General features: G+C 71.4%; 97 protein-coding genes and 1 pseudogene (2 of these 98 cut by a window edge). 53 read left to right on the top strand and 45 right to left on the bottom strand.

Features of this window, described 5'->3' with window-relative positions; translation table 11 throughout:
• A protein-coding gene (locus ICC28_RS06685) for a DUF4142 domain-containing protein (RefSeq protein ID WP_188287474.1) crosses the window boundary here: on the top strand, positions 1–400 show its 3' portion. It extends 347 nt beyond the left edge of the window; the window shows 400 of its 747 coding nt (coding positions 348–747); its start codon lies beyond the left edge, outside the window; the stop codon is at positions 398–400.
• Positions 401–411: 11 nt separating this feature from the next.
• On the opposite strand, the gene ICC28_RS06680 is transcribed toward ICC28_RS06685, so the two are convergent.
• The 3 genes from ICC28_RS06680 to ICC28_RS06670 all read right to left on the bottom strand — a co-directional run bounded on the left by ICC28_RS06680 (position 412) and on the right by ICC28_RS06670 (position 3,697).
• Positions 412–1,131 carry a potassium channel family protein gene (locus ICC28_RS06680; RefSeq protein WP_188287473.1) on the bottom strand — a complete coding sequence of 240 codons (720 nt, stop codon included), beginning with the start codon at positions 1,129–1,131 and terminating at the stop codon, positions 412–414.
• Complete coding sequence (locus ICC28_RS06675; protein WP_317453968.1) at positions 1,124–2,512, bottom strand: TrkH family potassium uptake protein; 1,389 nt, start codon at positions 2,510–2,512, stop codon at positions 1,124–1,126. The genes ICC28_RS06680 and ICC28_RS06675 overlap by 8 nt, the downstream gene beginning before the upstream one ends.
• A 114-nt stretch (positions 2,513–2,626) precedes the next feature.
• Positions 2,627–3,697 carry a PucR family transcriptional regulator gene (locus ICC28_RS06670; protein ID WP_188287472.1) on the bottom strand — a complete coding sequence of 357 codons (1,071 nt, stop codon included), beginning with the start codon at positions 3,695–3,697 and terminating at the stop codon, positions 2,627–2,629.
• Positions 3,698–3,909: 212 nt separating this feature from the next.
• On the opposite strand from ICC28_RS06670, the gene ICC28_RS06665 reads away from it, so the two are divergent.
• From ICC28_RS06665 to ICC28_RS06655, 3 genes are all read left to right on the top strand, one after another.
• Positions 3,910–5,145, top strand: coding sequence for a cation:proton antiporter (locus tag ICC28_RS06665; RefSeq protein WP_188287471.1), 1,236 nt, complete (start codon positions 3,910–3,912; stop codon positions 5,143–5,145).
• Positions 5,146–5,215: 70 nt separating this feature from the next.
• Complete coding sequence (locus ICC28_RS06660) at positions 5,216–6,514, top strand: SLC13 family permease (RefSeq protein ID WP_188287470.1); 1,299 nt, start codon at positions 5,216–5,218, stop codon at positions 6,512–6,514.
• Positions 6,515–6,533: 19 nt separating this feature from the next.
• Positions 6,534–8,477, top strand: a complete 1,944-nt coding sequence (locus ICC28_RS06655; RefSeq protein WP_223188450.1) for an NAD(P)-binding protein — start codon at positions 6,534–6,536, stop codon at positions 8,475–8,477.
• Between the two features lie 141 nt (positions 8,478–8,618).
• On the opposite strand, the gene ICC28_RS06650 is transcribed toward ICC28_RS06655, so the two are convergent.
• Positions 8,619–9,200: a hypothetical protein gene (locus tag ICC28_RS06650; RefSeq protein WP_188287469.1), complete on the bottom strand. Its 582-nt coding sequence runs from the start codon at positions 9,198–9,200 to the stop codon at positions 8,619–8,621.
• A gap of 150 nt (positions 9,201–9,350) precedes the next feature.
• Between ICC28_RS06650 and ICC28_RS06645 the strand changes: the two genes are divergently transcribed.
• Positions 9,351–9,818, top strand: a complete 468-nt coding sequence (locus ICC28_RS06645; protein WP_188287468.1) for a CBS domain-containing protein — start codon at positions 9,351–9,353, stop codon at positions 9,816–9,818.
• Positions 9,819–9,850: 32 nt separating this feature from the next.
• Here ICC28_RS06645 and ICC28_RS06640 read toward each other — a convergent pair whose 3' ends face one another.
• The 3 genes from ICC28_RS06640 to ICC28_RS06630 form a co-directional block, all read right to left on the bottom strand.
• Positions 9,851–14,776 carry a DNA repair ATPase gene (locus ICC28_RS06640; RefSeq protein ID WP_188287467.1) on the bottom strand — a complete coding sequence of 1,642 codons (4,926 nt, stop codon included), beginning with the start codon at positions 14,774–14,776 and terminating at the stop codon, positions 9,851–9,853.
• A gap of 152 nt (positions 14,777–14,928) precedes the next feature.
• Positions 14,929–16,971, bottom strand: coding sequence for an SPFH domain-containing protein (locus ICC28_RS06635; RefSeq protein ID WP_188287466.1), 2,043 nt, complete (start codon positions 16,969–16,971; stop codon positions 14,929–14,931).
• A gap of 88 nt (positions 16,972–17,059) precedes the next feature.
• Complete coding sequence (locus ICC28_RS06630; protein WP_188287465.1) at positions 17,060–17,458, bottom strand: hypothetical protein; 399 nt, start codon at positions 17,456–17,458, stop codon at positions 17,060–17,062.
• A gap of 353 nt (positions 17,459–17,811) precedes the next feature.
• Here ICC28_RS06630 and ICC28_RS06625 point away from each other — a divergent pair, with 353 nt between their 5' ends.
• From ICC28_RS06625 to ICC28_RS06610, 4 genes are all read left to right on the top strand, one after another.
• On the top strand, positions 17,812–18,630 hold the full coding sequence (locus ICC28_RS06625) for an SAM-dependent methyltransferase (protein ID WP_188287464.1): 819 nt from the start codon (positions 17,812–17,814) through the stop codon (positions 18,628–18,630).
• A 300-nt stretch (positions 18,631–18,930) separates the two neighbouring features.
• Positions 18,931–20,076 carry a hydrolase gene (locus ICC28_RS06620; RefSeq protein WP_188287463.1) on the top strand — a complete coding sequence of 382 codons (1,146 nt, stop codon included), beginning with the start codon at positions 18,931–18,933 and terminating at the stop codon, positions 20,074–20,076.
• Complete coding sequence (locus tag ICC28_RS06615) at positions 20,073–20,537, top strand: nuclear transport factor 2 family protein (protein WP_188287462.1); 465 nt, start codon at positions 20,073–20,075, stop codon at positions 20,535–20,537. Before ICC28_RS06620 ends, ICC28_RS06615 begins: the two co-directional genes overlap by 4 nt.
• 39 nt (positions 20,538–20,576) lie before the next feature.
• On the top strand, positions 20,577–21,641 hold the full coding sequence (locus ICC28_RS06610) for an LLM class flavin-dependent oxidoreductase (protein WP_188287461.1): 1,065 nt from the start codon (positions 20,577–20,579) through the stop codon (positions 21,639–21,641).
• A 52-nt stretch (positions 21,642–21,693) separates the two neighbouring features.
• Here ICC28_RS06610 and rfbB read toward each other — a convergent pair whose 3' ends face one another.
• Positions 21,694–22,683, bottom strand: coding sequence for a dTDP-glucose 4,6-dehydratase (gene rfbB / locus ICC28_RS06605; RefSeq protein WP_188287460.1), 990 nt, complete (start codon positions 22,681–22,683; stop codon positions 21,694–21,696).
• A 115-nt stretch (positions 22,684–22,798) separates the two neighbouring features.
• Here rfbB and rfbA point away from each other — a divergent pair, with 115 nt between their 5' ends.
• Genes rfbA through ICC28_RS06590 form a run of 3 tightly spaced genes read left to right on the top strand, consistent with a single transcriptional unit; the run spans position 22,799 to position 25,304 of the window.
• Positions 22,799–23,719, top strand: a complete 921-nt coding sequence (gene rfbA, locus ICC28_RS06600; protein WP_188287459.1) for a glucose-1-phosphate thymidylyltransferase RfbA — start codon at positions 22,799–22,801, stop codon at positions 23,717–23,719.
• Positions 23,720–23,733: 14 nt separating this feature from the next.
• Complete coding sequence (locus tag ICC28_RS06595; RefSeq protein WP_282700472.1) at positions 23,734–24,357, top strand: dTDP-4-dehydrorhamnose 3,5-epimerase family protein; 624 nt, start codon at positions 23,734–23,736, stop codon at positions 24,355–24,357.
• Complete coding sequence (locus ICC28_RS06590) at positions 24,354–25,304, top strand: aromatase/cyclase (protein ID WP_188287457.1); 951 nt, start codon at positions 24,354–24,356, stop codon at positions 25,302–25,304. The genes ICC28_RS06595 and ICC28_RS06590 overlap by 4 nt, the downstream gene beginning before the upstream one ends.
• 14 nt (positions 25,305–25,318) lie before the next feature.
• Here the strand turns inward: ICC28_RS06590 and ICC28_RS06585 are convergent, their stop codons facing one another.
• Positions 25,319–26,233 carry an NADP-dependent oxidoreductase gene (locus ICC28_RS06585; protein ID WP_188287456.1) on the bottom strand — a complete coding sequence of 305 codons (915 nt, stop codon included), beginning with the start codon at positions 26,231–26,233 and terminating at the stop codon, positions 25,319–25,321.
• A 140-nt stretch (positions 26,234–26,373) separates the two neighbouring features.
• On the opposite strand from ICC28_RS06585, the gene ICC28_RS06580 reads away from it, so the two are divergent.
• The 3 genes from ICC28_RS06580 to ICC28_RS06570 all read left to right on the top strand — a co-directional run bounded on the left by ICC28_RS06580 (position 26,374) and on the right by ICC28_RS06570 (position 29,636).
• Positions 26,374–27,867 carry an MDR family MFS transporter gene (locus ICC28_RS06580; protein WP_188287455.1) on the top strand — a complete coding sequence of 498 codons (1,494 nt, stop codon included), beginning with the start codon at positions 26,374–26,376 and terminating at the stop codon, positions 27,865–27,867.
• A gap of 100 nt (positions 27,868–27,967) precedes the next feature.
• Positions 27,968–28,435 (top strand): hypothetical protein, encoded by a 468-nt coding sequence (locus ICC28_RS06575; RefSeq protein ID WP_188287454.1) that lies wholly within the window; start codon positions 27,968–27,970, stop codon positions 28,433–28,435.
• 49 nt (positions 28,436–28,484) lie between these two features.
• Entirely contained in the window at positions 28,485–29,636 is a 1,152-nt protein-coding gene (locus ICC28_RS06570; protein ID WP_188287453.1) for a nucleotide disphospho-sugar-binding domain-containing protein, read from the top strand.
• A 54-nt stretch (positions 29,637–29,690) separates the two neighbouring features.
• Here ICC28_RS06570 and ICC28_RS06565 read toward each other — a convergent pair whose 3' ends face one another.
• Positions 29,691–30,419 (bottom strand): SDR family NAD(P)-dependent oxidoreductase, encoded by a 729-nt coding sequence (locus ICC28_RS06565; protein ID WP_188287452.1) that lies wholly within the window; start codon positions 30,417–30,419, stop codon positions 29,691–29,693.
• A gap of 41 nt (positions 30,420–30,460) precedes the next feature.
• A complete protein-coding gene (locus ICC28_RS06560) occupies positions 30,461–30,958 on the bottom strand; it encodes a nuclear transport factor 2 family protein (protein ID WP_223188449.1) in 498 nt (165 codons plus the stop codon).
• Positions 30,959–31,105: 147 nt separating this feature from the next.
• Here ICC28_RS06560 and ICC28_RS06555 point away from each other — a divergent pair, with 147 nt between their 5' ends.
• Positions 31,106–31,843 carry an SDR family NAD(P)-dependent oxidoreductase gene (locus ICC28_RS06555; RefSeq protein WP_188287451.1) on the top strand — a complete coding sequence of 246 codons (738 nt, stop codon included), beginning with the start codon at positions 31,106–31,108 and terminating at the stop codon, positions 31,841–31,843.
• Between the two features lie 60 nt (positions 31,844–31,903).
• Here ICC28_RS06555 and ICC28_RS06550 read toward each other — a convergent pair whose 3' ends face one another.
• The 4 genes from ICC28_RS06550 to ICC28_RS06535 all read right to left on the bottom strand — a co-directional run bounded on the left by ICC28_RS06550 (position 31,904) and on the right by ICC28_RS06535 (position 35,674).
• Entirely contained in the window at positions 31,904–32,176 is a 273-nt protein-coding gene (locus ICC28_RS06550) for an acyl carrier protein (protein ID WP_188287450.1), read from the bottom strand.
• A gap of 69 nt (positions 32,177–32,245) precedes the next feature.
• Entirely contained in the window at positions 32,246–33,619 is a 1,374-nt protein-coding gene (locus tag ICC28_RS06545) for a ketosynthase chain-length factor (protein ID WP_188287449.1), read from the bottom strand.
• Entirely contained in the window at positions 33,616–34,884 is a 1,269-nt protein-coding gene (locus ICC28_RS06540; protein ID WP_188287448.1) for a beta-ketoacyl-[acyl-carrier-protein] synthase family protein, read from the bottom strand. The genes ICC28_RS06545 and ICC28_RS06540 overlap by 4 nt, the downstream gene beginning before the upstream one ends.
• Before the next feature lie 10 nt (positions 34,885–34,894).
• Positions 34,895–35,674, bottom strand: a complete 780-nt coding sequence (locus tag ICC28_RS06535; protein ID WP_188287447.1) for a thioesterase II family protein — start codon at positions 35,672–35,674, stop codon at positions 34,895–34,897.
• A 207-nt stretch (positions 35,675–35,881) separates the two neighbouring features.
• On the opposite strand from ICC28_RS06535, the gene fabG reads away from it, so the two are divergent.
• From fabG to ICC28_RS06510, 5 genes are all read left to right on the top strand, one after another.
• Positions 35,882–36,667, top strand: a complete 786-nt coding sequence (gene fabG, locus ICC28_RS06530) for a 3-oxoacyl-ACP reductase FabG (RefSeq protein ID WP_188287446.1) — start codon at positions 35,882–35,884, stop codon at positions 36,665–36,667.
• Between the two features lie 91 nt (positions 36,668–36,758).
• On the top strand, positions 36,759–37,703 hold the full coding sequence (locus tag ICC28_RS06525) for an aromatase/cyclase (RefSeq protein WP_188287445.1): 945 nt from the start codon (positions 36,759–36,761) through the stop codon (positions 37,701–37,703).
• The gene (locus ICC28_RS06520) at positions 37,700–39,025 is read left to right on the top strand and encodes an NDP-hexose 2,3-dehydratase family protein (protein WP_317453967.1); all 1,326 of its coding nucleotides are present in this window, start codon (positions 37,700–37,702) and stop codon (positions 39,023–39,025) included. The genes ICC28_RS06525 and ICC28_RS06520 overlap by 4 nt, the downstream gene beginning before the upstream one ends.
• A complete protein-coding gene (locus tag ICC28_RS06515; protein ID WP_188287444.1) occupies positions 39,022–40,005 on the top strand; it encodes a Gfo/Idh/MocA family protein in 984 nt (327 codons plus the stop codon). The genes ICC28_RS06520 and ICC28_RS06515 overlap by 4 nt, the downstream gene beginning before the upstream one ends.
• 106 nt (positions 40,006–40,111) lie before the next feature.
• The gene (locus tag ICC28_RS06510; RefSeq protein ID WP_188287443.1) at positions 40,112–41,332 is read left to right on the top strand and encodes an alpha/beta fold hydrolase; all 1,221 of its coding nucleotides are present in this window, start codon (positions 40,112–40,114) and stop codon (positions 41,330–41,332) included.
• Between the two features lie 147 nt (positions 41,333–41,479).
• Here the strand turns inward: ICC28_RS06510 and ICC28_RS06505 are convergent.
• The 5 genes and pseudogenes from ICC28_RS06505 to ICC28_RS06485 form a co-directional block, all read right to left on the bottom strand.
• Positions 41,480–41,991: pseudogene (locus tag ICC28_RS06505) on the bottom strand (MFS transporter); the annotation flags it as partial.
• 312 nt (positions 41,992–42,303) lie between these two features.
• Positions 42,304–42,711, bottom strand: a complete 408-nt coding sequence (gene msrB / locus ICC28_RS06500) for a peptide-methionine (R)-S-oxide reductase MsrB (RefSeq protein WP_188287442.1) — start codon at positions 42,709–42,711, stop codon at positions 42,304–42,306.
• Between the two features lie 13 nt (positions 42,712–42,724).
• Positions 42,725–44,110, bottom strand: a complete 1,386-nt coding sequence (gene murC / locus ICC28_RS06495) for a UDP-N-acetylmuramate--L-alanine ligase (protein ID WP_188287441.1) — start codon at positions 44,108–44,110, stop codon at positions 42,725–42,727.
• 88 nt (positions 44,111–44,198) lie between these two features.
• A complete protein-coding gene (locus ICC28_RS06490; RefSeq protein WP_188287440.1) occupies positions 44,199–44,672 on the bottom strand; it encodes an indole-3-glycerol phosphate synthase in 474 nt (157 codons plus the stop codon).
• Between the two features lie 225 nt (positions 44,673–44,897).
• Entirely contained in the window at positions 44,898–45,653 is a 756-nt protein-coding gene (locus ICC28_RS06485; RefSeq protein ID WP_188287439.1) for a pyrimidine reductase family protein, read from the bottom strand.
• Positions 45,654–45,793: 140 nt separating this feature from the next.
• On the opposite strand from ICC28_RS06485, the gene zapE reads away from it, so the two are divergent.
• From zapE to ICC28_RS06425, 12 genes are all read left to right on the top strand, one after another.
• Positions 45,794–46,891, top strand: a complete 1,098-nt coding sequence (gene zapE, locus ICC28_RS06480; protein WP_188287438.1) for a cell division protein ZapE — start codon at positions 45,794–45,796, stop codon at positions 46,889–46,891.
• 182 nt (positions 46,892–47,073) lie between these two features.
• A complete protein-coding gene (locus tag ICC28_RS06475; RefSeq protein WP_188287437.1) occupies positions 47,074–47,472 on the top strand; it encodes a hypothetical protein in 399 nt (132 codons plus the stop codon).
• Between the two features lie 98 nt (positions 47,473–47,570).
• On the top strand, positions 47,571–48,149 hold the full coding sequence (locus ICC28_RS06470; RefSeq protein WP_188287436.1) for a carbonic anhydrase: 579 nt from the start codon (positions 47,571–47,573) through the stop codon (positions 48,147–48,149).
• 154 nt (positions 48,150–48,303) lie between these two features.
• Complete coding sequence (locus ICC28_RS06465) at positions 48,304–49,683, top strand: alkaline phosphatase PhoX (protein ID WP_188287435.1); 1,380 nt, start codon at positions 48,304–48,306, stop codon at positions 49,681–49,683.
• Between the two features lie 30 nt (positions 49,684–49,713).
• The gene (locus ICC28_RS06460; protein WP_188287434.1) at positions 49,714–51,231 is read left to right on the top strand and encodes an FAD-dependent oxidoreductase; all 1,518 of its coding nucleotides are present in this window, start codon (positions 49,714–49,716) and stop codon (positions 51,229–51,231) included.
• Positions 51,232–51,303: 72 nt separating this feature from the next.
• On the top strand, positions 51,304–52,152 hold the full coding sequence (locus ICC28_RS06455; protein ID WP_188287433.1) for a polysaccharide deacetylase family protein: 849 nt from the start codon (positions 51,304–51,306) through the stop codon (positions 52,150–52,152).
• Positions 52,149–52,331, top strand: coding sequence for a hypothetical protein (locus ICC28_RS06450; protein ID WP_188287432.1), 183 nt, complete (start codon positions 52,149–52,151; stop codon positions 52,329–52,331). Before ICC28_RS06455 ends, ICC28_RS06450 begins: the two co-directional genes overlap by 4 nt.
• A gap of 245 nt (positions 52,332–52,576) precedes the next feature.
• Complete coding sequence (locus ICC28_RS06445; protein WP_223188447.1) at positions 52,577–53,281, top strand: aminoacyl-tRNA hydrolase; 705 nt, start codon at positions 52,577–52,579, stop codon at positions 53,279–53,281.
• 160 nt (positions 53,282–53,441) lie between these two features.
• On the top strand, positions 53,442–54,917 hold the full coding sequence (locus tag ICC28_RS06440) for a PQQ-binding-like beta-propeller repeat protein (protein WP_188287430.1): 1,476 nt from the start codon (positions 53,442–53,444) through the stop codon (positions 54,915–54,917).
• A 111-nt stretch (positions 54,918–55,028) separates the two neighbouring features.
• Positions 55,029–56,321 (top strand): DUF692 domain-containing protein, encoded by a 1,293-nt coding sequence (locus ICC28_RS06435; RefSeq protein ID WP_188287429.1) that lies wholly within the window; start codon positions 55,029–55,031, stop codon positions 56,319–56,321.
• Positions 56,322–56,497: 176 nt separating this feature from the next.
• Positions 56,498–57,271, top strand: coding sequence for a TIGR04222 domain-containing membrane protein (locus tag ICC28_RS06430; RefSeq protein WP_188287428.1), 774 nt, complete (start codon positions 56,498–56,500; stop codon positions 57,269–57,271).
• Positions 57,272–57,390: 119 nt separating this feature from the next.
• A complete protein-coding gene (locus ICC28_RS06425) occupies positions 57,391–58,992 on the top strand; it encodes an alpha/beta hydrolase (RefSeq protein ID WP_188287427.1) in 1,602 nt (533 codons plus the stop codon).
• Here ICC28_RS06425 and hemQ read toward each other — a convergent pair.
• Together hemQ and hemG are read right to left on the bottom strand one after the other, a co-directional pair.
• Positions 58,964–59,695: a hydrogen peroxide-dependent heme synthase gene (gene hemQ, locus ICC28_RS06420; protein WP_188287426.1), complete on the bottom strand. Its 732-nt coding sequence runs from the start codon at positions 59,693–59,695 to the stop codon at positions 58,964–58,966. The genes ICC28_RS06425 and hemQ overlap by 29 nt on opposite strands.
• A gap of 5 nt (positions 59,696–59,700) precedes the next feature.
• On the bottom strand, positions 59,701–61,323 hold the full coding sequence (hemG, locus tag ICC28_RS06415; RefSeq protein WP_188287425.1) for a protoporphyrinogen oxidase: 1,623 nt from the start codon (positions 61,321–61,323) through the stop codon (positions 59,701–59,703).
• A gap of 183 nt (positions 61,324–61,506) precedes the next feature.
• Here hemG and ICC28_RS06410 point away from each other — a divergent pair, with 183 nt between their 5' ends.
• Positions 61,507–62,487, top strand: coding sequence for a DUF4349 domain-containing protein (locus ICC28_RS06410; RefSeq protein WP_188287424.1), 981 nt, complete (start codon positions 61,507–61,509; stop codon positions 62,485–62,487).
• Between the two features lie 38 nt (positions 62,488–62,525).
• The gene (locus ICC28_RS06405) at positions 62,526–63,923 is read left to right on the top strand and encodes an FAD-dependent oxidoreductase (protein ID WP_188287423.1); all 1,398 of its coding nucleotides are present in this window, start codon (positions 62,526–62,528) and stop codon (positions 63,921–63,923) included.
• Between the two features lie 158 nt (positions 63,924–64,081).
• On the opposite strand, the gene ICC28_RS06400 is transcribed toward ICC28_RS06405, so the two are convergent.
• Entirely contained in the window at positions 64,082–64,366 is a 285-nt protein-coding gene (locus tag ICC28_RS06400) for a hypothetical protein (RefSeq protein ID WP_188287422.1), read from the bottom strand.
• Positions 64,367–64,463: 97 nt separating this feature from the next.
• Between ICC28_RS06400 and ICC28_RS06395 the strand changes: the two genes are divergently transcribed.
• Positions 64,464–65,285, top strand: a complete 822-nt coding sequence (locus ICC28_RS06395) for a rhomboid family intramembrane serine protease (RefSeq protein WP_188287421.1) — start codon at positions 64,464–64,466, stop codon at positions 65,283–65,285.
• A 6-nt stretch (positions 65,286–65,291) separates the two neighbouring features.
• Here the strand turns inward: ICC28_RS06395 and ICC28_RS06390 are convergent, their stop codons facing one another.
• A complete protein-coding gene (locus ICC28_RS06390; RefSeq protein WP_188287420.1) occupies positions 65,292–66,077 on the bottom strand; it encodes a response regulator in 786 nt (261 codons plus the stop codon).
• A 279-nt stretch (positions 66,078–66,356) separates the two neighbouring features.
• Between ICC28_RS06390 and ICC28_RS06385 the strand changes: the two genes are divergently transcribed.
• The 3 genes from ICC28_RS06385 to ICC28_RS06375 are packed head-to-tail and all read left to right on the top strand — an operon-like array spanning position 66,357 to position 69,544.
• Positions 66,357–67,370 carry a tripartite tricarboxylate transporter substrate binding protein gene (locus ICC28_RS06385; RefSeq protein ID WP_317453965.1) on the top strand — a complete coding sequence of 338 codons (1,014 nt, stop codon included), beginning with the start codon at positions 66,357–66,359 and terminating at the stop codon, positions 67,368–67,370.
• A gap of 20 nt (positions 67,371–67,390) precedes the next feature.
• A complete protein-coding gene (locus tag ICC28_RS06380) occupies positions 67,391–67,990 on the top strand; it encodes a tripartite tricarboxylate transporter TctB family protein (RefSeq protein ID WP_188287419.1) in 600 nt (199 codons plus the stop codon).
• A 24-nt stretch (positions 67,991–68,014) separates the two neighbouring features.
• Positions 68,015–69,544, top strand: a complete 1,530-nt coding sequence (locus ICC28_RS06375; protein ID WP_188287418.1) for a tripartite tricarboxylate transporter permease — start codon at positions 68,015–68,017, stop codon at positions 69,542–69,544.
• A gap of 64 nt (positions 69,545–69,608) precedes the next feature.
• On the opposite strand, the gene hemE is transcribed toward ICC28_RS06375, so the two are convergent.
• Entirely contained in the window at positions 69,609–70,664 is a 1,056-nt protein-coding gene (gene hemE, locus ICC28_RS06370) for a uroporphyrinogen decarboxylase (RefSeq protein WP_188287417.1), read from the bottom strand.
• A 163-nt stretch (positions 70,665–70,827) separates the two neighbouring features.
• On the opposite strand from hemE, the gene ICC28_RS06365 reads away from it, so the two are divergent.
• The 5 genes from ICC28_RS06365 (at position 70,828) to ICC28_RS06345 (ending at position 77,755) form a co-directional block, all read left to right on the top strand.
• On the top strand, positions 70,828–71,502 hold the full coding sequence (locus tag ICC28_RS06365) for a DUF3000 domain-containing protein (RefSeq protein ID WP_188287416.1): 675 nt from the start codon (positions 70,828–70,830) through the stop codon (positions 71,500–71,502).
• A gap of 235 nt (positions 71,503–71,737) precedes the next feature.
• On the top strand, positions 71,738–72,397 hold the full coding sequence (locus ICC28_RS06360; RefSeq protein ID WP_188287415.1) for a response regulator transcription factor: 660 nt from the start codon (positions 71,738–71,740) through the stop codon (positions 72,395–72,397).
• 198 nt (positions 72,398–72,595) lie between these two features.
• On the top strand, positions 72,596–73,900 hold the full coding sequence (locus ICC28_RS06355) for a ribonuclease D (RefSeq protein ID WP_188287414.1): 1,305 nt from the start codon (positions 72,596–72,598) through the stop codon (positions 73,898–73,900).
• A 505-nt stretch (positions 73,901–74,405) separates the two neighbouring features.
• Positions 74,406–75,632 (top strand): thiolase family protein, encoded by a 1,227-nt coding sequence (locus ICC28_RS06350; protein ID WP_188287413.1) that lies wholly within the window; start codon positions 74,406–74,408, stop codon positions 75,630–75,632.
• A complete protein-coding gene (locus ICC28_RS06345) occupies positions 75,629–77,755 on the top strand; it encodes a 3-hydroxyacyl-CoA dehydrogenase NAD-binding domain-containing protein (protein ID WP_188287412.1) in 2,127 nt (708 codons plus the stop codon). The genes ICC28_RS06350 and ICC28_RS06345 overlap by 4 nt, the downstream gene beginning before the upstream one ends.
• 67 nt (positions 77,756–77,822) lie before the next feature.
• On the opposite strand, the gene ICC28_RS06340 is transcribed toward ICC28_RS06345, so the two are convergent.
• Entirely contained in the window at positions 77,823–78,845 is a 1,023-nt protein-coding gene (locus ICC28_RS06340; RefSeq protein WP_188287411.1) for a hypothetical protein, read from the bottom strand.
• A 51-nt stretch (positions 78,846–78,896) separates the two neighbouring features.
• On the opposite strand from ICC28_RS06340, the gene ICC28_RS06335 reads away from it, so the two are divergent.
• The gene (locus tag ICC28_RS06335; protein ID WP_188287410.1) at positions 78,897–79,274 is read left to right on the top strand and encodes an NTP pyrophosphohydrolase; all 378 of its coding nucleotides are present in this window, start codon (positions 78,897–78,899) and stop codon (positions 79,272–79,274) included.
• A 227-nt stretch (positions 79,275–79,501) separates the two neighbouring features.
• On the opposite strand, the gene dxs is transcribed toward ICC28_RS06335, so the two are convergent.
• The 8 genes from dxs to ngcE form a co-directional block, all read right to left on the bottom strand.
• Positions 79,502–81,430 carry a 1-deoxy-D-xylulose-5-phosphate synthase gene (dxs, locus tag ICC28_RS06330; protein ID WP_188287409.1) on the bottom strand — a complete coding sequence of 643 codons (1,929 nt, stop codon included), beginning with the start codon at positions 81,428–81,430 and terminating at the stop codon, positions 79,502–79,504.
• 183 nt (positions 81,431–81,613) lie between these two features.
• A complete protein-coding gene (locus tag ICC28_RS06325) occupies positions 81,614–82,915 on the bottom strand; it encodes a sugar ABC transporter permease (protein WP_188287408.1) in 1,302 nt (433 codons plus the stop codon).
• Positions 82,912–83,703, bottom strand: a complete 792-nt coding sequence (locus ICC28_RS06320) for an ATP-binding cassette domain-containing protein (protein WP_188287407.1) — start codon at positions 83,701–83,703, stop codon at positions 82,912–82,914. The genes ICC28_RS06325 and ICC28_RS06320 overlap by 4 nt, the downstream gene beginning before the upstream one ends.
• A 211-nt stretch (positions 83,704–83,914) precedes the next feature.
• A complete protein-coding gene (locus ICC28_RS06315) occupies positions 83,915–85,015 on the bottom strand; it encodes a substrate-binding domain-containing protein (RefSeq protein ID WP_188287638.1) in 1,101 nt (366 codons plus the stop codon).
• 133 nt (positions 85,016–85,148) lie between these two features.
• Entirely contained in the window at positions 85,149–86,348 is a 1,200-nt protein-coding gene (locus ICC28_RS06310; protein ID WP_188287637.1) for an ROK family protein, read from the bottom strand.
• 183 nt (positions 86,349–86,531) lie between these two features.
• Positions 86,532–87,452 carry a carbohydrate ABC transporter permease gene (locus ICC28_RS06305; protein WP_188287406.1) on the bottom strand — a complete coding sequence of 307 codons (921 nt, stop codon included), beginning with the start codon at positions 87,450–87,452 and terminating at the stop codon, positions 86,532–86,534.
• Positions 87,453–87,471: 19 nt separating this feature from the next.
• Positions 87,472–88,401 carry a carbohydrate ABC transporter permease gene (locus ICC28_RS06300; protein ID WP_188287405.1) on the bottom strand — a complete coding sequence of 310 codons (930 nt, stop codon included), beginning with the start codon at positions 88,399–88,401 and terminating at the stop codon, positions 87,472–87,474.
• Between the two features lie 74 nt (positions 88,402–88,475).
• Positions 88,476–89,921, bottom strand: a complete 1,446-nt coding sequence (gene ngcE / locus ICC28_RS06295; protein ID WP_188287404.1) for an N-acetylglucosamine/diacetylchitobiose ABC transporter substrate-binding protein — start codon at positions 89,919–89,921, stop codon at positions 88,476–88,478.
• Positions 89,922–90,265: 344 nt separating this feature from the next.
• Here ngcE and ICC28_RS06290 point away from each other — a divergent pair, with 344 nt between their 5' ends.
• From ICC28_RS06290 to ICC28_RS06265, 6 genes are all read left to right on the top strand, one after another.
• Entirely contained in the window at positions 90,266–94,039 is a 3,774-nt protein-coding gene (locus tag ICC28_RS06290) for a GH92 family glycosyl hydrolase (protein ID WP_188287403.1), read from the top strand.
• Positions 94,040–94,146: 107 nt separating this feature from the next.
• Positions 94,147–94,674, top strand: coding sequence for a hypothetical protein (locus ICC28_RS06285; protein ID WP_188287402.1), 528 nt, complete (start codon positions 94,147–94,149; stop codon positions 94,672–94,674).
• A gap of 4 nt (positions 94,675–94,678) precedes the next feature.
• Entirely contained in the window at positions 94,679–96,637 is a 1,959-nt protein-coding gene (locus tag ICC28_RS06280) for an alpha-glucuronidase (RefSeq protein ID WP_188287401.1), read from the top strand.
• 89 nt (positions 96,638–96,726) lie between these two features.
• Positions 96,727–98,166 (top strand): hypothetical protein, encoded by a 1,440-nt coding sequence (locus ICC28_RS06275; protein WP_188287400.1) that lies wholly within the window; start codon positions 96,727–96,729, stop codon positions 98,164–98,166.
• 154 nt (positions 98,167–98,320) lie between these two features.
• Positions 98,321–99,592, top strand: a complete 1,272-nt coding sequence (locus tag ICC28_RS06270; RefSeq protein WP_411158570.1) for an AAA family ATPase — start codon at positions 98,321–98,323, stop codon at positions 99,590–99,592.
• A gap of 134 nt (positions 99,593–99,726) precedes the next feature.
• The gene (locus ICC28_RS06265) at positions 99,727–100,932 is read left to right on the top strand and encodes a DUF2201 family putative metallopeptidase (RefSeq protein WP_188287636.1); all 1,206 of its coding nucleotides are present in this window, start codon (positions 99,727–99,729) and stop codon (positions 100,930–100,932) included.
• Here ICC28_RS06265 and ICC28_RS06260 read toward each other — a convergent pair.
• From ICC28_RS06260 to ICC28_RS06235, 6 genes are read right to left on the bottom strand one after another with little or no spacing between them, the layout of a single operon-like run.
• Entirely contained in the window at positions 100,881–101,051 is a 171-nt protein-coding gene (locus ICC28_RS06260; protein WP_188287398.1) for a hypothetical protein, read from the bottom strand. The two genes, ICC28_RS06265 and ICC28_RS06260, sit on opposite strands and share 52 nt — an antisense overlap.
• A complete protein-coding gene (locus ICC28_RS06255; protein WP_188287397.1) occupies positions 101,048–101,728 on the bottom strand; it encodes a hypothetical protein in 681 nt (226 codons plus the stop codon). Before ICC28_RS06255 ends, ICC28_RS06260 begins: the two co-directional genes overlap by 4 nt.
• Positions 101,725–103,233 (bottom strand): GH39 family glycosyl hydrolase, encoded by a 1,509-nt coding sequence (locus ICC28_RS06250; protein ID WP_188287396.1) that lies wholly within the window; start codon positions 103,231–103,233, stop codon positions 101,725–101,727. Before ICC28_RS06250 ends, ICC28_RS06255 begins: the two co-directional genes overlap by 4 nt.
• Positions 103,230–104,885: an extracellular solute-binding protein gene (locus tag ICC28_RS06245; protein WP_188287395.1), complete on the bottom strand. Its 1,656-nt coding sequence runs from the start codon at positions 104,883–104,885 to the stop codon at positions 103,230–103,232. The genes ICC28_RS06250 and ICC28_RS06245 overlap by 4 nt, the downstream gene beginning before the upstream one ends.
• Positions 104,886–104,922: 37 nt before the next feature.
• Positions 104,923–105,795, bottom strand: a complete 873-nt coding sequence (locus tag ICC28_RS06240; protein WP_188287394.1) for a carbohydrate ABC transporter permease — start codon at positions 105,793–105,795, stop codon at positions 104,923–104,925.
• Positions 105,789–106,778 carry an ABC transporter permease gene (locus tag ICC28_RS06235; RefSeq protein ID WP_188287393.1) on the bottom strand — a complete coding sequence of 330 codons (990 nt, stop codon included), beginning with the start codon at positions 106,776–106,778 and terminating at the stop codon, positions 105,789–105,791. Before ICC28_RS06235 ends, ICC28_RS06240 begins: the two co-directional genes overlap by 7 nt.
• A 211-nt stretch (positions 106,779–106,989) precedes the next feature.
• On the opposite strand from ICC28_RS06235, the gene ICC28_RS06230 reads away from it, so the two are divergent.
• Both ICC28_RS06230 and ICC28_RS06225 read left to right on the top strand, forming a co-directional pair.
• Positions 106,990–107,985: an acetylxylan esterase gene (locus ICC28_RS06230; RefSeq protein ID WP_188287635.1), complete on the top strand. Its 996-nt coding sequence runs from the start codon at positions 106,990–106,992 to the stop codon at positions 107,983–107,985.
• A 445-nt stretch (positions 107,986–108,430) separates the two neighbouring features.
• Complete coding sequence (locus ICC28_RS06225; protein ID WP_188287392.1) at positions 108,431–109,033, top strand: Uma2 family endonuclease; 603 nt, start codon at positions 108,431–108,433, stop codon at positions 109,031–109,033.
• A gap of 98 nt (positions 109,034–109,131) precedes the next feature.
• Here the strand turns inward: ICC28_RS06225 and acnA are convergent, their stop codons facing one another.
• From acnA to ICC28_RS06200, 5 genes are all read right to left on the bottom strand, one after another.
• Entirely contained in the window at positions 109,132–111,849 is a 2,718-nt protein-coding gene (gene acnA, locus ICC28_RS06220; protein WP_188287391.1) for an aconitate hydratase AcnA, read from the bottom strand.
• Between the two features lie 209 nt (positions 111,850–112,058).
• Entirely contained in the window at positions 112,059–113,588 is a 1,530-nt protein-coding gene (locus tag ICC28_RS06215) for a helix-turn-helix domain-containing protein (RefSeq protein ID WP_188287390.1), read from the bottom strand.
• A 64-nt stretch (positions 113,589–113,652) separates the two neighbouring features.
• On the bottom strand, positions 113,653–113,850 hold the full coding sequence (locus ICC28_RS06210) for a DUF4236 domain-containing protein (protein ID WP_188287389.1): 198 nt from the start codon (positions 113,848–113,850) through the stop codon (positions 113,653–113,655).
• Positions 113,851–114,106: 256 nt separating this feature from the next.
• Complete coding sequence (locus ICC28_RS06205; RefSeq protein WP_317453973.1) at positions 114,107–114,700, bottom strand: GNAT family N-acetyltransferase; 594 nt, start codon at positions 114,698–114,700, stop codon at positions 114,107–114,109.
• Between the two features lie 155 nt (positions 114,701–114,855).
• Positions 114,856–115,343: the 3' portion of a maleylpyruvate isomerase family mycothiol-dependent enzyme gene (locus ICC28_RS06200; RefSeq protein WP_188287388.1), read on the bottom strand. It continues 178 nt past the right edge of the window; 488 of the gene's 666 nt are visible here — the last part of the coding sequence; its start codon lies off the right edge, out of view — the gene reads right to left on this strand; it ends in the stop codon at positions 114,856–114,858.

Below are 115,343 nucleotides of genomic sequence, written 5' to 3'. Positions count from 1 at the left end.
CCAGGCGAGCCCGCAGCAGCAGCAGTTCGTGGCCACCGTCGACTCCAAGACCGGCAAGGAGTTCGACTCCACCGCGGTCAGCATCATGCGCGTGACCCACGGCCAGATCTTCCCGGTGATCGCCAAGATCCGGGCCAACACCCAGAACTCCCTGGTGCGTCAGCTGGCCGACCTCGCCAACGACACCGTCCTGGACCACATGACAGTGCTGGAGCAGACCGGCCTGGTCAACCAGGACCAGGTCAACTTCCAGCAGACCAACCCGCCGAAGATGCCCGTCGAGCAGCTCACCCCGCCCCCGCCGCAGCCCGGCTCCCCGGTCCTCGTGCTCAAGCCCCGCCCGGACCTGGGCGTGAACACCGCCTCCCCCACGCCGAGCCCCAGCGGGACGGTCCGCTGACGCGAGTGGGGTCAGCCCAGTTCGGCGAAGGCCTCCACCGCCCGCGTCTTTCCGGTGACGATGATGACGTCGCCCTCGCGCACGATCGTCTCGGCGGTGGCGTACGTGAAGTCCTCGCCGGGGCGCTTGATGCCGACGACCGTGATGCCGTAGTTGCTGCGGACCTGGCTCTGGCCGAGCGGAAGGCCGGTGACGAGGTCCGGGGCGACGGTCTTGACCAGGGCGTAGTCGTCGTCGAACTCGATGAAGTCCAGCATCCGGCCGGTGACGAGGTGGGCGACGCGCTCGCCCATCTCGTGCTCGGGCAGCACGACATGGGTGACGCCGAGCCGCTCCAGGATCTGGCCGTGCTGGCGGCTGATGGCCTTCGCCCAGATGTTGGGCACCTCGGCGTCCAGCAGGTTGGAGGCGATGAGGATGCTGGCCTCGATGTCGGTGCCGATGCCGACCACGGCGCTGGGGAACTCGTGGATGCCGAGCTGGCGCAGCACCTCGGGGTCGGTGCAGTCGGCGACCGCCGAGTGGGTCAGGCCGTCGCTGTACTTCTGGACCAGGCGGGCGTCGGTGTCGATGCCGAGGACGTCCCAGCCGCGCCGCATCAGCTCGTTGGCCAGCGAGGAGCCGAACCGGCCGAGGCCGATGACGGCGACGCGCCGGTCGCGCGGCCGGGGGTGCTCGTGGGCCGGCCGCTTGCGGCGGCGGTGACGCAGGTTGTGCAGGTAGTTAGCCAATGACGGGTCGCTCCTCGGGCAGTTCGTAGCGGCGGGTGCGCTCGCGCAGGGCCAGCGCCGAGACCAGGGTGACCGGACCGAGTCGCCCGATGAACATCAGCGCGATGACGATCAGCTGGGACGCGGCCGGCAGATCGGCCGTGATGCCCGTGGACAGGCCGACCGTGCCGAAGGCGGAGACCACTTCGAAAAGGACGCTCTCGAAGGGCAGCGTGGTGGTGCTCAGCACCGCGAGTGTCGCGGTCATCACCAGTCCTACGCCGAGCAGCGCCACGGTGAGCGCCTGGCGCAGCACGTGCGGGGCGAGCCGGCGGCCGAGCACCCCGGAGGTGGGCTCGCCGCGCACCTCGGCGATGATCGCGACGGCCAGTACCGCGAAGGTGCCGACCTTGATGCCGCCGGCGGTGCCCGCGCTGCCGCCGCCGACGAACATCAGCATGCACGTCATCAGCAGCGTGGAGGCGTGCATCGCGCCGACGTCGACGGAGTTGAAGCCCGCGGTGCGGGTCATCGCGGAGTGGAAGAAGCCGGCGAGCAGCTTCTCGGGCCAGTCGAGGAGGCCGAGCGTGTCGTCGTTGGTCCACTCCAGCAGGCAGGTCAGCACGGTGCCGACGAGGAGCAGGGCGGCGGTGGTGATCAGGGTCAGCCTGGTGTGCAGGGTCCAGTTGCGGCGGCCGGTGGTGCGCTGCCGCTGCCGGTGGCGGAGCAGTTCGAGGAGGACCGGAAAGCCCAGGCCGCCCAGGATCACGGCCAGGGCGACGGGCAGCATGATCCACGGGTCGTCGACATAGCCGACGAGGTTGTCGGCGTGCAGGCCGAAGCCGGCGTTGTTGAAGGCCGACACGGCGTGGAAGTAGCCGAGGTACACGGCGTCGCCGAGGGAGAGGTCGTAGCCGAAGCGCAGGCGCAGGGCGAGGACCGCCGCGGTCGCCAGTTCCACGATCAGGGTGGTCCCGGCGACCCCGAGCAGCACCCGGCGTACGTCGCCGATGCCGAGGCTCTTGGTCTCGGCGGCCGCGGTGAGCTGCATCCGCAGGCGCAGCCTGCCGGAGACGAGCAGGGCGAGCAGGGAGGCCATGGTCATGATGCCGAAGCCGCCGACCTGGATGAGCGCGAGGATCACATGCTCGCCGAAGCCGCTCCAGTAGCCGCCGGTGTCCACGACCACCAGGCCCGTGACGCACACCGCCGAGGTGGCGGTGAACAGCGCGGTGAGCACGTCCGCGCTGCCGTGCTCGGCCGAGACCGGCAGCATGAGCACCACGGTGCCGAGGGCGATCACGGCGGCGAAGGCCAGGACGACCGTCCGGGCGGGATGCGCGGTGAACAGTGACATGCGCGCCCGGGCCAACGCGCGCGGCAGCGCCAGACGTCCTGCCACCTGGTGTCTCTTCCCTCTCTCGGATTCCGTCAAGGTCGGCCGTGCGGCCTGCTCGGATTCCGTCAAGGTACCGGGCGGCCGTCACCCTAACCCGTGACGCCACCGGGGAGACACTCAGAAGGTGTTGGCGGGCCAGTCCAGCAGCCGTGCCCCGATGACCGCGGTCTGCAGGGTGTAGCGGTGCACCGGGTCGGCCGGGTTCGCCCCGGTCAGCTTGTGGATGCGGTCCAGCCGGTAGGTCAGCGCGCGCACGCTGAGCGACAGCCGTCGGGCGGCCTCCGCGGCCACGCAGCCGGAGTCGAAGTACGCGGTGAGGGTGTCGAGCAGCGGCTCGGCGCCGCCCCGGGCGTCCCGCAGCGGGCCCAGAGCGCTGATCACCAGGTCGGCCATGGCCTGCCGGTCGCGGGTGAGGACGGGGTAGACGAGGAGTTCGGAGGCGCGCAGCACCGGGTCGTCGAGTTCCAGCCGGTCGGCCAGGTCGAGGGCGTTGAGGGCCTCCTCGTAGGACTGGACGACGCCGGCGGCGCCGGGCTGGGGGCGGCCGATGGCCACCTGTCCCCCGTCGGTGGCGGCGTGGGCCTGCTTGGCGAAGTGGACGAGCACCTCGTCCTGGTTGCCGGGGGCGATGCAGACCATCCGGCCGTCCTTGGTGGTGAGCAGGATGCTGCGGTCGCCGAACCGGCCGATCAGCGCGCGCTCCACCTCCCGGGGCACGGGGTCGCCCTCGTCGTAGACGGCTCTGCCGCGGGCCACGGCGACGGCGTGCTCGTACGACAGCCGCAGCCCGTACCGCTCGGCGCGCTGGGCGAGCAGGCCGAGGTCGCTGCGGCCGTAGAGCAGGTCGTCGATGAACTCCCGGCGGGCGGCCTCCTCCTGGCGTACGGCGTGTCGCTGGGCCCGTTCGTAGCCCTCGGCGAAGGCGTCCAGGGCCTGGGAGGCGGCCGCCAGGACGGCGTCGGCCGAGGTGCCGTTGTGCTTGGGCCAGTTCGCCCGGGTCTCGGCCATGTACGCGGCGACGAGGACCCGCAGTCCGAGGCCGTCCTCGGCGGCCCGCTCGCCCAACAGCCTGCGCGAGTCGAGTTCCTCGCGGGTCAGCCTGCGGCCGGTCGCCGAGGTGTCCGCGAGGATTCCCGCGTACCCGTCGACGTACTCCTCGTAGCCCTTGCTCATGTCCCGCCCCGCCATGTCGGCCCCCTACTTCGGTCTTGACGCCTTTTTAGCGCATGCCCGCACGTCGTGGTTGCCGGGACCCGGCAAGGAGCCACCCGTTGGGCTGTACATGGACACGCTGTCAATGTCGCGTCAGGAGCAGGTATGGTTCCCCGCGGTGTGCCGGGAAGCCTGGTCGGCGGCTTCGGAAGAAGTCACTTCAGTCGTGGAGTCGGGGGGTCCCGTTCATGGTGCTCATCTTGGTGTTCGGCGCGGCCCTGCTGGTCGCGGTGCTGCTGTCGGGTCTCGCGGCCCGGACCGTGCTGTCGACGTCGTTCCTCTTCCTGGTCGGCGGCGCCCTGGTCAGTGACGGGTTCCTGGGGTGGATCCACATCACGCCGGACAGCCAGATGGTCTCGGTCACGGCGGACCTGGCGCTCTTCGCGGTGCTGTTCACCGACGGCATGCACGTCTCCTTCCCCAAGTTGCGGGAGAACTGGAAGAACCCGGCGCGCGCCCTCGGGCTCGGCATGCCGCTCGCCTTCATCGGCATGGCGTTGATCACACACTTCCTGGTGGGCCTGGACTGGACGACCTCCTTCCTGGTCGGCGCGGTTCTCGCGCCCACCGACCCGGTGTTCGCCTCCGCGATCGTCGGCCGCAAGGAGGTCCCGGCGAAGCTGCGCCAGTTGCTGAACGTGGAGAGCGGCATCAATGACGGGCTGGCCCTGCCGGTCGTGCTCATCTTCATCGCCATGGCTGGCCCGACCGCCGGCCATGTCGAGGCAGGCTTCGGGACGATCGCGCTGGAGCTGTTCCTCGGACTGGTCTTCGGCGTCGTCATCCCGTTCGTGGTGATCGAGCTGGTCCGGTTCCGGCTGCTGGGTGCCGAGCCCAAACTGCAGCCGCTGCTGCCGCTGGCGATCGGCGTGATCCTGTACGCGCTGTGCCACCTCACGCACGCCAACCCCTACCTCGCCGCGTTCTCCGCGGGCGCGGTGATCACGGCCCGCTCGCTGGAGGCGAAGGAGTCCTTCGAGCCGCTCGGCGAGTCGCTGGCGGAGCTGTCGAAGTTCGCGGCCCTGCTGGTGTTCGGCGCGCTGCTGACCCCGTCGCTCTTCGGTGACCTGTCCTTGGGCGGGTATGTCGCGGTGGTCCTGGCGATCGTGCTGATCCGGCCGGCCTCGCTGCTGCTGTCGCTGATCGGCACCCGGTTCACCAAGCAGGAGAAGCTGGTCGCCGCCTGGTTCGGCCCGAAGGGCTTCGCCTCCGTGGTGTACGGGCTGCTGGTGCTCCAGGCGGGGATCCCGCAGGGGCAGGAGGCGTTCACGCTCATCGCCGTGTGCATCGCCTTCTCGATCGTCGCGCACAGCTCCACCGACGTGCCGATCGCCCGCCTCTTCCACGTCGAGGACATCGCCGGGGTGGACGAGGCCCCGGGGGCCGAGAAGGACGACCGGAAGACTCCGCGCCTCACCGCGTGACGCGCGGACCGCAAGTCGAGCGGGGCGCCCCCCACGCCGCCCCGCTCCCGCACCAACCCGTCGGAGTAACGTGAACGGCTGGCAGAGCTGGGCGGCGATCGTCGTCTTCGTGGCCACGTACGGCCTGATCATCAGCGAGAAGATCCACCGGGTGGGCGCCGCGCTCGGCGGCGCCGCCCTGATGCTGGCCATCGGCGCCACCGACGACGAGTCGGCGTTCTTCTCCGAGCACAGCGGGGTCGACTGGAACGTCATCTTCCTGCTGCTGGGCATGATGATGATCGTCGGCGTGCTGAAGAAGACCGGCATGTTCGAGTACCTGGCGATCTGGGCGGTGAAGCGGGCGCGGGCCAGGCCCTTCCGGGTGATGGTGATGCTCGTCGTCATCACCGCCCTGGCCTCCGCGCTGCTGGACAACGTCACCACGGTCCTGCTGATCGCGCCGGTGACCCTGCTGGTGTGCGAGCGGCTCGCGCTGCCCGCCGCGCCGTTCCTCATCGCCGAGGTGATGGCCTCCAACATCGGCGGCATGGCGACCCTGGTCGGCGACCCGCCCAACATCATCATCGCCAGCCGGGCGGACCTGAACTTCAACGACTTCCTGATCCACCTCGCCCCGCTCACGCTCGCCCTGGTCGTGGTGCTGATCGCGCTGTGCCGCCTGCTGTTCCGCAAGTCCTTCGCCTACGATCCCGATCGCGCCCAGGAGGTCATGGAGCTGCAGGAGCGCGAGGCCATCAAGAACCCGCGGCTGCTCGTCCAGGGTCTGGTGGTGCTCGGCCTGGTCGTCGCCGGCTTCGTGCTGCACCCGGTGCTGCACTACGAGCCCAGTGTCGTCGCGCTGCTGGGCGCGGGCCTGCTGATCGCGGTCTCCTCGGTGGAGACCGGCGAGGTGCTCGGCGAGGTCGAGTGGCCCACGCTCGCCTTCTTCGCCGGACTGTTCATCATGATCGGCGGTCTGATCGAGACGGGCGTCATCGGCGAGATCTCCAAGACCCTCGCCAACGCCATCGGCGACAACGAACTCGGCGGCTCCCTGGTGCTGCTGACCGCCTCGGCCGCCCTGTCGGGCATCGTCGACAACATCCCGTACGTGGCCACCATGGCGCCGATCACCTCCGACCTGGTGTCGAGCATGGGCGGCTCGGGCAGCCACGTGATGTGGTGGGCGCTGGCCATCGGCGCGGACCTCGGCGGCAACGCCACCGCGATCGGCGCCAGCGCCAACGTGGTGGTCCTCGGCATCGCCGAACGCAACCGACAGCCCATCTCCTTCTGGCAGTTCACCAAGTACGGTCTTGTCGTCACCGCGGTCACCGTCGGACTGTCCGTCCTGTACGTGTGGCTGCGCTACTTCGCCCTCGCCTGACCGGGAGGTCACGGAACACATGGTCGTACTGCCGCAGCCGGCACGCGGGGCGCCGCGTCCGGGGCACATGATCGTCTGCGGTGACGACGCGCTGGCCGAGCGACTGGCGGCCGAACTGGCGAGCGTCTACCGGGAGCGGGTGACGCTGGTCGTACCGCCCGGCCCGCGGACCGAGTCCGCCGCCCGGGCGGGCGCCGCCGCGCTGCTCAGCCGGGTACAGGCCGTCATGAACCGCTCGGACGGCGGACTCGGCCGGCAGGCGCCACGGGTGCTCCAGGCGCCCGAGCTCGACGCGGCGGCACTGACCGAGGCGGGCGTACGGGAGGCGGCCGCGCTCGCGCTGGTCTTCGACGACGACGAGGCCAACATCCACGCCGCGCTGGCCGCCCGCCGCCTCAACCCGCGGCTGCGGCTGGTGATCCGGCTGTACAACCGCAAGCTCGGCCAGCACCTGGAGGAGCTGCTCGACCAGGCCGCCGCGCTCGCCGTGCCCGGCCTGGACCCCGAGGCGCTGGACACCTCCACCACCGTCCTGTCCGACGCGGACACCGCGGCGCCCGCCCTCGCGGCCACCGCCGTCGCCGGCACCAGCAAGGTCGTCCAGGCCGACGGGTTGCTGCTGCGCGCCGTGGAACGCACTCCGCCGTCGCCGGGGCGGGTCGCCGACCCCGGTCTGTGCACACTCGCCCTGCTGTCGTCGACCGCCAACGACCCCGCGGGCGCGGAGGGTTCGGACGCCAGCGGGCGGGAGGGGCCGACGCTGCTGCCGGACGACGAGACGGTGGCGGCGGCGACCGGACGCGGCACGGTGGTGCTGGAGACGGTCGCGCACAGCGGTGCGGCTTCGGTGCCGGGGCGGCTCGCGGGCCGCGGGCTCCCGCTCGCCCAGCTCTTCTCGCGCCGGCTGCGCTGGTCGCTGGCCGGCCTGCTGGTCAGCGTGCTGGCACTGGCCGTCGCGACCTGGCTGACCAGCGAGCAGAAGCATCCGCTGCACGCCGGTTACCTGACGCTGCTCGATCTCTTCGCGATCAACGACCCGGCGCTGGACGAACCCACCTCGCGCCAGGTGCTCCAACTCCTGTCGGGACTGGCCGGACTGCTGTTCCTGCCGGTCCTGCTGGCCGCCGCCCTGGAGGCCTACGGCACCTTCCGCACCGCGTCGGCGCTGCGCCGCCCGCCCCGGGGCCTGTCCGGTCACGTCGTGCTGCTGGGCCTCGGCAAGGTCGGCACCCGGGTGCTGTCCCGGCTGACGGAACTCGGCATACCGGTGGTGTGCGTCGAGGAGGACCCGGAGGCGCGCGGCATCCCGGTCGCCCGTCGGCAGCGGGTGCCGGTCGTCATCGGGGACGTCACCGAGCGGGGTGTCCTGGAGGCCGCCAAGGTCCACCGTGCGCACTCGCTGCTGGCGCTGACCAGCAGCGACACCACGAACCTGGAGGCGGCCCTGTCCGCCCGCTCGATCAAGCCGGACCTGCGGGCCGCGCTGCGCCTGTACGACGACGAGTTCGCCACGGCCGTCTACCGCACCCTGCGGGCCGCCCACCCGCGCGCCCTCACCCGCAGCCGCAGCGTCTCCAGTCTCGCGGCCCCCGCCTTCGCCGGCGCCATGATGGGCCGCCGGATCCTCGGGGCCATTCCGGTGGAACGCCGGGTCCTGCTCTTCGCCGCGCTGGAGGTCGCCGGGCACCCGCAACTGGCGGGCCGCACGGTCGGGGAATCGTTCCGGGCGGGCGCCTGGCGCGTGGTCGCCCTGGACACCTCCTCCCCCGACGAACGCCTCCCCGACCTCGCCGCACCCCCACGGCCCGGCTCCGCCGACCGCTCCACCGGCCTGGTCTGGGACCTGCACCCCGGCTACGTCCTGCGCCCCGAGGACCGAGTAGTCCTCGCCGCAACCCGCCAGGGCCTGGCAGAACTCCTACGCCGAGACCCCCACCCGACCCCCCGCAGAACGGACGCGTAACGACGGGGGCCGGCGTCCGGGGGCGGGGGGCGGTCTTCGGGGTCGGGTGATCTTCAGGACCGTGCCGCCGTGCAGGGGGCGTACGGCTTCAGGGCCGGGGCGCCGGCGCCGTACAGGGCTGGACGACCCGTCGGCCGGGGGTCAGGTCGGTTTCCAGCCGTTGGTCGTGTCTATGCGCTCCCATTCCAGGGCCCACTGTTCCAGTTGCCGGTGTTGCAGCCAGAGCCGTAGCAGCCAGGCCGTGCCGAGGACCGTTCCGCCCGTGCAGAGGGCCGCGAGGATGCCGCCCGAGACGGCATGCAGCTGGGTCTCGGCGGTGGTGAGGGGCTCGGCCGTGATCTGGCCGCGGCCGTCGGTCCATACCGTGATCTCGGTTCCGGCCTCGGTCTTGGGCGGTACCCGCGCGTCGTCGGTGTGCGTCGCGCCGTCCGGTCCGGTCCAGCTCACCTTGGCCCACACCCGGTAGTCGGAGGCCGCCCGGGCCGGTGCCCGGTCCCCCGTGTCCTCCATGAGGACGGCCGTCACCTGCCGGCTCCGCTCCCGCTGCTCATCAGCGGCACGCTCCACCGCGCCCACCGCGTACAGGCCCGCGATCAGACCACCGACCAGGGCGAACGCCCATCCGGCGAGCACGACCCAGGCCTCGACGAGGTCACTGCGCCGCCTCAGCGGGCTGCGCCGCCACCGCCACAGCCGTATGCGCGTGCACTGTGCCGCAGCCATCGGCAACACCCCCTAGCGAGCACCGACAGCACACTTCCAGTGTGCCCCCGGAATGGGGCCCTACGTATGTTTCACGTCAATGTCCTGGCCCCCGCCCACGGGGTGTACGACGCTGATCCCAGGTACTTCCCAGCAGATGAGGAGCCCGCCGTGCGCGCTCGTGACCTGGCGGTCGCATACGAAACGGTGAGTGTCGACAGTGACGCCCTGGAGGCGGCCCGGCTGATGGCCGAGCAGAGGCTGCCCGGCCTGCTGGTACTCGACGAGCACGGGCAGCCGAGGGCGATCCTGCCCGCTTCCGAGATGGTCAAGCTGCTGGTCCCCTCCTATGTGATCGAGGCCCCGACGCTCGCCTCCGTGGTCGACGAGAGGCACGCCGACCGGCTGTGCCAGGCGCTGGCGGGCCGCCGCGTCGGGGACTGCCTGTCCGGTGGTGCCGAGCCGCCGCCCATCGCCGACCCGGACGACACCGCGCTGGAGGTGGCGGCCCTGATGGCCCGGGTCCGCAGCCCGCTCGTCGCGGTCGCGGAGCGGGACGGGGCCGGCATCCGTCTGCTGGGGGTCGTCACGGCCTCGCACCTGCTGCACGAGCTGCTGGGGGCGGCGAGCGGCGGCTGATCCACGGCCGGCCTGCGGCAGCCCAGCCCTCCTCACTGCCCGGGCCGGGCCGCGTGGCGGGCCGCCGGGTTGGCCATCAGATGACGCGGGTCGGCGGCTCGGGTGATCGCCGACTCCACGGCCGCGATCCGGTCGGCGAGCAGGCCGAGGGAGGCCACCGCCCGGGTCAGCGGGTCGTTCTCCGGACCGCCGAGAGTCTGCGTCCGGACGTACGCCGCCTTCAGCTCCGCCCAGCGCACGGCCTGTTCGTCGGTCAGCGTGCCGCGCAGCTCGGCCAGCTTCAGCAGGTTGGCCTCGGCGCCGGTGGTGAGGGTCTGGGCCTCGGCGGAGTAGTGGTCGTCGATCACGGCGGCCAGCTCGCTGTCGTTCATGACCGCCTGGATGCGCTGGGCGATCTTGTTCATGTTGCGGTACGAGCCCTGGAGCTGGAAGGGCGGCTCGGAGCGGGTGGAGTCGGACTGGGCCGCCGAGGCGATGTACGCCGCGTTGACCGCCAGGATCGTCTCGCGGGCCGTGAGCAGATGGCGCAGCACGGCGAGGATCCGCTCCAGCTCGGCCGGGGCGTACGGGTGGGCCAGCCGGTCGGCGCGGGCCGTGGTGTCGCCCTCGGCCAGCCGGACCAGCAGGTCGAGGTCGGCGCGCTCACGCCCGGCGAGGGGGGCGAGAACCGGGTTGGCGGTGAGCGCGTTCTCCACGAAGCTCATCGCGAAGGCGTCCTCCTTGCCGGTCAGCACGTCGCCGAGGTTCCACACGTCGGCCCGGTTGGCGAGCATGTCGGGTACCCGGAAGCGGCTGCCGGACTCGGTGTAGGGGTTGCCTGCCATGCACACGGCGAACCGCTTGCCGCGCAGGTCGTAGGTGCGCGGCTGCCCGTCGCGCACGCCTTCGATACGCCGGGTGGCGTCGCACAGCGGGATGAACTTCTGCAGCAGTTCGGGTGAGGTGTGCTGGATGTCGTCCAGGTAGAGCAGCGTGTTGTTGCCCGCCTCCAGCGCGAAGTTGATCTTCTCGACCTCCTGGCGGGCGGTCGCGTTCGGGGCCTCGGCCGGGTCGAGGGAGGTCACGGTGTGGCCGAGCGCCGGGCCGTTGACCTTCACCAGGACCAGGCCCAGCCGGTCGGCGACGTACTCCATCAGCGTCGTCTTGCCGTAGCCCGGCGGGGAGATGAGCAGCAGCAGCCCGCCGGTGTCGGTGCGCCTCGCGTCGCCGGTCGTGCCGATCTGCTTGGCGAGGCTGTCGCCGATCAGCGGCAGGTACACCTCGTCGATGAGCCTGCCGCGCACGAACGCCGACATCACCCGCGGCCGGTACTCGTCCAGCCGGATCCGCGCCCGCTCGGCCGCCACCAACGCCGTACGCCGACGCTGGTAGTCACGGTGTCCCGGAACCTCGTGCTCCCTGAAGTGCCGGGTGCGGGCGAGGAGTTCGTCGACGCGGACGGTGAGCGCCCGCCCGCTGATCCGCGGGTGCGCACCGAGCAGCCCGTCGACGGTCTCGCTCAGCGGCGCGTCGGACACGTACCGCCCCAACTCCGGGCACAGCTCAGCGGCAACCGCCTCGGCCAGGTCGCCGGGGGCGACATCGATACCGCTCGCGGCCGTGTACGCCGTCAGCCAGGCCTCGACGAGCTGCTTACGGGCGGCGAGGTCTCCGACTGCGGCGAGATCGTCGTCGTAGTCGGACGTACCCATGGCCCGCCGGAACTTGTCGAGAAGGGTACGGGTGGAGGAGCTGATGACGAACCCGTCGGACCCGGAGGTCAGCTCGTCAAAGAGGTAGGCCGCGACAGCGCCCTTCAGGGGCGCGGGGAACTGCGCGATCAGCCCCCACTGGGCCGCAGCCTCCGCCAACTCCCCTTGCAGATCCGCAATCGCAGGAGCCAGCCCAAACGTGTCCCGGGCCCGAGCCATGGATACGGCCCGACGCCTCCACCCCTCCCGCTCCTGCGCACCCATCCCGTGCACCCAGAACATCTGCGCGGCGGCACGAGCGCCTGGCTCGTGCCGAAGCAGCCCCGCACCTTCATACAACCGCACCAGCGCCCCGAGGATCAGCACCGCGTCATGGTCGTGAACCCCTCGCTCGTACCCCTCGTCGTACGCGGCCTCCGCGGCCTGCCGCACCAACTCACCCAGATCCGCCTCCGCCAGCGCAGCGACCCCGTGCTCCTCCAGCAGCCGCGCGGCGAGATGCTCGGCGCGGTACACCTCCGGCGACTCCGAGGCCAGCGGACGGTCCCAGTACTGCCGCGTCGCGGCGAAGTCGGCGTCCGCGACCGGCGCGCGGTAGTCCGTGCCGGTGAGCGCGAAGGCAAGACCCTCCCCCTGCGGAACCAGCGTCAGGTCCAACGGCTCGGTGTTGACGGCGAAGCGGTGCGTGCCCAGTCGGATCGTGCGGCCGTCGTCGGCGTAGAGGTCGTTGCGGTCGCGCAGGCCGCGCAGCGCCTCCTGGCGGGCGGACTTCAGCCGGCCGTCGAGTTCCTCCGCCCGTACCTGGTCGCCGAGTTCGCGGAGCTCGTCGGCCACCCGGCGGACCTTGGCGGGCATCGGGTCGGAGGTGAAGTACGTGGTGACGGCGTCCGCGTCGGCGAGCGTGGCGGCGCGCCGGGTGACCGTCTGCAGGACGCGCGCCGCCGAGTCCGCGAGGCGCTCGGCGCGGCGGGAGCGGGCGTCGGCGAGGGTCTGCTTGCGGGCGGAGAACGCCTCGTGGACCTCGTCGCGCTTGTCGGCGAGTTCGCCGAGGAAGTCGTCGAACTCGGCGAACTCCGAGAACTGCGCCTCCAGGTTCTCCACCTGTACGAGCATGCGGGCGAGTTGCTCGTCGCAGGACTCGGGGCTGTCGGCGGCGGCGAGCGCGCCGGTGACGGACTGGCCGAGCAGGGCGAACTCGGCGGCGAACTCGGCGCGTCCTTCGCGGTCGAGGAGTTCGCGGCGGCGGCCGTCGAGGGTGGCGCGGGCGCGGTTGGCGCCGCCGAGGACTTCGGCGATGCGCTCCAGGATGGAGGTGCGTACGGTCGCGTCGCCGATGTCGAGTCCGGCGACGACCTCGGTGACCGTGCGCAGTCCGTCCGTGAGTTCGTCGACGCGGGCGGCGAGGGGTGCGGCCTCGGCGACGGTGGCGATCGCCTCGGCGTCGGCGACGAGTTGCTCGATGTCGGCGCGGTGGCCGGCGAAGGCGTCCTCGTGGGCGAGGTGGGCGACGGCACGGCGGCCGAAGGTGTCGAGGTCGTTGCCGACGTCGGCGGCGAGTTCGTCGATGCGGTCGGTGTCCGCGTACCGCATGTCCTTCAGGGTCAGCAAGCGGCCCTGGGCGCGGCGGAGTTCGGTGAGGCCGGTGACCCAGGCGGCGGCGCTGCGGGGGGCCTCGCCGCGCAGGCGGCGGACGATTCCGGCGACCTCGGCGGCGGCCTCGCCGAGCGCATCGGCGGCCTGGCGGGTGAGGGCCTGGACGGTCTCGAACTCGGTGAGCACCTGCTCGGCGGTGGTCCGCACCTGGGTGAGCGGCTCCAGCAGTGCGCCGAGCTCGCTGTCGCCCAGCCAGTGGTAGGAGTCGGCGGCCCGGACGCAGGCGGCGACCAGCGCCTCGTAGACCTCGCCGGTGGGGGTCGTCTCCGCGACCGCGCGGGTGATGGACAGGCAGTCGGAGATGCCGCGGACGAGGTCGGCGTTGCCGACCCGGGCCAGCGGTCCGGTGCCGACGGGGCGGGCGGCGGCGTGCAGGTCGGAGACGTAGGGGGAGTTCCACTGCTGGACGGGGTGGACGCGCTGCGGTTCGTCGCTGTCGGCGCGCAGCACGAGGAGCGAGCCGTCGTCGAAGAGCGCCCAGCCGTGGCAGGACAGCGGGTTGGCGACCTCCTTGCGGATCACGTTGTAGGGCAGCAGCAGGCTGCGGCCCTCCACGCGCGCGTGGAAGGCGTAGAGCACGTCCTCACCGTTGGGCGAGCGCACCTCGCGCTCGAACTCCAGTTCCGCGGTGTCGAGTTCGTACGTCTTGTGGGTGCCGGTGGCCAGGCAGTAGCCGCCGGGGAAGACGATGCCCTGGTCCTCGGGGAGCCGTCGGCAGGCCCGGCCGATGCCGTCGAGGCGGACGACGGTCCTGGTGAGGGTGTTGAAGACCAGGTAGCGGTCGGTGTCCTCCTTGTAGGGGCGGATGCGCAGCAGGATCAGGGCGCCCACGCGCGCGTGGGCGATGTCGGCGTCGGCGAGGGACTGCAGGGGCTCGTCGACGGGCTCGGCGTAGATGCCCTCGCCGGTCTCGGTGTTGTTCTCGACCTTGACGGTGAGGGTGCCGCCGACGGTCTCGACGAAGACCTCGCCGGCGACGGAGACGTGCGGGTGGCGGCCGAGGACGTGGTCCTCGCGGGTGGCCGGGGTCCACTCGAAGTCGTGGGAGACGGGGAAGACGTGGTCGCGGTCGCCGCGTGCGTCGAGGAAGGTGGCCTGTCCGTCGTCGGTGAGGGCCCAGCGCAGCACGCGGATGTCGCCGGGCTTCTCGCCGGTCTGGAAGACGGCCAGCAACTTGCCGTCGACGCCGCGCAGTTGCAGCAGGTGGGCCTGGCGGTAGTAGCGGTAGAGGGCGGCGAACTCGCGCTGGAACGCCGGGTCGTCGAGCAGGCCGGGGACGGCGTCGTCGGGCAGCCGGTTCAGGTCGCGGTCGTGCAGCGCGAAGACGTCGGCGACGGTGGTCTCGGGCTTCAGACCGAGGAAGACGTTGTGGCCGAAGAGGAGGGTGTCACCGACGGAGACGATGTCGCGGGGCACGCAGTTGTGCTCGGTGCGCAGCCGCTCGGTGCCGGTCAGTTCGAGCCGGGTGGAGCCGAACTCCTCGGCGCGGCGGGTGTTGAGCGACTCCGCGCGGCGGGCGAGATCGGCGGCCTGCGCGGTGAGGCGGTCGCGCAGCACCTCGTAGGTGCCGGTGTCGAGCGCGTCGTGGGTGCCGGTGTCCAGGCCGGTGGTCATGGGGTCCCTCTTCCAGAAGTCGGTCGCTTTCCCGCCGGGGAAAGGACGTGGCCCGGAGCCGCCGTCCCCTGTGCGGCGGCTCCGGACCACGGGTCAATCGGGCCTCGACCCGGGTCGATCGGGTGTCCGGCCCGGGTCGGCCGGATGGGCTCTCAGGCCTTGGCGCTGCCGTTGAGCGCGGCGAGCGGGGTGTCGGCGAGGCCCAGCTCGCCCGCCTTGTCGAGCAGTTGCTTCAGCTGCCCGGCGTCGGTGCCGCCGCCGTTCATCAGCTTCATCAGCAGGGCGGAGACGGTCAGGTTCTGCACGTCGGCCGTGGAGACCGAGCCGAGGACGCGGCTGATGTCGTCGGTGAAGCTCGACGTGCCGTCCAGCCACGGCTTCGCCAGTGCCTGCGCGGTCTCGGAGTGCTGGACGAATCCGTCGACGCCCTTGCCGAGCGCGATGGAGGACATCAGCCGGTCGAAGAAGACCGACTCGCCGCCGACGATGTTGATGTCGGCGTTCTCCAGGCCGGTGGCGAGCACGGTGGCCTGTGCCTCGGCGACCTGCCGCTGCACGTCCAGGCCGGCGAGCCGGATGTCCTTCTCGGCCTCCAGGCGCAGCCGGTACTCCTCGTGGGTCCGGGACGCCTCGTCGAGTGCGGCCATCGCTGCGGCCTTCTCGGTGAGACCGGCGGCCTCGGCCTTCAGCTTCTCGCCGATGGCCTCCGCCTCCGCGCGCGCCTTGGCCTTGGCGCCCTCGGCCTCCGCCAGCATGCGTGCCTGGGTGGCCTCGGCCTCCGCGCGGCCGGCCTTCTCGATGACCTCGGCCTCCTTGTCGCGGACCTGGACGGCGGCCAGGCCCTCGGCGGCGGACTCCGCCTGGATGCCCTCGGCGAGCCGCAGCTTGGCCTGCGCGTCGAGGTCGGCGCTCTTCAACCGGGCCTCGGCGAGGGTGAGTTCCTCGGCGGCGCGGTGCACGGCGGCCTGCTCGGCGGCCTCCGCGGCCTTGATGTCCTTGACCAGGTTCTCCTGCGCCTCGGCCTCGGCGGCGATGACGATCGCCTGCCGCTGCCGCTCCGCCTCCTCCACGGCGCGCAGCTTCTTGATGGACTCCTCCTGCTCGGCGACCGTACGGTCCACGGCGACGCGCTCGCGGATGACCTCGGCGATCTCCCGCTTCTCCGCCTCGACCTCCTTGGAGGCGGAGATCTTCGTCAGCTCGGTCTCCCGCTCCCGGGCGATGACTTCGAGCATCCGGTCCTTCTCGATGCGCTCGTTCTCGATGGCGATGACCCGCTCGCGGTTCTTCGCGGCGACGGCGACCTCGCGCGCCTGGTTCTCGCGCTGCACGCCGAGCTGCTCCTCGGTCTTGAGGAAGGCGCTCTGTGCCCGCAGCCGCTCCTCCTCGACGACCCGCGCGGTCTCGGCCTCCTCCCGGGCCCGTACGGTCTCGATCTCCCGCTTCTGCTTGATCTCGGCGTCGACCTGACGGCGCTCCAGCTCCAGGATGGCCTCGCGGGCGTCGACGTTCTGCCGGGTGATCTCCTTCTCCTCGGTGCGCTGGGCCTCGTTGGTGCGCACGTGCTCGACGGCCGTCAGCTCGGTGATCTTGCGGATGCCCTGGGCGTCGAGGACGTTGGCCGGGTCGAGCTGGGTGAGCGGCGTCTGCTCCAGGTAGTCGATCGCCGCGTCCTCCAGGTGGTAGCCGTTGAGGTCGACGCCGATGACCTCGATGATCCGGTACCGCAGTTCCTCGCGCTTGGTGTACAGGTCGGTGAAGTCCATCTGCTTGCCGACGGTCTTCAGCGCCTCGGAGAACTTCGCGTGGAACAGCTCCTGGAGGGTGTCGCGGTGGCTGGCCCGTGCGGTGCCGACGGCCTGGGCGACCCGGATGACGTCCTGCGCGGTCTTGTTGACCTTGACGAAGAACGAGATGCGGATGTCGGCGCGGATGTTGTCCTTGCAGATGAGGCCCTCGCGGCCGGCCCGGGTGACCTCGATGGTCTTCACCGAGATGTCCATCACCTCGGCCTTGTGCAGCACCGGCAGCACGACCTGTCCGGTGAAGGTCACGTCGACCTTGCGCATCTTGGAGACGATGAGCGCCTTGCCCTGTTCGACCTTGCGGAACAGCCGGGCGACGAAGAGTACGACGAGGGCGACGAGCAGGGCGACGGCGACGAGCGCGCCGAGGCCCAGGGTGATGGGATTCATGGCAGACGTCCTTGGCAGGTGAAGAGGCCGAAGTCGGGTCACGCCCGGCGAGGGGCCGGACCGGCTTCGGAAGACTGTGGGGTGCGGCTCAGGCGGCCGACGAGGTGCGCCCTGCGGGCCCGGGTCGGTCCGGCAGCAGGCGGTGGAGCGGGCCCATGGCCGCGCGGGTCGCGCACCACGCGAGCGGCGGTGCCGCGGCCAGTACGGCGAGGTCGGCCGCCAGGCGGCCCGGGCCGGGGGCGGCGACCGCTTCGAGCAGAGCGGTCGCCGAGAGACTTCCCAGCCAGGCCAGGCCGGTGAAGAGCGACACCGCGACGGCGGCCGGGCCGCTGCCGAGCCCCCAGGACTCGGTATCCAGGTCCTCGTCGAAACTGCCGGGTCCGGCCAGGCCGGCGGCCACCAGCAGCCAGAAGCCGGCGACCACGACGAGGGCGACGGTGAAGACGAAGGTCGGGAAGCCGGTGGCGGCCTCGAAGAACGTCCGCATGTCCGGCCTCCGTTTCTTCCGTTCGTACGTGCGTAATGCCGGAGCACTTCGGTTCCGGTACCGATCACCTGCCGGTGTCCGGCACCGAAACCGATCCCGTGCTCCCCTCGCCCTTATCTTTCCCCTGGGGGCCGCTCACCGCATTGCCGACTTCCGGCAATGTTCGGAACGTAAACAGTGCCGGTGTCCGCTAACAGGGCGTCAGGGCGGCGTAAACGAGCCCCCTTGCCCCGGCCATGGCCGAAATCGCACCCCTCGCAGGTCGATCTCCCCTGCAACTCCCCCGTACACACGACAGGTTCGCCTAGGTTGGTGGCCTGATCACCCACGCCACAACCGCTGGAGGCCCTGCCGTGTCGGACACCCACCCCGAGGTCGCCGCCGCCGCCGAGATACGCGCCCGCATCGACACGACGAAGCCGCACTCGGCCCGCTTCTGGAACTACTTCGTCGGAGGCAAGGACAACTATCCGGTCGACCGGGAGATCGGCGACCACATCAAGGAGATCTTCCCGGGCCTCGTCGACGTGGCGGTCACCAGCCGGCACTTCCTGGGGCGGGCCGTGCGCTATCTGGCGGGCGAGCAGGGGGTACGGCAGTTCCTGGACATCGGCACCGGTCTGCCGACCGCGGACAACACCCATGAGGTGGCCCAGCGCGTGGCCCCGGACGCCCGCATCGTCTACGTCGACAACGACCCGATCGTGCTGGCCCACGCCAACGCCCTGCTCACCAGCACCCCCGAGGGCAGGACCGCCTACCTGGACGCCGACCTCTACGACCCCGAGGCCGTCCTGAAGGCCGCGGAGGGCACGCTCGACCTCTCCCGGCCCGTCGCCCTGATGATTCTCAACACCCTGGGCCACGTGGCGGACCACGGCCGGGCGGTCGCCCTGGTGCAGCGACTGATGGCCGGCCTGCCCTCGGGCAGCCACCTGGTGATCAGCGACAGCACCGCCACCAGCGAGGGCATGATCGCCGCGTCGGAGGCGTACAACGCGAGCGGCGCCGTGCCGTACTACGTGCGCAGCGTCGAGGAGATCGCCGCGTTCTTCGACGGCCTCGACCTGGTCGATCCGGGCGTCGTCCCGGTGACGGACTGGCGCCCGGAGGCCACGGACCCGGCGGTCCCGGCCGTCGACGCCTACGGCGCGGTGGGCCGCAAGCCCTGACCCGCCCCGGGCGGTCCGACCGGCGCCGGAAGAGGCGCGGCCCGGCCCGGCCCGGCCCGTCATCACGACCGGCGGCGGCCCGGCCCTGCCCGTCATCACGACCGGCGGCGGCCGGCCGGCGCGCCGGGGTGACCCGGCCCCGGCCGGCCGCCGCCCGGACACCCGCCCGTGCCGGAGGGGCGGGCGCTCCCCTCCCGTGAGGTCCAGCGGTACTCCAGAGGTTCCCCAACGCACCTCCAGCCCGTTCCACGAGGTTGAGTACCGGCACGCCAAGGTTCCCGCGGCGAGGAGGCAGCGCCCATGTCCGGCCCCTTACTCATCCCCAGCGACATGACCGACGAGGTGCGCAAGGCCGCCGGGCTGGCCGCCCGGCACGCCGCCGCCGCGGACCGCGCCCGGCGGCTGCCCGGCGAGGTGGTGGACGCGCTGGTCGCGGCGGGGTTCATGCGGCACTTCGTCCCGGTCCGCTGGGGCGGGCGGGCCGGCGGGTTCGCGGAGCTGCTGGACGGCGTGTCCGCGGTGGGCGAGGGCTGTACGTCGGCGGCCTGGACCGCCGCGGTCACCGCGGGGGCCGCCCGGATGGGCGTCTTCCTGCCGGAGGAGGGGCAGGGCGAGCTGTGGTCGGCCGGCGCCGACACCGTCGTCGTGGGAGCGCTCAACCCCACCGGACGTGCCACGCCGGTCGGCGGCGGCTGGCGGCTCACCGGACAGTGGCCGGTGGTCAGCGGCGTGGACTTCGCCGACTGGACGCTGGTCTGCGCGCAGACGCCGCCGTGGGAGGGGCGGGCGGCCCGGTTCTTCGCGGTGCCGCGCCACGACTACCGGGTCGCGGACACCTGGTTCAACGTCGGCATGCGGGCGACGGCCAGCAACACCCTGGTCGCGGATGAGGTGTTCGTGCCCGAGCACCGGTCGGTCGCCCGCGAGGACATCCTGCACGGGCGGGCCGTCGGCTCCCTCGCGCGCTGCCACACCGCGGCGCTGCGGACGGTCAGCGGGACCCTGTTCGCCGCCCCCGCGCTCGGCGCCGCGCGCGCGGCCGTACGGGCGTGGTCGGCGCGCATGTCCGGCCGGCAGGACGGCCCGGCGCAGGGTGTGCTGGCCCGGGCCGAGGGTGAGATCGAGGGCGCGGCCCTGCTGCTGCGCCGGGTGGCGACGGCGGCCGACGCCGGTTCCGGCGGGGCGGACGAGCCCACCCGGGCGCCGCGGGACTGCGCGCTGGCAGCCGGGCAACTGGTCGACGCGGTGGAGCGGTTGTTCCGCTCGGCCGGTTCCGGCGCGCAGTCCGAGGACGACCCGCTCCAGCGCCTCTGGCGCGATGTGCACTGCGTGGCCGGCCATGTCGCGCTGCGCTTCGACACCGCGGGCGGCGCACACGGCGACCGTCTGCTGGCCGGGGCCGCGGAGCTGCGCGAGCACGACGTCCACATCCGAGAGAAGGGATGAACGAGGTGCGAGGAGAAGCCGCTGCGCCGCAGCCGGGTCCGTTCGCCGATTCCGGTCTGTACGCGGAGATCACCCAGTTCTACGCCTGGCACATGGCGTTGATGGACGAGGGTGAGCCGGACGCCTGGGCCGACGCGTACACCGAGGACGCCGTCTTCGAGGAACCGGGCCGCACCGACGCGCTGCACGGCCGGGAGGCCATCCGGGCCTCGATCACGAAGCGCGCCACGGAACTCGCCGAGGCGGGCACGGTGATGCGGCACTGGACGAGCAACCTGGCCGTCACCCCGCAGCCGGACGGGTCGTTGCGCGCCCAGTACTACTCCCTGGCGATGCGGGCGCCCCGCGGGGAACGGCCGGACATCTTCGCCCATGTGGTCTGCCGGGACGTGCTGGTCCGGGAGGGCGACCGCTGGCTGATACGCCACCGGCACATCGGCATCGACGCGTTGGAACACTGAATCCGTGGCCCCGGCCGCTCTCAGGCGACAGGAGTGCACATGCGTATCGGAATCGTCTTCTTTCCCACGGTGGGTCCGGCCGACAGACCGGCCCACCAGTATTTCGACGAATGCCTCCGGCTCGTCGACCTGGCGGAAGAACTTGGCTACGACCACGTCAAGATAGTCGAGCACTACTTCTTCACCTACGGCGGTTACAGCCCCGACGCCACGACATTCCTCGCCGCCGCGGCGGGCCGTACCCGGCGCATCCGGCTCGGTACCAGTGCCACCATTCCGGCTTTTCAGCACCCGGTGAAGCTGGCCGGGAAACTCGCCATGCTGGACAACCTGTCACAGGGCCGACTCGACGCGGCCTTCGGACGGGCTTTCCTGCCCGACGAGTTCGAGGCCTTCGGTATTGCGATCGATGAAAGCCGAAGGCGCTTCACCGAGAATGTCGCGGCCATTCAGAAGCTGTGGTCGGAGGAGGATGTGGTGTGGGACGGGGAGTTCCACTCCTTCGGCCCGGTGACCCTGCTGCCGCGGCCGGTGCAGCAGCCGCATCCGCCGGTCTTCGTGACCACCGCGCAGAGCCTGGACTCCGTCGCCGACGCCGCCCGCCTCGGCCACCATCTGCAGACGGTGCCGAACGCCATGTCCCGGGAGGGCCTTGAGGAGCGGGTGCGGCTGTTCCGCGCCGAATGGGCGGGGGCGGGCGCGCCGCAGGTCCACCTCAGCTACCCGACCGTGGTCAGCGAGGACGCCGAGTGGGCGCGGAAGGCGGGCCGGACGGACGACGAGGCCAACACGGCGTCGTTCCGGACCGCGGTGGAGTCCTGGCGGAACGTGTCGAGCGCCGCGTACCCCGGCTACGGCAAGCTGGCCGAGAAGCTGGCGCGGGGCTCGGACTTCGAGGCCAAGGTGGCGGAGAACAAGCTGCTGGTGGGCACGCCGGACACGGTGCGGGGCCAGTTGGAGACCATCGCCGGGTGGTACGGCGACGACATCACCCTCAGCCTGGGCGTCCACTCCGGCCATCTGTCCTACGAGGACGCGGCGAACACGCTGCGCCTGCTGGCCGAGCAGGTGCTGCCGGGGCTGTTCCCGCTGCGGGCCGCCTGATCAGCGCTGTGCCGCCCCGGGACAGACGCCGTCCCGGGGCGGCACAGCGCTGTCACACGCCGAGCGCCGCGCGCTCGAGCAGGGGCTCCCACCAGGGCGCGTTGTCCCGGTACCAGGCGACGGTGGCGGCGAGCCCCTCCTCGAAGGGGATCGCGGGCCGGTAACCCAGCTCCTGCTGGATCTTGCCGATGGCGAGCGAGTACCGGCGGTCGTGCCCCTTGCGGTCCTCGACCGTGCGCACCCGGTCCCAGTCCGCGCCGCAGGCCCGCAGCAGCAGGCCGGTCAGCTCACGGTTGGTCAGCTCGGTGCCGCCGCCGATGTGGTAGACCTCCCCGGCGCGGCCGCCGCGCAGGGCCAGCTCGATGCCGGCGCAGTGGTCGTCGACGTGCAGCCAGTCGCGTACGTTGCCGCCGTCGCCGTAGAGCGGGACGTCCTGGCCGGCCAGCAGGCGGGTGACGAAGAGAGGGATGACTTTCTCCGGGAACTGGTGCGGGCCGTAGTTGTTGGAGCAGCGGGTCACCACGACGTCGAGTCCGTGGGTGCGGTGGTAGGAGAGGGCCAGCAGGTCCGAGCCGGCCTTGCTGGCGGCGTACGGCGACCGGGGGGCGAGCGGCTGGTCCTCGCGCCAGGAGCCGGTCGGGATGGAGCCGTAGACCTCGTCGGTGGAGACGTGCACGAAGCGGCCGAGTCCGTGCGCGCGTGCCGCGTCGAGCAGCACCGCCGTGCCGGTCACGTTCGTGGTGACGAAGGGCAGCGCGCCGTGGATCGAGCGGTCCACGTGGGACTCGGCGGCGAAGTGGACGACCGCGTCGTGGCCGGGCAGGACGGAGTTCACCAGGTCCACGTCCCGGATGTCTCCCCGGACGAAGGTGAGTCCGGGGTGCTCCTCGACGGCCCGGAGATTGGTGAGCGTGCCCGAGTAGGTGAGTGCGTCCAGTACGGTGACTTTCGGCTCCGGGATCTTCGGAAATCGTCCCGAGAGCAAATTCCGCACGAAATGGGAGCCGATGAACCCGGCGCCGCCGGTGACGAGTATCCTCATGTCCGCGAGACTGCTGGCACCGCCTCAATATGCGCTGGCGCACCGCTCGCAGGGTGCTGGAATTCGACTGTGACCGTGTGTACGGAGGAAGTTCCGTGTGCCTATGCTGCACAGCATGCGCGGCATACTTCTCGCCGGTGGCACCGGGTCACGTTTACGGCCCATCACCCAGGCGGTTTCCAAGCAGCTCATGCCCGTGTTCAACAAGCCGATGATCTATTATCCCCTGACCACCCTCATCAATGCGGGCGTCCGGGAAATCCTGATCATCACGACACCCCATGAGCAGGAGCAGTTCCAGCGTCTTCTGGGCGACGGATCCCAATGGGGGCTCCGACTGGAATACGCCGCTCAGGAGCGTCCCGAGGGAATCGCGCAGGCCTTTCTGATCGGGGCCGACTTCATCGGTGACGAGCCGGTGGCCCTGATCCTGGGCGACAACATCTTCCACGGCGTCGGGCTCGGTACGCAGTTGCGGTCCCGGCGGGACCTCACGGGGGGCTGGATCTTCGCCCACCAGGTGAAGGACCCCACCGCGTACGGCGTGATCGAGTTCGACGCCGACGGCCGGGTGACCTCCATCGAGGAGAAGCCGGCCCGGCCCAGGTCCCCGTACGCGGTGCCGGGTCTGTACTTCTACGACAACGACGTCGTGGACATCGCCCGCAAGCTGCGCCCGTCCGCCCGGGGCGAGTTGGAGATCTCCGACGTCAACGCGGAGTACATCAGGCGCGGTCGGCTGCGGGTCACCGTGCTGGAGCGGGGTACGGCCTGGCTGGACACGGGCACCTTCGCCTCCCTGGTGGAGGCGGGCGAGTTCGTCCGGGTCCTGGAGGCGCGGCAGCGGCTGATGATCGGCTGTGTGGAGGAGGCCGCCTGGCGTGCCGGGCTCATCGACGACGAGACGCTCGCCCGGCTCGCCGAGCCCCTGGTGCCGAGCGGCTACGGCACGTATCTGCTCGAACTCCTCGGGCCCGCCGCCCGGTTCGACACCGCCGGGGCCGCCGCCGCTCCGCCTGTCACAGCCGACCAGTAGGAGGCACCGTGCAGATCAGACCGCTGTCGATCGAGGGCCTGTGGGAGGTGACTCCCCGTCAGCACCTCGATTCCCGGGGCCGGTTCATGGAGTGGTACCGCTTCGACCGGCTCGCCGAGTCGGTGGGGCATCCGCTGGACCTGGCGCAGGCGAACCTCGCGGTCTCCGCGCGCGGGGTGGTGCGCGGCATCCACTTCGCCGATGTGCCGCCCGGCCAGGCCAAGTTCGTGACCTGCCCGGCCGGCGCGGTCCTCGACGTGATCGTGGACATGCGGGAGGGCTCGCCGACGTTCGGGGCCTGGGAGGCGGTGCGGCTGGACGGCGAGACCCGCAAGGCGGTGTACATCTCGGAGGGGCTGGGGCACGGCTACTGCGCGCTGACCGACTCGGCCACCGTCGCCTACCTCTGCTCCGCGGTCTACGCCCCCGAGCGGGAGCGGGCCGTGCACCCCATGGACGCCGACCTGGACATCGAGTGGCCGGACCTCGGCGAGCCGCGGCTGTCCGAGCGCGACGCGGGTGCGCCCACCCTCAAACAGCTCGGTGAGGAAGGGCTGTTGCCGGACTACGACGCCTGCCGGCGCTTCACCGCGGGCCTGGACGCCAGGGCCGCCGCCGGGAAGGGAGCACCCGCATGAGCGCGCCGTCGAAGCCGGCGCCCGGCGAGGTGCACGAGGTGGAGCACCGGGCCGAGGTCGCCGCACCGGCCGAGCTGGTGTACCGGCTGCTCGCCGACGTCACCCACTGGCCGCGCCTCTTCCCCAACATCGCGCACATGGAACGGTTCTCGGGCGACGCCACGAGCGAACGCGTCGGCGTCTGGCTGGTCTCGGGCGACCGGGTGTTCCCCTGGGTGGCCCTGCGGACCCTGCGCCCCGGGGAACTGCGCGTCGACTACCGGCAGGAGACGACGCAGGCGCCGGTGGCCGACATGGGCGGCTCCTGGATCGTGGAACCGCTGTCGGAACGCACCTGCCGGGTGCGGCTGCTGCACGACTGCCGGCCGGCCACGGACGAGCCCGCTACCCTGGAGTTCATCGCCGACACCCTGGACCGCAACAGCACCGCCGAACTCGCCGCGCTCAAGGAGGCCGCCGAGCGGGAGGCCGCCGACGAGCGGCTGGTGGTGCGGATCGAGGACACGGCGAGGGTCGGCGGATCGGCCGCGGACGTCTACGAGTTCCTCGCCGACGCGGCGGCCTGGCCCGGGCGCATCCCGCACATCGTGTCGGTGGACGCCCGCGACGGCGGCGACAACGTGCAGTTGCTGGACTGGGTCACGCACACCGAACGGGGCGTGGACCACCCCTCCAAGGTGGTGCGCGTGCTGTTCCCGCCGGACCGGATCGTGTACCGGCATCTGCTCCTGCCGCCACTGGCCGCCGTGCACACCGGCGACTACACCGTGACGCAGGACGGGGACGGGGTGGTGGTGTCCTCCCGGCACACGGTGGTCCTCTCGGAGTCGGGCGTCACCGACGTGGCGGAGGCCGTCGCCTTCACCCGCCGGGCGCTGAGCACCAGCAGCCGTGAAGTGCTGGCCCGCGCCAAGGAGTTCGCGGAGCGGCGACGGCACGGCGGGTGAGGACTCCGGTACGGTCAGCCGACGGTGAGCACCACCTTGCCGCGCACATGGCCGGTCTCGACCTCGCGGTGGGCCTCGGCGGCCGCCGTGAGGGGGTGTACGGCGGTGAGGGGGAGCACCAGGTCGCCGGCGGCGGCGAGCCCGGCCAGCTCGGCCAGCAGCTCCGCCGAACGGGCGCCCCGCAGCCGTACGATGCCGTGCTCGTCGGCCGCCTTCTGGTCCACGGTGGTGCCGATCCGGGTGCGGTCGGCGACGAGTTCCAGGGAGGCGTCCACGGCGGCGCTGCCGACCGCGTCGAGGACGACGTCCACGCCCTCCGGGGCCAGCGCCCGCACCCGCTCGGCCAACCCCTCGCCGTACACGACCGGTTCGGCTCCCAGCGAGCGCAGATACTCGTGGTTGCGCTCGCTCGCCGTGCCGATGACCCGTGCGCCGAGGCGCCGGGCGAGCTGCACCGCGACGGTGCCGACGCCCCCGGCCGCGGCGTGCACCAGCAGGGTGTCGCCGTCCCCGACCTTCAGCTCCCGCAGCGCGTTGCTCGCGGTCTGGCCTACGGCGGAGAGCGCGCCGGCCACCTCCCAGGACAGCCCGGCCGGCTTGGCGGTGACCGAGTCGGCCGGGACGGTGAGGACCTCGGCGTAGGCCGCCATCGCCGTGAACCCGAGCACCTCCTCGCCCACGGCCCGGCCGGTGACGCCCGCACCGACCTGGTCGATCACCCCGGCGAACTCGTTGCCCAGCCGTTGCGGGAAGGTCACCGCGACCGTGCCCGCGAAGTCTCCGCGCCGCAGCTTCACATCGACCGGGTTGACCCCGGCGGCGCGTACCCGGACGCGGACCTCGCCGGGTCCCGCGACCGCTTCGGCCGTCTCCAGCGGTCGGAGAACGTCGGGACCGCCGTATTCGGAAAACGCGATTGCCGTAGGCATGCGGTATTCCTCCCCTAATCGTTCGAGTGATTTTCCAGAGGTCCTTGAGAAGATTCCGAACGAATCCCTTACTGCTCAAACAGCCTACGATGCCGGTCAGTTGAGGCGCTCGGGGTGCGCCTTCGAAACGGGAGAAAGACATGGCCGAAAAAGCCGAGAAACTGGATGCGCGACTGGTCAAACTCGGCGCGATCATCGTCTGTGGCGCATTTCTTTCGGCGATGGACGCCACCATCGTCTCGGTGTCGCTGGACAGTGTCGGCCAGGAGTTCTCTGTCTCCCTCTCCTCGCTGCAGTGGGTCGCGGCCGGGTATCTGCTGGCGCTCGCCATGGTCGTACCGGTGACGGGCTGGGCCGCTGAGCGCTTCGGCGCCCGGCGCATGTGGCTGTTCGCGCTCTCGCTGTTCACCGGGGCCTCGGTGCTGTGCGGGGCCGCCTGGTCGGTGGAGAGCCTGATCGCCTTCCGGCTGTTGCAGGGCCTGGGCGGCGGGCTCATCCCGCCGCTCGCCCAGATCCTGCTGGTGCGGGCCGCCGGGCCGCGGCGGATCGGCCGGGTGATGACGATGGTGAGCGTGCCCACGCAGCTCGCGCCGATCGTCGGGCCCAGCGTGGGCGGCCTGCTCGTCCACGACCTGGGCTGGCGGTGGATCTACTACATCAATCTGCCCCTCGGCGCGGTCGCCCTGCTGTTCGCCTGGCTCGCGCTGGAGAAGGACACCCCCGCCCCCGGCACGTCGGGGCGGCTCGACGTGCTCGGTCTGCTGCTGCTCTCCCCCGGGCTGACCGTCCTGCTGTACGGGCTGTCCGTGGTCGAGGAGTCCCCGGACGGCTTCGGCTCCCCGAGGGTGCTCGCCTTCGTGGGCGGCGGGGCGCTGCTGCTGGCGGTGTTCGTCGGCCGTGCGCTGCGCCCGCGGCAGGTGCCCTCGGTCGTCGATCTGCGGCTGTTCCGCAACCGGGAGTTCGCCCTCGCGTCGGGGCTGCTGTTCCTGCTCGGCGCCACCCTGTTCGGCGCCATGTTCCTGCTGCCCCTCTACTACCAGCAGGTGCTGGGGCACGACGCGCTGCGGGCCGGGCTCATGCTGGCGCCGCAGGGGGCCGGCACGGTGATCGCGCTCGCCCTCGCGGGCGCGCTGGTGGACCGTCTCGGCCCGCGCTACATCGTGCTGGCGGGCATCGCGCTGACCGTCGTCGGCACCCTCGCCTTCACCGGGTCCGGCACCGGCACCGACGACGCGCTGCTGACCGGGTCGCTGGTGCTGCGCGGCCTCGGTCTGGGGGCCGTGGCCACGCCGTTGACGGCCACCGCCTACCGCTCGCTCGCCAAGGACGCCGTGCCGCGGGCCGCCTCCGGGCTCGTCATCGTCCAGCGCATCGGCGGCTCCCTGGGCACGGCCGCCCTCGCCGTCCTGCTCCAGGCGCAGCTCGGCCGGGACGGCGGCGCCGAGGAGGCCTCGCCCGCGGTGCTCGCCGACGCGTTCGCCGCCACGTTCTGGTGGACCGCCGGGCTCAGCGCCGTCGCCCTCGTCCCGGCCCTGTTCCTGCCCGGCCGCCCCCGCGAGAGCGAGGACTCCGGAGCCCCGGAGACGGACGACGGTTCAAGCCCCGCGTCAGCGGATTTCGAGCGGCGGCCGTAAGGCTGCGCCGCACAAGGCCCGTCCGCCTCACTCCGAAGCCTCCTCAGAAACCGCACTCCGAAACCGCACTCCAAAACCTCACTCCGAAAGAGGAGCCGCCATGTCCCCCGCCACGTCCACCGTCGCTCACCGCACCCGCCGCCGCGCCCTGCGCGCGCTGGCCGTCACCGTGCTGGCCGTCCCGTCGCTGGTGGCGGTCGGCGGTGCCGCGGAGGCCGACACCGCGCGGGCGGCCAAGTACTGCTCGCCGGTGGGCACCTGGACCGCCCAGGTGACCACCTCGATCCCCAGCGCCGGCACGACGAGCTTCACCTTCCGCGCCGACGGGACGATGGGCAACGACACCGACACCTGGTACCGCACGGGCCGGACCACGTTCTCGTACGACATCTGGCACCCGCACAGGGACGCGAGCGGCAACGTCGACGGCTCGGTCGAGGGGCACCAGGACGCCGTCATGAGCGACGCCAACCACTGGACCTCGCACGGGGTGTCCCAGGTCATCGACCTCCAGGGCAACGTGGTGAGCAGCTTCACGGTCGACGTCGTCGCCACCCGGACCTCCTGAGCCCGTGACCGCGTGACCTCGTAACGCATCGACGAACGGAGTTCCGACCATGCGTGTGCTGTTCGCCTCCCCACCCGCCCTGGGGCATCTCTTCCCGGTCATCCCGCTGGCCTGGGCGCTGCGTTCCGCGGGCCACGAGGTGCTCGTCGCCTCCTCCGAGACGGCGGTGGACGCGGCCGTGAAGGCGGGGCTGCCCGTCGTCGACGTCTCCCCCGGCACCGACTTCGACGCGGTCTTCGGCGGCGGCCCGAAACTCACGCCGGAGCAGTTGGCGGAGCAGATGAAGGTGCGCGGCCAGGCGATCGTCCGGGCGGGCGGCGCCACCACCCCGGCCATGCTGGAGCGGTTCGGGACCGTGAGCGACCTCATGGCGGACGGCACGCTGCGGGTCGCCGAGGAGTGGCGGCCCGACCTGGTCGTCCACGGCCGGCTCCAGGGCGCGGGGCTGCTCGCCGCGCGGCGGCTCGGGGTGCCCGCGGTGGAACACGGCTTCGGGATGCTGCGCGAGGGCGGCTTCGCGCGGGGCTTCCTGCCGTACCTGGCGCCGTCCTTCGAACGCCACGGCGTACCCGTGGAACTGCCCGCCCACGCCGTCCTGCACGTGGCCCCGCCGAGCCTGATGCGGGGCGAGGGGCAGGGCTGGAACATGCGGTACGTCCCCTACAACGCCGGGGGCGAACTGCCCGAGTGGCTCACCACTGCCCGCACACGGGCCAGGGTCGCCGTCTCCCTGGGCACGATCGTGCCGCGGATGCTGGGCGTGGGCGGCCTGGAGAAGCTGCTGGGCGCCGCAGCCGAGACCGACGCCGACTTCGTCGTCACGGGACTGACCGAGCAGGATCTGCCCCAAGTCCCGCCGAACGTGAGGGTGGTGCGCTGGCTGCCGCTGAACGCGCTGCTGGAGCGGTGCGACGCCACCGTGCACCACGGCGGCTCCGGCTCCACCCTGACCGCGCTCACCTTCGGCCTGCCCCAACTGCTGCTGCCGCACGGCGCCGACAACTTCGTCAACGCCGACGTCGTCGACCGGGCGGGCCTGGGAATGTCGGTGGACCCCCACGAGGTCACCACCGGCGCGCTGGAACGGGTCCTGACGGACGACACACTGCGGGCAGCCGCCCGGCAGGTGGCCGAGGAAATCCGAACCCAGCCGTCACCGGCCGAACTGGTCGGCAAGCTGGAGGAGTTCACGCGTTCCTGACGACACGCGGGAGGGGCCGGCGGGGTGTATGCCCCGCCGGCCCCTCCCCCATGTTCAGAGGTTGTGGATCCCGCCGTCCACCAGCAGCACCACACCGGTGGAGTACGCCGCCTCGGCCAGGCCCAGCACCGCCTGGGCAACGTCCTCGGGCGTGCCGATCCGGCGCAGCGGGGCGCCCGCCGTGACGGCCTCGCGCGGGCCCGTGAAGTCCGCGGTCCAGGGCGTGTCGATGAGGCCGGGCGCCACAGCGTTGACCCGGACGTCCGGTCCGGCGACGTTGGCGAGCAGCCGCGTCATGTGGTTGATCGCCGCCTTGCTGACGGCGTACGGGATGGAGCTGCCCGTCGGCTTGACGCCGGCGATGGAGGAGATGTTGACGATGGCTCCGCCGCCGTCGGCCGTGAGGTGGGGCAGGGCCGCCACACTCATCTGCCAGGTGCCCACCACGTTGACGTCGAGGATCTCGCGCCAGACCGCGGGCGAGGCCGCCGCGAGGTCGGCGTGCGGGATGAGCCGGGTGGCGCCGGCGTTGTTGACCAGCAGGTCGAGCCGGCCGAGCCGGTCGACCACGGTGTCGACGATCCGGGCCGCCTGCTCCTCCACCGCGATGTCGCCCTGTACGTAGACGGCACCGTCCAGCGAGTCCGCGAGTTCCTTGCCCTCCTTGGGCGAGTTGCGGGAGTTGACCGCCACGCGATAGCCCGCGGCGGCCAGGGTCCTGGCGGTCGCCGCGCCTATCCCGGAGGTCGAACCGGTCACCAGGGCGACCCGCTGCGTTGACATGGGTGTGCCTCCTTCAGGGGTACGAACTTCGGGGCCACGCATCAGTCCGTGCCGTCGTGGATGACCCGCCGGTACCGGACGAGCCAGGTGCCCTCGTGACGGACGAGGGTGTCCTCGGCGTAGGTGCTCGCGGTGATCCGCGGCCGGCCGCCGCGCTCGGTGGCCATGGAGAAGGCGTAGTAGCGGGTGCGTACGACGCCCTGCTCGTCCTGCGGGTCCACTTCGAGCATGCCCAGCCAGTGGCGGCGGGTGATGCCCTCGGCGACGAGCTGGTCCACCCGTTTGCGGGAGGCCACGGCGATGTCGACACGGCCCGTGAGCGGTTCGGCGACGTTCTGGTCGAAGACGCCGTCCTCGGTGAACGTGTCCGCCCACTCCTCGACGGCGCCCTGGTCGAGCAGCCGCATCTGCCGGGCGTAGAACTGCTGGACGTCCTGGAACAGACTGCCCGTCGTGGGGGCCGTCATGAGGTCCGTCATGGGGTCCGTCATGGGGTCCGTCATGGGGTCCGTCATGGGGTCCGTCATGGGGTCCGTCATGGGGTCCTTTCTCCTCTTCTCGGCCGCGCGGACCGCTCCGCGTCCCGGGCCGAGACTGGCAGCGGGCTCTCAAGGTGAACTCGATTCATCGCACAGCGGGTGCGGCGACCCTTCCCACGACAACCCACCTCGGGAGGGAGACCACGTATGAGGCTCGACGGAAGGGTCGCGGTCGTCACCGGCGGCACCAAGGGGCTCGGCCGGCAGCTCGTGGAGGCGTTCGCGCGCGAGGGCTGCAAGGTCGTCGCGGCGGGCCGGGACAAGAGCGCGGGCGCGGACCTCGCGGAGCGCGGCGGCGACGTGATCGTGCACGAGACGGACGTACGGGACCCCGAGTCGGTGGACGAACTGATGCGCGCCGCCGCCGAGTTCTACGGCCGTCTCGACATCGTGGTGGCCAACGCCGGGGTCAGCCGTCCCGGGCCGGCCGCGCAGCTCGACCCCGCGGACTTCGCGGACACGATGGCCACGAACCTCGGCGGGGTCTTCCACTGCACCCGTTCCGCGGTGCCGTACCTGGAGCGCAGCGAGTACGGCGGACGGATCATCAACCTGTCCTCCGCGCTGGCCACCCGGGTGGCCCCGGGGGCGTCCGCGTACGCGGCGACCAAGGCGGCGGTGGAGATGTTCACGAAGGTGACGGCGGTGGAACTCGCGCCGCGGAACATCACCGTCAACGCGCTGTGCCCGGGCCTGATCGACGAGGGCATGACCCGTTCGATCCGGGACAACGAACGCGTCTGGGCGGTGTACGAGCCGAAGCTGGCGATGGGCCGCCTCGGCTCGGCGGACGAGGTCACCGCCGCCGCGCTGTTCCTCGCGGGGCCGGACAGCTCGTACGTGAACGGGCATGTGCTGGAGGTGAACGGGGGGCTCAACTGGTAGCGGTGGCAGGGCGCCCGGTCCGTGCTCCGGCCGGCGCTGACGCGCCGGCCGGAGCGCGGATCACGCGCTCGCCGTCCCGGCGGCCGCGAACGCCTTGTTGATCAGGGCCAGGTACTGCCGGGGGGTCTGGGCGTCGGCCACGGCGTCCTCGTCGAGCATGACGCCGTACTCGCGCTCGATGCGGCTGGCGGTCTGCAGGACGGCCAGCGAGTCGTAGTTGATCTCGGGGAACGGCCGGTCGAGTACGTCTCCGTCGAGGTTGACGGTGTCGTCGGTTCCGGCGCTCTCGCGCAGCAGCTCTATCAGGTCGGCGAGAGTGAATTCCGTCGGCATGGCTTCTCCATCTCTTGGGGGTCCGGGTCGTCGGCCCGGGTTCGGGGGAGCGGGCACGGTGCGGCGGGCTCAGCCCGGGACGCGCACCACCATCGCCGCGTTGAAGCCGCCCCGGCCGCGGGCCAGCACCAGCGCGGTGCGCAGCGCGGCCGGGCGCTGCTCGGTCACCAGGTCGATGGGGAGACCGGGAGCGGGGCCGCCGACGTTGACGGTCGGCGGGATCACCTGGTCGCGCAGCGCGAGCAGGGCCGCGGCCAGGTCGAGTGAGGCGGCGCCCGCGGAGAGCCGGCCGGTCATCGTCTTGGGCGCGGTGACCGGGACGGCGTTCGGGCCGAAGAGCGTGGCGACGGCCCGTGCCTCCGCGAGGTCCGCGGCGATGTCACCGGCGGCGTCCGCGAAGACGACGTCCACGTCGGCGGGGGTCAACCCGGCGTCCCACAGGGCGAGTTCGGCGGCGTCCCGCAACCGCGAGCGGTCGCCCGCGATCTGGGCCGCCCCGCCGGATGCCAGGGCCGCCCCGCCGGATGCCAGGTCGCCCGCGCCCCGAGCCATCCCGCCGGGCGCCGGTTCCCTTCCGCCCCGGACCGCCCCGCCGGGTGCCGGGTCGAACGTAGCCGCGTACCCCGCGATCGTCCCGTACGTCTCGGCTCCCCTCTCCCGGGCGGCCGTCGCGTCCTCCACGATCAGCAGGGCGCCGCCCTCGCCGGCGACGTGCCCGCGGGCGTCGGCGGTGAAGGGGAGGTAGGCGCGGTCCGGGTCGTCGACCGTGCTCAGGCGGCCGTCGGCGAGCTGGGCGGCCCAGCCCCAGGGGCACAGCGCGGACTCGACCCCGCCGGTGACCACCAGGCGGATCCCCTTGCGCAGTTGCCGCCGGGCCTGGGCGACCGCGTCGAGTCCGCCCGCCTGTTCGGTGACGAGGACGCCGCTGGGGCCGCGCAGTCCGTGCCGGATGGAGATCTGGCCGGTGTTGACGGCGTAGAACCAGGCGAACGACTGGTACGCGCTGACGTACTGCCGGCCCTGGCTCCACAGCGCTTGCAGCTCCCGCTGCCCGAACTCGAAGCCGCCCGCCGAGCTGGCGGTGACCACGCCGGCGGCGTAGTCGGGCAGCGCGGCGGGGTCGACGCGGGCGTCGGCCAGGGCCTCGTCGGCGACGGCGAGCGCCAGCCGCGTCACGTGGTCCGTCTGCGGCATGAGGCGGCCGGGGATGTGGTCGGCCGGGTCGAAGTCCTGGACCTCCCCGGCGAGGCGGGCCGGGTACTGGCCCGCGTCGAAGCGGCTGATCGGCCGGATGCCGCTCTCCCCGCGCAGGGTCGCCCGCCACCACTCCTCCCGCCCGAAGCCGTTGGGCGCGGCCACGCCGATGCCGGTGACGACCGGGGGCACGCTGGCCGGGGGCTGCGGGGCGGGCCGATGCCCGGGCGCCGGTTTCGTCGCCGTCATCGGGTGTCTCCCTTCTCGGGGCGGACGAGGACCATCGCGCTCTGGAAGCCGCCGAAGCCGCTGCCCACGCTGAGGACGGTGTCGGTGCGCTGTTCCCGGGCGGTCAGCGGGGTGTAGTCCAGGTCGCAGGCCGGGTCGGGGTGGTGCAGGTTGGCGGTGGGCGGGATGACGCCGTGCTCGATGGCGAGGGCGCTGGCCGCGACCTCCAGGGAGCCGATCGCGCCGAGCGAGTGACCGATCATCGACTTGATGGAGCTGACCGGTACCTCGTGGGCGTGGCTGCCCAGGCTGCGCTTGAAGGCGGCGGTCTCGTGCCGGTCGTTCTGCTTGGTGCCCGAGCCGTGGGCGTTGACGTAGTCGATGTCGGTGCGGTCCAGCCGCGCCTCGTCGAGGGCGACCCGGATCGCCTCGGCCATCTCCCGGCCGTCCGGGGTGAGTCCGGTCATGTGGTAGGCGTTGCAGCGGGTGGCGAACCCGGCGATCTCGGCGTAGATGTGCGCGCCGCGCCGCCGGGCCCCCTCCAGGTCCTCCAGGACCAGGACGGCGGACCCCTCGCCGAGGACGAAGCCGTTGCGGGAGGCGTCGAAGGGCCTGGAGGCGGTCTCCGGTTCGTCGTTGCGCGGCGAGGTGGCCTTGATGGCGTCGAAGCAGGCCATCGTGATCGGGGAGATGGGCGCCTCGGTGGCGCCCGCGATCATGACGTCGGCGCTGCCCTCCCGGATCAGTTCGACGGCGTGGCCGAGGGAGTCGAGGCCGGAGGTGCAGCCCGTGGACACCATGGACACCGGCCCCTGGGCGTCGACGCGCCAGGCGACCTCCGCGGCCATGGAGCTGGGCACGAAGTAGTCGAAGAGATGCGGTACGGCGAGGGTGTGGTCCACCTGCCAGGTGCTGCCGCCCCGGCTGACGACGTTGTACTCGGTGTCCAGGCCCATCGTGCAGCCGACCGCGCTGCCGAGGGTGACCCCCGTGCGCAGCGGGTCGAGGTCCGTTCCCAGGCCGCTGTCGGTCAGCGCCTCCCGGGCGCTGACGACGGCGAACTGGGCGGCCCGGTCCAGGCGTTCGGCCTCCTCGGGGGTGAAGCCGCACTCCAGCGGGTCGAAGTCGGCCTCGGCGGCGATGCGGGACCTGAACTGTGTGGCGTCGAAGAAGGTGATGGACCGGGTGGCGGTCCGGCCGGAGGTGATCAGGGACCAGAACTCCTTCGTTCCCACCCCTCCTGGAGCGACCACACCGATCCCGGTGATGGCGACACGACGGTTCATCGGCTGCCCTTCATGAGTGGTTGCGCACATAAGGGAGGCGTTGCACGACCCGGCACAGCCGGCCCAGCAGTTCGGGCAGGGCGCCGCCCCGTACGAAGTGGTGGTCTCCGGCGATGGTGCGGTGCGCGTATCTGCCGCCGGCCCAAGCCCGCCAGCCGGCCATCACCTCGGACCCGGCGACCGGGTCGTCGGTGCCCGCGATCGTCAGCAGCGGTGCGCGCAGGGGCGCGTCGGCGGCCCTGCGCAGCTCGCGGGCGAGCCGCAGGTCGTCACGGATGACGTCCAGGGCCGTGCGCTGCCAGATGCCGCCGCGCGGGGTGCCCGGCTCCACCGCGCCGAACGCCTCCAGCACGTCGAACAGCCGGTCGTCGGGCAGGTCGCAGGCGTCCGCGAGTGCGGAGCGGGCGTCGGGCGGCGGGCAGGCGCCCACCACGACGAGCGCCGGTGCGGGACGCCCGGCCCGCTCCAGGGCGCGGGCCACGGAGTACGCGATCAGGCCGCCCAGGCTGTGCCCGTACAGGATGTACGGGCCCTCGGGCGGCGGTCCGTGCCGGCGCAGCAGGTCGGCGAAGAGCCCGCGGGCTCCGGTGACGCGGGGTTCGCGCCGTCGGCCGTCGCGGCCGGGGAGCAGGACGGGCACCGGCCGCACCGAGTCGCCGAGCACCGCGGACCAGCCGCCGAAGGCGGAGACACCGGCGCCCGCGTGCGGGAAGCAGAACAGCTCCAGGCACGGTCCGGCGGCCCCGGGGGGTGCCGCCGTGCGGGTCGTGGTTCCGGAAGTACGGGTCATCGCCGCCTCTTGGGTCGTCGCGGGTCGCGGTCAGTCTGGGAAGACGCCCTCGACCACAGATGGAGCGGCAGTGGTGCGGTGCCACAGCGAAGGGCGGGGCGCCGGGGGGCCGCCGGGCCCTGAGAGTCCTTCAAGCGTCGTTCCAGACCGTGCTGTGAGCATCGCCGCGTCGTCCGGGCCTTCCGGAGCCACCCGTCAGGAGGATGTATGTCGGAGCAGGAGTCACGGACCGCCGTGGTCACCGGCGCGACCAGCGGGATCGGTCTCGCCGTCACCCGTCTGCTGGCACGGACCGGATACCGGGTCTTCATCTGTGCCCGGACCGAGGACAGCGTGCTGCGCACGGTCAAGGAGCTGCGCGACGAGGGCCTCGACGTCGACGGCGCGCCGTGCGACGTGCGGTCCGCCGAGGACATCGGGCGCTTCGTGGGCGCCGCCGTGGAGCGCTACGGCACGGTCGACGTCCTGGTCAACAACGCCGGCCGCAGCGGTGGCGGGGTCACCGCCGACATCGCCGACGAGTTGTGGCTGGACGTCATCAACACCAATCTCAACAGCGTGTTCATGATGACCCGTGAGGTGCTCAACACCGGCGGGATGCGGCACAAGGACTGGGGCCGCATCGTGAACATCGCCTCGACCGCGGGGAAGCAGGGCGTGGTGCTCGGCGCCCCCTACTCGGCCTCCAAGCACGGGGTGGTCGGCTTCACCAAGGCCCTCGGCAACGAGCTGGCGCCCACCGGGATCACCGTCAACGCGGTCTGCCCGGGCTATGTGGAGACGCCCATGGCGCAGCGGGTGCGCTCGGGGTACGCGGCCGCGTACGACACCACCGAGGAGCAGATCCTGCAGAAGTTCCAGGCGAAGATCCCGCTGGGCCGGTACTCCACCCCCGAGGAGGTCGCCGGCCTCGTCGGCTACCTGGTCAGCGACACCGCCGCCGCCATCACCGCGCAGGCGCTCAACGTCTGCGGCGGGCTCGGCAACTTCTGACGCCCCTTCTCCTTCCGAACACCCGCGTTCCGACTCCCCGCGTTCCGACTCCCCGCGTCTTGCGACGCCGTCGAAAGAGGTGGCACCGATCATGACCGTACGCGAGGTCGAGCACGAGATCACCGTCGAGGCTCCGGCTGCGGAGGTGTACCGGCTGATCGCCGAGGTGGAGAACTGGCCGCTGATCTTCCCGCCGTCCGTCCACGTCGAACGGGTGGAGCACGCGGGCGACGAGGAGCGGATCCAGATCTGGGCGACCGCCAACGGCACGGCGAAGAACTGGACGTCGCGCCGCGTCCTGGACCCCGGGGCGCTGCGGATCACCTTCCGCCAGGAGGTGTCGGCGCCGCCGGTGGCCGCGATGGGCGGCACCTGGATCGCCGAGGCCGTGGCGCCGGACCGGACCAGGCTGCGGCTGCTGCACGACTACCGGGCCGTGGACGACGACCCGGCCGGACTTGAGTGGATCGACCAGGCCGTGGACCGCAACAGCCGGCTGGAGCTCGCCGCGCTGAAGGCCAGCGTGGAGCTGGCCACCGGCACGCCGGACCTCATGCTGTCCTTCGAGGACAGCGTCGAGATCAACGGCTCCGCCAAGGACGTGTACGACTTCATCAACGAGGCGAACCTGTGGCAGGAGCGGCTGCCGCACGTGGCCGCGGTGGACCTGCGCGAGGAGATCCCGGGGCTCCAGGTACTGCGGATGGACACGCTGACCAAGGACGGCTCGTCCCACACCACGGAGTCGGTCCGGGTGTGCTTCCCGCACCAGCGCATCGTCTACAAGCAGACCACGCTGCCCGCGCTGATGGCCCTGCACACCGGGTGCTGGAGTCTGGTCGAGGACGACCGGGGCGTGACCACCGCCACCTCCCAGCACACGGTGATCGTCAACACCGGGAACATCCACGCGATCCTGGGCCCGGACGCGGGCGTCCCCGAGGCCCGTACGTTCCTGCGCAACGCACTGGGCACCAACAGCCGGGCCACCCTCGGCCACGCCAAGGACTACGCGGAAGCCAGGGCACGGCAGTGACCGGGGGCACGCCGCTGGAGGACACCGCCGCGTTCCTGCGGTGGTTCGAGGAGCGGCGGGCGGCGAACCACTACCGGGTGACGCCGGTGCCGCTCGACGGTCTGGACGGCTGGCGGTTCGACCCGGTGACCGGGAACCTCGGGCACCGCAGCGGCGGCTTCTTCACCGTGGAGGGGATCGAGGCGTCGCTGGGCGAGGACGTCGGCACCTGGACGCAGCCGATCATCATCCAGGACGAGATCGGCATCCTGGGGATCCTGGTCCAGCGGTTCGGCGGCGTCCCGTACTGCCTGATGCAGGCGAAGATGGAGCCGGGCAACGTGAACACGCTGCAGTTGTCGCCGACGGTCCAGGCGACGCGCAGCAACTACACGCGCGTGCACCGCGGGAACGCGGTCCCCTACCTGGAGTTCTTCGTGGACCCCCGGCGGGGCCGGCGGGTCTTCGACGCGCTCCAGTCCGAGCAGGGCTCGTGGTTCCTCGCCAAACGCAACCGGAACATGATCGTCGAGGTGCCCGAGGGTGCCGAGGTGCCCGCGCACGACAACTTCCGCTGGGTGAGCCTGCCGCTGCTGAAGGACCTCCTGCGGATCGACAACGTCGTCAACATGGACTCCCGGACCGTCCTGTCCGGCCTGCCCTTCCTGTACGGGGAGCAGCCCGAGGCCCCGGCGCCGCACACGACGGCGGAGATCCTCAGCTGGTTCACCGAGGCGCGCAGCAGCCACGTACTGGAGCGCCGGCGCATCCCGCTGAACCAGGTCAAGGGCTGGAGCCGGGGCCCGGAGCGCATCGAGCACGAGCGGGGCGCCTTCTTCACCGTGCTCGGGGTCGACGTGGAGGCCAGCAGCCGGGAGGTGGCCCGCTGGTCGCAGCCGCTGCTCGCCCCCGTGGACCGGGGGGTGGTCGCGTTCCTCGGCCGGCGCTCCGGCCCGGACGCGGACTGGCAGGTGCTGGTGCACGCCCAGAGCGAGGCGGGCACCTCCGACGTGGTGGAGATGTCGCCGACGGTGAACTGCGTCCCCGGCAACTACGCGCATCTGCCCGCCGGGCTGCGCCCGCCGTTCCTCGACCACGTGCTGTCGGCGCCCGCCTCCCGCATCCGCTTCGACACCGTGCTCTCCGAGGAGGGCGGCCGTTTCCACGCCGCGGAGAACCGCTACCTCCTCGTCGAGGTCCCGGACGACTTCCCCGACCGGCTGCCGGCGGACTTCATCTGGATGACCCGCCGCCAGCTGACCGGGTTCGTCCGCTACGGCAACCATGTCAACGTCGTCGCACGCTCGCTGCTCGCGTGCCTGATGGACCAGGGAAATCCATGACGCGCGAGGCAACCGCTCCCGTGGGCCTGGGGCTCCTCGGCTGCGCCGACATCGCGGTCCGCAAGGTGCTGCCCGCCCTGGCCGCTGCCCCCGGCGGGCTGCGGCTGGCCGCGGTCGCCAGCCGTACGCCCGAGAAGGCCAAGGAGGTGGCCGCCCGCTTCGGCGCCCGCGCGGTCGCCGGATACCCGGAGCTGCTGGCGGATCCCGAGGTCGAGTCGGTGTACATCCCGCTGCCGCCCGCGCTGCGCGCCCCGTGGGTGCGGGCGGCGCTCGACGCGGGCAAGCACGTGCTCGCGGAGAAGCCGCTGACCGCCGACCCCGCCGAGACGGCCGCCCTCGCGGCGCTCGCCGAGTCGGCGGGGCTGGTGCTGTGGGAGAACTACATGTTCGTCCACCACGCCCAGCACCACTACGTACGCGCCCTGGTGGCCGACGGCGCGATCGGTGAACTGCGCACGATCCAGGCGCAGTTCACCATTCCGCCGCGCCCCGCGGACGATCACCGGCTGCGTCCCGACCTCGGCGGCGGGGCCCTGCTGGACGGTGCGGGCTACCCGGTGCGGGCCGCGCAGTTCTTCCTCGGCGATGAACTCACCGTCCTCGGCGCGAGCCTGAAGCCGCACCCGGCCCACGGCGTCGACATCGCGGGCGACGCCCTGCTGCGGCACGCCGACGGGGTCACCGCCCACGTCGGCTTCGGCATGGAGCACTTCTACGTCTCCCGCTACCAACTCCTGGGCAGCACCGGCCGGATCACCGTCGAGCACGCGTTCACCACGCCCCCGTACCACCGGCCGGTGATCCGGATCGACCGGCAGGACCATCAGGAGCTGCGCACCCTGCCGGCGGACGACCACTGCGCCAACACGCTCACCCGGTTCGCCGACGCCGTCCGCGCGGGCGGCACCGCCGACACGGCGACGAGCGTCGCGCAGGCCCGGATCGTCGCGGCGATCAGGGAGGCGGCGCACGCCGGGTGACGGCCCGTCACCACCGCCCCGGACTGGGGGTGCGCAAACGCCTGACCACGGCGTGGGGACGCACTATTCTCCTTGCGCACGGTTGCGTCGGGGGGACGGGCGGCACATGCGGATCATCTTCGTTCACGGGACCGGCGTACGCCGTCCCCGCTTCGACGAGCTCTTCCAGCGGGTGGGCGCGGGGCTGCTCAAGCGGTTCCCGGACGCGGACGTCGAACCCTGCTACTGGGGCGATGAGTTCGGCGCCACGCTCGGCGCCGGCGGTGCCTCCGTCCCCGGAATGGTGCCGCGGCAGGCGCCCCCCGGCACGGTGGCGGACACCGCCGAGGACCCCGAGACGGTCGAGTGGCTGCTGCTCCTGACCGACCCGTACTGCGAACTCAGGGTCTTCGCCGAGCTCGCCGTCGAGGCCGACACCGGATTCGCCGTTCCGGGCGTGCGGTCCCCGGGCGAGGCGGTGGCCGACCGGCTGCGGGCACTCCCCCGCGAGCCGGACCCGTCCGACGAACTGGCCGCCCTCCTGCGGGAGACCGACCTGGCCGAGGGCTATCGGCGCGCCCTGGACGCGGTCGCGGACTCCGAGGAGTTCCGTGCCGCATGCGCGGCCGCCGAGGACGACGCGACGGCCTCCGACCTCGTCGCCACCACCGGCCGGGCCGTCGTGGCCGTGCTGCTCGCCGAGGCCCGGGACACCGCGCTGTGCACCGGCGACGAACGGGACCGCCTCGTCGACCTGCTGACCGGACGGCTCGGCGGCACCGCCCGCGGTCTGGTGACACGCGGCGCCGGGGTGCTCCTCAAACTCGGGCTACGGCTGACCCGGCAGCCCGTACTCGACCGCTGGCGGGGCGAGTTCACCTCCGACAAGGCCTCGGAGGTCGGCGACATCCTGCGCTACCAGGCACGCGGCGAGGCCCTGCGCACCCGCCTGCAGCAAATGATCGACCGCAGCCCGGAACCGCCGGTCGTCATCGGCCACAGCCTCGGCGGCATCGCCCTGGTCGACACCCTCGCCCTGGCCGCAACCCGCCAACAGCCCCTACCGGTACACCTGTTGGTAACCGTGGGCTCGCAGGCCCCCTTCCTCCACGAACTCGGCGCCCTGGCCGGTCTCCACCCCGGCGCCGCCCTCCCGTCCGGCTTCCCCGACTGGCTGAACATCTACGACCGCAAGGACCTGCTCTCCTACCTCGCCGAGCCCGTCTTCCCCGGCGACCCCAGGGTCACCGACCACGAGGTACGCAGCCGCCAGCCGTTCCCCCTGTCCCACAGCGCCTACTGGAAACTCGACGCGGTCTTCGACCGAATCGGCGAGGCGCTGCGATGACGGACCTGCCCGGACCGGCCCGGCGCTCTGGAAACGGGCCGGCGCGTCCTTTCGTCCCGTGGTGCGGGCATCTGCGGATCAAGTGCTCGTTCACACCACGGGGGCACCGATGCGAGACGACTCAAGTGTGCACGGAGGCGATCAGAGCGCCACGGCGCCTGCGACGATCCGGCTGATGGTGCCGAGCGGGCCGGACAAGAGCGAGGGACCGAGCGAGAGCACGAAGGGGGTGGCCGTGACGCCGGGCGCGAACACGGCGACGCCCAGGGCGAGTTGACGGCCGATTCCGCGCGGCACGCCGGGCACCCGCAGCCGGGCCCCCTTCCCGGGCTCCTCGGGACGCCGGACCGGTATGCGCAGCACGGCCAGCACCGCGGTGGCCGGCAGCACGGCCTCGACCACGAAGACGGTGACGGTCGGCGCGGGCAGCGTTTCGGAGAGCACGCCGGCGAGCAGCGGGCCGAGTCCGGCCCCGAAGACCATCGCGCAGGAGGCGAGCAGGGCAGCGATCCGCTCGCACTCGGGACCGGCCACGTCGGTCACCGCGGCCATCCCGGCGTCGGCCAGGGCTCGGAGTGCCTTCGGCCGGCGGAGACGACGGCACCGACCGCGATACCGGTGAACAGGCGCGCCACGATCAGCGCGGCCACTGTCGTGGCACCCGGCAGCCCGTACTCGACCGCCGGCGGGGCAAGGTCATCTCCGACAAGGCCTCGGAGGTCGGCTCGGACGCAAGCCCGTACTGCTGCCGGCGCCGGCCCTGGCCGCCTGCTTGATCTTCGCGACTGCCATGCGACGTTACGGACTGTTACGTCGGCAGAACCAGCTGCTCGCCGTGCGGCGGGAACGGAACGGCAGCACGTTCGGCGCAGCCGCTGCCGCGCCAACGTCACGGCGCCACCGCCGTCAAGACGGCCGACCGCCCGCCCACCGCCGCTTTGCTCGATACTCCAGGATGCCCGCCCCTCGCATCAGCCCTCGTCCGGCGTCAGCCGCAGCGAGATGCTGTTGATGCAGTACCGCTGGTCGGTCGGGGTCGGATACCCCTCGCCCTCGAAGACGTGCCCCAGATGCGACCCGCACCGAGCGCACCGCACCTCGGTCCGCACCATTCCGTGGGAGCGGTCCTCCAGGAGCTCGACGGCGTCGGAGTCCTTGGGGTCGAAGAAGGAGGGCCAGCCGCAGTGGGAGGCGAACTTGGTGTCGGAGGTGAAGAGTTCGGCGCCGCAGGCGCGGCAGGAGTAGACGCCCTTGGTCTTGGTGTCGGTGTACTCACCGGTGAAGGCGGGCTCCGTGCCGGCCTGCCTGAGCACCGCGTACTCGGCGGGCGTCAGTTCCGCGCGCCACTGCTCGTCCGGCTTCTCGACGTCGTACGACATGAGCCTCAGCCCCTCACTTCGACAGGCGGTCCAGGATCTGCGGGCCGAGGTCCGTGACGTCGCCCGCGCCCATGGTGATAACGAGATCGCCCGGCTTGGCCATTCCCGCGACCAGCGCCGGTACCTCGGCCTTGTCGTGCACCGGCGTCACGTCCGCGCCGGCCGCGCGGGCCGCGTCGAGGATCAGTTCGCTGGTGACGCCGGGGATCGGGTCCTCGCGGGCCGGGTAGATGTCCAGGACCAGGGAGGCGTCCGCCAGGGACAGCGACTGGCCCATCTCCTTGCCCAGCTCCTGGGTCCGGGAGAACAGGTGCGGCTGGAAGACGACGAGGATGCGGGCGTCACCGGCCGCCGCGCGCATCGCCTCCAGGTCGGCGGTCATCTCGGTCGGGTGGTGCGCGTAGGAGTCGATGACCTGGACGCCCGCGGCCTCGCCCTTGAGCTGGAGGCGGCGCTTGACGCCGGTGTAGGCCGCGAGGGCCGGGGCCAGGTCGGCGGCCGGGATGCCGAGCGCCGCGCCCGCCACCAGGGCGGCGACCGCGTTGTGCGCGTAGTGGCGGCCGGGGACGGACACGGTGAAGGTGAGCTCCGCGCCGTCCAGGAGGACGGTGACCTCGCTCTTCAGGCCCTGCGGGACGACGGAGAGGACCCGCACGTCGGCGTCGTGCGCCTCGCCGTACGTCACCACCCGGACGTCCTTCAGGCGCGAGGTCAGTTCCCGCGCGCCCTCGTGGTCGGCGGAGATCACCAGCGTGCCGCCGGGCACGATCCGGCCCGCGAACGTCTCGAAGGACTCGTAGATCTCGTCCATCGACGCGTAGTTGGCGTGGTGGTCCAGCTCCACGTTGAGCACGATCGCGACCTCGGGCGCGTACTTGTGGAAGCTGCGGTCCGATTCGTCCGCCTCGGCCACGAAGATCTCGCCGTCGCCGTGCAGCGCGTTGGAGCCGGGGGCGTCCAGGTCGCCGCCGATCGCGTACGACGGCTTCAGGCCCAGCTCGGACAGGGAGACGGCGAGCATCGAGGTGGTGGTGGTCTTGCCGTGGGTGCCGGCGACCGCGATCGGGCGCAGCCCGTCCATCAGGGCGGCCAGGGCGTCGGAGCGGTGCACGACCGGGATGCCGAGCTCGGCCGCGCGGGCCAGCTCGGGGTTGTCGGACCGGATCGCCGACGACACGACCACACAGCTCGCGTCGTCGGCGAGGTGCTCCGCCGCGTGCCCGATGTGCACCGTGGCGCCCAGGGCGCGCAGGGCCTCGGCGGTCGCGGACTCCTTGGCGTCGCTGCCGGCCACGGCGGCCCCGCGCTGCGCGAGGATCTTCGCGATCCCCGACATCCCGGCCCCGCCGATGCCGATGAAGTGCGGTCGGTCCATGGCGGTGGGAAGGCCGGGTGCCATGCGTGTCTCCCTGTGCGTGCTGGTGCGGCGGACGTTCGGCACACCACCCTATGCCGACCTCATGCCCTTCACTGACACTCCTCGTGGGCTACACCTTGCTGTGCGAGAACAGCTTCAGCACCGGCACGCCCACCTTGTGCCGGGCCCGTGAGGCCCAGTCCCGGTGGAAGAACTCCTCGACGTAGTGCGGGTCGGTCAGCACGATCACCTCGTCCGCGCCGGTCGACTCCACCAGCGTCTTGAGGGCGTCCAGGGGGTGGTCCTCGATGAGCTGCCCCTCGGCCTCGTTGCCGGAGGCGCGCAGTGCCTGGAGGGAGACCTCCAGCGCCTGCTCGCCGAAGGGCTTCGCCGCCTCCCCCTCCGGCGTCAGCCGCTCCCGTGCGGCCTCGTCCAACTCGCCGAGCGCGACGTCGTCGATGGCGCGCAGCAGGCGGTCCGCCTGGTCGCCGCGCGGCTGGAGCAGCACGTGGAAGGAGACCGGCTCGTCGCCGTGCAAGGTGGTGACGAACTCCACGTCTGCGGACGTCAGGGCCTTCTCGATCATCAATACGCTTCTGAACACCAGGCGCCCCTTCTGCTTCGAGGGCCCGTGGGCCCTCCGTCCTGCGTGGGCCGTGCCAGGCCCTGCGGAAACCATCCTGCCCCGTGATCGCACGGGGACTGCGAGATTTAGTGTGCCCGGCGGAAGCTAAACGGAACGGTTGATTCCGCCGTTTTCGGGACGGCGGTATCGATGGGGTTGTTTTCGGGCCGGACCGCAACCTCCCCGGGTCCGGCCCCTCCCACGTCAGCTCCGCCGATACCGACCGAACAGGAAACCCTCCTCCTCCAGCAGGGACACCAGTGCGAAACTCCGCGGCGCCGCCACCGGCGGCCCGTCGGCGATGCGCTGGGCGTCCCCGGCGGTGAGCATCGGGGACAGGGTCAGACAGAGCTCGTCGAGCACTCCGGCGGCGACGAACTGTCCGAGCAGCCGTGGACCGCCCTCGGTCAGCAGCCGACGGTGCCCCAGGTCGGCCAGGGCCCGCACGGCCCGGTCCGGCTCGACGCCGACGCCGTCACCGGCGAACACGACCCGCGCGCCCGCCTTCTCGGCGGCGGCCACGCGCTCCGGGGCCGCCGCCGCACCGGTCAGGATCACGGTCGGCACCAGGGGCGAGGTGAACAGCGGCAGCGAGAAGTCCAGCTCCAGGCTCGCGCTGACCACCGCGATCGCCGGCGCGGGCGGCTGGCCCGCCGCCTCCCGGGCCGCCGCGAACTCCGCACGCGCGCGTGCGGGGCGGTAGCCCTCCTGGCGTACCGTTTCCGCACCCACGACGACCACATCGGCCAGCGCCCGCAGCGTGCCGAAGATCCGCATGTCGGTGGCGTTGGAGATGGGCTGCGATCTGCCGTCGTACTGGGCGGCCCCGTCGAGCGTGGACACCATGTTGGCGCGCAGCCAGGGCACGTCGGGGTCGGGGTAGGCGTAGGCCTCGGCGAGCTCGGCGAGGCTCCACTCGCGGGCGGCTGTCTGATCGGTCACAGGGAACAGGCGCTGCATGCGGGCAGTGTTCCACGGTCGGGCGCGTACGTATCCGATGAAATGACGGTCATCCGGTCGGCACGAGAGGTGCGGGGACCCGTACGACCGGCCGACCGTCGCCCCCTGCCGGTCACCCGCACCCCCTACCATGGACAACCGTGTCCTCCTCCACCACCGCCGGCGAAACTCCCATAGCCGCCCCCTTCGCCCTCTCGGCCCGGGAACCGCACGTCCCCGCGGAGCATCTCGTCGCCGAGATGGTGCCGCCGCCGCGCTTCGACTCGGTCCGCTTCGACACCTACATCCCGGACCCGAACCAGCCGAGCCAGACCGAGGCGGTCCACGTCCTGGAGCAGTTCGCGGCCGGCCTCGGCGGAGCGCACGCCGCCACGAGCGGCAGGCGCGGCTTCCTCGGCCTCGGCAGGTCCAAGGCGCCGAAGGCCCCGGCGGGCCCCCGGGGCGTCTACCTGGACGGCGGCTACGGCGTCGGCAAGACCCATCTGCTCGCCTCCCTCTGGCACGCCACCCCGGCCGAGCCGTCCCTCAAGGCGTTCGGCACGTTCGTCGAGCTGACGAACCTGGTCGGCGCCCTCGGCTTCCAGCAGACGGTCAAGACCCTCTCCGGCCACCGCCTGCTGTGCATCGACGAGTTCGAACTGGACGACCCGGGCGACACCGTCCTCGTCTCCACCCTGCTCGGCAAGCTCGTCGACGCCGGTGTCGCGCTCGCCGCCACCTCCAACACCCTCCCCGGCAAGCTCGGCGAGGGCCGTTTCGCGGCGGCCGACTTCCTGCGGGAGATCCAGGGCCTGTCGGCGCACTTCCGCCCGCTGCGCATCGACGGCGAGGACTACCGCCACCGCGGCCTGCCCGAGGCACCGGCGCCGTTCACCGACGAGCAGGTGACGAGGGCGGCGTACGCCACCGAGGGCGCCTCGCTCGACGACTTCCCGCACCTGCTGGAGCACCTGGCCCGGGTCCACCCCAGCCGGTACGGGGCGCTGACCGACGGGATCCGGGCGGTGTGCCTGACCGATGTGCAGCCGGTTCCGGACCAGTCGACCGCGCTGCGCCTGGTGGTGCTCGCTGACCGGCTCTACGACCGTGAGGTGCCGGTGCTGGCCTCGGGCCTGCCCTTCGACCGGCTGTTCAGCGAGGAGATGCTGAAGGGCGGTTACCGCAAGAAGTACTTCCGCGCGATCTCCCGGCTCACCGCGCTGGCCCGGGACGCGAAGGGCCTCGTAGCAGCCTCCTAGGCGATCAGCACTCCTGACGCAAGGGCCTGTTTCGGCCAGCGACCCATGCGTTTCAGGCTGTCCTCGGGTCGAAACGCTCGGTTAACCCTGCAAAGGACCGTGCAGGGTTACCGTGTTTCTTGACCAGTGGTTGACCAAACGTTGGCACGCGCATGAAGTGTTGACGGCCCGGAGGGAGGCGCATGTCCCGAGGTACGACGGCCCGCACCGTGCTCTCGGTTCTCGCCGCCGTCCTGTTCGCCCTCCCGTTCCTCGCCCCCACCGCGTCCTTCGCACAAGCGCACACGGCCAGTGACGCACTCGCCAAGGCCCAGCCCGGAATCAAGCCGTCCCAGAAGGCGCCGGCCGAGGGGATCCTCTCGTTCGGCCACTGCGACCCCGTGGGCGGTCCGACCGACCCCCTGCGTCCCCGGGCCCGGCTCGCCCACACCGTCGACTCCGGACCGCAGACCCCCGAGCGCCCGCTCACGGCCCGGGGCCCCGCCGCCGAGCACGAACCCGTGGCGCCCGCCGCGGACCACCGCACGTCGAGACCCCCGACGGCCCACACCCCGGCCGTACTCCAGGTCTTCCGCTGCTGAGAACAGAGCGGTCATCAGAACCCCGCTTCCGCACTCCTGTTCCCCCTCTGTCATGCCCGTCCGACGCGCCGCCGTGGCGCGCCAGGAGGAGACATCACATGCAGCCCCTCATCGACAACGCCCGTACCTTCGGACAGCGCCCTGATGAGTTCGCCAAACTCGCCGAAGGCCAGTCCCCGCAGGTCCTGTTCATCACCTGCTCCGACTCCCGGGTCGTGCCGGCCCTGATCACGGGCGCCCGCCCCGGCGAGCTCTTCGAACTGCGCACCGCGGGCAACATCGTCCCGCCCTACGCCTCCGAGCACCCCACCAGCGAGGCGGCCACCATCGAGTACGCCGTGGAGGTGCTCGGCGTCCGCGACATCGTGGTCTGCGGCCACTCCCACTGCGGTGCCGTCGGCGCGCTGGTGCGCGGCGAGGACCTGGACGCCGTACCCGCCGTACGCGACTGGCTGACGCATGCCACCCCGCGCCCCACGGGAGCGGCCGAGGACCCGGCCGTCGCCGAGGGCGTGCAGAGCCATGTCCTGACGCAGCTGCTGCGGCTGCGCTCCTATCCGTTCATCGAGAAGAAGCTGAAGGAAGACCAGCTGACCCTGCACGCCTGGTACTACGAGGTGCACACGGGCGCCGTGCACGAACACCGCGCGGCAACGGACACGTTCGAGGCCCTGTAGCGGCGATCCGGCGGCCGGCCCCGAGCCCGTCCGGGGCCGACCGCCGGATCGCCCCACGGCAGGTGAACACGCTCTACGCGCGTGGTTCACGCGGCCGTCACCAGATGGTAGACACAGCGGCGACACAGTCCTGTCCGCCAGCAGGAGGTTGCCCATGTCCGAGAACGGCCGCACGACCCGCCGTCAGATGCTCGTCCGCACCGGTGCCCTGGGCGCCGGAATCGCCTTCGCCGGAAACCTCACCGAACTCTTCGCGGGCACCGCCGCCGCACAGAACCTGGGCCACACCGGCTACGGCCCCCTCGTACCGGACCCGAAGGGCCTGCTCGACCTGCCGGAAGGATTCCGCTACCGGGTGCTGTCCCGCGAGGGCGACCCCCTGCGCTCCGGGGAGGGCCCGGTCCCCTCCAACCACGACGGGATGACGGCCCTCCCCGGCAGACACGGCCGCGTCCACCTGGTCCGCAACCACGAGAACCGCGTCACCGCGAAGCTCCCCGTCCCGACCGTCGAGGGCCTCACCTACGACCCCGCGGGCAAGGGCGGCTGCACCACGCTCACCCTGGGCCCGAGCGGCAGCGTACTGTCCGAGCGCGTCTCGATCGCCGGTACGGCCGTCAACTGCGCGGGCGGGCCCACCCCTTGGAACACCTGGCTGACCTGCGAGGAGACCGAGGACAAGGCGGGCACCAACGGCTACACCAAGGACCACGGCTTCATCTTCGAGGTCGACCCGGCCGACCCGCACCGCAGCGGCGCCGTCCCGCTCACCGCGATGGGCCGCTTCCAGCACGAGGCGATCGCCGTGGACCCGAGGAACGGCATCGTCTACGAGACCGAGGACGCCTTCCAGAAGCCCTTCGGCCTCTTCTACCGCTTCCTGCCCCACAAGCCGCTGGGCGGCGGCGGTTCCCTGCGCGCGGGCGGCCGGCTCCAGGCGATGCGGGTGCCCGGCGTCCCCGACCTGTCCTCGATCCAGGAGACCGGCGCGTCCTTCAAGGGCGTCGAGTGGGTGGACGTCCCCGACCCGCTCGCGGTCCGGACCCCCATCCGCCTCCAGGACTTCGGCCCCAAGGGCATCACCCACGCCCAGAAGCTGGAGGGCTGCTACTGGGGCGGCCGTTCGGTGTACTTCGTGTCGTCGTTCGCGCGCAGCTCCGAGGGCTCGGCGGGCGACCACTACGGGCAGATCTGGCGCTACGACCCCGCCGCGCGCCGGCTGACGCTCGTGATCGTCTTCGGCCCGGACACCGACGTACAGCTGCCCGGCGAGTCCCCGGACAACATCTGCCTGGCCCCCAGCGGCGGCCTCATGGTCTGCGAGGACGGCGACGGCATCCAGCACGTCTACGGCGTCACCCGCCGCGGCGAGGTCTACGCGATGGCCCGCAACGCCCAGAACCTGGGCACCCCCGAAGCACCGGAGTACGGCGAGTTCGCGGGCGTCGCCTTCTCGCCGGACTGCCGGACGATGTACGTGAACTGCTACACCCCGGGGACGACCTTCGCCGTGACGGGCCCCTGGCGCAGGTAGCGACCGGCCGCTTCGGGGTACTCGGCCCCCATGACCGAGAACCCGCAGATCAGCGGCTCGTACTGGCTCCAGACGGCACCCGGCGCCGACCGCCCCGCGCTCACGGAGGACCTCTCCGTCGACGTGGCCGTGGTCGGCGCCGGGATCGCCGGACTGAGCACCGCCCGGGAGCTGGCACGGGCCGGCCGGAGCGTGGCCGTGCTGGAGGCCGGCCGGATCGCGGCCGGCGTCACCGGCCACACCACGGCCAAGCTCACGGCGCTGCACACCCTGATCTACGACAGGCTGCGGCGGACCCGGGGCGCCGAGGGGGCGCGCCTGTACGCCCATTCCCAGTCCGAGGCCGTCGAGCATGTCGCGGCGGTCGCGGAGGAGCTGGGCGTGGACTGCGAGTGGGAGCGCCGCAGCGCCTACACCTACGCCTGCGACGCGGGCCGCGTGGAGGAGCTGCGGGCCGAGGCGCGGGCCGCGCGGGAGGCGGGGCTGCCGGCGTCGTTCGTGACGGAGACCGGGCTGCCGTTCCCGGTGGCGGGCGCCGTACGGGTCACCGGGCAGGCGCAGTTCCATCCGCGCAAGTACCTGCTGGCCCTCGCCGACGACCTGGCCGCGCGGGGCGGGCTGCTGTACGAGAACACCGCCGTCCTCGGTCTCGACGAGGGCGAGCCGTGCCGGCTGGCGACCGAGCCCGGGGCCACGGTGACCGCCCGGGACGTGGTGGTCGCCACCCACTACCCGATCTTCGACCGGGCCCTGCTGTTCACCCGCCTCTCCCCCCGCCGTGAGCTGGTCATCGCCGGTCCGGTCGAAGCGGACCGCGACCCGGACGGCATGTACATCACGCCGGACGAGGGGACGCGCTCGGTGCGCACGGCGCCGTACGGCGAGGGCAGGCGGCTCCTGGTGGTCACCGGGGAGCACTTCACTCCCGGCACCGGCGACACGCGCTCCCGTTTCGACGACCTCTCCTCCTGGGCGCGGGCGCACTTCCCGGGCGTCTCCCTCACCCACGCCTGGGCCACCCAGGACAACGACTCCACCGACACCGTGCCCCTGGTCGGCCCGCTGCACCCTGGCGCCCGGCACACCTACGTGGCCACCGGCTTCGGCGGCTGGGGCCTGAGCGGCGGGGTGATGGCGGGCTCCCTGCTCACGGACCTGATCACCGGTCGGCCGTGCGCCTGGAGCGAGCTGTACGACCCGCGCCGACTGCGCTCCACCGTCCGCGAGGCCCCCTCCTTCCTCCGGCACCAGGCCAAGGTCGCCCGGCACTTCGTCGGCGACCGCCTGCGCCCCGCCCCGCCGCTGGAGTCGCTGCCGCCCGGCGAGGGCGCCGTGGTCCGGGTCGACGGCCACCACCTCGCCGTCTACCGCGACGAGGACGGCACGCCGCACGCCGTCTCCGCCCGCTGCACCCACCTCGGCTGCCTGGTCGCCTTCAACTCCGCCGAACGCGCCTGGGAATGCCCCTGCCACGGCTCCCGCTTCGCCCCCTCCGGCAAGGTCATCCAGGGCCCGGCGACCCGCCCACTGGAACAACGGGACCTCTGACCGGGTGACACGGCGCCCGAGCTCCCCACGCCAAAGCCCGATATAAGGGACGTATCGCCGTAGTTTCATACGGTGATCAATCGCGTACGTCGCCTCACCGCCGTCTGTGCCCTGGGCGCCGCCCTGACCGCCTGCGCCGCCGCGACCCCGGAAGCGACCGTGCCCCGCCCGGCGCCCTCCGCCGTCGAGTCCCGGCCTCCCACGCTCGCGCCCGGTCCCGCAGGTCTGACCCCCGTCTTCCGCAACGGCCCCCGGACGGCCGGGAAGACCGTGGCGCTGACCTTCGACGCCGACATGACCGCCGACCAGGGGCCGCGGGCCGCGGGCGGGGAACGGTTCGACAACCCGGAGCTGATCGCCGCGCTGCGGGCGCTGAAGGTGCCGGCCACGGTGTTCATGACCGGGCGGTGGGCCGAGGAGTACCCGGTGCAGGCCCGGTCGATCGGGCGGGACCCGCTCTTCGAGGTCGCCAACCACTCGTACAGCCACTACGCCTTCACCGACGACTGCTACGGCCTGCCGACCGTGTCCGGCGACCGGATGCGGGCGGACGTGGAACGGGCGTACGCGGCCTTCCGGAAGGCGGGCGTGCCCGACCCGATGCCGTACTTCCGCTTCCCCGGCGGCTGTTACGACCGACGGGCGCTGAAGGCGCTGACGCCGGCGGGCGTGACGGCGGTGCAGTGGGACGTGGTGAGCGGGGACGCCTTCGCGACGGACGCGGACGCCGTGGCCCGGCAGGTGCTGGACGGCGTGCGGCCCGGGTCGGTCGTCGTCCTGCACTGCACCCGCAGCGCCGCCCCGGCCACCGAGCGCGCCGTCCGCCGAATCGTGCCGGAGCTGCGCCGCCAGGGCTACCGGTTCGTGAAGGTGTCCGAGCTGATCGGTGCCGCGGGCGGCCGCTCTACGCTGGGCTCATGAGCGACGACGACTACTGCACGATCGGCGACGCCACGAAGCCGCCGGTCGCCGACGGTCCGCCGTATGCCGAGTGCGTGCTGTGCCGGGAGCCGACGGAGTACCCGGAGTCGTACAAGGGGATCACGCTGTGTCCGGTGTGTGAGTGGCGGGAGGCGGAGCGGACGGCCTGTTCAGGGTGATCTGCGGGAGCTGAGCGCACGCCATGGCCTGCGCCGGGGAGCGGTCACCACCGCGGCGCGCCTCCGGCCGTCGGATCGCTGATCAGGGTCACCACGAGGGTCTCGGCCAGGGAGACCAGCAGCGCGGCCGGGGCCGACGGCGCATGACACCCGGGGGCCGCGCAGGCCTCGGCGGCGGCCCCCGTCGTCCGGACGAAGATCGTGTTGCATGGGGCAATCCTGTCGTACCGCGGCTGCCCTTAAGGTTGACCGGCGTGAGCGACAGTCCTTTCCAGCACCAGGCCACGGCGCGCGACCAGGCGCCGCAGTTCGTCCTCCCCCTGGTCGTGCACATCGACCGTGCCGCTCCCCCGGCCCGCACCGACGCCCTGGAGACCGCTGCCCGCGCCGTGCTCGTCCTGCTCAGCGACGAGCGGTCCCTCGGGGACGGCGAGTGGGCGCAGGCCGTGCGGGACTGGCAGGACGCGCGGATCCGCAAGGTGGTGCGGCGGGCCCGCGGAGCGGAGTGGCGGCGGGCCGGGGCGCTTCCCGGGATCACGGTCACCGGCAAGTCCGCCGAGGTACGGGTCTACCCGCCCGTTCCGCTGGACGGCTGGCCGAAGGACCTGGCGAAGCTCCAGGTGTCCGGTACCGAACTGGACGATCCCGAGCCGCCGGGGGACGCGGACCCGGGCATGTGCGTGCTCTGGACGAACCCGGAGCTCGACATGTCGGCCGGCAAGCTGATGGCCCAGGCCGGCCACGGGGCCCAGCTCGCCTGGTGGGCGCTGTCGGAGGAGGAGCGGGCCGCCTGGCGCGACGCGGGCTTCCCGCTCGCCGTCCGCACCGCACCGCGCGAACGCTGGCCCGAACTGACCTCCGGCGACCTGCCGTTGGTCCGCGACGCCGGGTTCACCGAGATCGCCCCGGGGTCGTGCACGGTCGTGGCGGACCATCCGGCGCTGCGGTGACCGGGGCGACGGTGGCGGTCGAGGGCGACTCGCGGCTCTGCCCCCTGCCGTGCGAACGGCGGTCGTAGGCGGGCCGGGCGAAGCGGTACAACCCCTTCCCCGCTTCGGCGGTCCTCTCTCTGACGAGCAGGCGCCCCTACCGAAGGCCGAGTGAGCGATCATGAGTCCGGAACCGATCACCCCGCCGGAGGGACCGGCCCGGCGCGGGCCCCGCAGGGCCGTGTCCGCCGGTCTGGCCTTCCTTCTCGTCGTCCTCGCCGTCGCGCTCGGTGCGGGGGGCTGGGCGCTGTGGGCAGGGACGGGAGCCGACGACGGACCGGGGCTGCGCGACACCGTCGAGAAGGTTCCGGCGGATACGGCCGCCGAGAGCCTGTTCACGATCGACGCCCCGGAGTTGAGTACGAACTGGAGCGCCCGTTCGATCGGCTCCTGGGCGACGGAGAGCACCTACGTCAAGACGGGCCACGCCACCGTCGACGCCTACGCCGTCGAGGACGGGGAACGCCGGTGGCGGCTGTCCTTGCCCGGCGAGGCGTGTGCCGCCGCGCAGCACGTCACCTCGGAGGGTCTCACCGCCGTGGTCACGCATCCCGAGCGGCGGCACAAGCGCAGACCGGATCTGAGCTGCGATCAGCTCGTCGTCTTCGATGTCGACAACGGCCGGAAGGTCTGGCAGACCACGCTGGCGAGGGTCCGTGCCACCGAGATTCCCGGTTCGGTGTCGGTCGGTCACGGCGTCGTCGTCGCCTCCTGGTACGAGGGTGCGGCCGCGTACCGGGTCGACGACGGGGAGGCCCTGTGGACCCGGTCGTATCCGGACGCGTGCCCGTACTCGAGACCGCGGTTCACCGGCGGTACCGCCCTGGTCGGCATCGGCAGGTTCTGCACCGATGCCCGCCCCCGGGCCGAGCGTGAGGTGCGCAAGGTGGATCCGCGTACCGGCCGCGACGAGTGGATCTGGCGGATCCCGGACGAGTACATCACCGCCGGGGTGCTGTCGAACGACCCGGTCACGGTCGCCGTGAGCCGGCTCGACCCGGACGACGACCACGAGGAGACCTTGATGACGCATGTGGTCTCGCTGGACAGCGAGGGGAAACCGCGGGCGGTGATTCCCGTCGACGACAGGTTCGACATCCACTACTGGGACTCCCGGCAACACACGCACGCCGCCACCGACGACACCCTGTTCCTGCCGGTCCGGCAGACCGAGAAGACCATGTACGCCGACGAGATCGTGGCCATCGATCTCGACACCGGCAAGGTCAGGAAGCGTTTCCCCGCGCAGCCGGGCCGGCATCTGGCTCCTCTGCGGATGAACGGCGACCGCCTCCTCGCGCTCCAGGTCGACCACCGGGCCGAGAAGGTGGTCAAGGTCTTCTCCATCGACCCGGCCACCGGTGAGAAGACCCTGATGCTCCGGGCGGCGACCAAGGACGAGGACATCCAGAGCATGATGAGGATCGACTCGGCCTTCTACTCGGAAGCGCTGTTCCAGCACGGGCGTCTCTTCTTCAGCCGCAGTGCGACGGCGGGCCCCTACCGGGCCCCCAGACCCATCGGCAGCAGGACCCGGCCCCCCGTGGAAGCCGGCGACCGCTACACCGCCGTGGCCTTCGGCGTCCCCACCCGGTGACGGCACCGAGCCGCCCAACCTCAAATGTTCCTCTGAAGGTGACCTCGCCGGGGTTCGCGTCCGGGCGATAGGGCCATACCTCCGTCACGCAGGTGACGGAGGGGGACGACGATGACGCGACTGGGGACGGGGATCGGCTGGCGGCCGGAGATCGCTGACGCCGTGGAGCGGATGCCGGGGATCGACTGGGTCGAGGTCGTCGCCGAGAACGTGTGCCCCGGGCACCTTCCGGACTCCCTGGCCCGGCTGCGCGAGCGCGGGGTGACCGTCGTACCGCACGGTGTCTCCCTCGGTCTCGGCGGCGCCGACCGACCCGACGCGGTCCGGCTGGCCGCGCTCGCCGAGCGGGCCGAGGCGCTCGGCTCGCCGCTGGTCACCGAGCACATCGCGTTCGTGCGGGCGGGCGGGCCGCTGACCGCGACCCCGCATCTGGAGGCCGGCCACCTGCTGCCCGTGCCGCGCACCCGGGACGCCCTGGACGTGCTGTGCGAGAACGTCCGTATCGCGCAGGACGCCCTCCCGGTGCCGCTCGCCGTCGAGAACATCGCCGCGCTGATCTCCTGGCCGGGCGAGGAGCTGACCGAGGGACAGTTCCTGTACGAACTGGCCGACCGGACCGGCGTACGCCTGCTCATCGACGTCGCCAACCTGCACACCAACCACGTCAACCGCGGCGAGGACCCCGCGAAGGCACTCGCCGAACTCCCCTTGGAGGCCCTCGCCTACGTCCACGTCGCGGGCGGCTTCGAACGCGACGGCGTCTGGCACGACAGCCACGCCCACCCCGTCCCACGCCCGGTCCTCGACATCCTCACCGACCTCGCCTCCCGCGTCTCCCCGCCCGGCGTCCTGCTGGAACGCGACGAGAACTTCCCGGAACCGGCGGAGCTGGAACGGGAGCTGGCGGCCGTCGGCGCGGCCGTGCTCAAGGGCCGCGAGCAGGCGGGCACGGAGGTGCAGGCCGGGCCGGACCGTACGGTTCCGCAGGCCCCGTGTCCCGCCCCCGCCCGCCAGCGCCTCGCCCTCGCGCAGGCCGCCCTGCTGTCCGCCCTGGTCGCCGGAACGCCGGTGCCCGAGGGGTTCGACCGGGTCCGGCTCGGGGTGCAGGCGCGGGCGCTGGCCGGAAAGCGCGCCGATGTCGTGGCGAAGGTCGCCCCCGAACTGCCGCGCGTCCTCGCGACGCGGTACCGGCCTGCGTTCCTCGCCTACGCCCAGCGCCACCCCATGACGGGCGGCTACCGGCGCGACGCGCTGGACTTCGCCCGCCACCTGCTGGACGCGGAGGCGGAGTTGGATCCGCGGGTGCGGCGCGCGCTGCGGGAGTGGTGTGCGGAGCGCTCGGGTCCGGCCCCGCGTCCGCGCTCGCGACTGGCGCGGGTGCGGCGGTCGTTGAGCCGTCGGTGAGCGAAGCCGGTGGACGAAGTCGACGACCGAAAGCGAAGCCGGTGAGCGAAAGGGACCGGACCGGTCGGCCGATGCGGCGATCCCGCCGGGAACGGAACGTCACGTACCGGCAACGCCGGGTCCGGATTGTGAACAAGGCATGGCGTTCTCGGGTGCGTTTGGCATAGAAACGCGGCATGTTCTGGGTACTTCTCCTGCTGCTGGCCTGGGCCGCCGCCGGCACGGCGTGCACACGGTTGTGCCTGGCCGCCGTCCAGGCGGCGGCCGCCGACGCGCAGGCGGCCCGGCGGCACGATCTGACGCTGTACGAGGCGGCGTTCCTGTCCGGCGGCCCCAGACGGGTCGCCGACCTGACCCTCGTGTCCATGGCCCGCCAGCGCCGGCTGCTGCTCGCGCACACGGGCTGGGCGACGGTCGTGGACCCGCGCGGGCGGGACGAGATGGAACGCTCGGTGATCGGGGCCATCGGGCCCGCGGGCCAGTCCCGTATCGCGCCGGTGCGGTCCGCGGCGGCCGCGGCGGAGGCCGTGGCCGGTCTCGCCGACCGGCTCGTGCGCGCGGGTCTCGCCGTGCCCGACGGCGCCCGCTCCGGCATCGCGGCCGCGGTGCGCCGGGTGCAGCTCGCCGCGGTGGCCGTCCTGGTGCTGGGCGGGACCGCGCTGCTCCTGCCGGGCGCCGCCGACCTGCCGCGCCATCTGGTGGCCCTCTGGTTCGGGCTGCCCTTCGCGCTCACCCTGAGCTGCCTGGCCATCGCCCGGATCGAGGTCCACCCGTACTCGCGCTGGGCCTCCCCGGCCGGACAGCGGCTGCTGGACACGCTCGCCCGGCGGGCCGGCGACGCGGACGACCGTACGTACCTCACCACGGTCGCCGTACGCGGTGTCCACGCGATCGGCGAACCGGACCTGCGCGCGGCCTTCGAGGACCGCGAGCCGCTCTGGCGCGACTGACGCGCGCAGGGGGGCGCACAGGGGGCATTGGCGCCGACACCGGCCGGACGGTGCTTGCCTTCACCAACCGGTGAACGAAACATCCCTTTTGTTGCTGCCGTGCACCGAAGGGATACGTCATGAGAGCCCCCGCCCTCCACTCGGCCGCCGGGTCGTTGCTCCTGACCGCCCTGGCCGTCACCCCCGCCGGCAGCACGGAGGCCGTCCCGGGCGCGGCCGAGCTGCGCGGCACCGCGGTGGCGGCCGCCCGCGCGCAGGCCGCCGGCATCGACTTCGGCAGCTGCTCGGCGGAGCAGGACATGCCGGGCAGCCTCCAGTGCGGCACGGTGCGCGTCCCGCTCGACTACGCCGATCCGGGCGGCCGGCAGATCACGCTCACCGTCAGCCGGGTCCGGGCCACGCACAAGGACCCGCACAACAGCAAGCGCCGGGTGCCGCGGCAGGGCGCCCTGGTCTACAACCCGGGCGGCCCCGGCGCCTCCGGCATGTACTTCCCGCTGATCGGCCTGCTGCCCGAGTGGAAGCGCCTCGCGGCCGCCTACGACCTGGTCGGCTACGCCCCGCGCGGGGTGGGCCGCAGCGCGCCGCTGTCCTGCCAGGACCCCAAGCAGTTCTTCAAGGGCCCCGCACCGGCGCCGACGCACCCCTCGGAGTCGTACAAGCGCGAGCGCATCGCGCAGGCCAAGGCGTACGCGCGCGGGTGCGCCGAGCGGAACGGCGACGCACTGCGCCACTACAACTCCCTCAACAACGCCCGCGACCTGGACGTGCTGCGGGCCGCGCTGGGCGAGACGAAACTGACGTTCATGGGCGCCTCGTACGGCACGTACTACGGCGCGCTGTACGCGACCCTCTTCCCCTCGCGCGTGCGGCGAATGGTGTTCGACGCGGCGGTGAACCCGAAGCCCGACCAGATCTGGTACCGCAACAACCTCGACCAGTCGGCCGCGTTCGAGGGCCGCTGGGCGGACTTCCGCGAGTGGATCGCACGGCACGACCGGGTGTACGGGCTCGGCGACACCTCGGCGAAGGTGCTGCGCAGCTACGAGCGGGCGCGGGCCCAGCTCGCCGCGGAGCCCGCGGGCGGCAAGGTGGGCCCCCGCCAGTTGCAGGGGGCGTTCCTGCACGCCGGGTACTACGACGACTACTGGCCGGGGCGGGCGCAGGCGCTGTCGGCGTACCTGAAGGGCGATCCGAAGCCGCTGATCGGGATCGCGGCGCCGGTGACGGAGGCCGCCGCCGAGGCGGAGAACAGCAGGGCCGTCTACACGGCCGTCGAGTGCAACGACGCGCCCTGGCCGACGGACTGGAGGGTGTGGGACCGGGACAACACGCGGCTCGCGCGCGTGGCGCCGTTCGAGACGTGGGACAACGCCTGGCTGAACCTGCCCTGCGCGTACTGGCCGGCGCCGCGTCAGCGGCCGCTCGATGTGCGCACCGGGCCCGGTGAGCTGCCGCCGACGCTGATCCTCGCCGCCGAGCGGGACGCGGCCGCGCCGTACGAGGGGGCGCTGGAGCTGCACCGGCGGCTGTGGGACTCGGTGTTGGTGACCGAGCGGGACACCGGCACGCACGGGATCGCGGGCGGCGCCAACCCGTGCGTCAACGCGTACGTGGACGCGTATCTGCTGGAAGGGCGGCTTCCGGCACGGCGCGCCGCGTGCGCGGCGCGCCCGGAACCGAAGGCCGAACCTACGCCAGACCGGCGACCAGTTCGCTGACCGACTTCCTGCGGCCCGTGTAGAACGGGACCTCCTCGCGGACGTGCATGCGGGCCTCCGAGGCGCGCAGGTGGCGCATGAGGTCGACGATGCGGTACAGCTCGTCGGCCTCGAAGGCGAGGATCCACTCGTAGTCACCCAGCGAGAACGAGGCGACCGTGTTGGCGCGCACGTCCGGGTAGCCGCGGGCCATCTTGCCGTGGTCGGCGAGCATGCGGCGGCGGTCCTCGTCGGGCAGCAGGTACCAGTCGTAGGAGCGCACGAAGGGGTAGACGCTCACGTAGTCGCGGGGCGTCTCGTCGGCGAGGAACGCCGGGATGTGCGAGCGGTTGAACTCGGCGGGGCGGTGCAGCGCCATGTTCGACCACACCGGTTCCAGGGCGCGGCCCAGCCGGGTGCGGCGGAAGAGGTTGTACGCCTCCTGCAGCTGGTCGCTGGTCTCGGCGTGCCACCAGATCATGAGGTCGGCGTCGGCGCGCAGCCCGGACACGTCGTAGGTGCCGCGCACCGTCACGTCCTTGGCGGCGAGCTGGTCGAACAGCTCCTGGACCTCTTCGGCGTATCCCGCGCGGTCCTCGGGCAGTACGTCCTTCAGCCTGAAGACCGACCAGAGGGTGTAGCGGATGACCTCGTTGAGGTCCTTGGCCAGCTTGCCCTTGTTCGGGATCCTGCCGGACTCGGTGGTGGGGGCGTCGTCACTCATGGTCCTTATTCTCCTGCTCCTCCGTGCAGACTCTGCACCGGGTGGGCGGTGAGCTGCTGCACAGCGCGCGCGTCACCGTGGATCTGGTCGACGGCCGCGTACGCGCTCGCGATGCACGCCGGGATGCCGACGCCGTCGTAGGCGGCGCCGCACACGGCGAGGCCCGGGACGCGGGCGATGTGCTCGCGGATGCGGGCCACGCGCGCGTGGTGGCCGACGGGGTACTGGGGCAGGCCGCCGGTCCAGCGGGTGACGCGGGTCTCGACCGGGGTGGCGTCCAGGCCGGTCGCCGCCTTCAGGTCGTGCCGGGAGACCTCGACGAGGTCGACGTCGTCGCGGCGGAGGATCTCCGTCTCGCCGTACCGCCCGACCGAGGTGCGCAGCACGACCAGGCCGGGGTCGGCCTCGGCGATCCAGCCCCACTTCTGGGAGGCGAAGGTCGAGGCCTTGACGGTGCGGCCGTCGACCGGCGGGACGAGGAAGCCGCTGCCCTCGGGGAGCGCGGTCTCCGCGCGGCGGTAGGCGAGGGTGACCAGGGCCATCGACGCGTACTCGACGGCGTCCAGCTCGACGGCGGCCCCCGGGACCTCGGCCCGCAGGAGGGCGGCGGCGGCCGGGGCGGGCAGCGCCACGACAACCGCGTCCGCGTGCAGGACGCGGTCACCGGCGACGACCCGCCAGGCCGCGCGGGGCTGCGCCGCCGCGGTGTCCGGCGCACCAGGGCTCGTGGGGCCGCGCTCACCGCGGCCGAAGGCACGTGGGCCCGCTCCGCCGCCGACGGCACCGTCCTCGCCGCCGGTGCCGCCCCGGCCGAGGCCACCCGGCCCGTCGGCGTCACCGGGCGCCCGCACCCCGACCCTGCGCAGCTCCGTCACCCGCGCCCCGGTCACGATCTCGCCGCCCCGCGCGCGGACCGACTCGGCGACCGCGAGCGGGAGGGTGCCGATGCCGCCCTCGATACCCATGAAGACCGGGCCGGTCTGCTGGTGGGCGGCTGCCTTGGCCTGGATCTCGCGGACCGCCTCGGTCAGGGAGTCGTGCGTGCGGGCGGCCTGGAAGAGCTGGGGGACGGCCGAGCGCATCGAGATGCGGTAGGCGTCGCCCGCGTACACCCCGCCGAGCAGGGGCTCGACGAGCCGGTCGACGACCTCGCGGCCCAGCCGCTCCGCGACGTACGTGCCGACCGCGATGTCCTCGCCGACCTCCGTGCGGGGCAGCACCGCGTCCCGCTCGATGCGGGCGAGGCCCTCGTCCGACAGGACGCCGGCCAGGGCGGAGGCGGTGCCGGGCACCCCCATGACGTGGCCCTTGGGCATGGGGCGCAGGGCGCCGCGGGTCCAGATCGAGGCGGTGGCGGTGGCCGGCGGCTGCAGACGCCCGGCGAGGCCGGCCTCACGGGCCAGGGCGACGGCCTCGGGGCGGCGGGCCAGCATCGACTCGGCGCCGAGGTCCACGCGCACTCCGGCGATCTCGCCGGGCAGCAGCTTGCCGCCGAGCCGGTCGGAGGCCTCCAGCAGGGTCACCCGTCTGCCGCCGTCCAGCAGGCGGTGGGCCGCCGCCAGTCCGGCGATGCCGCCCCCGACGACCACGACATGTCCCTGATCCGCTGGTGTGTCCGCTCCGCGCATGATCCCACTCTCTCAAACCCCACTGACACTCCCGACAGGGCCGTTCGGCCCCCGCCGCGCGGGACCGTGTGCCCGGGCCGAGTCCCGACCGTGACCGCATCGGAACCGTTCCGGTCCAACGTCCGGGGCCCTCCCGGCGTCGAAGGAGCATCAGTCGTCACGACCCTCGGGGGGTACACCCGCATGCGAACACGACGTTCCGTACGACCCGTTCAGGCCCTCGCCGGCCTACTGCTGGCCGCGGCCCTCGCACTGACCGGCTGCACCGACGCCGGTGACGGCGGCGGTGACAGCGCGTCCGACGCCCGCGCCGGGGCGGCGCGGCAGGACAGCAAGGAGGGCGCCGTGTCCGACGAGTCCGGCGCCTCGCAGGCGGACGCGCCGCCCAGACTGGCCGCGAGCCACATCATCCGCACCGCGTCGCTGACCGTGCAGGTCAAGGACGTACCGAAGGCCCTGGAGGAGGCCCGCACCACCGCCGAGAACGCGGGCGGCTACGTCGGCCGGGAGTCCACCACCCGCGACGACGAGGGCAACGAGCGCACCCGCGTCGTGCTGCGCGTGCCCGTCGACTCCTACGCGGACGTCCTCGCCGACCTGGAGGGCGCGGGCAAGCTCCTCGACCGCACCGCCAAGGCGCAGGACGTCACCGAGCAGGTCGTCGACGTGGACAGCCGCATCAAGTCGCAGCGCGCCAGCGTGGCCCGGATCCGCGAGCTGATGGACCGGGCGACCAAGCTGAGCGACGTGGTGACGCTGGAGGGCGAGCTGAGCCGCCGTCAGGCCGACCTGGAGTCCCTGCTCGCCCAGCAGGCGTCCCTGAAGGACCGCACGAGCCTGGCCACCATCACCCTCGCCCTGTCCGAGACGCCGGTGAAGGAGGCCACCGGGGACGACGACCCCGGGGTCCTGGACGCGCTGGGCGGTGGCTGGGACGCGTTCGTGACGATGCTGCGCTGGATCGTGGTGGCGCTCGCCGCGGTGCTGCCGTTCGCGGCGGTGCTGGCCCTGCTGGTGTGGCTGTGGCTGCGCCTGGTACACCCCCGCCTGTCCCGCCGGCCGCAGACCGTGCCCGCGATGCCCGCCGGGCCCGCGCCGGGCCCGCTGCCGACCGCCCGGCAGGCGCCGCAGCCCGGGACCGCGCGGCCGGGCGAGGAGGACTGAGGCGGGCCCGAAATGCCCTGGCCCCGTAGCGTGTTCGCATGAGCATGAGCCGTGCACGGGGTACGAGGGAACGACTGGTCGTGATCGGCGGCGACGCCGCGGGGATGTCCGCGGCGTCGCAGGCCCGCCGGATGAGGGGCCCCGACGAGCTGGAGATCGTCGCCTTCGAGCGCGGCCACTTCACCTCCTTCTCGGCGTGCGGCATCCCGTACTGGGTCGGCGGCGACGTCGGCGAGCGCGAGCGGTTGATCGCCCGCACGCCCGAGGAGCACCGCGCCCGCGGCATCGACCTGCGCATGCGCACCGAGGTCACGGAGATCGACGTGGCGGGGCAGCGGGTCCGCGCGCGGGACGTCGATTCCGGCGCCGAGTCCTGGACGTCGTACGACAAACTCGTCATCGCGACCGGGGCCCGGCCGATCCGGCCCGACATGCCGGGGGTGGACGCGCCCGGGGTGCACGGGGTGCAGACCCTGGACGACGGGCAGGCGCTCCTGGACACGCTGGCACGCACGCGTGGGCGTCGTGCGGTGGTCGTCGGCGCCGGTTACATCGGCGTGGAGATGGCCGAGGCGCTGATCAACCGCGGCTACCGGGTGACGGTCGTCAACCGGGGCAGCGAGCCGATGGCCACGCTCGATCCGGACATGGGCCGCCTGGTGCACACGGCCATGGAGGGGCTCGGCATCACGATGGTGAACGACGCCGAGGTCACCAAGATCCTCACCGGCGGGGACGGCCGGGTGCGCGCGGTGGCCACCGAGGACGCCGAGTACCCGGCGGACGTGGTCGTGCTCGGCATCGGCGTGCGCCCCGAGACCGGGCTCGCCCGCGCGGCCGGGCTGCCCCTGGGCACACACGGGGGCCTGCTGACGGACCTGGCGATGCGGGTGCGCGGGCACGAGAACATCTGGGCGGGCGGCGACTGCGTCGAGGTCCTCGACCTGGTATCCGGCCAGGAGCGGCACATCGCGCTCGGCACCCACGCCAACAAGCACGGCCAGGTGATCGGCACCAACGCCGGCGGCGGCTACGCCACCTTCCCCGGCGTGGTCGGTACGGCGGTCAGCAAGGTCTGCGACCTGGAGATCGCCCGCACCGGCCTGCGCGAGAAGGACGCCCGCCGCGCGGGCCTGCGGTACGTCACGGTCACCGTCGAGTCCACCAGCCGCGCGGGCTACTACCCCGGCGCCTCCCCCATGACGGTCAAGATGCTCGCCGAACGCCGCACGGGACGGCTCCTCGGCGTCCAGATCGTCGGCAGGGAAGGCGCGGGGAAGCGCGTCGACGTGGCCGCCGTGGCCCTGACGGCCGCCATGACGGTGGACCGCATGACCTCCCTGGACCTCGGCTACGCCCCGCCGTTCAGCCCGGTCTGGGACCCGGTACTGGTAGCTGCCCGCAAGGCTTCGAAGGCGGTGGCGCACGTGCCGTGATGTGTCGTGTTCGGCTGCGGGTTCGTCGTGGCTGGTCGCTCCCCCACGCTCGGCTTCGCTCGCGCGGGGGGACCCCCATCGCGGCGGAGCCGCTGACAGATGCAGCCCCGCGCCCCTTTGGGGCGCTGTCGCACCGCAGTCGAATGCGCCAGGCCTGCCTAGGCGGTTCCGCTGATCCTCGGCAGGGACGCCACCGAGCCGCTGGAGGTGGTGGCGGCCGGCTGCTCGGCCCCCGGCTTCGCGTGCGCCGCCGCGGGCCGGGCCGAGCGCAGCCGGTGGCTCACGGCCTCGTCCAGTGTCACCGGCCGCCCCGTCTGCGCGGCGAGCCGCCCGGCCTCCTGGCCGAGCCGTGCGACGTCCTCCCAGGGAAGCCGTACCACCATGGAGATCTCCGCCTCGCCGTCGGGCAGCGCGTGCATCGAGGGAGTCACTCGGTCGTTCATCGCCTGTTCCTCACGTAGACCTGGTTGAGAAGCCATACGGGCGACACGCGCGCGGCGTTCACCGGTTTGCGCACCGCATCGGGGGCAGTAGTTCCTTGTGGTCATCCCCGTCCATGACGTGAACCCGGCGCGCCGCACCCCGTGGGTGACGTACGCGCTGATCGCCACGAACGTCTTCGTGTTCCTCTCCATGCCCGGGACGTTCGGCCTGCCCGGGGAGAGCCAACTGTCCCAGCTGTGCCAACTGCATGCGTTCCTGGACCAGTACGCGGCGGTGCCGCAGGAGTTGATCCACGGACAGACGCCCCGGACGGTCCCCACCGGAGAGGTCGGCGTCGGCCCGCAGGGCCCCGGCTGTGTCATCGGCCCGCCCGGTTACGACAAGTCGCCCGCGCTGTCCGTCCTCACGGCGCTGTTCCTGCACGGCGGCTGGCTGCACCTGCTCGGCAACATGCTGTTCCTGCTGATCTTCGGCAACAACATCGAGGACCGCATGGGCCACGTGCGGTACCTGCTCTTCTACGTCGTCTGCGGCTACGCGGCCTCCTACGGCTTCGCGTTCCTCAACTCCGAGTCGGGCGATCCCCTGATCGGCGCCTCGGGCGCCATCGCCGGGGTGCTGGGCGCCTATCTCGTGCTGTATCCGAAGGCAAGGGTGTGGGTCCTGGTGCCCTTCCTGATCTTCCTGCCGCTGCGGCTGCCCGCCTGGCTGGTGCTGGGCTTCTGGTTCGTGCTCCAGGCCGTGTACTCCTCCGGCCAGGGCGTCACCGACGCGGGCACGGTGGCGTACGCGGCGCATGTCGTCGGCTTCCTCGCGGGCATGGCGATCGCCTGGCCGCTGCGTGCGGGCACCCCGCCACCGCCGGAACCGCGCGGCCTGCTGTTCGGCAGGAAGGCGCGGCCCCGGGAGACGTGGTGAACCGGCTCAGCCGTGCTCGATCCGCACCGGGGCCGGTGCGGCGGCCAGCCAGTGGTAGCGGCGCTCGGGGCGGCCGGTCGTGCCGTACCGCAGGGAGACCCGGGCCTGGCCGGTGGCGACGAAGAACTCCAGATAACGGCGGGCGCTGACCCGGGACAGACCGGTCGCCTCGGCGCACTCCGAGGCGGACAGGCCCGCGTCGTACGCGGAGAGGTGGCAGCGCACCAGCTCGGCGGTCTGCTCGGTGACCCCCTTGGGCAGCCGGGCGGCGGCCGGAGCAGGAGCAGGGGCAGGGGCAGGAGCGGGGACGGCGGGCAGGAGGGCGTCCCCGGCCGGGGCGCCGGGCCCGGGTGAGGCCGTACCGAAGACCCGGTCGACGTCGTCCTGCTCGGGGACGGCGAGGGAGGCGAGTTCGCGGCGCTGCCGGGCGTACTGCTGGAGCCGTTCCTCCAGTACGGAGCTGTCGAACGGCTTGATGATGTAGTGGACGGCGCCGCCGCGGAGCGCGCCGCGCACGGTGGCGGCGTCCTGCGCGGCCGTCACCATCATCACGTCGGTCTCGCTGCCGGGTGCCTCGCCCGCGCGCAGCTCGCGCAGCACGTCGAGGCCGCCGATGTCGGGCAGGTAGTTGTCGAGCAGCATCAGATCCGGTGCCAGGTCCCGCGCTGCCCGCAGGGCGTCCGCGCCGTTGCGCGCCTCGCCGACGACGGTGAAGCCGGGCACCCGCTCCACGAGTCTGCGATGGATGCGGGCGATCATGAAGTCATCGTCGACGACCAGCACACGAATCATGACGGCTCCCTTCTGCCCGGACCTCGTTGTTTGTACAGCAGAGGGCCCAGGCAGTCACCAGGTGGGACACAGGTGATATCGCATCGATGCCGGGCGCTTCAGGCGGGCGGGGCGTGAACAGAAATTACAGAACCCCTGTGACCACTAGCTTCAAAACGTTCGTTAGGGCCAATAGCTGCACAACGCTCGATTCCCTTCTCGGCCGCATTTCGCGCTGTTTCCATGACGCCCCGACACCGCAACACCGTGGAAACACCCGAGAGCACAGCTGGAGGAAGCGTGTTCCGCTCAACCCCCCGAGCAGTCATGGCGGCCGTGGCCGCCGGTTCGGCCACACTTCTGCTCGCGGCCTGCGGCGAGCAGGCGACCACCGGCGCGGGCAGCGGCCCCTGGAAGCCGACCAGGCCCATCGAGTACGTCGCCCCCGCGGGCACCGGCGGCGGCTGGGACACCCTGGCCCGCACCAGCGCCCGGGTGCTGGACGAGGCGAATCTGGTCGACCGGCCGATGCGGGTGATCAACAAGCCGGGCGGCGGCGGCGCGATCGGCTGGTCGTACATCGCCCAGCACCAGGGCGACCCGCACAAGCTGTTCGTGACCAGCCCGCCGGTGCTGCTGGTGCCGCTGGCCGGCGAGTCGCCCCAGACGTACAAGGACTTCACGCCCATCGCCCGGCTCAACACCGAGCCCATGGCCTATGTGGTGAAGGCGAATTCGCCCTTCAAGACCTTCGGCGACCTGGCGTCGAAGCTCAAGTCCGCCCCGAAGAGCGTCAGCATCGCCGGCGGCTCCGGCCCCGGCAGTCTCGACCACGTCGGTCTCGCGGGCGCCGTCCAGGCGGCGGGCGCGGACGCCTCGCAGGTGAAGTACGTGCCCTTCGACGGCGGCGGCGAGGCCCTCACCGCGCTGCTCGGCGGTCACGCGGACGCCGCGGTGGCCGGCGCCTCCGAGGTGACCGGCCTGGTGAAGTCCGGCGATCTCAGGGTGCTCGCCGTGTCCACCGGGGAGCGCTCGGCGATCCTGCCGGACGCGCCCACCCTCACCGAGCAGGGCGTGGAGTACGTCTTCGACATCTGGCGCGGGGTGATGGGCCCCAAGGGCCTGAGCGAGAGCCAGATCGCCTACTACGAGGAGGCGTACAAGAAGATGATCGACAACGACGCCTGGAAGAAGGAGAGCGAGAAGCTCGGCTGGACCAACGCCTACCTCGGCAGCGCGGAGTTCGGGGCCTTCCTCGACGAGCAGAACGAGTCGTTCAGCGCGATTCTCACCGACGTCGGTCTGAAGAAGTAGGCGGCGGGGACGGCGGCACGATGCATCACTTCCGTTTCTCGCAGCGCACCCTGGCGGTCGTCATCGGCCTGGCGGCGGTCGCGTACACGATCGGGGCGTTCGGCATCCCCGAGTTCACGGCGGTTCAGACGCCGGTGCAGCCCAGCACGCTCCCCCGCGGTCTCGGGCTGTTCCTGATCGCCCTGTCGGTGGCCCTGTTCTTCCAGAAGTCCGGGCCCAAGGAGTCGGTCGAGGAGACGGCCGACGAGCCGGGCGCGCGGGAGCCGGGCGCGCAGGACAAGGACGCACAGGTCAAGGACGCGCAGGACAAGGGCACGCAGGACAAGGGCGCGCAGGCGTCGGGGCAGGGTGAGGCGCCCCGCCCCCGCTTCGGCCGCCTCTCCGATCCCCGGCTGGAGCCGGCCGTGCTGCTGCTCGCGATCTGCCTCTACGTGGCGCTGTTCGTGCCGCTCGGGTTCGTGCTCTCGACCAGCCTCTTCGTGGTCGGCACCGCCTGGTACCTCGGTTTCGCCAAGCACTGGGTGAGCGCGACGGTGGGCGTGGGGGTGTCCCTGACGCTGTACCTCGCCATGTCCGAGGGGCTCGAAGTGGCCCTGCCGACCGGGCCGCTGCCCTTCTGACCCGGACACGGACGGACCTACGTCATGGACGCTCTCAACGGACTCTTCGACGGCTTCGGGGTGGCCCTCACCCCGGCCAATCTGCTCTACGTCTTCCTCGGCGTACTCATGGGCACGGTCATCGGCATGCTGCCGGGGCTCGGCCCGATCAGCGCGATCTCGCTGATGATCCCGGTCGCCTTCACCATGGACCCCGTCTCGGCGATCATCCTGCTCTCCGGGGTCTACTACGGCGCGATCTTCGGCGGCTCGACGTCGTCGATCCTGCTCAACGCCCCCGGTGTGGCCGGCACGGTGGCCACGTCCTTCGACGGCTATCCGCTGGCCAAGCAGGGCAAGGCGGGCAAGGCGCTGGCGGTCGCCGCGTACGCCTCCTTCGCCGGCGGCACGATCGGCGTGATCGGTCTGATGGTCGTCGCGCCCTCGCTGTCGGCGCTCGCGACCAGCTTCGGCCCGGCCGAGTACTTCTCGCTGATGCTGCTCGGTCTGACCGCGGTGGTCTCCCTCTCCGGCAACAACCTCGTCAAGGGGCTGATCTCCGGCACCGTCGGTGTGATGATCGCCCTGGTCGGCATCGACTCCCAGACCTCGACGCAGCGGTTCACCTTCGGGCGGATCGAACTGTTCCAGGGCATCGAGTTCCTGATCGTGGCCCTGGGCGTGTTCGCGCTCGCCGAGGTCTTCGTGATGCTGATGAACCGCGGCAAGGACACCGGCCGGGCGAGCACCATCACCTCGCTCAGGCTGACCCGGAGCGAGGCGAAGGAGATCAGCGGCCCCGTCGGGCGCGGCTCGGTCCTCGGCTTCTTCATCGGCGTGCTGCCGGGCGCCGGGGCGACCATCGCCTCCTTCCTCTCGTACGCCTTCGAGAAGCGGCTGGCCAAGGACGGCGGCAAGGCGTTCGGCAAGGGCAGCATCAAGGGTGTGGCCGCCCCGGAGTCCGCCAACAACGCGGCCTGCACCGGGTCTTTCGTGCCGCTGATGACGCTGGGCGTGCCCGGTTCGGGTACGACGGCGGTGCTGCTGGGCGCGCTGCTGGTGCTCGGGGTGCAGCCGGGTCCGCTGCTGATGGACGAGAACCCGGACATGTTCTGGGGTGTCATCGCCAGCATGTACATCGGCAACGTCGTGCTGCTGATCCTCAACCTGCCGCTGATCCCGCTGTTCGCGAAGATCCTCAAGACCCCGCAGATGCTGCTGCTGCCGCTGGTCGTGGTCTTCTGCGTGGTCGGTGTCTACGGGCAGTCGTTCAGCACGTTCGACCTGTGGCTGCTGGTCGCCTTCGGTGTGCTGGGCTTCCTGATGCGGGCCAACGACTTCCCCGCGGCGCCGCTGATCCTGGGGCTCATCCTGGGCGGCCTGATGGAGAAGTCCATGCGGCAGGCGCTGCTGATCTCGGACGGCTCCTTCAGCACCTTCGTCACCAAGCCGATCTCCGCCGGTCTGCTCGCGGTTGCGGTGCTGTCGATGACGACGCCGCTGCTCGGTGTCTGGCGGCAGCGGCGCAGGCAGCGGCAGGTCGCCGCGGCGCCGGAGGAGCGGGTCGACGCATGACGGGTTGACGGGAACCGTCCCTCGGGCGGCAGTGCCGGGTGTACGGCGCTGCCGCCCGAGGCGGTTACCGGGCCGTCTGCGTGTGGACGTACTCCACGAGGTGGGTCAGCGCGTCCGGGTCGGTGGACGGGAGCACGCCGTGCCCGAGGTTGAAGACGTGGCCCTCCAGGCCCGCCGCCGCGTCCAGGACCTCGCGGGCCTTGGTCTCGACGGCCTCCCGGGTGGAGAACAGCAGCGTCGGGTCGAGGTTGCCCTGGAGCGCCTTGCCGGGGCCGACGCGGCGGGCGGCCTCGTCCAGCGGGACGCGCCAGTCGACGCCGACGACGTCCGCGCCGGCCTCGCCCATCAGGCCGAGCAGTTCGCCGGTGCCGACGCCGAAGTGGATGCGCGGGACGCCGTAGCCCTCGACGGCCCGGAAGACCTTGGCGGAGGCGGGCATCACGGAGCGCCGGTAGTCGGCGGGGGCCAGCGCGCCGACCCAGGAGTCGAACAGCTGGACCGCCGAGGCGCCCGCCTCGATCTGGACCTTGAGGAAGGCGGCCGTGATGTCGGCGAGCCGGTCGAGGAGGTCGGCCCACAGCTCGGGGTCGCCGTACATCATCGCCTTGGCGTTCTCGTACGTGCGCGACGGTCCGCCCTCGACGAGGTAACTCGCGAGGGTGAAAGGCGCGCCCGCGAATCCGATGAGCGGGGTGGACCCCAGCTCGCCGGTGAGCAGGCCGATGGCCTCGGTGACGTAGGAGACGTCCTCGGGGGTCAGGTCGCGCAGTCGGGCGAGGTCGGCGCGGGTGCGGACGGGCTGCTCGACGACCGGGCCGACGCCGGGCTTGATGTCGAGGTCGATGCCGATGGCCTTGAGGGGGACGACGATGTCGCTGAAGTAGATCGCGGCGTCCACGTGGTGCCGGCGGACGGGCTGGAGCGTGATCTCGGTGACCAGCTCGGGCCGCATGCAGGACTCCAGCATCGGGATGCCCTCGCGCACCTTGCGGTACTCCGGCAGGGAGCGGCCGGCCTGTCGCATGAACCACACGGGGGTGTGCGGCACGGGCTCGCGCCTGCACGCCTTCATGAAGGCGGAGTCGTACGTCGCTGTCGGCTGCGTGTCGTTGGCACTCACGGTGGTCAGTCTCGCATGGTGGCGGTGGTGCCCGACGCACGGCGTCGCGGTTCCGCGGGGCCCGCAGGGGCACGGGGAACCACGCGACCGGCCCGCGGGCTCGGGGACGTTCTCCTGGTGTCCCTCCCTGCGCGACGGCGCCGTTCCCCTTAATCTTCCCCGCATGGCTGCGGCTCAGGGACGACTGTCGGACGGCACGGGCGGGATGGATGACGCGAAGGGAACCGGGGAGGGGAGCGGGCGTACGAACAGTGCGCCGCCGGCCTTCCTGACCGCGGTGGAAGCCCTGCGCGGCAGTCGGCTGCGGCCGCAGATCGAGGTGGAGCCGACCCGGGCGCCGCAGCGGCTCGCCCCGCACGCGTACGCGTTGGAGGCCACGGTCGTCGACGGCGACCAGGACCTGGCCGACGGACGGCTGGTGCTGCTGCACGACCCGGCCGGGCACGACGCCTGGCGGGGCACGTTCCGGCTGGTGACGCTGGTGCGGGCGGAGCTGGAGGCGGAGATGGCCGCCGATCCGCTGCTGCCCGAGGTGTGCTGGTCGTGGCTGACCGGGGCGCTGCAGGCGCGCGGTCTGACGTACGGGGAGCCGAGCGGCACCGTCACGCGCGCGAGTTCCCACTACTTCGGCGGGCTGTCCGAGCGGCCGTCGGCCTCGCAGATCGAGATCCGTGCCTCCTGGACGCCGCGCGAGGGCCTGGGCGGGGTGCCGGACGCGGCGGCCCACCTGGCGGCGTGGAGCGATCTGCTCGCGCAGGTCGCGGGGCTGCCGCCGGCCGGTCCGGGTGACGCGGCGGTGGTGACGCTGCCGCAGCGCAGGGGGCCGCACTCCCGATGACCGTCTCCGCGGCGGTCTCCAGGGGCGCCCGCACGGCCGTCGCTTTGTCGACACGGCCACTTTCAGTCAGGAACGATCTCTCGAACGAACCGATTCGTTCACCGAACGATCGACCATGCGTCCGAATTGCCCTGATTGTTACTCACTAAATCGTGATCTTTCTCTAAAGGACCCCGGGTTTGGTGCCGAAGACGACTGTGACCTTGAAAGCCGTCCCCGCACCCCAGGAGGCCCGGTGTCCGTTCTTCTTGAGCAGCCCGCAAGCCTGGTCGCCTACCGCCCGAACAAGCCGACCGCCATGGTGGTCGTCGCCGATCCCCGCGTCCGCTCCACCGTCACCCGCCACCTCTGGGCACTCGGTGTCCGCGACGTCATCGAGGCCTCGTCCGTCGCGGAGGCCCGTCCCCGCATCGGCAACCCCCGCGACATCTGCGTCGCCGACGTCCACCTGCCCGACGGCTCCGGCCTGACCCTGCTGTCGGAGACCCGTGCCGCGGGCTGGCCCAACGGCCTCGCCCTGTCCGCCGCCGACGACATCGGCGCCGTCCGCAACGCCCTCGCCGGGGGCGTGAAGGGCTACGTCGTCACCGGCACCCGCACCAACGTCGGGCTCCCCACCCGACCGGGCGCCGCTCCCCTCGGCGCCGCCGCCCGGATGCACCGCCGCCCCCCGGGTGCCCCGAGCCACCCGGGCGGCTACCGCGAGCTGTCCGGCCGTGAGGTCGAGGTGCTGCGGCTGGTGGCGGAGGGCCAGTCGAACAAGGCGATCGGCGTCTCGATGGGCCTGTCCGCGCTGACCGTCAAGAGCCACCTCGCCCGCATCGCCCGCAAGCTCGGCACGGGCGACCGCGCCGGCATGGTCGCGGTCGCCCTGCGCACCGGCATCATCCACTGACCCCTCCCCCGACCCTCCCCGCTCCCCGACCCCGCCCATTCACGGACGTGAACGGATCGGCCGCCGGATCCCTCGCGTCCGTGCCCCGCCCGTCGTGAGCCGGACGATGCACCGAGCTGACTGGTTTACGACCCCCGGGCGCCCGCCGACGGAACGTTCCGTCGGCGGGCCCCGTCCACACACAGATACCCTTGACAGGTGACCGACGCCCAAGAGACCGCAGCAGACAGTTCACTGCGAACCACCGGAGGCGCCCCTCCGGACGACGGCGGATCTTCTGTTACGGGGGCGCCGAACTCTGACCCGGCCCCTGAGCCGACCCCTTTGCTCGAACCGCGCGAGGGCATTCCGCCCGTAATCGCCGACGAGGACTCCCTCGCCCGGACGATCGCCGCGTTCGCCGCCGGGTCCGGCCCCGTCGCCGTCGACGCCGAGCGCGCGTCCGGCTACCGCTACGGACAGCGCGCCTATCTCGTACAACTGCGCCGCCAGGGCGCCGGCAGCGCACTGATCGACCCCGTGGCCTGCTCCGACCTCTCCGGCCTCGGCGAGGCACTCTCCGACGCCGAGTGGGTGCTGCACGCCGCCACCCAGGACCTGCCCTGTCTCCGGGAGATAGGCATGGTGCCCACCCAGCTGTTCGACACCGAGCTGGCCGGTCGGCTCGCCGGGTTCCCCCGGGTGGGTCTCGGCGCCATGGTCGAGAGCGTCCTCGGCTTCGTCCTGGAGAAGGGGCACTCGGCCGTCGACTGGTCCACCCGTCCGCTGCCCGAGCCGTGGCTGCGCTACGCGGCCCTGGACGTCGAGCTCCTCGTCGACCTGCGCGACGCGCTGGAGAAGGAGCTGGACCGGCAGGGCAAGCTGGAGTGGGCCCGGCAGGAGTTCCACGCGATCGCCTCCGCCCCGCCGCCCGAGCCCCGCAAGGACCCCTGGCGGCGGACCTCCGGGATGCACAAGGTGCGCCGGCGCCGGCAGTTGGCCGTCGTGCGCGAGCTGTGGCAGACGCGGGACCGGATCGCCCAGCGGCGGGACGTGTCGCCGGGCAAGGTGCTCTCCGACGCGGCCATCGTGGAGGCGTCGCTCTCCCTTCCGGCCAATGTGCACGCCCTGGCCGCGCTGAACGGCTACGGGCACCGGATGGGGCGGCGGCAACTGGAGCAGTGGCAGGCCGCGGTGGACCGCGCGAAGGCGCTGCCCGAGTCGCAACTGCCGCAGCCGGGCCAGCCGGTCACCGGGCCTCCGCCCCCGCGCGCCTGGGCCGACAAGGACCCCGCGGCCGCGGCACGCCTGTCGGCGGCCCGGGCCGGGGTCTCGGCGCTGGCGGAGCGGCTGAACATGCCGCAGGAGAACCTGATCACGCCGGACACGGTCCGGCGGGTCTGCTGGGAGCCGCCCGCGGTCGTGGACGCGGAGTCCGTGGGGGCCGCGCTCGCCGGGTTCGGGGCGCGGCCCTGGCAGGTCGAGCAGGTCACACCGATTCTCGTGGCCGCGCTGTCCGCCTGATCGCCACAGGGGCGGCGACGGGCTTGACGGTCTTCCCCCGGTGACGGGCGCGGTGCGGTATCTCGCCGCGCTCGGTCACCGGTGGATCGCGCGGTCGGCGGCGCGGCGGCCCTCGGCACACGGAGATCCGAACGACCGCGTCCGACGAGGCGGCGCGGGCGCTCGGACCGGCCGGGGCCTTTCGGTGGCGGCCGAGACGGGCACGTGTGTGTCGGCCGACGTGTCGCTGCCGGCCGTGGGACGACTCCCGACTGTGTCGGCCGACGCCTCCGCCCCTGATCGTCATGAGCCATGACGATCAGCGGGAAGGGGCCGGGGCAGCGCCCCGTGCCCCCTGCCGGTGTGCACTCCGCGCGGTTCGACGACACCTCCGCGGATGTGACGTTCACCGCTTGGACCTCCGGGGCTGTGCAGCTACGTTACCCATAAGTAGCATGGGCGCTGAGCGCGCGCTCAGCGCTTGCGCAGTGCAGCAGTGCCATCCCGCATCTGGAGGAGAGCCATCGTGCCTCGTACCGTCAGGGACGTCGTCTTCGTCGACGGCGTCCGCACCCCGTTCGGCAAGGCGGGCCCGAAGGGCATCTACCACGAGACCCGCGCCGACGACCTTGTCGTGAAGGCGATCCGGGAGCTGCTGCGCCGCAACCCCGGTCTCGACCCCAAGAAGATCGACGAGGTCGCCATCGCCGCGACCACGCAGATCGGCGACCAGGGCCTCACCCTCGGCCGCACGGCCGGCATCCTCGCGGGCCTGCCGCAGTCGGTGCCCGGCTACTCCATCGACCGGATGTGCGCCGGCGCCCTGACCGCCGTGACGACCACCGCCGGTTCCATCGCCTTCGGCGCCTACGACGCCGTCATCGCCGGCGGTGTCGAGCACATGGGCCGCCACCCGATGGGCGAGGGCGTCGACCCGAACCCGCGGTTCGTCAGCGAGAAGCTGGTCGACGAGTCGGCGCTGTTCATGGGCATGACCGCCGAGAACCTGCACGACCGCTACCCGACGATCACCAAGCAGCGCGCCGACGAGTACGCCGTGCGCTCGCAGGAGAAGGCCGCCAAGGCGTACGCCAACGGCAAGATCCAGCAGGACCTGGTGCCGATCTCGGTGCGCCGCACCAACGCCGAGGCCGGTGAGACGGGCTGGGGCCTGGTCACCGCCGACGAGCCGATGCGCCCGGGGACCACGCTGGAGAACCTGGCCGGCCTGAAGACCCCGTTCCGCGTCCACGGCCGGGTCACCGCCGGTAACGCGGCCGGTCTGAACGACGGCGCCACCGCGTCGATCATCGCGAGCGAGGACTTCGCCCGCGAGCACAACCTGCCGGTGAAGATGCGCCTGGTCTCCTACGCCTTCGCGGGCGTCGAGCCGGAGGTCATGGGCTACGGCCCGATCCCGGCCACCGAGAAGGCCCTCGCCCAGGCCGGTCTGTCGATCGAGGACATCAACCTCTTCGAGATCAACGAGGCCTTCGCCGTCCAGGTGCTCGCCTTCCTGGAGCACTACGGCATCGCCGACGACGACGCGCGCGTCAACCAGTACGGCGGCGCCATCGCGTACGGCCACCCGCTCGCCTCCTCCGGCGTCCGTCTGATGACGCAGCTGGCCCGCCAGTTCGAGGAGCAGCCGGAGGTCCGCTACGGCCTCACCACCATGTGCGTCGGCTTCGGCATGGGCGCCACGGTGATCTGGGAGAACCCGCACCACAAGGACGCCGGAGGCGACAAGTGAGCACCACTGAACTCCTCAAGGGCGCGGCCGAGCTCTTCCCCGACGAGGTCGTGACGTCCGCGCACGTACGCCACCTCGACCTGCCGGGCGGCGCCGGGCGCTTCGCGCTCATCACGCTGGACAACGGCTTCGACCACACCAAGCCGACCACCTTCGGCCCGGCCTCGCTGGCGAACCTCAACGCCGCCGTCGACCAGGTCGAGCGGGAGGCCGCGGACGGCGACATCGTCGGCGTCGGCATCACCGGCAAGCCGTTCATCTTCGCGGTCGGCGCCGACCTCAAGGGCGTCGAGCTGCTCAAGGAGCACAAGGACGCGCTCGCCATCGGCAAGGGCGGCCACGAGGTCTTCAAGCGCCTCGCGGGTCTCGCGGTGCCGACCTTCGCGTACTACAACGGCGCGGCCATGGGCGGCGGCGTCGAGGTCGGTCTGCACTGCACGTACCGGACCGTCTCCAAGGCGCTCCCCGCCTTCTCCCTCCCCGAGGTCTTCCTGGGCCTGGTCCCGGGCTGGGGCGGCTGCACGATCCTGCCGAACCTGATCGGCGCCGACAAGGCCGTCTCGGTGATCATCGAGAACAGCCTCAACCAGAACAAGCAGCTCAAGGGCCAGCAGGTCTTCGACCTCGGCATCGCCGACGCCATCTTCGAGGGCGCCGACTTCCTGGAGCAGTCGCTGGTCTGGACCGCCCAGGTGCTGAAGGGCGAGGTCGAGGTCGAGCGTCCGGTGATCGACCGCGGCGAGACCTGGGACCAGGCCGTCGCCAAGGGCCGTTTCATCGCGGACTCCAAGGTGCACGGCGCGGCCCCGGCCGCCTACCGCGCCCTGGACATCATCGCCGCCGCCAAGAACGGCGACCTCCAGCAGGGCTACGACGCCGAGGACGTGGCGCTCGCCGACCTGATCATGGGTGGCGAACTGCGCGCCGGCATCTACGCGTTCAACCTGGTGCAGAAGCGCGGCAAGCGTCCCGCGGGCGCCCCGGACAAGAACCTGGCGCGTCCGGTCACCAAGGTCGGCGTCGTCGGCGCCGGTCTGATGGCCTCGCAGCTCGCCCTGCTCTTCCTGCGCCGCCTCGAGGTGCCGGTCGTGCTGACCGACATCGACCAGGAGCGCGTCGACAAGGGTGTGGGCTACGTCCACGCCGAGATCGACAAGCTGCTCGGCAAGGGCCGTATCAACCAGGACAAGGCCAACCGTCTGAAGGCCCTGGTCACGGGTGTCCTGGACAAGGCCGAGGGCTTCGCGGACGCGGACTTCATCATCGAGGCCGTGTTCGAGGAGATCGGCGTCAAGCAGCAGGTGTTCGCGGAGGTCGAGGCGGTCGCCCCGGCGCACGCGATCCTCGCCACCAACACCTCCTCGCTGTCGGTGACCGAGATGGCGTCGAAGCTGAAGAACCCCGAGCGGGTCGTCGGCTTCCACTTCTTCAACCCGGTCGCGATCCTGCCGCTGCTGGAGATCGTCCGCGGCGAGCAGACCGACGACGCCTCGCTGGCCACGGCGTTCGCCGTCGCCAAGAAGCTGAAGAAGACCGCGGTTCTGGTCAAGGACGCCCCGGCGTTCGTCGTGAACCGCATCCTCACCCGCTTCATGGGCGAGATCCAGAACGTCATCGACGAGGGCACCCCGGTCGAGGTCGCGGAGAAGGCGGTGGAGCCGCTGGGCCTGCCGATGTCCCCGCTGGTCCTGCTGGAGCTGGTCGGCCCCGCGATCGGTCTGCACGTCTCCGAGACGCTCAACAAGGCGTTCCCGGACCGCTTCACGGTCTCCCCGAACCTCGCGGCCGTCGTCAAGGCGGGCAAGCGCGGCTTCTACGTCTACGACAGCGGCAAGCCGGAGCTGGACCCGGAGGTCGCGGCGCTGCTGAAGCAGGGCGACGTCGTGCTGACCGAGGAGCAAGTGCGCGAGCGGGTGCTCGACGCGGTGGCGCAGGAGATCGGGCTCATGCTCGACGAGGGTGTCGTCGCCGAGGCCCAGGACATCGACCTGTGCCTGATCACGGGCGCCGGCTGGCCCTTCCACCTGGGCGGCATCACGCCGTACCTGGACCGTGAGGGTGTCTCGGAGCGCGTGAACGGCAAGAAGTTCCTGGCGCCGGGTCTGGCCTCGGTGCCGGCGTAACGGTAGCTGCGCGAAGGGGGCCTTCGCCTCCGCCGGTCGGCGGAGGCGAAGGCCCCCTTTCCGTCGCTCAGAGCTCCTGCCAGGCCGCCAGGGCCAGCCCCGGCTCGTCCTTCTGCCGGGCCAGCCGCAGCACGCCGTCCGGGGTCATGGAGGCGGCCACGACGCGGCCCTCGGCGTCCTGCGCGAGGGCGACGCGGCTGCCTGCCGGGAGCTGGGGGCCGGACTCGGTCCACCACAGGCCCGCCGACTCCCCCTGCGTCGGGTAGGCGGCGAACGCCACGCGGCCGGAGGCCGAACGCTGGGCGAGGACCGTGCAGTCGTGGCCCGCCAGGTCGCAGCGCAGGGTGGCCACCGGGCCGGGGCCCGCGGCGGCGAGGAGGGCGATCGGGTCGCCGCCCGGCCGCCAGGCGTACAGCATGCCCTCCGGGTCCGCGAAGAACAGCGTCGTGTGCTCCTTCGAGGTCGGCAGCGCGCTCAGCGTGCCCGGCTCGACGCGGGCGGCCAGCGGGTCGGCGGCCTGCGGGCGGGCGGCGGGCTCCTGCTGGTGCCAGCGCAGGACGCCGACGGGGCTGGTGGCGTACACCTCGACCAGGCCCGACTCCCCGGTGACGGCGACGAGGTCCTCGCTCACCTTGGAGCCCCTCAGATCGCGCCAGGCCGTCCAGCCGCCGCGTACCTTCTGGTTGACGATGTGGACGCCCTTGCCGCGGTTGCGCACGAAGACGTGCGCGCGTCCCTCGGCGTCCACCGCGACGGCGGGTGTGCCGGTGCGTGCGCCCTGCTTGTTGGGGTGGCCGATCGGGAGCCAGTCCAGGGGCGCGAGCAGGGGGCGGAAGTGCGTGGAGTGCACGAGGGCCGACTCGCCCCCGTCGGTGGGGCGCCAGGCGACGAGGTGTGCGTAGCCGTCGGCGCCGCGGCCGATCGCGCAGCCCCGCTGCACCGGCTGGTCGCCGCCGACGCGGCGCGGGGGGTCCCAGGCGCCGCCGGGCACCCCCGGGGTCCGTTCCGCCCGGCACAGGACGGCGTCCTGCGTCGGCCAGTAGACGGTGAGGCGGCCGTCTCGGCCGCGTATGAGCCAGTCGCCGTTCACCGGATCACTCTAAACGGGGGCGTCCCGGGCACCGCGTGCGACCCTGGCCCCATGGACGACAACTCTCCTCCCCTGCTGGTGATCGTCGATGCCGCGAACGTCGTCGGGTCGGTGCCCGACGGGTGGTGGCGGGACCGGCGGGGGGCCGCGGAGCGGCTGCGGGACCGGTTGGCGGCGGACGGGGTGCCGGGGCGGGCGGGACCGGTGGAGATCGTCCTGGTGGTGGAGGGAGCCGCTCGGGGTGTCGCCTCCGTACCGGGGGTTCGGGTCGAGTCGGCTGCCGGCAGCGGCGACGACCACATGGTCGACCTTGTCGCCACCCGGCCTTCCGACCACCCCTGCCTCGTCGTCACCGCCGACCGTGAACTTCGCCGCCGGGTCACAGACCTGGGCGCAGAGGTGACGGGCCCACGCACGGTACGTCCGTGATGGCGCCGGGGGTGGGCCGCGCAGCCCGGCGCCAACGGGGTGCCGCCTGCGCCCACCCGTGCCGCCCCAGGCGGCACGCATGCCCGCAGCCTGAGCGCCCCAAAGGGGCGCGGGGAACTGCGCGATCAGCCCCCGCCGGGCCGCAGGCTGAGCGGAGACGAGGTCGGCGCCGGGCGGGGGTCCCACCACCGGGTGAGGGTGGTGGGACCGGACCGGCGACGGGACGTTCAGTCGCGCGCGGGCTCCACCGAGTCGACCTCCGCCGCCGCACGGTCGTACCGTCCGTCCAGCTTGGAGACGAGGCCGGTGACCTGCCGGGCGATGTCGGGCGCGGTCAGCCCGATCTCCGCCATGACCTCGGCACGCGAGGCGTGGTCGAGGAACCGCGGCGGGATGCCGAAGTCGCGCAGCGGTACGTCGACACCGGCGTCCCGCAGTGCCTGGGCGACGGCGGAGCCGACGCCGCCGACGCGGGAGTTGTCCTCGACGGTGACGACCACGCGGTGCCGCTCGGCGAGCGGGGCCATGGCCTCGTCGACGGGCTTGACCCAGCGCGGGTCGACAACGGTGGTGGAGATGCCCTGCTGGTCGAGGAGAGAGGCGATCTCCAGGCACATCGGGGCCAGGGCGCCCACCGAGACGAGCAGCACGTCCGGCCGGTCGGTGCCCGGCTCGCGCAGCACGTCCATGCCGCCGACGCGGCCCACGGCCGGTACGGCGGGACCGACCGCGCCCTTGGAGAAGCGGACCACGGTCGGCGCGTCGGTGACCTCGACGGCCTCGCGCAGCTGGGCGCGGACCTGGTCGGCGTCGCGCGGGGCGGCGAGCCGCAGGCCGGGGACGACCTGGAGGATCGACATGTCCCACATGCCGTTGTGGGAGGCGCCGTCGGTACCGGTGATGCCTGCCCGGTCCAGGACGAAGGTCACCCCGCACTTGTGCAGGGCCACGTCCATCAGCACCTGGTCGAAGGCGCGGTTGAGGAAGGTGGCGTACACCGCGAAGACGGGGTGCACTCCCCCGGTCGCCAGGCCCGCCGCGGAGACGGCACCGTGCTGCTCGGCGATGCCGACGTCGTAGACCCGCTCGGGGAACTTCTTGGCGAACTTGTCCAGGCCGACCGGCTGGAGCATGGCGGCGGTGATGGCGACGATGTCGTCCCGCTCCTCGCCGAGCCTGACCATCTCCTCTCCGAAGACGGAGGTCCAGTCGGCGCCGGAGGTGGCGATCGGCAGGCCCGTGTCGGGGTGGATCTTGCCGACGGCGTGGAAGCGGTCGGCCTCGTCCTGGAGGGCGGGCTGGTAGCCGCGGCCCTTCTCCGTGAGGCAGTGCACGATGACGGGGCCACCGAAGCGCTTGGCGCGGGCGAGGGCGGACTCCAGGGCCTCGATGTCGTGGCCGTCGATCGGGCCGACGTACTTCAGGCCGAGGTCCTCGAACATGCCCTGCGGGGCGATGAAGTCCTTCAGGCCCTTCTTGGCGCCGTGGAGGGTCTCGTACAGGGGCCTGCCGACGACCGGGGTGCGCTCCAGGAGGTCCTTGCCGCGGGCCAGGAAGCGCTCGTAGCCGTCGGTGGTGCGCAGGGTTGCCAGGTGGTTGGCGAGGCCGCCGATGGTCGGCGCGTAGGAGCGCTCGTTGTCGTTGACGACGATGACCAGCGGGCGGTCCTTGGCGTCGGCGATGTTGTTCAGCGCCTCCCAGGCCATGCCGCCGGTGAGGGCGCCGTCACCGATCACGGCGACGACGTGGTCGTCCCGCTGCCGGATCTGGTTGGCCTTCGCCAGGCCGTCGGCCCAGCCGAGGACCGTGGAGGCGTGGCTGTTCTCGATCACGTCGTGCTCGGACTCGGCCTGCGAGGGGTAGCCGGACAGGCCGCCCTTCATCTTCAGCCGGGAGAAGTCCTGGCGGCCGGTGAGGAGCTTGTGCACGTAGGACTGGTGGCCGGTGTCCCACAGCACCTTGTCCTTCGGGGACTCGAAGACCCGGTGCAGCGCAATGGTCAGCTCCACCACCCCGAGGTTGGGGCCGAGGTGGCCGCCGGTCTTGGAGACCGCGTCGACGAGGAAGGTCCTGATCTCGCCGGCCAGCTGGTCCAGCTGCTCCAGGCTGAGCCGGTCCAGATCGCGCGGTCCCCTGATGCGGGTCAGCAGCGGCACCCGTGCCTCCTTGCAGTAGAGCTGTTGCCGGGCTTGTCGAGTCTAATGTTCCGTCTTCGCGGACGGTTCCCGGGCTGTGCGTCGTACGTCACGCGATCGGCTGTACCCAAGATCTGATGTTCCTACGACACGACTGTTGCCCGGCACCGCCATGGGTGCCGGGCAACAGGTCTGGGTGGGGCGCTACGCGCGGCCGGCCGACTTCTGGGTCTTCCGGGTGACCGCGTCGATGACCACGGTCGCCAGCAGGACACCACCGGTGATCATGTACTGGACCGGGGCGGCGATGCCTTCCAGGGCCAGGCCGTACTGGATGGAGACGATCACCAGGACACCGAGCAGGGCGTTCCAGGTGCGGCCCCGGCCGCCGAAGAGGGACGTACCGCCGATGACGGCCGCGGCGATGACGTTCATCAGGAACTCACCGGTACCCGCGCCCTGGTTGGCGGAGGCGATCTTCGAGGCGACGAAGAGGCCGCCGATCGCGGCGAAGGTGCCGGCGATGGAGAAGACCGAGATCCGGACCAGCTCCACGTTGATACCGGCACGCCGGGAGGCCTCGACGCTGCCGCCGAGCGCGAAGACCTTGCGGCCGTAGGCGGTGCGGCGCAGCACGAAGTCCGTCAGCAGCAGGACCGCGAGGAAGAGCACCACGGCCAGCGGCAGGCCCTTGTACTGGTTGTAGACGATGGCCACGGCGAAGGAGACGACCGCGAGCAGCGCCGTGCGCAGGATGGTGTCGCTCAGCGGCCGGGAGGGCACGCCCGCTGCCTCGCGGCGGCGGTTGCCGTAGAAGGCGCTGAGGAAGTACAGCACGGTCACCGCGATGGCGAGGCCGTAGGCGGCGGCCACATCGGTGAAGTAGTAGCTGGTCAGCTTGCCGACGACGCCGTCGCTGTCCAGGTTGATGGTGCCGTTGTCGCCCAGCACCTTCAGCATGAAGCCCTGCCAGAACAGCAGGCCGGCCAGCGTCACCGCGAAGGCCGGGACGCCGATCTTCGCGAAGAAGAAGCCGTGGATCGCGCCGATGACCGTACCGGTGAGGATGGCCAGCACCAGGGCGAGCCACTCGTTCATGCCCTCGTTGACGCTGAGCACCGCGAACACGGCGCCCGCGACACCGGAGACCGAGCCGACCGACAGGTCGATCTCGCCCAGCAGCAGGACGAAGACGATGCCGACGGCGATCATGCCCGTGCCGACCATGGCGACGGAGATGTCGGAGAGGTTGCCGGCGGTGAGGAAGTTGGAGTTCAGGCTCTGGAAGATGATCCAGATGACGGCCAGACCGATGACGACCGGGATGGAGCCCAGGTCACCGCCCTTGATCTTGCGCTTGAACTCGGTGACGTAGCCCGCGAGGCCCTGCTCGCGCACCAGCAGTCGGGGGTCGACGGCGACATCGGAGCCCTTCGCCGCCTCGGGGTTCTCCACCGTGTGGTCCTCGGGGGTGCCCGGAGCCTCAGAGGTCTTGTCGATGCTCACTTCTTGATCTCCCCAGTGGTGCGCGCCGCACGACGGGTCACGGCGTTGTCCGTGGCGCCGGTGATGGCGGAGATGATCTCCTCCTGCGAGGTCGACTTGACCTCGAAGACGCCGTTGTTGCGCCCGAGGCGCAGGACGGCGACCTTGTCGGCCACCGCCTTCACATCGGCCATGTTGTGGCTGATGAGGATGACGGCGTGGCCGCGCTCGCGCAGTCGCTCCACGAGGTCGAGGACCTGGGCGGTCTGCTCGACGCCGAGGGCGGCGGTGGGCTCGTCGAGGATGACCAGCTTGGGCTCGCCCAGCATGGAGCGGGCGATGGCCACCGTCTGGCGCTGACCGCCGGAGAGCGAGGCGATCGGGATCCGCACGCTGGGGATGCGGATCGACAGCGTGTCCAGCAGCTCACGGGAGCGGCGCTCCATCTCCACCTCGTCCAGGACGCCGCGCTTGCGGATCTCCCGGCCCAGGTAGAGGTTGCCGACGACATCGATGTTGTCGCACAGCGCGAGGTCCTGGTAGACCGTGGCGATGCCCAGGTTCTGGGCGTCGTGCGGCCTGTTGATCGTTACGGCCTTGCCGTCCCACTCGATGACGCCGTCATCGATGGGGTGCACGCCGGCGATCGTCTTGACCAGCGTGGACTTTCCGGCGCCGTTGTCGCCCACCAGGGCGACCACTTCACCGGCGTGGACCTCAAGCTCTACGTCGGTGAGCGCCTGAACGGCACCGAACCGCTTGGAGACCCCGCGCAACGCCAGCACGGGCGTAGCGGACACGTGAACCATCTCCTTCGCCGCCTGACCCGGCGGGAGGTTGTGCAGAAGACTTTGGGGGGGTCGGCGGGAGATACCCGCCGGAACGTTCCGTCCGGCGCCCCGCGCCTAGCTTGCGGGGCTGTCGAATGCGCGGGGCGCCGGAAGGAAGTTTCTGAGCGTCAAGTCCGGTACGGACGATTCAAGAACGAATCACCGTACGAAGGAAGGGACTTGCCGCTGCTTACTCGAGGCCGATCTTCTCGCAGGCCGCCTTGTACTTGGCGGTGCAGATCTCGGCGACGGTGTAGACGCCGTCCTTGATGACGGTGTCCTTGATGTTCTCCTGGGTGAGCGAGGTGACGCCGACCAGGACGGCCGGGATGCCCTTGTTGGTGGGGCTGTCGACCTTGTCCTTGGCGATGGAGTCGAGCGACTTGCCCTGGGCGAGCGCGACGGCCATCTCGGCGGCGGCGTCGGCCTCGGGGGCGTACGGCTTGTAGACGCTCATGTACTGCTCACCCGTGACGATGCGCTGCACACCGGCGAGCTCGGCGTCCTGGCCGGTCACCGGGACGTCCTTGATGCCGGCGGCCTTGAGGGCCGTGATGATGCCGCCGGCCATGCCGTCGTTGGCCGAGTAGACGCCGATGATCTTGTTCTTGCCGATCGAGGAGATCGCGCCTTCCATGTTGGCGTTGGCGTTCTCCGGCTTCCACTCCTTGGTGTCGTACTCCTTGCCGATGTTCACCTTGCCGTCGAGGACGGAGTGCGCGCCCTCCTTGAACTGGGCGGCGTTCGGGTCGGTGGAGGAGCCGTTCATCATGACGATCTGGCCGTCCTTGGCCTTGTCGCCGAGGGCCTCCAGGAGGGCCTCGCCCTGGGTCTTGCCGACCGTCACGTTGTCGAACGAGGTGTAGGCGTCGATCGGGCCCTGGGCCAGGCGGTCGTAGGCGACGACCGGGATGCCCGCGTCCTTGGCCTTCTGCACGGAGGACTTGATGGCCGCGGAGTCGACCGCGTCGAGGATGATCACGTCCACCTTGTTGGTGATCATCGACTCGACCTGCTGGGCCTGCTGGCTGGCGTCCTGCTTGGCGTTGGCGTAGACGACCTCGCCCTTGCCGTTCGTCAGCTCGCCGACCTTCTTCTCGATGAGCGGACGGTCGAACTTCTCGTAGCGGGCGGTCTGGTTCTCCGGAAGCAGGAGACCGACCTTGATGTCGTCGCCCTTCTTGGGGGCCGACGAGGTGGAGCCGTTGTCGCCCGCTTCATCGGCGCTGCCACAGGCGGCGAGCGAGATGGCCATCGCACCAGCGGCAACGGCAACGGCGGCACGACGCATACGCGTGTTCACTTCAGAAACCTCCCTGACGAGGCCGCGTCGTTGCGGCCGAGGTGGCTGGAAGTCAACTCGGCCACACGTGCGACGTCAAGAAGTAAATCCTTAACGGGTTGGCAACGGTGCCATCCGTTCTCTAAGTGAAGGCGGGTGCGGCCGCGTGCAGGGTGCCGTCCAAAAGGGTGGAATCGCCCATCTCGCTGAGTGCGAGGGCAAGCGCTCCGAGCACCTCCGCGCGGCCCCCAAGAGCCCCTGGGAGAACGGAGAGTTGACGTGCGGCGCTGGGGATCGCGTACCGGCTCACGGACTCCCTGATGGGCCCGAGAACCAGCTCGCCGGCCTCGGCGAGATCACCGCCGAGCACCACCCGGCTCGGGTTCAGAAGATTGCAGAGATTGGCCACTCCACTGCCGATGTGTCGGCCGACGTCGGCGATCACCCGACGGCAGCCCGGGTCTCCGTCCCTGGCCAGCCGCACGACGCCCTCCATGGTGAGATCGGTGCCGTGACCGGGCTGGAGGAGCGGGAGCACATAGCGCGCGGCCGCGAAGGTCTCCAGACAGCCACGGTTCCCGCAACGGCAGACCGGACCGGACTCGTCAAGAGTAATATGCCCGATTTCTCCCGCTGTGCCACCCGGGCCGCGGTAGATGCGCCCATTGATGACCAGGCCGGCGCCGACACCGCTCGCGACCTTGATGTACGCCAGGTCGCGCACCCCGCGGCCGCTGCCCCAGACCAGCTCGCCCAGGGCGCCGAGGTTGGCGTCGTTGTCCACGTGCACGGGCACGCCGAGCCGCCCCCGCAGCTCCTCGGCGGGCTTGGTGCCGGTCCAGCCCGGCAGGATGGCCGTCGAGCCCAGCGTGCCGGACTCCACGTCGATCGGGCCCGGCACGCCGAGGCCCACCCCGGCGACCTTCGAGCGGTCCACTCCGGTGGCCGCGATCAGCCGGTTGACCAGCTCTTCCGCCCGGTCGAAGCCCTGCGTCGAGGAGGCGTCCACGTCCAGCGGCTCGGACTCCTCGGCCAGCACCTGGTGGGCGAGGTTGCCGATCGCGACGCGCAGATGGGTGTGCCCGAAGTCCACTCCGATGACGATGCCGGCGTCCCCGCTCAGCGAGACGCTGCGGGCCCGGCGGCCGCCCGCGGACGTGGGCGTGACCTCGACGGTTCCGCCGTCCTTCAGTTCCCGGACGATATTGGACACCGTCGCCGCCGACAGGCCCGTCGTCCTGGCGATCTCCGCCTGGGTGAGCGAACCCGCCAGCCGCACGGCTCGGACGACCCGCTCCAGGTTGGCTCGGTGCAGCGACGACTGCGACCCCGGAGTCTCCACGACGACCTCCTGCGCGCGGGACCGCTTCAGTGAGGCCCCGTCTATGTCCAACTAGTGAACTCTAAGCTGAGCCGTTCGGGTTGCCTCCCGTCAAGAGGTTGAACGACATCCGGGTGCAGGGACACACGGACGCACGCCGCTCCCAGCAAGGGGAACGGCGTGCGTACGAGTGACTGCCGAGGGTTACTTCAAGGTCGCGGAGGTGAGGCCCGCCTGTACCTGGCGCTGGAAGGACAGGTACACGACCAGCATCGGGATCATGGCGATCGTGACACCCGCGAAGAGCACCGGCAGGTCGGAGGCGTACCCCTGCTGCTGCTGGAGCTGGATGAGCCCCTGGGTGAGGACGTAGCGCTCCGGATCGTCGCCGCTCTGCGGCTGCATCAGGACCGTCGGCAGGATGAACTGGTTCCACTGGCCGAGCGTGTTGAAGATGCCGACACTCAGCAGGCCCGGCTTCGCCATCGGCAGCATCACCTGGAAGAAGGTGCGGCTGTGCGAGGCCCCGTCCAGGATCGCCGCCTCGAACACCGCCGTGGGCAGGGTCCGGAAGAAGGCGTGCATGAAGAACACCGTGAAGGGCATCGAGTAGGCGACGTACACCAGGATCAGACCCTGGTAGGTGTTCAGCATGTCCAGCCGCTTGACCATGAAGAACAGCGGGACCAGGGCCAGGAACACCGGGAACATCGCGCCCGCGACGAAGAAGTAGTAGAGGAAGCGGTTGCCCCAGAACTCGTAGCGGGCCAGCACGTACGCCGCCATCGAGCCGAGCAGCATCGTCAGGGGCACCGAGAAGACCAGCACGATGACGGTGTTGAGGAAGTAGTCGCCGATGCCCTGGTCCCAGGCGCGGGAGAACACGTCCAGGGACCAGTTCTCGGGCCAGCCGAAGGCCGAGGCGCCGATCTGGGTGTCGCTCTTGAAGGAGCTGAGGACCAGCCACAGCAGGGGCAGCACGATCAGCAGGCCCCACAGGGCGAGGAAGCCGTGCGAGAAGACGTTCAGTACGACGCCTTCACTGCGCTCGTCGCCGGGGCGTACGGGGGTCCTGTCCACGGGCCGCCCGGCGGGAGGCGCGGATTCCTTGATGGGTGCGCTCATGGGTCGTCTTCTCTCCCGCTCAGAACTCGATGCGCTCGCGGCGGGTGGCGCGCAGCGTGACCACGGACACGATCAGGGTGAGCAGCAGCATGATCACGCCCATGGCGCAGGCGTAGCCGCTGTTGCCGTACAGCTGGAAGTTGCGCATCATCACCGTCGCCATGACCTCGCTGTGGTGGTCGGGACCGCCGCCGTAGTCCCCGGAGGTCATGGTGGAGACCAGGATGAACATGTCCATCGCCACGATGCCGAGGTAGACCCAGGCGGTCTGCACGGAGTCCCACAGCAGGGGCAGCGTGATGCGGAAGAACGTGTGGGCACGCCCCGCGCCGTCGATGAGCGCGGCCTCGTAGATGTCCTTGGGGATGGACTGCATGGCCGCGGAGAACAGGACGAGGTAGAAGCCGACGCCGTGCCAGACCACGACCGCGATCAGCGCCCACAGCACGATGCTGGGCTCGTTCAGCCATTCGACGGGGCTGTTCTCGTCGACCAGGCCGAGTTTGATCAGAAATCCGTTGAGCATGCCGCCGCCGTCGCTGCGGTAGACCGCGCCGAAGAGCACGGCGAGGATCGCGAGCGAAAGGACCTGCGGGAAGAAGTAGATGATTTTGTAGTACTTGGATCCGGCGACGCCGGTGACCCCGCCGGCCCGGCCGCGTCCGCCCGCGTTGAGCATGAACGCGAAGAACAGCGCGAGCAGGATGGTGACGATCGGGATGAAGATCAGGAACAGGATGTTGTGCCAGATCGCCCCCATGAAGATGTCGTCCTCGAACAACGCCTTGTAGTTGTCCAGGCCGACAAAATTGAAGGTCTGCGACTGGCCCTTCCAGTCCGTCAGCGAATAGCCGAACGTCTGGATGTACGGCCAGATCACGAAGATCACATAGAGCGCCACGGGGGCGAAGAGAAACCCCGCGACGAACCGGTACTGCCCTTTGCGCATTGGCGTTTCCTGCCCCTGATGTCCCCCTCCCGGGCCGGGGTCTTCCCGGCCCGGGACGCGGTCGGCCGAGTGGGTTAGTCCCGACGGTTCTTCTTCGACTCCGGGTCCTTGGCCTGCTTGTCGACGGCCGCCTGCGCCCGCTTCAGCCATTCCTTCGGCTGGATGCGCTTGGCCATCAGCTCGTTGGACGCGTTCTCGATGGCCGTGCCCATCTCGCTGTACCACTCGGTGTACAGGTACCGGAAGGTGTTGTCGCCGGCCGCCTTGGACGCCTCGACGGCGGACTGGGTGCCGGGGCGCAGTTCGACGCCGGAGTCGACGCCGTCCTTGAGGATGGTCAGCGAGTTCGCCTCCTTGGCGAACAGCGTCGACCACTCCTTGGAGAGCATCGTCCGCATGAACTCCTTGGCCGCGGGGAGGTTCTTGGCCTTGGCCGGGATGATGAAGGGCTCGCCGGAACCGGCCCGGATCGCCTCGAAGGGCAACGCGCTGTCGGGCAGCAGCGGCATCGGCAGGAACTTCATGTCGAAGTCCTCGGGCGTCTGCTTGAGCTGCTCGTTCTCCAGCCAGGAACCGCTGGTGATGAAGGCGGCCTTGTACTGGTTCCAGCGGGTCTGGGACTCGGTGTGGGTCAGGCCGTTGGTGCCGGGCATCAGATAGCCCTTCTCGACCACCTCGTAGATCGCCTCGACGGCGGCCGTGGCCGCGTCGGAGCCGACGAACGCGTCGGGTTCGAGGTTGTCGATGGCCTTCATGGCGTCCAGGCCGCCCGTCTTGGCGATCAGGTCCATGATGGCGACGTTGATGTAGTACGGGTACTTGCCCTGGTGGGCGAGGCCGCCGATGCCCTGGGACTTGGCGTCCTTGCTGATGGCGAGGAAGTCGTCCCAGGTCCGGGGCGCCTCCCAGCCCTTCTCCTCGAAGAGCTTGCCGGAGTACCACAGGCCCCACACCGTGTAGATGTAGTTCAGGGCGACGACCTTGCCGCCCTGCATGCCGGCGTCCAGCGTGCCCGGGATGAGGGTGTCGCGGACCTTCTTGCTCGGGTCGTCGATCGAGGGGGCGTCCAGGACCTCGGCGAGGTCGAGGAGCTGGCCGTTCTTGTAGAGCACGTCGATGGGGATCTGCTGGGCGCCGGAGTCGTCGACGATGTCCGGCGGGTTGCCCGCGTTGAAGCGGGGCTGGAGCTTGCCGGTGATCTCCTGGGTGCCGGTGTGGGTGGAGGTGACCCCCCACTTCTTCTCGAAGGACGCCTCCCACGCCTTGGCGTAGTCGTCGCCGTAGCCGCCCTTGAAGATGACGACGTCGAGCTTGGTGCCCTCCTTGACGCCGAACGGGTTCTTCTCGGAGGTCTTGCCCTCGGTGTCGGTGTCGGAGTCGTCGTCCCCGCCGCCGCTGGCGCAGGCGGACAGAAAACTCATCGTGGGTACGGAGATCAGGCCGAGCGCGGCGGACCGCTTGATCAGATCGCGGCGGCTGGTGCCGTCGGCCGTACTGCTCGGGTCGGAAGTGGATCCCATGCTCAAGTCCTCGCCTTCTCCAGGACTCAGGCGGTGAACCGGATCCCCCGGCACCGCGGTCAGGTCAAGCAGGGTCGTGCAGGAACTACCGTGAATCGCCGACAGGTATAGTCCACTTCCCGCCAGCGGAGCAAGATCGAATGCAAGGTTGGCCATCGGTCTTTTCCGAGTTGAGACCTCTCGGAAATATGGGCGGGCCGCGGGTTCCCCGGCGGAAAAATCCCTGCGTGCACCATCGAACACCACACTCAACACCCTTGACAGGGCATACCACTTGAGCACCTACTGTTCCTTGCGCATCGAAGTTGACAACGTTGTCCAGAGCGCAGGGAGGGTCCTTGCTGATGAGGCACAGACGTGGCACGGCGGTCGCCTGGGCGACCGCCTTCGCTTTGGCGGTGGGCTCGCAGGGCGTGGCCGTCGCCCTTCCGGAGGCCCCCTCGGTGGAGCGGGAATTCGCCTCCTCCTTCGAGGCCGGCGACCCCGCCCCGGACTGGCTGAACACCGTCGACACCGCACCGGACGGCAGCAAACGGGCCGCGGGCGTGGACGGCGGGTACAGCAGCGGCATCCCGGGCAATGTGACCGACCGGGTCACGGAGGTCCGGGCGAGCGGGGAGAACACCGGCGCCGGCGAGGTGAAGGAGAACCTCGTCGACGGCGAGCCGAGCACCAAGTGGCTGACCTTCGAACCCACCGGCTGGGCGGAGTTCGACCTGGACGAACCGGTTGGCATCAGGACGTACGCCCTCACTTCCGCCAACGACCACGCGGAACGCGACCCCGCCGACTGGACCCTGAAGGGCTCGGCGGACGGCAAGGACTGGAAGACGCTGGACACCCGGTCGGGTGAAACCTTCGCCGAGCGGTTCCAGACGAAGACCTACGACCTCGCCGAGCCCGCGGAGTTCCGGCACTTCCGGCTGGAGGTGACGAAGAACGGCGGCGGGGGCATCCTGCAGATCGCCGACGTGCAGTTCTCCACCGGCGCGAGCGAGGGGCCCGTGCCGCGGGACATGCTCTCGCTGGTCGACCGCGGCCCGAGCGGCTCGCCGACCGCGAAGGCGGGCGCGGGCTTCACCGGAAAGCGGGCGCTGCGCTACGCCGGCCGACACCTGGCCGACGGGCGGGCGTACTCGTACAACAAGATCTTCGACGTGAACGTGAGGGTCGGGCTGGACACCCGGTTGTCGTACCGGATCTTCCCGTCGATGGCCGACGGCGACCTGGACTACGACGCCACGAACGTCTCCGTGGACCTGGTCTTCACCGACGGCACCCACCTCAGCGAGCTGAGGGCGAGCGACCAGCACGGGTTCCCGCTGACGCCGCGGGGACAGGGCGCTGCCAAGGTCCTCTACGTCAACCAGTGGAACAACGTCGTCTCGCGGATCGGGTCGGTCGCGGCGGGCAGGACCGTCGACCGGATCCTGGTCGCCTACGACTCCCCCGCCGGCCCGGCGAAGTTCCGCGGCTGGCTCGACGACATCACCCTGAAGGCCGTACCGCGGGAGCGGCCCAAGGCACATCTGTCGGACTACGCGGTGACGACCCGGGGCACCAACTCCAGCGGCGGCTTCTCGCGCGGCAACACCTTCCCCGCGACCGCCGTGCCGCACGGCTTCAACTTCTGGACGCCGGTCACCAACGCGGGCTCGCTGAGCTGGCTGTACGACTACGCGCGGGCGAACAACGCGGACAACCTGCCGACGATCCAGGCGTTCAGCGCGAGCCACGAGCCGAGCCCCTGGATGGGCGACCGGCAGACGTTCCAGGTGATGCCGTCCGCCGCGGCCGGCACCCCGGAGCTGGGTCGCAAGGCCCGCGAGCTCGCCTTCCGGCACGAGAACGAGACCGCGCGGCCGCACTACTACGGCGTGCGGTTCGAGAACGGGCTGAAGGCGGAGATGACGCCGACCGACCACGCGGCCGTGCTGCGCTTCACCTACCCGGGCGACGAGGGCAGCGTCGTCTTCGACAACGTCACCGACCAGGCCGGGCTGACGCTCGACAAGGACAGCGGCACCTTCACCGGCTACTCCGACGTGAAGTCGGGCCTGTCGACCGGCGCCACCCGGCTCTTCGTGTACGGCGAGTTCGACCAGCCGGTGGTGGACGGGGAGTCCAGCGGCGTCAAGGGCTATCTGCGGTTCGCGGACAAGACCGTCACACTGCGCCTGGCCACCTCCCTGATCGGCGTCGACCAGGCCAAGGCCAACCTGCGCCAGGAGATCCCGGACGGCACCTCCTTCGAGACCGTCAAGAACCGGGCCCAGCGGCAGTGGGACCGCATCCTCGGCAAGGTGGAGGTCGAGGGCGCGACACCGGACCAGCTCACCACGCTCTACTCCAGCCTCTACCGGCTGTACCTGTACCCGAACTCCGGCTTCGAGAAGGTCGGTTCGACATACCGGTACGCCTCGCCGTTCTCGCCGATGCCGGGCCCGGACACCCCGACGCACACGGGCGCGAAGATCGTGGACGGCAAGGTGTACGTCAACAACGGCTTCTGGGACACCTATCGGACCACCTGGCCCGCGTACTCGCTGCTGACGCCCTCTCAGGCGGGTGAGATGGTCGACGGGTTCGTGCAGCAGTACAAGGACGGCGGCTGGACCTCGCGCTGGTCCTCGCCGGGGTACGCGGACCTGATGACCGGCACCTCCTCGGACGTGGCCTTCGCCGACGCGTACGTCAAGGGCGTCGGCTTCGACGCGAAGGCGGCGTACGACGCGGCCGTGAAGAACGCGACCGTCGTGCCGCCGTCCGCGGGCGTGGGCCGCAAGGGCATGGCGACCTCGCCGTTCCTCGGCTACACCAGCACCGACACGCACGAGGGCCTGTCGTGGGCGCTGGAGGGCTACCTGAACGACTACGGCATCGCGCGGATGGGCCAGGAGCTGTACCGGAAGACCGGCGAGAAGCGCTACCAGGAGGAGTCGCGCTACTTCCTGAACCGGGCCCAGGACTACGTTCACCTCTTCGACGCGAAGGCCGGGTTCTTCCAGGGCCGGGACGCCAAGGGCGACTGGCGCGTGGACTCGGCGAAGTACGACCCACGGGTGTGGGGTTACGACTACACCGAGACCAACGGCTGGGGCTACGCCTTCACCGCCCCGCAGGACTCCCGCGGCCTGGCCAACCTCTACGGCGGCCGCAGCGGACTCGCCGACAAGCTCGACGAGTACTTCGCCACTCCGGAGACCGCCTCGCCCGAGTTCGTCGGCTCCTACGGCGGTGTCATCCACGAGATGACGGAGGCGCGGGACGTGCGGATGGGCATGTACGGGCACTCCAACCAGGTCGCCCACCACGCCATCTACATGTACAACGCGGCCGGACAGCCCTGGAAGGCGCAGAAGCACGTCCGCGAAGTGCTCTCCCGGCTGTACACCGGCAGCGAGATCGGCCAGGGCTACCACGGCGACGAGGACAACGGCGAGCAGTCGGCGTGGTTCCTCTTCTCCGCGCTGGGCTTCTATCCGCTGGTGATGGGCAGTGGTGAGTACGCCGTCGGATCACCGCTGTTCACCAAGGCGACCGTGCATCTGGAGAACGGCAGGAAGCTGGTGATCAGGGCGCCGCGCAACAGCGCACGCAACGTGTACGTGCAGGGGCTGAGGGTCAACGGCCTTCCCTGGACGTCGACTTCACTGCCGCACTCGCTGCTCGCCAAGGGCGGGTCCCTGTACTTCGACATGGGACCGCGGCCGTCGTCGTGGGGCACGGGCAAGAACGCCGCGCCGGTGTCGATCACCAAGGACGACAAGGTGCCGGTGCCCCGGGCGGACGTGCTCCAGGGCGAGGGCGCGCTGTTCGACAACACTTCGGCGACGGCCGCGACGGTGACGTCCGTGGACCTGCCGGTGCCCCGGGAGGCAGAGGCCGTCCAGTACACGCTGACCTCGTCGGGCCACGAGGAGGCGCCCACCGGCTGGGTACTCCAGGGCTCGGCCGACGGCACCGAGTGGACGGACCTGGACCGGCGATCCGGTGAACCCTTCCGCTGGGACCGGCAGACCAGGGCCTTCAGCGTGGCCGATCCGGGCGCGTACCGGCACTACCGGCTGGTCCTCGACGGTGAATCCGCTGTGGCGGAGGTGGAGTTGCTGGCCTGATCCCACCATTCCCGGACATCGCCAGGTACCCCGGGAGTGACCTCTGTTCCACAATGGCCGGGCCGCGGGCACTCGCCCGCGGCCCGGTCACGGGAGGGGGACGACACATGGCGATCATCGGCAGACGTCTCACGGGGTGGCTCGCGGGGGCCGTGCTGGCCGTCGGTGCCCTGCTCGGCACGGCCGCGCCGGCGCAGGCGTACAGCCCGAATCCCAGCGTGGGCAAGTACTACTACGACACCGACAACTGCCCGTGCAGCGGCGGCAATCTGACCGACCCGTTCGACGGGACGACCTTCGCGTACGACGCGGGCGGCCTGGCCGTGAAGATGGAACTCACCGCCGCCGGCTGGTTCGTCGGCAAGGTGGAGTTCCACCCGTACGGCGAGAAGCTCTGGGTCTACGACACCCGCAACGACGGGGACACCTTCGTCGTCTCCGTCTCCTACACCTACCGCGGCTCCTACCACTACGTGGGCACCTTCCAGCCGCCCGGCACCTCCGCGGTCGTGGACCTCAAGGTCGCCGATCTCGACATCCCCGAGGGCGCGTTCGTCGACATCTCCGTCTACGACGACGTGGAGCGCTCCGATCTGATCACGGCGGCCCGTGGCACCGGCGCGGCGGTGGCCTGACGTCATGGGCATCGACCCGGCATGGCTGCCGTCCGCCGCCTTCCGCGCGGTCGGCAGCCGTTCGACGCTGGTCCGCGGCTCCGGGCCGCTCGTGGACACCGTACGGGCCGAAGTGGGCGCCGCCTGCCGTGACTTCGGCGGGCGGGTGGAGCACGGGGCGGGCGACGACTTCGACTTGCTGCTCGAACTGACCGGCGACACCGACGGCACCGACGGCGAGGGCTTCACGTACGCGCGCGAGGACGGGCGGACGACGGTCACCGCCTCCGGCGGACGCGGGCTGCTGTACGGGCTGTTCCATGTGGTGCGGCTCGGCGAGGAGGCCTTCCGCGGCTCGACGGCACGGCAGACCCACCGGCCCGCGGTGGGGCTGCGGATGCTGGACCACTGGGACAACGTGGCCGTGCACCCCGTGATGGGGCAGGTGGAGCGCGGGTACGCCGGGGGCTCGCTGTTCTGGCGGGACGGGCGGGCGCGCGGCGAGCCGGAGCGGGTGCGGGCGTACGGCAGGCTGCTGGCGGCCTGCGGGATCAACGCCGTGGCCGTGAACAACGTCAACGTGCACGCGACGGAGGCGCGGCTGCTCACCGACCGGATCGGTGAAGTGGCCTTCCTAGCCCAGGTGTTGCGGCCGTACGGCATCCGCACACATCTCTCGGTGACCTTCGCCGCCCCGATCGTGCTCGGCGGACTGCCCACGGCCGATCCGCTGGACGCGCGGGTGCGCGCCTGGTGGGCGGCGGCGACCGCGCGAGTGTACGAGGCGATCCCCGACTTCGGCGGCTACGTGGTGAAGGCCGACTCGGAGGGGCAGCCGGGGCCCTTCGCCTACGGCCGCAGCCACGCCGACGGGGCGAACATGCTGGCGGCCGCGCTGGCACCGTACGGCGGCAGCGTGCACTGGCGGGCCTTCGTCTACGACCACCGCCAGGACTGGCGGGACCGGTCGACGGACCGGGCGCGGGCCGCGTACGACCATTTCGTGCCGCTGGACGGGGAGTTCGCCGACAACGCCGTCCTCCAGGTGAAGCACGGGCCGATGGACTTCCAGGTGCGCGAGCCCGTGTCGCCGCTGATCGGCGCGATGCCCCGCACCCGGCTCGCGGTGGAGGTGCAGGCCACGCAGGAGTACACCGGGCAGCAGCGGCATGTGTGCTGGCTGGGGCCGATGTGGAGCGAGGTGCTGCGGTTCCCGATCCAACAGGAGTCATCAGTCGGCGAGTTGGCGCGGGGCGGCCTTGTGGCCGTGTCCAACGTCGGTGACGACCCGTACTGGACCGGGCATCCCCTCGCGCAGGCCAACCTGTACACCTTCGGACGGCTCGCCTGGGACCCGGGGGCCGATCCGGGCGCGGTGCTCGACGAGTGGATCGGGCTCACCTTCGGGCGGGAGGCCGGGGCGGGGCCGCACGCGGGGGTGCGCTCGGTGCTGGACGGCTCGTGGCGGACGTACGAGAAGTACACCGCGCCGCTCGGGGTGGGGTTCATGGTGCAGCCGGGGCACCACTACGGGCCGAGCGTGGACGGCTACGAGTACAGCCCGTGGGGCACTTACCACTTCGCCGACCGGGACGGGGTGGGGGTCGACCGCAGCGTGGCGAGCGGCACCGGGTTCGCGGGGCAGTACGGCAAGGCGTGGGCCGAGGTGTACGAGTCGCCGGACACCTGCCCGGACGAGCTGCTGCTGTTCTTCCACCACGTGCCCTACGACCATGTGCTGAAGAGCGGGAAGACGGTGATCCAGCACATCTACGACACCCATTTCGAGGGCGTGGCGGAGGTGGAGGCGGCCCGCGAGGTGTGGGCCTCGCTGGCGGGGGCGGTGGATCCGGGGCGGCACGCGCGGGTGGCGGAGTTGTTCGAGGAGCAGGTGCGCAGTGCCCGTGAGTGGCGCGACCAGATCAACAGCTACTTCTTCCGGAAGTCGGGGGTTCCGGACGAGCGCGGGCGGGTTCTGTACTGACAGATCGTGATCGCGGTGCTTATGATGCCCGCGATGACGAACTTCTCCTCGTACGGATTGGGGGACTCGTTCGCACAGGGTGAGTGCTGATGGCGCACCTCTTCGCGAACGAGATTCCGACCCGCCTGTTGATGTGGCAGCGCGTGCGCGAGTACGCCGTGCCACTGTCCATGATCGAGACCGCGACCGCTCGTCGTGCGGTCGGCGACTGGGCCGGCGCGTGTGCCGCTGCCCGGCTCGACGTCGGTTTCGGTCTGCGCGCCGTGCGCGATCGCCACGGCACCGATCTGACCAACCGCCTCCGTGCGGATCTGCGCCGGCTGGCGCCGGATCTGCTGCGCTGGCACATGCCGCGCATCGCCCCCGACGGGCGGCTCCGGCACGGCCTGACCATCTCCCTTGCTCGTTACCGCAGTTCGGGTGCCGCTCCCCTGCATCTGGTGGTACGCACTCCGCCGGGCTGGGCGGACGCCGGACAGCGCATGGTGCTGAACCTGTGGGAGGAGTCCGGGCACAGACCGCCCGGGCACCATCCGCATCCGCATCCCGACCGGCGTTTCCGGCTCGATCTGCACCGGCATCTGTGGGACGCCGAGCGGAGCGGCGAACTGTTCCGAAGGTGCGGTACGCCCGACCGTCCGCAGGGGCGTTGGGCCGCCGAGGCCGAGCTGCTGCTGCGGTCCGAGGGCCGGGCCCGCGGGGCGTTCACGGTGCGGCTCGGTGCGCGCAGCCGTACCGTGCTCGAACTCTTCGCCCCGGACGACAGCCACGTACCGGCGTTGCGGCCGGTGCGGGAGGCGCTGCCGCCGCAGGAGGTCGCGGCGCTTCCGGTGCTGCCGGAAGCGGCGGTCCGGGTCCTTCCCGACCTGGAGCTGTTGCGGGCCGGTCTGATCACGGCCGATCGGCTGCATCCGCTGGTCGCTGCGGCGTTGCGGAAGGGGGGCGGGGTGCCGGTGGCCGCTGCGGCGGGGCCCGCCGTCCACACCGGCAGCCCGGCCGCCACGGTCGGGCCCGCCGTCGACACCAGTGACCCGCACCGGGTGGAGTGCCGCGGTGAGGTCCACCGGATCGCGCTGCGGGACGGGGTGCTGACGGCGGTCGATCACGATCCGGCCCAACTGCGCCGGGAGAAGCTGCTGGTGGCGCTCGGCGGGCCGGCGCTGCCCTGCCTGCGGGCGATCGACGCGGTGCATCGCAGCCCCGAGGCCCTGCCCGCGGTCCGGGAGCGGCTCTGCCACGGGGACGTCGCCGGGGCGCTGGACGTCGTCGAGGGGCTGCTCGGTCCGGGGGCGGTGCTGCGTGACGGGCCGCTCCGGGACGAACTGGAGTCGGCCGCGGCCCGCCGCATCGACCACGGCCTCTTCCGCTCCGGGCTGGTCTCCGTGCACCCCGCCGCCGGTGCGGCAGAGGCCGGCGACACCACCGCGGGGACGGGCCGCCGCCGCCCTCGTCTCGACCGCGCCGCTCCTGCTGCCCTGCGCCAGAAGCTGTCCAGCCGGGCACGGCCCCGCAACGGCTTGACCCGCTGAGCGCCCCCACACACGTACGCCACCCGGGCTTGACCCGCCGAGCGGCGCCACACATGTACGCCATCCGGGCGTGGCCCGCCGAGCGGGTCCCAGCGCCCCACACACTCCTACGCCTTCCGGAACGGGCCGACCCGTTCCCCTACCCCTCCCGGTGATGCCCATGACTGCTTCCAGCACCCTTCTGCCGTGCGCCCCCTCGGCGACCGGCGCCCAACTCGACGTAGCCGATGACCTTCTGACGCTCCTTCGGACCACGACCACCGAGCCACGCCCCGACGAGCAGCTCGAAGCGCTCACCCTGGCCGTCGCGGCCGACCTGCCCGTGCTGCTCTGGGGCGAGCCGGGCATCGGCAAGACCGCGGCCCTCACGCAGCTCGCCGCCTCCCTCGATCTGCCGCTGACGACCGTGATCGCCAGCGTCCACGAGCCGACCGACTTCTCCGGGCTGCCCGTCGTGGGCGACGACCCCGCGGTGCAGGGGGTGCCGATGGCGCCGCCGCAATGGGCCGTGGAACTCGTCCGGGCGGGGCGCGGGCTGCTCTTCCTGGACGAACTGTCCACCGCCACCCCGGCCGTCCAGGCCGCGCTGCTCCGAGTGGTGCTGGAGCGGAGGGTCGGCGCCCTCCAACTGCCGCCCGGGGTAAGGATCGTGGCCGCCGCCAACCCGCGTGCCTCGGCCGCGGACGGCTGGGAGCTGAGCCCGCCGCTGGCCAACCGGTTCGTCCACCTGTACTGGGTGCACGACCAGGACGTGGTGGTGCGCGGTCTTGGCGGCGTCTGGCCCCGGGCCGAGCTGCCCCAGCTGCGGCCGGAACGGCTGCCGGAGGCGGTGGAATTCGCCCGGCGCGCGGTCTGCGACTTCCTGAAGGCCCGGCCGACGCTGATCCACCGGCTGCCCAGCACCGAAGCGCGGCGCGGCGGCGCCTGGCCGTCGCCCCGGAGCTGGGAAGCCGCGCTGACCCTGCTGGCCTTCGGCACGGCCGCCTCCGTCTCCCGGGAAGTGCTGGCCCTGCTGGTACGCGGCGCGGTGGGCGACGGACCGGGACTCGAACTCCTCGCCCACCTCGACCGTATGGACCTGCCCGACCCGGAATCCCTCCTGGCCGACCCGTCCTCCGCCGAGCTGCCGCAGCGGGGCGACCAGCGCCAGGCCGCGCTGGAGGCGGTGGTCGCCGCCGTGGGAGCGCGGCCCCGGCGCGAACGCTGGGAGGCCGGATGGGCCGTCCTGATCCGCGCCCTCGAAACCGGCACCCCCGACCTCCTGGTCGCCCCCGCCAAAGCCCTGGCCGCGCTGCGCCGGGACGACTGGGAGATCCCGGAGGCCGTGGACCGCCTGGCAACGGTCGTCGACCTCACCGAGCGGGCGGAACGGTCGGTGAGCCGGGTCGCAGCCGCGGCCGGACGGGCGCGGGAGGTGCGCCGGTGACGGGGGTGGGGGAACGGCGGGCGGCGAAGGCTCTGCCGCGTCCGATGGCCCCGCCTCCGCCGCCCCGGCCGGTGCGGGGCGGGACGGTGGAGGCGGCGAAGCCGGCGGGCGGCGGCCGTACGCTCGCGCTCGACATGGGGAAGTTGCTGGCCGCCCGGCTGCATGCGGTGAAGGTTCGGCCGTATCTCGCCGACGCGCTGTTCGCGCTGCATGTGGTGGAGGACCGGGCCGTGCCGACGATGGCGGTGGACGCGCACTGGAGGTGCTATGTCTCCCCCGGGTTCGTGGCGCGCACGCCGGTGGAGGAGTTGGCGGGCGTGTGGGTGCACGAGGTGTCGCATCTGCTGCGGGACCATCATGGGCGGGGTGAGCGGTATGCGCGTGAGAACGAGGCTCACGGGCCGGGCGAGAGGCTGCGGCGGAACATCGCCGCCGACTTCGAGATCAACGACGACATCTACGGCGACGGCCTGCCCCGGCCGACCGGCTGCCTGCGCCCGTCGATGCTGCGGCTGCCCGACGGGCTGCTGATGGAGGAGTACCTGCGCAGGGCGTCGCTGTCGGGGCTCGCCGCCGAACTGGCCTGGCTGGACTGCGGCAGCGGTGCCGACGGGCAGGCGCGGCCGTGGGAGTTGGGGCCCGACGGGGCGCACGGGCTGAGCCGGCAGCAGCGGGACGCGGTGCGCTTCCGGGTCGCCGAGGGGATCAAGGGCCGGCCGGGCGACGCCCCGGAGGGTTGGCGGCGCTGGGCGGACGAGGCCTTCCATCCGCCGCAGCCGTGGCGCCAGTTGCTCGGGGCGGCGATTCGTTCCGCTGCGGGTGCGCCGGGCGTGGGCGAGAACCACACCTACCGGCGTCCGTCCCGGCGCTCGGCCGCCGTCCCCGGGGTGGTGCTGCCGAGTCTGCGCCGGACCCCGCCCCGGGTCTGCGTCGTGATCGACACCTCCGGGTCGGTCAGCGACGCCGAACTGGGCAGCGCGCTGCTGGAGGTGGCGGCGATCTCGCGGGCCGTGGGCGGTCGGCGCGATCTGGTCTCGGTGATCTCCTGCGACGCGGCGGCCGGGGTCGCCGTCCCGCTCTGCCGGGCCGAGGGCATGGAGCTGATCGGCGGTGGCGGCACGGATCTGCGCTCCGGTTTCGCCCGGGCGCTGCGCTCCGGCCCCCGCCCGGACGTGATCGTCGCCCTCACCGACGGCCAGACCCCGTGGCCCTCGGCACCGCCGCCCTGCCGCACCGTCGTCGGCCTGTTCCCGCGTCCGCCCCACGCCGTGAACGAGGAGGACCCGGACTACGTACCGGACACGCCGCCCGCCTGGGCCCGCGTCGTCACCATCGGCTGACCGGGGCCGACGGGATCACTCCCTCGCAGCACCGCCACGATGGGGGTGTCGATGCGGGCCCGGGCGAACAGGCGGTGGTCGTCGTCCCACTCGTCGCCGTACCGGATCCGGTCGCTCATGCGGTGAAGTCCTGCTGTGTCTGGGCGATCACCGGGCGGCCGGAGTGCAGTAGGGAGAGCAGGAGCGGGGCGGCGAGGAGCGCGGGCAGGGCCTCGGTCAGCAGGGCGGTGAGGCCGCCGGCCAGGACGAGCAGGGAGGCGGCGGCGAGGGTGGTGCGGCCGTGCCGGAACAGGAAGTACGCGGCGAGGCGGGCCGTGTCCCGGGTGCGGAAGGCGAAGAGGGAGGTCAGGAGGAGTGCGTGGGCGCCCCACAGGAGGGAGCCGGCGCCGATGAGCCCGAGCAGTACCGCCCACCAGCCGGGCAGGCCGGTGGCGGAGAAGTGGGTGAGGGTGAAGGCGATGACGGTGAGCCAGGCCAGCAGGGGCGCCCAAAGTCGCAGTGCGGGCGCGGAGTTGAGGCGCAGGCCGCGCCAGTAGGTGCGGGCGGGGTGGAGGTCGGTGAGGTCGCGGTCGCGGTGGTGGAGGGCGTAGACGGCGGCGGAGAGGGCGGGGCCGAGCGGGAGGAGGCATACGGCGGCCAGGGGGAGGTTCGAGGCGTCCGGGCGGAGCAGCAGCAGCCCGGCCAGGCCCGGTGCGGAGGCCGCGAGCAGCAGTGCCTCGACCGTGACGAGGGTGTGGATCAGGGCGGCGGCCCGGGAGAGGGGGCCGACGCCGAAGGAGACGGAGGGTGCGCTCATCGGGGGTCCCTGCCGAGCAGTCGCCCGTCGTCCGCCCACTCCGGTGCCTCGTCCCGCACCGGGCTGACCTCGACGAGCGTCACCTCGTGGCGGGCCAGCGTCAGGTCCAGGTCCACCCGGCCGTCCTCGGCCGGCAGCCGCAGGTGACGGCGCGCGGGCTCGGCGGCCTCGTGGAGTACGTCGATCTGGTGGCCGTCGGGCGAGCGGGGGCTGCCCATGCGCTGCCAGGCGGTACGGGCGTTGCCGTGCTCCTCGTCCACGGTGGACCGGCGTACGAAGGCCTCGCCGGGGCGCATCGGGAGGTGCAGGCGCAGTCGGTGGCGCTCGGGCCCCGGTGTCTCGCCGCTCGGGTCGACGGGCGCCCAGGCGAGGACGGTGACACGGCCGTCGGGGTGGCGGGTGACGAGGTGGTCGTCGCCGCGGGCGAGCAGGTCGGGTCCCATCCGGGCCATGAAGGCGTACAGGTGGTACGTCGGCTTCTTGACCTGCCGGTGGGTGAGCAGGCCGAACCCGCCGTGGAAGAGGGCCGTGGGCACCCCGGCCTCCTCGAAGACGTCGCTGAACGTCCAGTAGGAGAAGGAGTCGGCGTGGTCGCCGCCGGCGGCCAGGACGGGGGCGAGGTAGGCGGCGTTGAAGGCGGTGTCGTGCACCGGGTTGTCGGGGCAGTAGGAGGAGTTGAACTCGGTGATGTGGACCGGGAGTCCGGCCAGCCGGGTGTCCTTGAGGCGCTCGCGGGGCGTGGCGAACTGCTTCAGCAGATCCTCAGCGGGCGCGAGCGTCTGGTAGGAGCCGAACGGGACGTGCTGGGCCGGGCCGGAGGTGTAGGCGTGCTTGGAGACGAAGTCGACGGGGACGTCGTGCCGTTGGGTGTACTCGGCGAAGCGGTCCAGCCATTCGTCCGCGCCGGGTGAGATGGCCGGGCCGCCGACCTGGAGCGCGGCGTCCACCTCCTTCACCGCGCCCGCGGTCACCTCGTAGAGCCGGTGGTAGGCCTGTTCGTCCGCCTTCTCCCAGAAGTCGGGCAGGTTGGGTTCGTTCCACACCTCGATGGGCCAGGTGCGGACCTCGTCGAGGCCGTAGCGGTCGACGAGGTGTCTGATGGTCGCCCGGACCAGGTTCGCCCATTCCCGGTGCGAGCGCGGCGGTGTGACGTTGCCCCGCCACCAGAACACCGTCTGCTCCCCCGACGCCAAATCACTGGGCATGAAGCCGAGTTCGAGGAAGGGGCGGATGCCGAGCGCGAGGTAGGCGTCGATGACCTGGTCTACGTAGGTGAAGGAGTGGTGGACGTGCCGGGTGCCCTCGCGCTCGTAGGGGCGGTGGACGCCCATGCCGTCGCTGAGCAGGCCGTGTCCGCGGATGTACCGGAAGCCGATCTCGCGCTGGATCAGGGCGAGCGAGTCCTGGTAGTCGCGGCGCAGGGCGAGTTCGATACGGCCGGTGCCGACGCAGGTCCGCCAGGCGTCGGGGAGGTGGCCGACGGGTCGGCCGGGGACGCGGATCACCCGTTCTCCTTCCGGAAGCGGTCGTACGCCTTGTTGTGCAGGTCGAGCAGTTGCTGCATGTTCTTGGACTTCAGCTCGGTGACGTACGCGTCCCATTCGGACAGGGGGCGCTTGCCGAGGACGAACTTGAGGGTGTTCTGGATGGCGTGGTCCTTGAGCGGGGTGTCCCAGAGGGTCGCCTGTTCCTGCTCGACGGACTGCAGCGGGTGCGCGGGGTCGATGGGCAGTTGCTCGCGCCCGGCCATGGCGTCCTGGAACTTCTGCTCGTCCGGGCTGAAGCTGGAGGAGACCAGGTCCCAGCTGCCGCCGTAGGTGAAGACGCCGTTGAAGAAGCCGTAGTCCTTCTGGAGGTCCTTGGGCGCGTCCGGGTCGGAGCCCATGAGGGAGATGCCCGGCTTCAGTTCGTACGTGTCGCCGGAGGCGGTGTAGGTGACGCCCTCGACGCCCCACTTGCACAGCTTCTGGCCCTCGTCGGAGTACCAGAGCCAGTCGACGAACTGCATCATCGCCACGAAGGTGTCGCTCTTGAGCGCCTTGCTGGAGATCATGACGCCGTTCTCCAGCCGGCCGCCGCCGAGCACCACCGGGCCCGCAGGTCCCAGCGGCACCGGCACCATCTCGATCTTCGCGCCCTTGACCTGCTTCTGGAGGTTGTAGCGGTAGTTCTGCACCAGCTCCTGGGGGTTGGCGCTGATCACGTAGGACTTCTCGGCGAGCAGCTTCTGTATGGCCTGGTCGTCCTGCTGGGTGAAGCTCTCCGGGTCCAGCAGCTTCTCGGCGACCAGCTTGTGCGCGAACTCGACCATGTGGCGGTAGGCGTCGGTGGCGGCGGTGAAGACGAACTTCTCCTCCGTGGTGTCGAAGGTGATGTTGTCGTACGACCAGCCCGCCTTGACCCCGTAGGCCTGGCCGAGGTAGCCGAACAACGCGCCGCACGGGAAAGCGGTGTTGGTGGACCAGCGGTCGCTCCACGGGTACTTGTCGGGGTACTCGGACCTGAGCGCCTTCAGGACCTCGTACACCTCGTCCCAGGTGGTGGGCAGGGTCAGGCCGTGCCTGTCGAGGATGTCCGTGCGGAAGGACAGCGAGTAGCCGGACTTGACCTTCTCGTGCAGGCCGGGCAGCAGGTAGTACTTGCCGTCGGACTGGCGGATGGAGTCCAGCTCGGGTTCGAGCTGCCACTTCTTCACCTTGTCCCGGAAGTTGGGCATCAGGTGCACGTACTCACTGACCGGGAGAATCGCGCCGGAGGAGACGAAGGCGACCTCGGAGGGGTGGTAGGTCTTGGGGATCAGGAAGGGGGCGTCGCCCGCGCCGATGAGGACGCTGCGCTTCTTCTCGTAGTCCACGAGCGGCACGTCGACGGGCTTCAGGGTGATGCCGGTGCGCTTGGCGACCTCCTTCCAGAACAGCCAGTCCTTCTTCATCGGGTAGACCGGGTTGTTGTTGTGCAGGAGCGAGAACGACAGCGGCTTGGCGGCCTTGAACTGCTGGCCGGCCCGGTAGTCCTCCATGGCGCCCTGCCGCTTCTTGGACAGGTCCTTGGAGTCCCCTCCGTCGTCGCCGCTGCCGCAGCCGGTGAGGCCGGCGAGGCCGATGAATCCGGCGGCGGCCAGGATCTGACGTCTCGACAGCTGTCCTGTGTTCTTCACGGATACTCCCTTGTCCCGTGGGGAAAATGAGGGGGCGTCAGCCCTTGACCGCGCCGAGCATCACGCCCGAGACGAAGTAGCGCTGGACGAACGGGTACACGCAGAGGATCGGCAGCGCGGTGAGCACGATGGCGACCGCCTGGATGTTCGCCCCGACCTGGCTGAGCTGCTCGGCCCCGGCGCCCGCGTTGGCGCCCCCGGTGGCGCCCAGGATGAGGTTGCGCAAGTAGACGGTGACCGGCATCAGATCCGTCGAGTCCATGTAGAGGAACGCGCTGAACCAGGAGTTCCAGAAGGACACCGAGTAGAAGAGCACCATCGTCGCGACGACCGCCTTGGACAGCGGCAGCACGATCCGGAACAGGATGCCGTAGGTGCTCAGACCGTCGATCTGCGCGGCCTCCTCCAGTTCGGTCGGCAGGTTCTCGAAGAAGGCCTTCATCACCAGCAGGTTGAAGACGCTGATCGCGTTGGGCAGGGCGATCGCCCAGATGCTGTTCTTCAGGCCGAGGCTGGTGATCAGGACGTAGTTGGGGATCAGCCCGCCGGTGAAGAACATGGTGAAGACCGCGATGCCGACGAGGAAGCCGCGCCCCTTGAGGTTCTTCTTCGACAGGACGTAGGCGTAACAGGTCGTCAGAACCATGGCTACGGCGGTGGCGACGACCGTGTAGAGCACGGTGTTGCCGTAGTTCCGCCAGAACGTCGAGTCCTTGAACACGATCTCGTACGTGGTGAGGTTGAACCCCTTGGGCCACAGGGTCACTTCACCGGCCCGGATCTGGCGCTCCCCGCTGAAGGACCTGGCGACGATGTTGAGGAAGGGGTACAGCGTCACGGCCACGACGAGCGTGAGGATCACCCCGTTGACGCCCTGGAAGACCCGGTAGGAACGACTCGGCTTCACCACAGGCTGGTCCCCACTGTGCGGCGCGAGAGCGTGTTGGCCGAGATGATCAGCACCAGGCCGATGATCGCCTCGAACAGGCCGATGGCGGCGGCGTAGCTGAAGCTGTTGGACTCCACGCCGGTGCGGTAGACGTACGTGGAGATCACGTCGGAGGTCTGGTAGGTCAGCGGGTTGTACAGCAGCAGGACCTTCTCGAAGCCGACGGCCATGAAGGTGCCGATGTTGAGGATCAGCAGCGTGATCATGGTGGGGCGGATGCCGGGCAGGGTGACGTGCCAGGTCTGCTTCCAGCGGTTCGCCCCGTCGATGCGGGCGGCCTCGTACAGGTCCTCGTCGATGGTGGTGAGCGCGGCGAGGTAGAGGATCGTGCCCCAGCCGGCGGTCTGCCAGATCTCGGAGCCGACGTAGATCGTGCGGAACCACTCGGGTTCCTGGATGAAGCGGATCTCGTCGTGGCCGAACCAGCCCAGCGCCTGGTTGACGGGGCCGTCGGTGGCGAGCATCTGCATCGTGATCCCCGCGACGATCACGATCGACAGAAAGTGCGGCAGGTACGACACCGACTGCACGAACCGCTTCAGGGAGCGGCGGCGCACCTCGTTCAGCAGCAGGGCCAGCACGATCGGGATCGGGAAGCAGAAGACGAGAGTGAGCCCGCCGAGCCACAGCGTGTTGCGGAACACCTGCCAGAAGGTGGGGTCGCTGAGGAACATCTCGACATAGCGCAGGCCCACCCAGTGCTCGCCGAAGATCGAACCGCCCGGCTCGAAGCGGCGGAAGGCGATCACGTTGCCGATCATCGGCAGATAGCGGAACACCAGGAAGAACAGCAGCGGCAGCACGGCCAGCGAGTACAGCTGCCAGTCACGGCGCAGCGTCCGCCGCCAGCCGCGCCCACCGCGCACGACGGGCGCCGGAGGCGAGGCGGCCCCGGGCGGGTCCTGTACGCCGGGCGGAGAGGCCGACTTGGTGGAGGTGCTCATGCTCGGTCCTCTCGGACGACGTGGAACCGAAACTTTCGAGCGCTTACCGGTAACTCCGCGGCAACTTAAGGGCAGTTAGAAAGCGCTGTCAATGGGTGCAGCAGTGGGTTCTTGGGGCGTTGGAGACCATCAGGTGCGGGGTAGGAGACGGGAGTTCGGCCCTGTGAACTCCGCAAGTTTCCATGTACGGCCCGACTCCTGCGAGGTGCCCGTGCCCGCGTTCGACCTGCCCCTGGCGGACCTGGAGCGTTATCGCCCCGATCCCGAAGAGCCCCCCGGCTTCGAGGAGTTCTGGAGGGCGACCCTCAAAGAGGCGGCGCAGCACGAGGTGTTGGCGTCCGTCCGCCCGGCGGTCACCGGCCTGCGGCTCGTCGAGACCTGGGACGTGACCTTCCGCGGCTTCGCCGGCGAGCCGATACGCGCCTGGTTCAGCCGACCCGCCGGAATGCCCGAACCCCTGCCCGCCGTCGTGGAGTTCGCGGGCTACGGCCGTGGCCGCGGCCTCCCGCACGAGCGCCTGACCTGGGTGAACGCCGGATACGCCCATCTGCTGATGGACAACCGCGGCCAGGGCGACCAGTACGGCTGCGGCGGCGACACCCCCGACCCGCACGCGTCCGCACCGGGCGGCCCCGGCCCCGCCGTACGCGGCCTGCTCTCCCCGCACGACCACCACTACCGCCGCCTCATCACCGACGCGGTGCGCGCGGTCGCCGCGGTGCGCGCGCTGCCGGGCGTGGACCCCGCCCGGGTGGCGGCCGTCGGCAACAGCCAGGGCGGCGGGCTCGCCCTCGCCGTCGCGGGCCTCGTCCCCGACCTCGCGGCAGCGCTGGTGACCGCACCCTTCCTGTGCGGCATCCGGCGCGCGCTCGACCTCACCGACGCGGCCCCCTACGGCGAGATCAGCGCGTATCTGTCGGTGCACCGGGGCGCCGAGCGGGCGGCGTACGACACCCTCGCGCACCTGGAGGGGATCTCCTTCGCCCGCCGCGCGCACGCCCCGGCCCACTTCGGGGTCGGCCTGCGCGACACGGTCTGCCCGCCGAGCGGGGCGTACGCGGCCTTCAACCGCTACGGGGAGCTGGCCGCCGCCGAGCCGCGCAAGGAGATCCACGCGTATCCGTTCAACGGGCACGAGGGCGGGGACGCGGTGCATGTACGGCGGCAACTGGACTGGCTGGAGCGGCTGATGGGGGCGGCCCGGTAGCTTTCCGCGAAACACCCCTGCGGCGATGCGCCCCCAACTCGATTGGGAGAGTTGGGGGTTGGCGCGGTAGAGTGTTGTCCAGACCACTCGACAACGTTGTCCCATCCCCCGTACCCACAACGTTGTCCCTCCCGGACAGGCCCACTCCTCCCCTCAGCCTGTCCCCTCGCGGGCCCGGTGGACGCCACGGTTCTTGCTTCCACCGGGTCCGCCGCGTGGTGCATGGAGGGCGGGGGCGGGAGCGGCACACGGACGGGTTCCGGTCCGACCGTATGGGAGCGCTCCCACCCCACGTGTCCGGAAGGTAGCGCCGAGCGGCTCAGTTGTAAACGGTCGGCGCATACGTCAAGGGCGTGCCGTGGCGTCTCCCGTTCGGGTGACGGTACCTTCGTACGTACGATCACGCCGCGTATCGGCGTCCGCACTGGCGTCCATGGGAGCAGTGATGACCACACCCCAGCAGGGACGGGCCACCGAGGACACCTGGATGTTCCCGCCGACCGACGGCTGGACCTTCGACCAGGTCAAACACTTGGAGCTGCCCTTCGACTGGGAACTCGTGGACGGACGGATCGTGGTTCGGGGACAGACCAAGTTTTGGCACAATCGCGTGCGGGACGAGTTGGCGGCGGCTTTGAAGGCGGCTCGCACCAAACCGTATGAGGTCGTGGCCGAGCAATGTGTCATGGTCGACGACCAGAACACACCCAAGCCCGACGTGATCGTCTTCGACCCCCGAAAGCTGAACTTCTTCGAGGTCGAGTGTGTCCCGGTCCAGAAGGTCTGCCTCGTGTTGGAGGTCGTCTCCCCCGGCTCTCGCCAGGACGACCGCGTGCGCAAACCCGCGCTCTTCGCCGCGCACAAAGTCCCGTACTACTGGCGCGTCGAACTGGATCGGGACCAGAAGCTCGCGGTGCACGAGTACTGGCTCAACGCGGACACCCTCGCGTACTTCCCGGCGCCGTCGCACCCAGTGCACCACGACAAGCTCGTCACCGAGCTGCCGTTCCCCATCGAGATCGACCTCGACGCGCTCGTCGGATTCTGATTCCGGTCCGCCCTGCCCGCACCGCTGCCTCGCCGCAGACACCGAGGGCCGCACCCCCGTCCCCGGGGATGCGGCCCTCTGCTGCCGTTCCGTACCGCTTACTTGCGGATCAGGTTGCGCAGCACGTACTGCATGATGCCGCCGTTGCGGTAGTAGTCGGCCTCACCGGGGGTGTCGATGCGGACGACCGCGTCGAACTCGACGCCCGTGTCGGTGGTGACCTTGACCGTGCGCGGGGTGGTGCCGTTGTTGAGCTCCTCGACGCCGGTGATGGAGAAGGTCTCCTCGCCGGTCAGGCCGAGGGAGTCGGCGGACTGACCCTCGGGGAACTGGAGCGGCAGGACGCCCATGCCGATGAGGTTCGAGCGGTGGATGCGCTCGTAGGACTCGGTGATGACGGCCTTGACGCCGAGCAGCGCGGTGCCCTTCGCGGCCCAGTCGCGGGACGAGCCGGAGCCGTACTCCTTGCCGCCCAGGATGACCAGCGGGATGCCGGCGGCCTGGTAGTTCTGCGAGGCGTCGTAGATGAACGACACCGGCGCGTCGGCCTGGGTGAAGTCGCGGGTGTAACCGCCCTCGGTGCCCGGCGCGATCTGGTTGCGCAGGCGGATGTTGGCGAACGTACCGCGGATCATGACCTCGTGGTTGCCGCGGCGGGAACCGTAGGAGTTGAAGTCACGACGCTCGACACCGTGCTCGGACAGGTACTTGCCCGCCGGGGTGTCGGCCTTGATCGCACCGGCCGGGGAGATGTGGTCGGTGGTGACCGAGTCGCCGAGCTTCGCGAGGACGCGGGCGCCGGTGATGTCGGAGACCGGGGTGGTCTCCATCGTCATGCCCTCGAAGTACGGGGGCTTGCGGACGTAGGTGGACTCGGCGTCCCACTCGAAGGTGTCGCCGGTGGGGACCTGGAGCGCCTGCCACTGGGCGTCGCCCGCGAAGACGTCCTCGTAGGACTTGGAGAACATGTCCTCGCCGATGGCGTTGGCGACGACGTCGTTCACCTCGGCCTCGGAGGGCCAGATGTCCTTGAGGAAGACCGGGTTGCCGTCCTGGTCGGTGCCCAGCGCCTCCGTGGTGATGTCCACCTTCATGGAGCCCGCGATGGCGTACGCAACGACCAGCGGCGGGGAGGCCAGGTAGTTCATCTTGACGTCGGGGTTGATCCGGCCCTCGAAGTTCCGGTTGCCGGAGAGGACCGAGGTCACCGCGAGGTCGTGGTCGTTGACGGCCTTGGAGACCTCCTCCGGCAGCGGGCCGGAGTTGCCGATGCAGGTGGTGCAGCCGTAGCCGACGAGGTTGAAGCCGACCTTGTCGAGGTAGGGCGTGAGCCCCGCCTTGTCGAAGTAGTCGGTGACGACCTTGGAGCCCGGGGCGAGGGTGGTCTTGACCCACGGCTTGCGGGTCAGGCCCTTCTCGACGGCCTTCTTCGCGACGAGCGCGGCGGCGACCATCACGTACGGGTTCGAGGTGTTGGTGCAGGAGGTGATGGCCGCGACCGTCACCGCACCGTGGTCGATCTCGTACGTCGAACCGTCGGGGGCGGTCACGGTGACCGGGTTGGACGGGGCGCCGTTCGGGGCGACGGCCGGGGCGTCGGAGGCCGGGAAGGACTCCTGGCCCGCCTCGTCCACGGTGTCGACGTAGTTGCGGACGTCCAGCTTGAACTGCTCGGCGGCGTTGGCGAGGACGATGCGGTCCTGCGGGCGCTTGGGGCCGGCGATGGAGGGGACGACCGTGGAGAGGTCGAGCTCCAGCTTCTCGGAGAAGTCCGGCTCGGCCTTCGGGTCCAGCCACATGCCCTGGGCCTTGGCGTAGGCCTCGACGAGCGCGACCTGCTGCTCGCTGCGGCCGGTCAGGCGCAGGTAGTTCAGGGTCTCGTCGTCCACCGGGAAGATCGCGGCGGTGGAGCCGAACTCCGGCGACATGTTGCCGATGGTGGCGCGGTTGGCGAGCGAGGTGGCGGCGACGCCCTCGCCGTAGAACTCGACGAACTTGCCGACGACACCGTGCTTGCGGAGCATCTCGGTGATGGTCAGCACGAGGTCGGTGGCGGTGGTGCCGGCGGGCAGTTCGCCGGTGAGCTTGAAGCCGACGACGCGCGGGATGAGCATCGAGACCGGCTGGCCGAGCATCGCGGCCTCGGCCTCGATGCCGCCGACGCCCCAGCCGAGGACGCCGAGGCCGTTGACCATGGTGGTGTGCGAGTCGGTGCCGACCAGGGTGTCGGGGTACGCCTTGCCGTCACGGACCATGACGACGCGGGCGAGCTTCTCGATGTTCACCTGGTGGACGATGCCGGTGCCCGGGGGTACGACCTTGAAGTCGTCGAAGGCGGTCTGGCCCCAGCGCAGGAACTGGTAGCGCTCCTTGTTGCGGCCGTACTCCAGGTCCACGTTCTGCTTGAACGCGTCCGCGGTGCCGAACTTGTCGGCGATGACGGAGTGGTCGATGACCATCTCGGCCGGGGAGAGCGGGTTGATCTTCGCCGGGTCGCCGCCGAGGGCCTTCACGGCCTCACGCATGGTGGCGAGGTCCACGACACAGGGCACACCGGTGAAGTCCTGCATGATCACGCGGGCCGGCGTGAACTGGATCTCCTGCGACGGCTGGGCCTGGGAGTCCCAGCCGCCGAGGGCACGGATGTGGTCGGCGGTGATGTTCGCGCCGTCCTCGGTGCGGAGGAGGTTCTCCAGCAGCACCTTCAGGCTGTACGGAAGGCGGGCCGAGCCTTCCACCTTGTCCAGCCGGAAGATCTCGTACGACTCGTCGCCCACCTGCAGCGTGCTGCGGGCGTCGAAGCTGTTCGCCGACACGACAGTCTCCTTCTTTGATGTGCGCGTTCCCACCGCATCCTGCCGCCACGGCGACTTGGCCGATCCGCTAAGGTAAGGCTAAGTTAGGTAACCCTAATTAGGGTGGCGGCTGCGGTACGCCTCGGCAGATATCTCGATGTCGAGATAACTCTAGTACATGGGGCCGGGATGGTCATGCCCGGCCCCCTACCCTGTCCCGTCGAGACGCGTCAGATGTCCCGGAAGGTCTCGATCTGTGCGCCGACCGAGTTCAGCCGCTCCGCGAGGTCCTCGTAGCCGCGGTTGATGACGTAGACGTTGCGCAGGACGGACGTGCCCTCCGCGGCCATCATCGCCAGCAGGACGACCACGGCGGGGCGCAGGGCGGGCGGGCACATCATCTCGGCGGCGCGCCAGCGGGTCGGGCCCTCGACGAGGACGCGGTGGGGGTCGAGCAGCTGGAGCCGGCCGCCGAGGCGGTTGAGGTCGGTGAGGTAGATGGCCCGGTTGTCGTAGACCCAGTCGTGGATCAGCGTCTTGCCCTGCGCGGCCGCCGCGATGGCCGCGAAGAACGGGACGTTGTCGATGTTCAGGCCGGGGAACGGCATGGGGTGGATCTTGTCGATCGGCGCCTCCAGCTTGGAGGGCCGAACGGTGAGGTCCACCAGGCGCGTGCGGCCGTTGTCCGCGACGTACTCGGGCGTACGGTCGTGGTCGAGGCCCATCTCCTCCAGGACCGCCAGCTCGATCTCCAGGAACTCGATCGGGACGCGGCGGACCGTCAGCTCCGACTCCGTGACGACCGCGGCGGCCAGCAGGCTCATCGCCTCGACCGGGTCCTCGGAGGGCGAGTAGTCGACGTCGACGTCGATCGTGGGGACGCCGTGCACGGTCAGGGTCGTGGTGCCGATGCCCTCGACCCTGACGCCGAGCGCCTCCAGGAAGAAGCACAGGTCCTGGACCATGTAGTTGGAGGAGGCGTTGCGGATGACGGTGACGCCGTCGTGCCGGGCGGCCGCCAGCAGCGCGTTCTCGGTGACCGTGTCCCCGCGCTCGGTCAGCACGATCGGGCGGTCGGGGGAGATCGAGCGGTCCACCTGCGCGTGGTAGAGGCCCTCCGTCGCCGCGATGTCCAGGCCGAACCGGCGCAGCGCGATCATGTGCGGCTCGATGGTGCGCGTGCCGAGGTCGCAGCCACCGGCGTAGGGCAGCTTGAAGCGGTCCATACGGTGCAGCAGCGGGCCGAGGAACATGATGATGGAGCGGGTGCGGACGGCGGCCTCGGCGTCGATGGCGCCCATGTCCAGCTCGGCCGGGGGCACCAGCTCCAGGTCGACGCCGTCGTTGATCCAGCGGGCGCGCACACCGATCGACTGGAGCACCTCCAGCAGGCGGTACACCTCCTCGATGCGGGCGACCCGGCGCAGCACCGTGCGCCCCTTGTTGAGCAGCGAGGCGCACAGCAGGGCGACGCAGGCGTTCTTGCTCGTCTTCACGTCGATCGCGCCGGACAGCCGACGGCCGCCGACCACCCGCAGATGCATCGGGCCCGCGTAGCCCAGAGAGACGATTTCGCTGTCCAGGGCTTCACCGATTCGAGCGATCATCTCAAGGCTGATGTTCTGGTTGCCGCGCTCGATGCGGTTGACCGCGCTCTGACTGGTGCCGAGCGCCTCGGCGAGCTGCGTCTGTGTCCAGCCCCGGTGCTGACGGGCGTCACGGATGAGCTTGCCGATGCGTACGAGGTAGTCGTCTGCCATGAGGTTGAGGCTATCTCAGATATGAGATGGCGCCTCCTGGGGGGTCCGTACGGGTGACGGACCGTCAGCGCCGCCTGGCAGTACGGGTACGACGCCACCCGAAAGATCCGGGCAAATCCATCGATGTCGTACGACGTCCCTTGCTGTTGTGGGTGCGCCGGGGGCCGTGTCGCCCGCCGCTGGTGACGGACCAGGAGCGACGGTTGATGTTCAGCCGCACGCCGGGCAGGATGCGGAAGCTCTTGCGGAAGGTGAGGGGCACGGGTGCCTCCCTTGAGGAGGGTGTGCGGACGCATCCGCCGGTTACCCCGACCCGGCGCATGAATGACTCACGGCGACCACTGCCGAGATACGGCGACGAGTGATCGCGGGCGAGCCCCCGGAGAGAATCCGCCGCATCGTCAAGGAAGCGGCCCGGCGGGCCTTCGGCTTGCTGCAGTCGGGGCTCGGAGACTACCCGGGGACCGCCGCGGACCTGGGCCATCCGGTGTCGCCGGATGCTGAAGCGTGACGGTGGATCAAGCAGTAGTGCCGTCGGGCAGTTCGTCGGGCTCGCCCGGCAGGCCGAGCAGGGGCAGACAGGCACTGAGTCCTTCGATGGAGACGTTGGCCTCCTGGCGCTGTTCCTCCCACCGCGCGCGGGAGAGCCGTAGCCGCCGCATGACGGTGGGCCGGCCGCGTACGCTCAGGCGCTGGATGCCGTCCGGCTCGTAACCGAGCTTGCCGGACACCCGGTACGACGACGGGTTGTCCGCGAAGGCGGCGGAGGTCGCCTCGGCCGCTCCCAGCCCGGCGAACGCCAGATGGAGGACGGCCGCGCGCATTTCGGTGCCGATTCCCCGTCCCTGGTGTCGCAGGCCGATCCAGGAGCCGGTGTCGACCTCGCGCAGGGTCGCGAAGTCGCGGGCGGCGATGGACTGCTGCCCGACGATCCGGCCGTGCTCGAAGACCGTGAGGTTCAGTGCCCAGTCGTCGGGGGTCCAGTTGCCGAGCCGGAGCCAGTGGTGCTGGACCACCGAGCGTGCCCGTTCCCGGGGAGGCAGATCCGACCAGGGGACGGAGAACGGCATACGGTCCGGATCGTGGACGCCCTCCGCCGCGAGGTCGGCCAGCTCGGCGAGTTCCTAGCCCGACGGCAGGCGGAGTTCCAAGCGGGGCGTGGTCAGGCGCAGGCCGAGCAGGGGCCAGTGGTCGATCAGCATGCGCCATTGTGCGGGGCCGGTCGGACGCCGCTCACCTTGTTTTCCCCGGGGTGGTGGATGGCGGGTCACGCTGTCGCGCAGCGGCTGCGGAGGAGTTCCACGCCGTCGCCTTCGAGGTCGTCGCAGTACGTGGCGCGTCCGGTCATGGCCATGGTCAGAGCCAGGGTGGGGCCGGACACGAGCAGCCCGGAACCGGTCGTGAACGGGCCGTCGTCCGCGACGAGTTCCAGCCCGCCGATGCGTCCCTTGGCGACGACCACGAGGTCCGTGCTCCGGTAGTACTCGGCCACCTGAGTGAGGACCTCGATCGGACGGTCGCGGCGGATGCCCAGCGGCTTCCGGATGTCCTCCCCGTGCACGATCGTCTCGCCCAGCATGGCGATGACGGGCAGGGGCGGCTTGGTCGTACTCGGGACGATGCGGCGGAATCGCTCAAGGGTCTCGGCAGGGGTTGCGCCCAACTGCTCGGCCAGCCGCATGGCCACCTGCTTGTCGAAGTCGAACCTGCACCGGATCACTCCGGCCATCCAGCGCACGGCGTTGAGGCTCGCGG

This window comes from Streptomyces sp. TRM68416 (assembly GCF_014596915.1).
Classification (GTDB): Bacteria; Actinomycetota; Actinomycetes; order Streptomycetales; family Streptomycetaceae; genus Streptomyces.
The sequence above is the reverse complement of the archived record's forward strand: the minus strand, read 5'-3'. Positions and strand labels throughout refer to the sequence as shown.

What these genes read in the sequence shown, in the direction of transcription:
- ICC28_RS06655 (WP_223188450.1), top strand. Translation starts at nt 6,534, where the DNA reads ATGGTCGTACTGCCGCAGCCGGCACGCGGGGCGCCGCGTCCGGGGCAC.
- ICC28_RS06255 (WP_188287397.1), bottom strand. Translation starts at nt 101,728, where the DNA reads ATGAGCGCACCCTCCGTCTCCTTCGGCGTCGGCCCCCTCTCCCGGGCC.
- ICC28_RS06265 (WP_188287636.1), top strand. Translation starts at nt 99,727, where the DNA reads ATGGGGAAGTTGCTGGCCGCCCGGCTGCATGCGGTGAAGGTTCGGCCG.
- ICC28_RS06580 (WP_188287455.1), top strand. Translation starts at nt 26,374, where the DNA reads ATGGCCGAAAAAGCCGAGAAACTGGATGCGCGACTGGTCAAACTCGGC.
- ICC28_RS06670 (WP_188287472.1), bottom strand. Translation starts at nt 3,697, where the DNA reads ATGGCGGGGCGGGACATGAGCAAGGGCTACGAGGAGTACGTCGACGGG.
- ICC28_RS06215 (WP_188287390.1), bottom strand. Translation starts at nt 113,588, where the DNA reads ATGGCAGACGACTACCTCGTACGCATCGGCAAGCTCATCCGTGACGCC.
- ICC28_RS06390 (WP_188287420.1), bottom strand. Translation starts at nt 66,077, where the DNA reads ATGATTCGTGTGCTGGTCGTCGACGATGACTTCATGATCGCCCGCATC.
- ICC28_RS06650 (WP_188287469.1), bottom strand. Translation starts at nt 9,200, where the DNA reads ATGGCTGCGGCACAGTGCACGCGCATACGGCTGTGGCGGTGGCGGCGC.
- ICC28_RS06300 (WP_188287405.1), bottom strand. Translation starts at nt 88,401, where the DNA reads ATGCGCAAAGGGCAGTACCGGTTCGTCGCGGGGTTTCTCTTCGCCCCC.
- ICC28_RS06570 (WP_188287453.1), top strand. Translation starts at nt 28,485, where the DNA reads ATGCGTGTGCTGTTCGCCTCCCCACCCGCCCTGGGGCATCTCTTCCCG.
- rfbB (WP_188287460.1), bottom strand. Translation starts at nt 22,683, where the DNA reads ATGAGGATACTCGTCACCGGCGGCGCCGGGTTCATCGGCTCCCATTTC.
- ICC28_RS06575 (WP_188287454.1), top strand. Translation starts at nt 27,968, where the DNA reads ATGTCCCCCGCCACGTCCACCGTCGCTCACCGCACCCGCCGCCGCGCC.
- ICC28_RS06400 (WP_188287422.1), bottom strand. Translation starts at nt 64,366, where the DNA reads ATGAACGACCGAGTGACTCCCTCGATGCACGCGCTGCCCGACGGCGAG.
- ICC28_RS06475 (WP_188287437.1), top strand. Translation starts at nt 47,074, where the DNA reads ATGTCCCGAGGTACGACGGCCCGCACCGTGCTCTCGGTTCTCGCCGCC.
- ICC28_RS06405 (WP_188287423.1), top strand. Translation starts at nt 62,526, where the DNA reads ATGAGCATGAGCCGTGCACGGGGTACGAGGGAACGACTGGTCGTGATC.
- ICC28_RS06550 (WP_188287450.1), bottom strand. Translation starts at nt 32,176, where the DNA reads ATGCCGACGGAATTCACTCTCGCCGACCTGATAGAGCTGCTGCGCGAG.
- ICC28_RS06565 (WP_188287452.1), bottom strand. Translation starts at nt 30,419, where the DNA reads ATGTCAACGCAGCGGGTCGCCCTGGTGACCGGTTCGACCTCCGGGATA.
- ICC28_RS06615 (WP_188287462.1), top strand. Translation starts at nt 20,073, where the DNA reads ATGAACGAGGTGCGAGGAGAAGCCGCTGCGCCGCAGCCGGGTCCGTTC.
- ICC28_RS06270 (WP_411158570.1), top strand. Translation starts at nt 98,321, where the DNA reads ATGCCCATGACTGCTTCCAGCACCCTTCTGCCGTGCGCCCCCTCGGCG.
- ICC28_RS06450 (WP_188287432.1), top strand. Translation starts at nt 52,149, where the DNA reads ATGAGCGACGACGACTACTGCACGATCGGCGACGCCACGAAGCCGCCG.
- ICC28_RS06665 (WP_188287471.1), top strand. Translation starts at nt 3,910, where the DNA reads ATGGTGCTCATCTTGGTGTTCGGCGCGGCCCTGCTGGTCGCGGTGCTG.
- ICC28_RS06510 (WP_188287443.1), top strand. Translation starts at nt 40,112, where the DNA reads ATGCGGATCATCTTCGTTCACGGGACCGGCGTACGCCGTCCCCGCTTC.
- ICC28_RS06260 (WP_188287398.1), bottom strand. Translation starts at nt 101,051, where the DNA reads ATGAGCGACCGGATCCGGTACGGCGACGAGTGGGACGACGACCACCGC.
- ICC28_RS06535 (WP_188287447.1), bottom strand. Translation starts at nt 35,674, where the DNA reads ATGACCCGTACTTCCGGAACCACGACCCGCACGGCGGCACCCCCCGGG.
- ICC28_RS06235 (WP_188287393.1), bottom strand. Translation starts at nt 106,778, where the DNA reads ATGAGCACCTCCACCAAGTCGGCCTCTCCGCCCGGCGTACAGGACCCG.
- ICC28_RS06630 (WP_188287465.1), bottom strand. Translation starts at nt 17,458, where the DNA reads ATGCGGACGTTCTTCGAGGCCGCCACCGGCTTCCCGACCTTCGTCTTC.
- ICC28_RS06585 (WP_188287456.1), bottom strand. Translation starts at nt 26,233, where the DNA reads ATGCCTACGGCAATCGCGTTTTCCGAATACGGCGGTCCCGACGTTCTC.
- ICC28_RS06430 (WP_188287428.1), top strand. Translation starts at nt 56,498, where the DNA reads ATGTTCTGGGTACTTCTCCTGCTGCTGGCCTGGGCCGCCGCCGGCACG.
- ICC28_RS06425 (WP_188287427.1), top strand. Translation starts at nt 57,391, where the DNA reads ATGAGAGCCCCCGCCCTCCACTCGGCCGCCGGGTCGTTGCTCCTGACC.
- ICC28_RS06280 (WP_188287401.1), top strand. Translation starts at nt 94,679, where the DNA reads ATGGGCATCGACCCGGCATGGCTGCCGTCCGCCGCCTTCCGCGCGGTC.
- fabG (WP_188287446.1), top strand. Translation starts at nt 35,882, where the DNA reads ATGTCGGAGCAGGAGTCACGGACCGCCGTGGTCACCGGCGCGACCAGC.
- ICC28_RS06525 (WP_188287445.1), top strand. Translation starts at nt 36,759, where the DNA reads ATGACCGTACGCGAGGTCGAGCACGAGATCACCGTCGAGGCTCCGGCT.
- ICC28_RS06560 (WP_223188449.1), bottom strand. Translation starts at nt 30,958, where the DNA reads ATGACGGACCCCATGACGGACCCCATGACGGACCCCATGACGGACCCC.
- ICC28_RS06435 (WP_188287429.1), top strand. Translation starts at nt 55,029, where the DNA reads ATGACGCGACTGGGGACGGGGATCGGCTGGCGGCCGGAGATCGCTGAC.
- ICC28_RS06275 (WP_188287400.1), top strand. Translation starts at nt 96,727, where the DNA reads ATGGCGCACCTCTTCGCGAACGAGATTCCGACCCGCCTGTTGATGTGG.
- ICC28_RS06460 (WP_188287434.1), top strand. Translation starts at nt 49,714, where the DNA reads ATGACCGAGAACCCGCAGATCAGCGGCTCGTACTGGCTCCAGACGGCA.
- ICC28_RS06635 (WP_188287466.1), bottom strand. Translation starts at nt 16,971, where the DNA reads ATGAATCCCATCACCCTGGGCCTCGGCGCGCTCGTCGCCGTCGCCCTG.
- hemG (WP_188287425.1), bottom strand. Translation starts at nt 61,323, where the DNA reads ATGCGCGGAGCGGACACACCAGCGGATCAGGGACATGTCGTGGTCGTC.
- ICC28_RS06620 (WP_188287463.1), top strand. Translation starts at nt 18,931, where the DNA reads ATGTCCGGCCCCTTACTCATCCCCAGCGACATGACCGACGAGGTGCGC.
- ICC28_RS06285 (WP_188287402.1), top strand. Translation starts at nt 94,147, where the DNA reads ATGGCGATCATCGGCAGACGTCTCACGGGGTGGCTCGCGGGGGCCGTG.
- ICC28_RS06485 (WP_188287439.1), bottom strand. Translation starts at nt 45,653, where the DNA reads ATGCAGCGCCTGTTCCCTGTGACCGATCAGACAGCCGCCCGCGAGTGG.
- ICC28_RS06335 (WP_188287410.1), top strand. Translation starts at nt 78,897, where the DNA reads ATGGACGACAACTCTCCTCCCCTGCTGGTGATCGTCGATGCCGCGAAC.
- ICC28_RS06610 (WP_188287461.1), top strand. Translation starts at nt 20,577, where the DNA reads ATGCGTATCGGAATCGTCTTCTTTCCCACGGTGGGTCCGGCCGACAGA.
- rfbA (WP_188287459.1), top strand. Translation starts at nt 22,799, where the DNA reads ATGCGCGGCATACTTCTCGCCGGTGGCACCGGGTCACGTTTACGGCCC.
- murC (WP_188287441.1), bottom strand. Translation starts at nt 44,110, where the DNA reads ATGGCACCCGGCCTTCCCACCGCCATGGACCGACCGCACTTCATCGGC.
- ICC28_RS06320 (WP_188287407.1), bottom strand. Translation starts at nt 83,703, where the DNA reads ATGGTTCACGTGTCCGCTACGCCCGTGCTGGCGTTGCGCGGGGTCTCC.
- ICC28_RS06540 (WP_188287448.1), bottom strand. Translation starts at nt 34,884, where the DNA reads ATGAACCGTCGTGTCGCCATCACCGGGATCGGTGTGGTCGCTCCAGGA.
- ICC28_RS06290 (WP_188287403.1), top strand. Translation starts at nt 90,266, where the DNA reads ATGAGGCACAGACGTGGCACGGCGGTCGCCTGGGCGACCGCCTTCGCT.
- ICC28_RS06640 (WP_188287467.1), bottom strand. Translation starts at nt 14,776, where the DNA reads ATGACCACCGGCCTGGACACCGGCACCCACGACGCGCTCGACACCGGC.
- ICC28_RS06305 (WP_188287406.1), bottom strand. Translation starts at nt 87,452, where the DNA reads ATGAGCGCACCCATCAAGGAATCCGCGCCTCCCGCCGGGCGGCCCGTG.
- ICC28_RS06315 (WP_188287638.1), bottom strand. Translation starts at nt 85,015, where the DNA reads ATGCGTCGTGCCGCCGTTGCCGTTGCCGCTGGTGCGATGGCCATCTCG.
- ICC28_RS06470 (WP_188287436.1), top strand. Translation starts at nt 47,571, where the DNA reads ATGCAGCCCCTCATCGACAACGCCCGTACCTTCGGACAGCGCCCTGAT.
- ICC28_RS06380 (WP_188287419.1), top strand. Translation starts at nt 67,391, where the DNA reads ATGCATCACTTCCGTTTCTCGCAGCGCACCCTGGCGGTCGTCATCGGC.
- ICC28_RS06555 (WP_188287451.1), top strand. Translation starts at nt 31,106, where the DNA reads ATGAGGCTCGACGGAAGGGTCGCGGTCGTCACCGGCGGCACCAAGGGG.
- ICC28_RS06225 (WP_188287392.1), top strand. Translation starts at nt 108,431, where the DNA reads ATGACCACACCCCAGCAGGGACGGGCCACCGAGGACACCTGGATGTTC.
- ICC28_RS06545 (WP_188287449.1), bottom strand. Translation starts at nt 33,619, where the DNA reads ATGACGGCGACGAAACCGGCGCCCGGGCATCGGCCCGCCCCGCAGCCC.
- hemQ (WP_188287426.1), bottom strand. Translation starts at nt 59,695, where the DNA reads ATGAGTGACGACGCCCCCACCACCGAGTCCGGCAGGATCCCGAACAAG.
- ICC28_RS06410 (WP_188287424.1), top strand. Translation starts at nt 61,507, where the DNA reads ATGCGAACACGACGTTCCGTACGACCCGTTCAGGCCCTCGCCGGCCTA.
- ICC28_RS06365 (WP_188287416.1), top strand. Translation starts at nt 70,828, where the DNA reads ATGGCTGCGGCTCAGGGACGACTGTCGGACGGCACGGGCGGGATGGAT.
- ICC28_RS06375 (WP_188287418.1), top strand. Translation starts at nt 68,015, where the DNA reads ATGGACGCTCTCAACGGACTCTTCGACGGCTTCGGGGTGGCCCTCACC.
- ICC28_RS06465 (WP_188287435.1), top strand. Translation starts at nt 48,304, where the DNA reads ATGTCCGAGAACGGCCGCACGACCCGCCGTCAGATGCTCGTCCGCACC.
- ngcE (WP_188287404.1), bottom strand. Translation starts at nt 89,921, where the DNA reads ATGGGATCCACTTCCGACCCGAGCAGTACGGCCGACGGCACCAGCCGC.
- ICC28_RS06440 (WP_188287430.1), top strand. Translation starts at nt 53,442, where the DNA reads ATGAGTCCGGAACCGATCACCCCGCCGGAGGGACCGGCCCGGCGCGGG.
- msrB (WP_188287442.1), bottom strand. Translation starts at nt 42,711, where the DNA reads ATGTCGTACGACGTCGAGAAGCCGGACGAGCAGTGGCGCGCGGAACTG.
- ICC28_RS06590 (WP_188287457.1), top strand. Translation starts at nt 24,354, where the DNA reads ATGAGCGCGCCGTCGAAGCCGGCGCCCGGCGAGGTGCACGAGGTGGAG.
- ICC28_RS06515 (WP_188287444.1), top strand. Translation starts at nt 39,022, where the DNA reads ATGACGCGCGAGGCAACCGCTCCCGTGGGCCTGGGGCTCCTCGGCTGC.